The sequence below is a fragment of the Blautia massiliensis (ex Durand et al. 2017) genome (genome assembly GCF_001487165.1).
GTDB lineage: Bacteria > Bacillota > Clostridia > Lachnospirales > Lachnospiraceae > Blautia_A > Blautia_A fusiformis.
In genome coordinates this window covers 3,271,716-3,387,058 of sequence record NZ_LN913006.1, presented here as the reverse complement: position 1 = coordinate 3,387,058, position 115,343 = coordinate 3,271,716, and the positions used below count along the sequence as shown (strand labels likewise).

93 protein-coding genes, 8 pseudogenes and 1 other annotated feature (2 of these 102 cut by a window edge) are annotated in these 115,343 nt (G+C 43.9%); of the genes and pseudogenes, 18 read left to right on the top strand and 83 right to left on the bottom strand.

Annotated features, from left to right (window positions below; translation table 11 throughout):
* A protein-coding gene (locus tag BN3261_RS16410; protein ID WP_059086989.1) for a PRD domain-containing protein crosses the window boundary here: on the bottom strand, positions 1-372 show its start. The gene continues 456 nt to the left of window position 1, outside the view; the window shows 372 of its 828 coding nt (coding positions 1-372); the start codon lies at positions 370-372; its stop codon lies off the left edge, out of view.
* Between the two features lie 239 nt (positions 373-611).
* Positions 612-2,864, bottom strand: a complete 2,253-nt coding sequence (locus BN3261_RS16405) for a PTS sugar transporter subunit IIABC (protein ID WP_110925844.1) — start codon at positions 2,862-2,864, stop codon at positions 612-614.
* 438 nt (positions 2,865-3,302) lie between these two features.
* On the opposite strand from BN3261_RS16405, the gene BN3261_RS16400 reads away from it, so the two are divergent.
* Positions 3,303-5,024, top strand: coding sequence for an ABC transporter ATP-binding protein (locus tag BN3261_RS16400; protein ID WP_059086779.1), 1,722 nt, complete (start codon positions 3,303-3,305; stop codon positions 5,022-5,024).
* A gap of 148 nt (positions 5,025-5,172) precedes the next feature.
* On the opposite strand, the gene BN3261_RS17845 is transcribed toward BN3261_RS16400, so the two are convergent.
* The 6 genes and pseudogenes from BN3261_RS17845 to nhaC all read right to left on the bottom strand — a co-directional run bounded on the left by BN3261_RS17845 (position 5,173) and on the right by nhaC (position 9,988).
* Positions 5,173-5,616 carry a hypothetical protein gene (locus BN3261_RS17845; protein ID WP_021650455.1) on the bottom strand — a complete coding sequence of 148 codons (444 nt, stop codon included), beginning with the start codon at positions 5,614-5,616 and terminating at the stop codon, positions 5,173-5,175.
* Positions 5,603-6,394, bottom strand: coding sequence for a ParA family protein (locus tag BN3261_RS16390; protein WP_015526030.1), 792 nt, complete (start codon positions 6,392-6,394; stop codon positions 5,603-5,605). Before BN3261_RS16390 ends, BN3261_RS17845 begins: the two co-directional genes overlap by 14 nt.
* Before the next feature lie 201 nt (positions 6,395-6,595).
* Positions 6,596-6,796 (bottom strand): annotated as a pseudogene (locus BN3261_RS17555) (sugar ABC transporter permease); the annotation flags it as partial.
* A 35-nt stretch (positions 6,797-6,831) separates the two neighbouring features.
* Positions 6,832-7,992: a beta-aspartyl-peptidase gene (gene iadA / locus BN3261_RS16385; protein WP_015526031.1), complete on the bottom strand. Its 1,161-nt coding sequence runs from the start codon at positions 7,990-7,992 to the stop codon at positions 6,832-6,834.
* Positions 7,993-8,045: 53 nt separating this feature from the next.
* Positions 8,046-8,537, bottom strand: a complete 492-nt coding sequence (locus tag BN3261_RS16380; protein ID WP_015526032.1) for an amidohydrolase family protein — start codon at positions 8,535-8,537, stop codon at positions 8,046-8,048.
* A gap of 5 nt (positions 8,538-8,542) precedes the next feature.
* Complete coding sequence (gene nhaC, locus BN3261_RS16375) at positions 8,543-9,988, bottom strand: Na+/H+ antiporter NhaC (RefSeq protein ID WP_015526033.1); 1,446 nt, start codon at positions 9,986-9,988, stop codon at positions 8,543-8,545.
* A 336-nt stretch (positions 9,989-10,324) separates the two neighbouring features.
* On the opposite strand from nhaC, the pseudogene BN3261_RS18430 reads away from it, so the two are divergent.
* Positions 10,325-10,552 (top strand): annotated as a pseudogene (locus BN3261_RS18430) (IS1634 family transposase); the annotation flags it as partial.
* Positions 10,553-10,701: 149 nt separating this feature from the next.
* Here the strand turns inward: BN3261_RS18430 and BN3261_RS16365 are convergent.
* From BN3261_RS16365 to BN3261_RS16330, 8 genes and pseudogenes are all read right to left on the bottom strand, one after another.
* Positions 10,702-12,030 (bottom strand): annotated as a pseudogene (locus BN3261_RS16365) (IS1182 family transposase); the annotation flags it as partial.
* A 389-nt stretch (positions 12,031-12,419) separates the two neighbouring features.
* On the bottom strand, positions 12,420-13,595 hold the full coding sequence (gene mmsB, locus BN3261_RS16360; RefSeq protein ID WP_059086778.1) for a multiple monosaccharide ABC transporter permease: 1,176 nt from the start codon (positions 13,593-13,595) through the stop codon (positions 12,420-12,422).
* 4 nt (positions 13,596-13,599) lie between these two features.
* The gene (mmsA, locus tag BN3261_RS16355) at positions 13,600-15,138 is read right to left on the bottom strand and encodes a multiple monosaccharide ABC transporter ATP-binding protein (RefSeq protein WP_022426669.1); all 1,539 of its coding nucleotides are present in this window, start codon (positions 15,136-15,138) and stop codon (positions 13,600-13,602) included.
* A gap of 85 nt (positions 15,139-15,223) precedes the next feature.
* Complete coding sequence (chvE, locus tag BN3261_RS16350) at positions 15,224-16,252, bottom strand: multiple monosaccharide ABC transporter substrate-binding protein (RefSeq protein ID WP_227574350.1); 1,029 nt, start codon at positions 16,250-16,252, stop codon at positions 15,224-15,226.
* A gap of 308 nt (positions 16,253-16,560) precedes the next feature.
* Positions 16,561-17,640 carry a sugar ABC transporter substrate-binding protein gene (locus BN3261_RS16345; protein ID WP_022426667.1) on the bottom strand — a complete coding sequence of 360 codons (1,080 nt, stop codon included), beginning with the start codon at positions 17,638-17,640 and terminating at the stop codon, positions 16,561-16,563.
* 5 nt (positions 17,641-17,645) lie between these two features.
* A complete protein-coding gene (locus BN3261_RS16340) occupies positions 17,646-19,244 on the bottom strand; it encodes a response regulator transcription factor (RefSeq protein ID WP_022426666.1) in 1,599 nt (532 codons plus the stop codon).
* Complete coding sequence (locus tag BN3261_RS16335; protein ID WP_022426665.1) at positions 19,222-20,730, bottom strand: sensor histidine kinase; 1,509 nt, start codon at positions 20,728-20,730, stop codon at positions 19,222-19,224. Before BN3261_RS16335 ends, BN3261_RS16340 begins: the two co-directional genes overlap by 23 nt.
* Positions 20,708-21,736 carry a sugar ABC transporter substrate-binding protein gene (locus tag BN3261_RS16330; RefSeq protein WP_015526039.1) on the bottom strand — a complete coding sequence of 343 codons (1,029 nt, stop codon included), beginning with the start codon at positions 21,734-21,736 and terminating at the stop codon, positions 20,708-20,710. The genes BN3261_RS16335 and BN3261_RS16330 overlap by 23 nt, the downstream gene beginning before the upstream one ends.
* Before the next feature lie 141 nt (positions 21,737-21,877).
* On the opposite strand from BN3261_RS16330, the gene BN3261_RS16325 reads away from it, so the two are divergent.
* Both BN3261_RS16325 and BN3261_RS16320 read left to right on the top strand, forming a co-directional pair.
* Positions 21,878-22,462: a TetR/AcrR family transcriptional regulator gene (locus BN3261_RS16325; RefSeq protein WP_015526040.1), complete on the top strand. Its 585-nt coding sequence runs from the start codon at positions 21,878-21,880 to the stop codon at positions 22,460-22,462.
* Between the two features lie 157 nt (positions 22,463-22,619).
* Entirely contained in the window at positions 22,620-24,584 is a 1,965-nt protein-coding gene (locus tag BN3261_RS16320) for an oleate hydratase (protein ID WP_059086777.1), read from the top strand.
* 145 nt (positions 24,585-24,729) lie between these two features.
* Here the strand turns inward: BN3261_RS16320 and larE are convergent, their stop codons facing one another.
* From larE to BN3261_RS16265, 12 genes and pseudogenes are all read right to left on the bottom strand, one after another.
* Positions 24,730-25,557, bottom strand: coding sequence for an ATP-dependent sacrificial sulfur transferase LarE (larE, locus tag BN3261_RS16315; protein ID WP_059086776.1), 828 nt, complete (start codon positions 25,555-25,557; stop codon positions 24,730-24,732).
* A 257-nt stretch (positions 25,558-25,814) separates the two neighbouring features.
* Positions 25,815-26,615, bottom strand: coding sequence for an MBL fold metallo-hydrolase (locus tag BN3261_RS16310; RefSeq protein ID WP_059086775.1), 801 nt, complete (start codon positions 26,613-26,615; stop codon positions 25,815-25,817).
* A 394-nt stretch (positions 26,616-27,009) separates the two neighbouring features.
* A complete protein-coding gene (locus BN3261_RS16305; protein WP_235812406.1) occupies positions 27,010-27,369 on the bottom strand; it encodes an inorganic diphosphatase in 360 nt (119 codons plus the stop codon).
* Between the two features lie 100 nt (positions 27,370-27,469).
* On the bottom strand, positions 27,470-29,074 hold the full coding sequence (locus tag BN3261_RS16300; protein ID WP_059086774.1) for a xylulokinase: 1,605 nt from the start codon (positions 29,072-29,074) through the stop codon (positions 27,470-27,472).
* Positions 29,075-29,182: 108 nt separating this feature from the next.
* A pseudogene (locus BN3261_RS17840) lies at positions 29,183-29,515 on the bottom strand (L-arabinose isomerase family protein); the annotation flags it as partial.
* 15 nt (positions 29,516-29,530) lie between these two features.
* A pseudogene (locus BN3261_RS18340) lies at positions 29,531-29,653 on the bottom strand (substrate-binding domain-containing protein); the annotation flags it as partial.
* 137 nt (positions 29,654-29,790) lie between these two features.
* The gene (locus tag BN3261_RS16290) at positions 29,791-31,116 is read right to left on the bottom strand and encodes an alpha-glucosidase/alpha-galactosidase (RefSeq protein ID WP_021650439.1); all 1,326 of its coding nucleotides are present in this window, start codon (positions 31,114-31,116) and stop codon (positions 29,791-29,793) included.
* Positions 31,117-31,428: 312 nt separating this feature from the next.
* Positions 31,429-32,349 carry an AraC family transcriptional regulator gene (locus BN3261_RS16285; RefSeq protein WP_110925843.1) on the bottom strand — a complete coding sequence of 307 codons (921 nt, stop codon included), beginning with the start codon at positions 32,347-32,349 and terminating at the stop codon, positions 31,429-31,431.
* Between the two features lie 149 nt (positions 32,350-32,498).
* Positions 32,499-34,718 (bottom strand): alpha-galactosidase, encoded by a 2,220-nt coding sequence (locus BN3261_RS16280; protein WP_059086772.1) that lies wholly within the window; start codon positions 34,716-34,718, stop codon positions 32,499-32,501.
* 180 nt (positions 34,719-34,898) lie between these two features.
* A complete protein-coding gene (locus tag BN3261_RS16275; protein WP_015526052.1) occupies positions 34,899-35,738 on the bottom strand; it encodes a carbohydrate ABC transporter permease in 840 nt (279 codons plus the stop codon).
* Positions 35,739-35,753: 15 nt separating this feature from the next.
* Positions 35,754-36,656: a carbohydrate ABC transporter permease gene (locus BN3261_RS16270; protein WP_015526053.1), complete on the bottom strand. Its 903-nt coding sequence runs from the start codon at positions 36,654-36,656 to the stop codon at positions 35,754-35,756.
* A 99-nt stretch (positions 36,657-36,755) separates the two neighbouring features.
* Positions 36,756-38,009 carry an ABC transporter substrate-binding protein gene (locus tag BN3261_RS16265; RefSeq protein WP_059086771.1) on the bottom strand — a complete coding sequence of 418 codons (1,254 nt, stop codon included), beginning with the start codon at positions 38,007-38,009 and terminating at the stop codon, positions 36,756-36,758.
* 593 nt (positions 38,010-38,602) lie between these two features.
* On the opposite strand from BN3261_RS16265, the gene BN3261_RS16260 reads away from it, so the two are divergent.
* Both BN3261_RS16260 and BN3261_RS17530 read left to right on the top strand, forming a co-directional pair.
* Complete coding sequence (locus BN3261_RS16260; RefSeq protein ID WP_059086770.1) at positions 38,603-39,247, top strand: YesL family protein; 645 nt, start codon at positions 38,603-38,605, stop codon at positions 39,245-39,247.
* A 1,028-nt stretch (positions 39,248-40,275) separates the two neighbouring features.
* Complete coding sequence (locus tag BN3261_RS17530) at positions 40,276-41,094, top strand: AraC family transcriptional regulator (protein ID WP_110925841.1); 819 nt, start codon at positions 40,276-40,278, stop codon at positions 41,092-41,094.
* Between the two features lie 143 nt (positions 41,095-41,237).
* Here the strand turns inward: BN3261_RS17530 and BN3261_RS16245 are convergent, their stop codons facing one another.
* The 5 genes from BN3261_RS16245 to BN3261_RS16225 form a co-directional block, all read right to left on the bottom strand.
* Positions 41,238-42,839 (bottom strand): ABC1 kinase family protein, encoded by a 1,602-nt coding sequence (locus tag BN3261_RS16245; protein ID WP_059086767.1) that lies wholly within the window; start codon positions 42,837-42,839, stop codon positions 41,238-41,240.
* Between the two features lie 69 nt (positions 42,840-42,908).
* The gene (locus BN3261_RS16240; RefSeq protein WP_180211336.1) at positions 42,909-43,334 is read right to left on the bottom strand and encodes a hypothetical protein; all 426 of its coding nucleotides are present in this window, start codon (positions 43,332-43,334) and stop codon (positions 42,909-42,911) included.
* A gap of 95 nt (positions 43,335-43,429) precedes the next feature.
* A complete protein-coding gene (locus tag BN3261_RS16235) occupies positions 43,430-43,807 on the bottom strand; it encodes a diacylglycerol kinase family protein (protein ID WP_059086765.1) in 378 nt (125 codons plus the stop codon).
* 265 nt (positions 43,808-44,072) lie between these two features.
* Positions 44,073-46,388 carry an ABC transporter permease gene (locus tag BN3261_RS16230; RefSeq protein ID WP_059086764.1) on the bottom strand — a complete coding sequence of 772 codons (2,316 nt, stop codon included), beginning with the start codon at positions 46,386-46,388 and terminating at the stop codon, positions 44,073-44,075.
* 9 nt (positions 46,389-46,397) lie between these two features.
* Positions 46,398-47,096: an ABC transporter ATP-binding protein gene (locus tag BN3261_RS16225; RefSeq protein WP_015526062.1), complete on the bottom strand. Its 699-nt coding sequence runs from the start codon at positions 47,094-47,096 to the stop codon at positions 46,398-46,400.
* A gap of 232 nt (positions 47,097-47,328) precedes the next feature.
* On the opposite strand from BN3261_RS16225, the gene BN3261_RS16220 reads away from it, so the two are divergent.
* From BN3261_RS16220 to ilvN, 3 genes are all read left to right on the top strand, one after another.
* Positions 47,329-48,615 carry an HlyC/CorC family transporter gene (locus BN3261_RS16220; RefSeq protein ID WP_021652503.1) on the top strand — a complete coding sequence of 429 codons (1,287 nt, stop codon included), beginning with the start codon at positions 47,329-47,331 and terminating at the stop codon, positions 48,613-48,615.
* Positions 48,616-48,798: 183 nt separating this feature from the next.
* Positions 48,799-49,040, top strand: a binding site (T-box leader).
* Between the two features lie 100 nt (positions 49,041-49,140).
* Entirely contained in the window at positions 49,141-50,859 is a 1,719-nt protein-coding gene (gene ilvB, locus BN3261_RS16215; protein ID WP_015526064.1) for a biosynthetic-type acetolactate synthase large subunit, read from the top strand.
* Between the two features lie 12 nt (positions 50,860-50,871).
* Positions 50,872-51,381 carry an acetolactate synthase small subunit gene (gene ilvN, locus BN3261_RS16210; RefSeq protein WP_015526065.1) on the top strand — a complete coding sequence of 170 codons (510 nt, stop codon included), beginning with the start codon at positions 50,872-50,874 and terminating at the stop codon, positions 51,379-51,381.
* Between the two features lie 97 nt (positions 51,382-51,478).
* Here the strand turns inward: ilvN and BN3261_RS16205 are convergent, their stop codons facing one another.
* The 10 genes and pseudogenes from BN3261_RS16205 to BN3261_RS16160 all read right to left on the bottom strand — a co-directional run bounded on the left by BN3261_RS16205 (position 51,479) and on the right by BN3261_RS16160 (position 63,459).
* The gene (locus BN3261_RS16205) at positions 51,479-51,895 is read right to left on the bottom strand and encodes a carbohydrate kinase family protein (protein WP_235812424.1); all 417 of its coding nucleotides are present in this window, start codon (positions 51,893-51,895) and stop codon (positions 51,479-51,481) included.
* A gap of 84 nt (positions 51,896-51,979) precedes the next feature.
* Complete coding sequence (locus BN3261_RS16200) at positions 51,980-53,344, bottom strand: MFS transporter (RefSeq protein WP_059086762.1); 1,365 nt, start codon at positions 53,342-53,344, stop codon at positions 51,980-51,982.
* Positions 53,345-53,362: 18 nt separating this feature from the next.
* Positions 53,363-53,755 (bottom strand): VOC family protein, encoded by a 393-nt coding sequence (locus BN3261_RS16195; RefSeq protein WP_021652508.1) that lies wholly within the window; start codon positions 53,753-53,755, stop codon positions 53,363-53,365.
* A gap of 9 nt (positions 53,756-53,764) precedes the next feature.
* Positions 53,765-54,793 carry a zinc-dependent alcohol dehydrogenase gene (locus BN3261_RS16190; RefSeq protein ID WP_059086986.1) on the bottom strand — a complete coding sequence of 343 codons (1,029 nt, stop codon included), beginning with the start codon at positions 54,791-54,793 and terminating at the stop codon, positions 53,765-53,767.
* Positions 54,794-55,219: 426 nt separating this feature from the next.
* Positions 55,220-56,215, bottom strand: coding sequence for an ROK family protein (locus BN3261_RS16185; RefSeq protein WP_173734689.1), 996 nt, complete (start codon positions 56,213-56,215; stop codon positions 55,220-55,222).
* A 330-nt stretch (positions 56,216-56,545) separates the two neighbouring features.
* On the bottom strand, positions 56,546-57,643 hold the full coding sequence (gene tnpB, locus BN3261_RS16180) for an IS200/IS605 family element RNA-guided endonuclease TnpB (protein ID WP_059086285.1): 1,098 nt from the start codon (positions 57,641-57,643) through the stop codon (positions 56,546-56,548).
* A complete protein-coding gene (gene tnpA, locus BN3261_RS16175; RefSeq protein WP_059086761.1) occupies positions 57,643-58,065 on the bottom strand; it encodes an IS200/IS605 family transposase in 423 nt (140 codons plus the stop codon). The genes tnpB and tnpA overlap by 1 nt, the downstream gene beginning before the upstream one ends.
* Before the next feature lie 128 nt (positions 58,066-58,193).
* Positions 58,194-58,655, bottom strand: a pseudogene (locus BN3261_RS16170) (virulence RhuM family protein); the annotation flags it as partial.
* 87 nt (positions 58,656-58,742) lie between these two features.
* On the bottom strand, positions 58,743-60,494 hold the full coding sequence (locus BN3261_RS16165; protein ID WP_268872679.1) for a recombinase family protein: 1,752 nt from the start codon (positions 60,492-60,494) through the stop codon (positions 58,743-58,745).
* Positions 60,487-63,459: a TOTE conflict system archaeo-eukaryotic primase domain-containing protein gene (locus tag BN3261_RS16160; protein WP_110925840.1), complete on the bottom strand. Its 2,973-nt coding sequence runs from the start codon at positions 63,457-63,459 to the stop codon at positions 60,487-60,489. Before BN3261_RS16160 ends, BN3261_RS16165 begins: the two co-directional genes overlap by 8 nt.
* A 355-nt stretch (positions 63,460-63,814) precedes the next feature.
* On the opposite strand from BN3261_RS16160, the gene BN3261_RS18055 reads away from it, so the two are divergent.
* Positions 63,815-64,000, top strand: a complete 186-nt coding sequence (locus tag BN3261_RS18055) for a hypothetical protein (protein ID WP_009245306.1) — start codon at positions 63,815-63,817, stop codon at positions 63,998-64,000.
* Complete coding sequence (locus tag BN3261_RS16150; protein ID WP_055157105.1) at positions 63,993-64,601, top strand: hypothetical protein; 609 nt, start codon at positions 63,993-63,995, stop codon at positions 64,599-64,601. The genes BN3261_RS18055 and BN3261_RS16150 overlap by 8 nt, the downstream gene beginning before the upstream one ends.
* A 47-nt stretch (positions 64,602-64,648) precedes the next feature.
* Here the strand turns inward: BN3261_RS16150 and BN3261_RS18105 are convergent, their stop codons facing one another.
* Positions 64,649-64,783, bottom strand: coding sequence for a hypothetical protein (locus BN3261_RS18105; protein ID WP_005348500.1), 135 nt, complete (start codon positions 64,781-64,783; stop codon positions 64,649-64,651).
* A gap of 250 nt (positions 64,784-65,033) precedes the next feature.
* Between BN3261_RS18105 and BN3261_RS16145 the strand changes: the two genes are divergently transcribed.
* The gene (locus BN3261_RS16145) at positions 65,034-67,280 is read left to right on the top strand and encodes a tetratricopeptide repeat protein (RefSeq protein WP_059086760.1); all 2,247 of its coding nucleotides are present in this window, start codon (positions 65,034-65,036) and stop codon (positions 67,278-67,280) included.
* A 37-nt stretch (positions 67,281-67,317) separates the two neighbouring features.
* Here BN3261_RS16145 and BN3261_RS16140 read toward each other — a convergent pair whose 3' ends face one another.
* The 10 genes from BN3261_RS16140 to BN3261_RS16095 form a co-directional block, all read right to left on the bottom strand.
* A complete protein-coding gene (locus BN3261_RS16140; protein WP_005348496.1) occupies positions 67,318-68,190 on the bottom strand; it encodes an ATP-binding cassette domain-containing protein in 873 nt (290 codons plus the stop codon).
* A gap of 3 nt (positions 68,191-68,193) precedes the next feature.
* On the bottom strand, positions 68,194-68,850 hold the full coding sequence (locus BN3261_RS16135; protein ID WP_008705633.1) for a hypothetical protein: 657 nt from the start codon (positions 68,848-68,850) through the stop codon (positions 68,194-68,196).
* Positions 68,847-69,917, bottom strand: coding sequence for an ABC transporter permease subunit (locus BN3261_RS16130; protein ID WP_006857839.1), 1,071 nt, complete (start codon positions 69,915-69,917; stop codon positions 68,847-68,849). The genes BN3261_RS16135 and BN3261_RS16130 overlap by 4 nt, the downstream gene beginning before the upstream one ends.
* Before the next feature lie 116 nt (positions 69,918-70,033).
* Positions 70,034-71,212 carry a HAMP domain-containing sensor histidine kinase gene (locus tag BN3261_RS16125; RefSeq protein ID WP_005348491.1) on the bottom strand — a complete coding sequence of 393 codons (1,179 nt, stop codon included), beginning with the start codon at positions 71,210-71,212 and terminating at the stop codon, positions 70,034-70,036.
* Positions 71,200-71,874 (bottom strand): response regulator transcription factor, encoded by a 675-nt coding sequence (locus tag BN3261_RS18335; protein WP_059086984.1) that lies wholly within the window; start codon positions 71,872-71,874, stop codon positions 71,200-71,202. The genes BN3261_RS16125 and BN3261_RS18335 overlap by 13 nt, the downstream gene beginning before the upstream one ends.
* Positions 71,875-72,765: 891 nt before the next feature.
* Positions 72,766-74,475: an ABC transporter ATP-binding protein gene (locus BN3261_RS16115; protein WP_059086759.1), complete on the bottom strand. Its 1,710-nt coding sequence runs from the start codon at positions 74,473-74,475 to the stop codon at positions 72,766-72,768.
* Complete coding sequence (locus BN3261_RS16110) at positions 74,462-76,231, bottom strand: ABC transporter ATP-binding protein (RefSeq protein WP_059086758.1); 1,770 nt, start codon at positions 76,229-76,231, stop codon at positions 74,462-74,464. Before BN3261_RS16110 ends, BN3261_RS16115 begins: the two co-directional genes overlap by 14 nt.
* A gap of 18 nt (positions 76,232-76,249) precedes the next feature.
* Positions 76,250-77,710, bottom strand: coding sequence for an ABC transporter ATP-binding protein (locus BN3261_RS16105; protein ID WP_059086757.1), 1,461 nt, complete (start codon positions 77,708-77,710; stop codon positions 76,250-76,252).
* Between the two features lie 12 nt (positions 77,711-77,722).
* Positions 77,723-78,436 (bottom strand): energy-coupling factor transporter transmembrane component T, encoded by a 714-nt coding sequence (locus tag BN3261_RS16100; RefSeq protein WP_059086756.1) that lies wholly within the window; start codon positions 78,434-78,436, stop codon positions 77,723-77,725.
* Positions 78,433-79,041, bottom strand: a complete 609-nt coding sequence (locus BN3261_RS16095) for an MptD family putative ECF transporter S component (RefSeq protein ID WP_059086755.1) — start codon at positions 79,039-79,041, stop codon at positions 78,433-78,435. Before BN3261_RS16095 ends, BN3261_RS16100 begins: the two co-directional genes overlap by 4 nt.
* Before the next feature lie 189 nt (positions 79,042-79,230).
* Here BN3261_RS16095 and BN3261_RS16090 point away from each other — a divergent pair, with 189 nt between their 5' ends.
* Positions 79,231-80,196 carry a helix-turn-helix domain-containing protein gene (locus BN3261_RS16090; protein ID WP_059086754.1) on the top strand — a complete coding sequence of 322 codons (966 nt, stop codon included), beginning with the start codon at positions 79,231-79,233 and terminating at the stop codon, positions 80,194-80,196.
* 192 nt (positions 80,197-80,388) lie between these two features.
* Here the strand turns inward: BN3261_RS16090 and BN3261_RS16085 are convergent, their stop codons facing one another.
* The 8 genes and pseudogenes from BN3261_RS16085 to pcrA form a co-directional block, all read right to left on the bottom strand.
* Positions 80,389-80,661, bottom strand: coding sequence for a hypothetical protein (locus BN3261_RS16085; protein ID WP_059086753.1), 273 nt, complete (start codon positions 80,659-80,661; stop codon positions 80,389-80,391).
* Between the two features lie 9 nt (positions 80,662-80,670).
* Complete coding sequence (locus tag BN3261_RS16080) at positions 80,671-80,973, bottom strand: hypothetical protein (RefSeq protein ID WP_059086752.1); 303 nt, start codon at positions 80,971-80,973, stop codon at positions 80,671-80,673.
* Positions 80,974-81,096: 123 nt separating this feature from the next.
* Positions 81,097-84,228 (bottom strand): annotated as a pseudogene (locus tag BN3261_RS16075) (SpaA isopeptide-forming pilin-related protein); the annotation flags it as partial.
* 187 nt (positions 84,229-84,415) lie between these two features.
* Positions 84,416-84,958, bottom strand: a pseudogene (locus BN3261_RS16070) (chromosome partitioning protein ParB); the annotation flags it as partial.
* The gene (locus tag BN3261_RS16065) at positions 84,939-85,136 is read right to left on the bottom strand and encodes a hypothetical protein (protein WP_059086983.1); all 198 of its coding nucleotides are present in this window, start codon (positions 85,134-85,136) and stop codon (positions 84,939-84,941) included. The gene BN3261_RS16065 and the pseudogene BN3261_RS16070, both read right to left, overlap by 20 nt.
* Before the next feature lie 115 nt (positions 85,137-85,251).
* Positions 85,252-86,985, bottom strand: a complete 1,734-nt coding sequence (rlmD, locus tag BN3261_RS16060) for a 23S rRNA (uracil(1939)-C(5))-methyltransferase RlmD (protein WP_059086982.1) — start codon at positions 86,983-86,985, stop codon at positions 85,252-85,254.
* 210 nt (positions 86,986-87,195) lie between these two features.
* Positions 87,196-87,426, bottom strand: a complete 231-nt coding sequence (locus tag BN3261_RS16055) for a hypothetical protein (protein WP_015526073.1) — start codon at positions 87,424-87,426, stop codon at positions 87,196-87,198.
* Positions 87,427-87,659: 233 nt separating this feature from the next.
* Positions 87,660-89,903 (bottom strand): DNA helicase PcrA, encoded by a 2,244-nt coding sequence (gene pcrA / locus BN3261_RS16050; protein WP_059086981.1) that lies wholly within the window; start codon positions 89,901-89,903, stop codon positions 87,660-87,662.
* A 145-nt stretch (positions 89,904-90,048) separates the two neighbouring features.
* Here pcrA and BN3261_RS16045 point away from each other — a divergent pair, with 145 nt between their 5' ends.
* Positions 90,049-90,669, top strand: a complete 621-nt coding sequence (locus tag BN3261_RS16045; protein WP_021651658.1) for a DUF1836 domain-containing protein — start codon at positions 90,049-90,051, stop codon at positions 90,667-90,669.
* Between the two features lie 130 nt (positions 90,670-90,799).
* On the opposite strand, the gene BN3261_RS16040 is transcribed toward BN3261_RS16045, so the two are convergent.
* Positions 90,800-91,117 (bottom strand): YerC/YecD family TrpR-related protein, encoded by a 318-nt coding sequence (locus BN3261_RS16040; RefSeq protein WP_015526079.1) that lies wholly within the window; start codon positions 91,115-91,117, stop codon positions 90,800-90,802.
* Between the two features lie 239 nt (positions 91,118-91,356).
* Between BN3261_RS16040 and BN3261_RS16035 the strand changes: the two genes are divergently transcribed.
* From BN3261_RS16035 to BN3261_RS16025, 3 genes are read left to right on the top strand one after another with little or no spacing between them, the layout of a single operon-like run.
* On the top strand, positions 91,357-92,046 hold the full coding sequence (locus BN3261_RS16035; protein WP_021651657.1) for a YesL family protein: 690 nt from the start codon (positions 91,357-91,359) through the stop codon (positions 92,044-92,046).
* Positions 92,046-92,987 carry a tRNA modification radical SAM protein MnmL/YtqA gene (locus BN3261_RS16030; RefSeq protein ID WP_059086751.1) on the top strand — a complete coding sequence of 314 codons (942 nt, stop codon included), beginning with the start codon at positions 92,046-92,048 and terminating at the stop codon, positions 92,985-92,987. Before BN3261_RS16035 ends, BN3261_RS16030 begins: the two co-directional genes overlap by 1 nt.
* A 14-nt stretch (positions 92,988-93,001) precedes the next feature.
* Entirely contained in the window at positions 93,002-93,514 is a 513-nt protein-coding gene (locus BN3261_RS16025; RefSeq protein ID WP_059086750.1) for a DUF4364 family protein, read from the top strand.
* A gap of 28 nt (positions 93,515-93,542) precedes the next feature.
* Here the strand turns inward: BN3261_RS16025 and BN3261_RS16020 are convergent, their stop codons facing one another.
* From BN3261_RS16020 to infC, 11 genes are all read right to left on the bottom strand, one after another.
* On the bottom strand, positions 93,543-94,865 hold the full coding sequence (locus tag BN3261_RS16020; RefSeq protein WP_059086749.1) for a replication-associated recombination protein A: 1,323 nt from the start codon (positions 94,863-94,865) through the stop codon (positions 93,543-93,545).
* Positions 94,866-95,047: 182 nt separating this feature from the next.
* A complete protein-coding gene (locus BN3261_RS16015; RefSeq protein ID WP_059086980.1) occupies positions 95,048-95,812 on the bottom strand; it encodes a polysaccharide deacetylase family protein in 765 nt (254 codons plus the stop codon).
* 102 nt (positions 95,813-95,914) lie between these two features.
* Complete coding sequence (locus BN3261_RS16010) at positions 95,915-96,535, bottom strand: cytidylate kinase-like family protein (RefSeq protein ID WP_059086748.1); 621 nt, start codon at positions 96,533-96,535, stop codon at positions 95,915-95,917.
* Positions 96,536-96,545: 10 nt separating this feature from the next.
* Positions 96,546-97,256, bottom strand: coding sequence for an ABC transporter ATP-binding protein (locus BN3261_RS16005; protein ID WP_015526086.1), 711 nt, complete (start codon positions 97,254-97,256; stop codon positions 96,546-96,548).
* A gap of 14 nt (positions 97,257-97,270) precedes the next feature.
* The gene (locus tag BN3261_RS16000) at positions 97,271-98,029 is read right to left on the bottom strand and encodes an ABC transporter ATP-binding protein (protein WP_021651650.1); all 759 of its coding nucleotides are present in this window, start codon (positions 98,027-98,029) and stop codon (positions 97,271-97,273) included.
* Between the two features lie 2 nt (positions 98,030-98,031).
* Complete coding sequence (locus tag BN3261_RS15995) at positions 98,032-99,105, bottom strand: branched-chain amino acid ABC transporter permease (protein WP_021651649.1); 1,074 nt, start codon at positions 99,103-99,105, stop codon at positions 98,032-98,034.
* 10 nt (positions 99,106-99,115) lie between these two features.
* The gene (locus tag BN3261_RS15990) at positions 99,116-100,000 is read right to left on the bottom strand and encodes a branched-chain amino acid ABC transporter permease (RefSeq protein WP_015526088.1); all 885 of its coding nucleotides are present in this window, start codon (positions 99,998-100,000) and stop codon (positions 99,116-99,118) included.
* Between the two features lie 96 nt (positions 100,001-100,096).
* A complete protein-coding gene (locus tag BN3261_RS15985) occupies positions 100,097-101,254 on the bottom strand; it encodes an ABC transporter substrate-binding protein (protein ID WP_059086747.1) in 1,158 nt (385 codons plus the stop codon).
* Between the two features lie 238 nt (positions 101,255-101,492).
* Positions 101,493-101,849, bottom strand: a complete 357-nt coding sequence (gene rplT, locus BN3261_RS15980; RefSeq protein WP_015526090.1) for a 50S ribosomal protein L20 — start codon at positions 101,847-101,849, stop codon at positions 101,493-101,495.
* A 33-nt stretch (positions 101,850-101,882) separates the two neighbouring features.
* Positions 101,883-102,080, bottom strand: coding sequence for a 50S ribosomal protein L35 (gene rpmI / locus BN3261_RS15975; protein WP_021651646.1), 198 nt, complete (start codon positions 102,078-102,080; stop codon positions 101,883-101,885).
* An 83-nt stretch (positions 102,081-102,163) separates the two neighbouring features.
* Positions 102,164-102,658 carry a translation initiation factor IF-3 gene (gene infC / locus BN3261_RS15970; RefSeq protein ID WP_015526092.1) on the bottom strand — a complete coding sequence of 165 codons (495 nt, stop codon included), beginning with the start codon at positions 102,656-102,658 and terminating at the stop codon, positions 102,164-102,166.
* A 440-nt stretch (positions 102,659-103,098) separates the two neighbouring features.
* Between infC and BN3261_RS15965 the strand changes: the two genes are divergently transcribed.
* Positions 103,099-103,422, top strand: coding sequence for a DUF1540 domain-containing protein (locus BN3261_RS15965; RefSeq protein WP_015526093.1), 324 nt, complete (start codon positions 103,099-103,101; stop codon positions 103,420-103,422).
* 123 nt (positions 103,423-103,545) lie between these two features.
* Here BN3261_RS15965 and ftsZ read toward each other — a convergent pair whose 3' ends face one another.
* The 9 genes from ftsZ to BN3261_RS15920 form a co-directional block, all read right to left on the bottom strand.
* Positions 103,546-104,697 (bottom strand): cell division protein FtsZ, encoded by a 1,152-nt coding sequence (gene ftsZ / locus BN3261_RS15960; RefSeq protein ID WP_015526094.1) that lies wholly within the window; start codon positions 104,695-104,697, stop codon positions 103,546-103,548.
* A gap of 251 nt (positions 104,698-104,948) precedes the next feature.
* Positions 104,949-106,232 carry a cell division protein FtsQ/DivIB gene (locus BN3261_RS15955; protein WP_059086746.1) on the bottom strand — a complete coding sequence of 428 codons (1,284 nt, stop codon included), beginning with the start codon at positions 106,230-106,232 and terminating at the stop codon, positions 104,949-104,951.
* A complete protein-coding gene (gene murA, locus BN3261_RS15950) occupies positions 106,229-107,509 on the bottom strand; it encodes a UDP-N-acetylglucosamine 1-carboxyvinyltransferase (RefSeq protein WP_235812404.1) in 1,281 nt (426 codons plus the stop codon). The genes BN3261_RS15955 and murA overlap by 4 nt, the downstream gene beginning before the upstream one ends.
* 27 nt (positions 107,510-107,536) lie before the next feature.
* The gene (locus BN3261_RS15945; protein ID WP_015526098.1) at positions 107,537-108,637 is read right to left on the bottom strand and encodes an FtsW/RodA/SpoVE family cell cycle protein; all 1,101 of its coding nucleotides are present in this window, start codon (positions 108,635-108,637) and stop codon (positions 107,537-107,539) included.
* A 54-nt stretch (positions 108,638-108,691) separates the two neighbouring features.
* A complete protein-coding gene (murD, locus tag BN3261_RS15940) occupies positions 108,692-110,047 on the bottom strand; it encodes a UDP-N-acetylmuramoyl-L-alanine--D-glutamate ligase (protein ID WP_059086745.1) in 1,356 nt (451 codons plus the stop codon).
* Between the two features lie 14 nt (positions 110,048-110,061).
* Positions 110,062-111,018, bottom strand: a complete 957-nt coding sequence (mraY, locus tag BN3261_RS15935; RefSeq protein ID WP_059086744.1) for a phospho-N-acetylmuramoyl-pentapeptide-transferase — start codon at positions 111,016-111,018, stop codon at positions 110,062-110,064.
* Positions 111,019-111,081: 63 nt separating this feature from the next.
* Positions 111,082-112,848, bottom strand: a complete 1,767-nt coding sequence (locus BN3261_RS15930; protein WP_059086743.1) for a peptidoglycan D,D-transpeptidase FtsI family protein — start codon at positions 112,846-112,848, stop codon at positions 111,082-111,084.
* A gap of 67 nt (positions 112,849-112,915) precedes the next feature.
* Positions 112,916-114,985 carry a peptidoglycan D,D-transpeptidase FtsI family protein gene (locus BN3261_RS15925; RefSeq protein ID WP_227588587.1) on the bottom strand — a complete coding sequence of 690 codons (2,070 nt, stop codon included), beginning with the start codon at positions 114,983-114,985 and terminating at the stop codon, positions 112,916-112,918.
* Positions 114,986-115,015: 30 nt separating this feature from the next.
* A protein-coding gene (locus BN3261_RS15920) for a hypothetical protein (RefSeq protein WP_015526105.1) crosses the window boundary here: on the bottom strand, positions 115,016-115,343 show its 3' portion. Its footprint extends 242 nt past the window's final position; the window shows 328 of its 570 coding nt (coding positions 243-570); the start codon falls outside the window, past its right edge; its stop codon occupies positions 115,016-115,018.

Below are 115,343 nucleotides of genomic sequence, written 5' to 3'. Positions count from 1 at the left end.
GATATCATCAGTCAGAGGATTGCTGATCTGCTCATGATTCCGGATACGTCCCACTGCAAAGGAAATATGATCAGCAAGGGGAAACAGGATCCTTCTGTCTATGGTATCCCCAAAGGTCTTCTCAGCTTCTCTCAATATCTCATCTGCGATCTCCAGAAATTCCGGTGCTACGCTCTTTGCCAGTTCTTTTGCTGAGCCACGTTCTGTCTCCTGAGCCAGCCTGTAAATGGTACAGTCTGCCGGAGCCTCAAAACGCTGGCTGACCTTATTTCCAAATCCCACACCTTTTCCCAGAAGTACATATTCCTGGTTTTCTTCCATATTTATGGCAATGATGCCGTTATTGTTTAATACCTTGCTCACTCTGTACATCTTTTTCCCCACCATTTTTATATATCCTGCTGCTTTTCCACATTCCACCACTGTCTACCCCGGATTTTCAGTCGACATTTTTGTCTGCAGCTGTTGATTTTCTTTATCGTAACAGAATCTTTCTTTTGTGTAAAGCCCTTCTGACAGACAGTTATTTTCTTTGCCACAGGAAAAGCGCGCCCGGGCATTAGGCGCGCTTTTCACAAAACCAATCTTCTATATTATTGCTGAAAAATTTCCTATTCTTCCACAGTCTCTACTGCGAACAGCGGCTCTCCTGCCTTGATCTCTCCATTGGCAAGAAGGCGTACTCTCTGATTATCCTCGATCTCTGTGCAAAGGATCGGAGAACATAAGGACGGAGCGTTTTCTGTAAGATACGGGATGTCAATCTTCATCAACGGCTCGCCTTTTTTTACATGCTGTCCCTGCTCTACCAGGATCTCGAAGCCTTTTCCTTCCAGCTTTACAGTGTCAATGCCGATATGGAGGAGCATAGGAAGATCTGTATCTGTCTGGAATCCGATGGCATGCTTTGTGTCAAAAATAAACTCTACCTCGCCATCTTCCGGAGCACAGATCACCGGGTCCTTCGGTGTGACTACAGCACCCTCTCCCATCATTCCTTCCGCAAAGCCTTCATCCGGCGCTGTGGAAAGATCTGCGGCGATACCGGTTACCGGGCTGTAGACAATCGCTGTTCTGAGAATCTTTTTCTCCGGCTGCGTGTTGGCTTCGGATGTCGGAGCTGTGTTCTGAGCAGCCTCACCTGTACTTTCTGCTGTATGCTCTGTATCAGACTGAGCCTGATTTTCTGCATTGTCTGTTACTGCCTCATTTACGCCTTCAAAATATTCATTCGGCGCTGTCTCCAGATAATCCTCCAGTTTGGACTTAATCACAGTTACCTGCGGGCCATAGATGATCTGGATGCCCTGGCCCTTTTTCACGATTCCTCTGGAGCCTGTTGTTTTCAGAATGTCGTCGTTAACTCTTGCTGCATCATGGACGGTGATACGGAGTCTTGTTGCACAGCAGTCCACATCACTGATGTTTTTCTTTCCGCCAAGACCGGCTGTGATGGCTTCACTTACCGGATCTGCGGATGTGCTTCCTGCTGCTTCACCGGCTTTTCCGGCTTCTTTTCTCGCGTTTACATCTGCTTTTGTATAAAGCTTTGTTTCTGTGTCGTCATCCTCACGTCCCGGAGTCTTGAAGTTGAACTTTTTGATCAGGAAGGTGAAAATCACATAATAGAGAATAAAGTAAATGATACCTACCGGGATAATCCTGAGCCAGCTTGTCTTTGCATTTCCCTGAAGGATTCCGAACAGGAACAGATCCAGGAAACCGCCGGAAAAGGTAAGTCCTACTGCAATGTTCAGCATATGTGCGATCATATAAGCCGCGCCTGCAAGAACAACCTGTACCGCAAACAATGCAGGAGCTACAAACAGGAAAGAGAACTCCAGTGGCTCTGTGATTCCTGTAAGCATACATGCAAGGGCTGCGGAAAGAAGAAGTCCGCCTGCTGCTTTTTTCTTCTCAGGCTTTGCACAGCGGTACATGGCAAGAGCTGCTCCCGGAAGACCGAAGATCATGAAAATGAACTCTCCGGAAAAATATCTTGTTGCATCTGCGCTGAAATGCGCTACATTTGCGGAATCTGCAAGCTGGGCGAAAAAGATGTTCTGTCCGCCCTGTACCATCTGGCCTGCAACCTCCATAGTCCCGCCAACGGCTGTCTGCCAGAATGGCATATAAAATACGTGATGAAGTCCGAAGGGGATCAGCGCACGTTTGATAATACCGAAGATCAGAGTTCCGATATAGCCGCTGCCTGTTACAAGACCGCCCAGAGCATAAATACCGTTCTGGACTGCCGGCCATACGAAATACATCAGGATTCCCACAAACATATATACAATGGTGGAAATGATGGGCACAAATCTGGAACCACCGAAGAAGGAAAGTGCGTTTGGAAGCACGATCTTATGAAAACGGTTGTGCAGTGCCGCAACACCAAGGCCGACGATGATACCGCCAAACACACCCATCTGTAAGGACTGGATGCCGCAGACAGAGGTTACAGTACCTTCCAGAACGCTTTTTGCGATCTGTCCGTCTGCTGTGATCTTACCATTTACTACCAGCATACCATTGATGGCTACATTCATAACAAAGTAAGCGATCAGTGCAGAAAGAGCTGCTACCTCTTTCTCTTTTTTTGCCATACCGATGGCCACACCTACTGCAAAGATCAGCGGCAGGTTATCAAATACCGCGCTTCCGACTTTGTTCATAATGATCAGGAGTGCATGTAAAATCGTTCCGTCTCCCAGAATCTTCTGAAGTCCGTAGGTTGCAATGGTTGTTTCATTTGTGAAGGAACTGCCGAATCCAAGAAGCAGGCCTGCCACAGGAAGGATTGCTATGGGAAGCATAAAGGAACGTCCCACTCGCTGCAAAACTCCGAAAATCTTGTCTTTCATGTTTTCTCTCCTTTTCTTTCGACGTTTTGGAGCGGGAGTCTTTTAAGTGGGCAACAAAAAAAGACACCAACCCCCATAAACGTCAAATAATAACATTTATGACTGGTTAATGCCTGCTTATCAGTTACACACCAAATCTGAAATACACTATACGGGTTTTGTTCTTCTGTGTCAAGGAGTAATTTGATTTTTTCCCAAAAATATATCTCCTCATATCACTATCCGCTCCGTTGCCAGCAATCCCTCGCGGAATATTCCCTGTGAACAGCAGCCATATAGCTTCTATTCTCAGAAAGTATGCAGAAACGAAACAGACCTGAAATTCACTTATCTTGACTTTATTCTTACTTATGATAAGATGAACATAGAATGTCCGGCAGCAATGTTTTTTTGCCCAGACAACACTATACATTTCATAAAAACGGAGGTACTTTTCCGATGAATACCATCAAGAAATTCATCCACTACTACGGCCCGTACAAAGCGGTCTTTTTTATTGACCTGATCTGTGCAGCCGTTATCAGTCTGGTAGATCTTGCTTATCCCCAGATTCTTCGTACTATGACAAAAACTCTCTTTACACAGGATAAGGATATGATTCTTCATGCCCTCCCTGTGATTGCAGCTTCTCTTTTTGTTATGTACATTGTGCAAAGTCTCTGCAAATATTATGTCACCTATCAGGGACATATGATGGGCGCAAAGATGGAGCGTGATATGCGCCGGGAGCTTTTTGACCACTATCAGGAGCTGTCTTTTTCCTATTACAGCAGGAATAATTCCGGTCAGATGATGAGTAAGCTGGTCAGTGACCTTTTTGACATTTCCGAGTTTGCACATCATGGACCTGAGAATCTTTTTATCTCTCTGGTAAAAATTGTCGGTGCTTTTATCTTCCTGTTCTTTATCAACAAAAAACTTGCACTGCCGCTGATCCTCCTGGTGATCGTGATGTTTGTGTTTTCCTTCCGCCAGAATGCAAAAATGCAGGAGACTTTTATGGAAAACAGGCGCAAGATCGGTGATGTGAACGCAAGTCTTCAGGATACCCTTTCCGGAATCCGTGTTGTGCAGTCCTTCGCAAATGAGGACATTGAGCGTGAGAAATTTAAGAAAAGCAACGAGGCGTTCCTTGTTTCCAAAAGGGATAACTACCACTGCATGGGAAGTTTCATGAGCTCCAATCTTTTCTTCCAGGGAATGATGTATCTGGTAACTCTGGTTTATGGCGGATATCTGATCGCCCAGGGTGAAATGCAAACTGCAGATCTTGCCATGTATGCCCTGTATATCGGAATCTTTATCAGCCCCATCCAGATCCTGGTGGAACTTGTGGAAATGATGCAGAAGGGACTTTCCGGTTTCCGAAGATTCCTGGATGTGATGGAAACAGAATCCGAGATCAGGGATGCAGACAACGCTGCGGAGCTTACGGACGTGAAAGGACATGTGCGTTACGACCATGTTTCTTTTCATTACAACGATGATGAAACTCCTGTGCTTTCCGATATCTCTATTGATATCCCGGCAGGAAAATCCATTGCCCTGGTGGGACCTTCCGGAAGCGGAAAAACCACGATCTGCTCTCTCCTGCCCAGATTTTATGATGTGACCGGCGGTTCCATTACTGTAGACGGAAAGGATATCCGCGGGCTGACTCTTAAGAGCCTTCGAAGCCAGATCGGTATGGTACAGCAGGATGTCTATCTTTTTGATGGAACCATCAAGGATAATATTGCCTACGGAAAGCCCGGAGCTTCCGATGAAGAGATCATCAAAGCCGCCAAATGTGCGAGTATCCATGACTTTATCATGGAGCTTCCGGATAAATACGACACTTATGTCGGAGAACGTGGCACACGCCTTTCCGGCGGACAGAAGCAGCGGATTTCCATTGCACGTGTATTCCTTAAGAATCCTCCGATCCTGATCCTGGATGAGGCCACCAGCGCTCTGGATAACGAAAGCGAACGTTGGATTCAGAAGAGTCTGGAGGAACTTTCAAAAAATCGTACTACCATTACGATCGCGCACCGGCTTTCTACGATCCGTGATGCGGATGAGATCATTGTGATCACGGAGGAGGGTATCGCCGAAAGAGGCACTCATGCTGAACTGCTTGAGAAGAATGGATTGTATGCTGCATATTACAATATGTAGAAAGATACGAGGGAGGCGCTTCGCTGTCCCACTGAGATTTTTATAGGGCAAAATAAAAGGCTGCTGTATACCTTATCAATAGTGATATAGATATATAGCAGTCTTTTTATTTGTCAATTACTATCTTTTCAAAAAATTCAATCAAAGATTACAGCAGATAAACCGGAAGCTCGTCTTTAATTCCTACTGGCTGGTTGTTGTCCGGCTCATCTTTCTTTGGGGTGAGGAATTTGGCCTGGAGTTCGTCGGCGTTTCCTCCGCTGATCACGTTCTGGGCTACAGTTCCTGTTGTTTCTGCTGCAGCTGTTTTCTTTGCTGCGGTTTTACGTGCTGTTGTTTTTCTGGTAGTGGTTTTCTTTGCTGTTGTTTTTGTTGCGGCTGCTTTCTTTGCTGTGGTCTTCTTTGCAGGAGCTTTCGCTGCTGTTTTCTTTGCTGTAGTTTTTTCTGCCGCTTTTTCAGCTGTTTCAGCTTTTACCTCTGACGGCTTCTCTGCTGCTTTAACCTCAGCCTCTTTTACCTCTGTTTTTGTTTCTGTTTTGGATGCTTTTTCTGCATTTACTGCTCTTGCGATGCTTGCTTTACCTACTGACACGATTCATTACCTCCTCTGCCAATGCTATGTACTCTTTTGCGCTGCGGCTGCTTTTTTTGAACTCCACAACTGGTTCACTGCTGTCCTGGGACCATTCGATGGAGCTGTCTACACGGATAAAAGATTCGAAAAGATAGATTCCTTCCATTTCTTTCAGTGTTTCCATAGTCTGTTTGAAATAATTCTTTCTGGCATCTGCCTTGGTTACTACGATTCCCAAAACCTTTAAATCCGGAGCGATCTCCCTGACTTCATTGAGGAAATCAAACATATTTGCAAGACCAAACATACCCCACGGACTTGCCTCTACCGGAACAAGAACATAATCGGATGCACATAAAATATTCATCACCCAGCCGCCAAGAGTAGGCGGTGCATCAATGAGAATGTAATCGTACACTCCGGAATCTTTAACCTTCTGCAGACATTTCCGCAGGATAAACTCTCTCTGCCATTTTGTAAAAAGCTCATATTCCACGGAGCTCATCAGCGTAGACGACGGAACCAGATCCAGATTCTCATACTTCGTATGCACGATAAAATCGCTGAGATCCGACTGATGACCGATAGCATAGTAGAGATTCTTTTCCCCTGCTGCCATCTCAAGCACTTCTTCCTCCGAAAAAAAAGAAAGGGAAAGATTCAGCTGCATATCACCGTCTACCATCAGTACCTTCTTACCCATGCCGGCCAGTGCCGCTCCCACATTGGAACAGCTGGTGGACTTTCCGCTGCCGCCCTTATTATTTGCAAAACAGATCGTTACTGTATTTCCCATTACAGCCTCCCGACAACATAATTTCGTATTTTCTGTCACTTGCCCTTATTATAATATAACGTTCTCCTAAAAACAAGCACATCCCCCATAAAACCACGAAAACCGACAAAATAACCTCACATAAAACAACAGTATATACACCCAAAAACAGCAGGTTCCGGATCACTCCGAAAACCTGCTGTCCTGATTCGCTGACTATTATTATTTTACGATAAAAGATTTTCTCTTGCTGACAACATCGAAGATAACCGCTGCCAGAAGAACCATACCTTTAACAACCTTCTGGATATTCTGGTCAATACCCATGATACTCATGCCAAGATTCAGAACACCCATCAGAAGTGCACCAATGATAACACCAGGAACTGTACCGGTACCACCATAAGCAGAAGCACCACCAATAAGTCAATCACAGTCCTTCTCCTGTATGTTTTTCCTTACTGCTCGAATCTGCCCTTCATCTTCACTTCCTGCTCCCACACAGCGACCTTGCCGCGGGCAAACAGGCTGTTGATGTTGAGATTCTCATCCAGTACCAGAAGGTCTGCGTCTGCGCCTTCCGCTACACAGCCCTTGATTCCTTCTTTGCCAAGGAGTACGGCCGGAGTGCTGGTCAGAAGCTGTAAGGCATCCTCCAGCGGCATGCCCTCTCTTACCAGGATCTGGATGGTACGGTGCAGATACTTCGGGGACGCGTAGGTCAGGCCAATGCACTCGCCCTCTTCGTTGAAGCGCGGCTGGCTTCCGAACGCGTCACTGGACATGGTTACATGATCCAGGCTCACATCTTCGCGGTGCAACAGCTCATAGAGCTTCAGAGCATCGGATTCGACCTCCACATCATCGGCGCCGGCGGTGCAGTCAATGTAGCCGCCACGGCGCACCAGATCCGCGCCGGCATCAATCAGTCCAGGATTGCGTAAGATGTGGGTCGGCAGCAGGTTCTTGGCTGGAACGTCGGAATGATCCAGCACATAGAAAATCGGATCCAGTCTTCCCTCTCCGTCACCCATGTGCATGGTTACCAGGCCAGGGGTATTGCTGAGTAAGCCGGCTCTGCGCGCTGCAGTAGCCAGCGCGATCAGCTCTTCTCCGCCTGGGTTGGAGCTTCTGTGGTCCGATACCGCTACCTTCACACCGATCATCGGTGGAACCAGGATGATATCGCGCTCTACACTTCCGGTCAGGGTGGTCGGCGGGTAACCATAGGAACTGGTCAGAGTGTACACGGTCATGCCCTCTTCGGTCAGGGCGCGAGCTTTTGCGACCAGATTTTCCACACTGCGGGTTACGCCATCGGTTCCCAGAAGTCCGACTACCGTGGTAATACCATTTTTGAAGAATTCACTGAGCTGGGATTCCGGTACACGGGATGCCGGCCCCTGCTCTCCGCCGCCGCCTGTGATATGCACGTGCATGTCAATGTAAGCCGGAACAACGGTCTTTCCCTCCAGATCATAGGTTTCCACTCCCGGAAGTCCCTCATATCCCTCAATAGTATCCTGCATCAGAAGGATTTTTTCCCCCTCAATAAGGATATCTTTCTTTCCCAGTTTCTCCGGTGCGTACACATTCGCGTTTTTCAGTAACTTGATCATAATGTCAATTCTCCTGTCTCTTTCTTTTCCGCTTTTCTATTTCAAAGCTTCTGTCAGTCTGTCTCAAAGGTGCCTTTTACCAGTGCTTTTCCATACTCCACCATTTTCTGTCCACGGACAAATACCGTATCTACCAGAAATTCCTCATCCAGGATCACAAGATCCGCGTCGCTGCCCGGACGGATGCAGCCCTTTTTCGGGAATAATCCGTTGGCTCTGGCCGGGTTCTCCCCGCAGATGCGGATGGCTTTTTCCACCGGAACCCCTGCCTTTACAGCATCACGCACTTCCTCATGCAGGGAAGAAAGCCGTGTAACCAGAAGCTTTGCGCCGCCCCCGCCAATCACATGAACATGCTGGTCCACATAACCAGGAATTACCATTTTTCCATCTGCAGAAACAACTTCCACCGGAGCAGAAAGTTCCGGTGGATCGATGTGTTCTGCCACAGAAAATACTTTTTCATCTACGATCAGGATATCACGGATTCCTTTTGGATCCGGATCATACAGATTCGCGTTTTTAATCAAAAGCACTCTGGACATCGTATTTAGTTCTCCTTTTTCTTCTCATCATCGAGCTTGGCAATACCAAATCCGGTAAAGCCCCAGATGATTGCAAAAATCCAGCCGGTGTAGCACAGGATTGCCCATGGAAGGTAATCCAAAGTCTCTACGCCAAGGGTGGAAGCCATGTAAGCACCTGCTGCGGACCACGGGATCAGCGGTACAACTACGGTACCGGCATCCTCAAGGGTTCTGGACAGGTTCTTTGCCGCAAGCCCGCGCTCTTTGTAAGCGTCACGGAACATCTCGCCCGGAATCAGAATGGCAAGGTAAGAGTTACCGGTGGTCAGTGCCATGGTAATGCAGGCTGCAACGGTTGCGGTGATCAGCGCACCGGTACTCTTTGCCACGCTTAAGATCTTCTGGAGTACCACATCCAGACAGCCAGCCCGGCTCATGATACCTGCGAAGCAGAATGCGCAGAATACCAGAAGTGTGGTGCTCATAATGCCGTTCATACCGCCGCGGTTTAACAGCTTGGTTACGGCCTCGGAACAGGTCTCGGTGTCAAATCCTGCACGGTGGATCATGGATACATCAAAACCGTTTACGGTTGCCTTTAACACATCTCCTAACGCTACGTGCTGAATGAAGACACTCTCCAAGCCTGCTACAAAAGTAGAAAGAAGCATAACCGGAATGGTTGGCTTCTGAAGCAGGGAGCCGCCCAGCACGATCACTACCGGAATGATGATCAGCAGGTTCCAGCTGTACATGGAAGAAAGCTGGCTTAATAAAGTAGTAACGGTGTCAGAAGTAATATCTGCGCTTACATCTGCGTTCATACCAACAATGGCATATACCACCAGGGAAACGATGGTTGCTGGGACAGTGGTGTAGAACATATGTCCGATATGCTCATACAGTGTGCTGCCTGCCGCGATCGGAGCCAGGTTTGTGGTATCGGACAGCGGAGACATCTTGTCACCAAAGTAGGAACCTGCGATGCAGGCGCCTGCAGTAGCCGGAAGGGATACGCCAAGGGCGCTTGCGATTCCCATCAGGGCAACACCCATGGTTGCAACGGAACCCCAGGAGGTACCGGTAACAACCGAAACCACTGCCTCGATCAGGAACGCGGTAACCAGCATGAATTTCGGGTTTACGATCTGGACGCCGTAATAAATCATCATCGGAATGGTACCGGATGCCATCCAGGTACCAACCATAGCGCCAACACATACAAGAATCAGGATGGCAGGCATGCCCTTTGCGATCTTGGTGCAGATCTCATCCATCATCTCATCCCAGGTAATGCCTACACGGAACGCGATAAATGCTGCGATTGCAGCTACCATGATCAGAAGCGGCTCTGTGCTGTAGCCGAATACGCCTTTTCCGATGGTAAGGATCAGGAGCATTGCGACGATCGGTGTGATCGATTCCGCAAAAGTGGGCAGACGTTTGGCCCGTTCTTTCTTTTCTTTCATTTGTAGTTTCTCCTTTTAGCCTCCTTCGTGACAGTTTCACATTTTATCACGGCAGAGTATTAAGATTTGGACTTATTATATCAGAAAAGATAACGGGCAACAACTAAAACTTTATATTTTTTTATTTTCTTGTTACACGGGAGTTTGACACATTGAAATTCAAAAAAGTACCGCAAAGCCTTGAAACAGGCTTATTTTTTTGTCAAATTTTTATTTTTATTATATAGTAATATTTAGTGATATGTACTATAACAGTGGAAGCGGTAATTATTGTGCGTATAACAACATCAAAATCAAAAAATTCCGAGTCCTTTTATATCACTCAGTCCTATACAAATCCGGTTATTAAACCGCGCTTTGAAAGGAACTTATACTACAGAACAATTGCTCCATATTTTAAAAGACATAAAATTTGCAGATGTAGAAGAACAGGGTTTCATGCCGGTATATGAACGTCAGAAAATCACTGACGATCTCCACGAAACCTGTGGATTCAGAACAGACTATCAATTCATAACAAAACGGAAAATGAAAGGAATTCAGAAAAAAAGTAAGCGGAGATAAAACATTACTATGTTTCGTGTATGCAGATAAAAGTGCCACACCCCTTGTATTTGAAGGGCACTGAAAAACTTCCATTTCTTCTTAAGTGGAAGTTTTTCTTTTATATTATTTTCAAATCTTTACTTAGGAAAATCATAAAAAGCTATGGTTTACTCCATAGCCAGCTCATCTAATCTTACTATTCGTTTTACATTTGCTGTAAATGCCGTAAAATACATTTGCAGATGCATAGCAAATAAACCTCTCGAATCTGCTTTACGCAAACCGTGAGCTTCCTTTAGTTCTCCATTCTTTTCTTCTATCCTGTGCCGAATCTTCATTCGCTCCTGAAAATATTCGCTTTCTTCAAATTTAAGCCTTTCAAGATTTTTCTCGCTTGCTTGCGTGATACTGTAGCTTCTTGTTTTAGCGTTTGATCTTCCTACACGGCATTTTTCTCTTTGGGGACATTTCCGACACGTTACTTTGCTAAATATATATCTTAAATAAGTATTCCCATTTTTTGCCGTTCTTTTTTCTACACGCGTGGAAAGCTCTCCGGCAGGACACTGCAGCATCCCAGCATCTTTATTAAAGCAGAAACCTTCCTCAAGGTTCCCGTTTGCTGCAGCAGCTACTGCTGTATTGGTTCTGGCAATCAATGTAATCTCTTTTCCGCAGACTTCCAGATTGTCATCACTGACATATGCCATATCGCCTATAACTTCTGTAACTTTTATTCCATTTTCCTTCGCGTTTTCTATCAGTTTTGGTAATTCCTGCCCATCTGGTGCTCCTCCATCTGTTACAGTGATCCCCGCAATGAGACGTTCTTCAGTCATCGCAAGATGATTCTTATATCCATAGAACGTACTGGTTGCCGTTTTATGTCCAAACCGTGCATCTTTATCATCTTTGGATCGGATCTCTTTGAGCCGCTCATCTTCTAGTAGTTCTTTCATTTCATGAGAAAGTTTCTGTATCTTTTTATTTCCACAGGATTTTATTCCTTCCTCCAGAACCTGGAGTAGTTCCCTAGTATAGGCAATTTCTTCATCCAGTCCTGCTTCCAAAGAGGGTTTCTCAGGAAATCGCTCTGATAATTCAAAAGCTGTTTTATAAACCTCTTTCCGAAGTTGTTTGCTCATATCCCGCAGAATCTGCGTTGGAGATTTTGCCCAGACAGAAGCAATTGTATGGGTGGAATCAACGATAATGGTTCCCGATTTGATCAGATTTTTATCCAAAGCCTGTTGAATGGTTTCTTTTAACATTTCTTCCAGAATATCTTCTGTAATACGAGTTTTTCTGAATTTTGTGAGAAGACTGGGATCTATCATTTTTGCTTCTGGTTCCAGGTCAAGGAAAAATTTATATGCCATGTCCGTCTGGGCGCTGCTAATCAGGGCTTCGTCAGAAAGATCGTACAGTTTTTTCAGGAAAAGCAGTTTAAACATCATTTCTGGTTCCTTTGCCGGGCGACCGAAATTTTCACAAAAAAGCCCAATTCTTTTTTAGAATCAGACTTTTTCAGTGCCCTTTTAAATATGGTTTTGATTTGGTTTTGTAGCATAAAAAAATCTCCTTGTAGTTGTATTTGCATCGTGCAGATGCTTCTTTAACTACAAGGGCCGCTCTCACTACTTCTAAAAACCAATCAGTAGTGAGAGCGGCCGCACATTTGAGTTGAAGTGTCAACCCCTATTTAGGGAAAAACTAAAAAAGAGGTTAGACCTCATGTATAAGATCTAACCTTGAAAATTAACTAAATGACATTGACCAGTGAACAGTAACAAAATAACCTTACATAAAACAACAGTATATACACCCAAAAACAGCAGGTTCCGGATCACTCCGAAAACCTGCTGTCCTGATTCGCTGACTATTATTATTTTACGATAAAAGATTTTCTCTTGCTGACAACATCGAAGATAACCGCTGCCAGAAGAACCATACCTTTAACAACCTTCTGGATATTCTGGTCAATACCCATGATACTCATACCAAGATTCAGAACACCCATCAGAAGTGCACCAATGATAACACCAGGAACTGTACCGGTACCACCATAAGCAGAAGCACCACCAATAAAACAAGCACCGATCGCATCCATCTCAAAGTTTGTACCAGCCTGCGGGTTGGAAGAATTCAATCTGGCCATTGTCACCATACCTGCGATAGCAGCCAGAAGACCCATGTTCAAGTAAGCAAGGAAATAAACTTTGTTCGTATCAATACCGGAAAGCTTTGTTGCCTTCTCATTACCGCCAACTGCATAAAAATAACGACCTGTTGTAGTCTTGGAAGCAATGTATGTATAGATTGCGATGATCACTACAACCCAGAGAAGGGAATTCGGGATACCTTTGTACTGAGCAAGTCTGAACATGAATGCAAGAACAACTGCACAGATCAGAACCATCTTCACTGCAACACCACCGAAAGACTCAACACTGTAGCCTTTTTTTGCACGGTCTGCACGGTTTTTCATAACAAGTGCAACATAGACGATGCAGACAATAATGCCAACTACAAAACATGTTCTGTTAAATCCTTCACCTCCACCAAGGAAGTCCGGAATATAGTTATTGAACAGAGCCAGATAAGCATCCGGCATCGGGGCCAGGGTCTGTCCTTCCAGAACTACGTTGGAAAGGCCACGAAAAGCAAGCATACCTGCCAGAGTAACAATAAATGGAGGAATTCGTACATAAGCGATCCAGAATCCCTGCCATGCACCAATGGCAATACCCACAAGAAGCATCACGATCATAGTGAGATACGGGTTCATACTGTTGAGAACCATCATCTTACCACCGACAGCAGCAACAAAGCATACAACAGAACCAACTGACAGATCAATGTTACCACCTGTTAAAATACAGAACAGCATACCGGTTGCAAGAATAAATACATATGCATTCTGGGCTACCAGGTTATTTACATTCTGCGGAAGAAGCATAACGCCCTTTGTGTTCACAGAAAACATGATCACAACAAATACCAGAACAATGACCATGGTATATTTTTTTAATATTTCTGAAAAACTAATCTTTTTCTCCATCTTCTTACTCTCCTTTACCTGACTTCACGATCCTGGACATGATCAGCTCAGATGTAGCTTCCTCACCACTTACCTCACCTACGAATCTGCCCTCGTTCATGATATAGATTCTGTCTGACATTCCAAGCACTTCCGGAAGCTCAGAAGAGATCATGATCACAGATTTTCCTGCTGCGACCAGGTCATTGATGATACAGTAGATTTCATATTTGGCACCTACGTCAATACCTCTTGTAGGTTCATCCAAAATCAGAATATCCGGCTCTGCAAACATCCATTTTGCAAGAAGGACCTTCTGCTGATTACCACCGCTCAGGTTTCCGACATTCTGCTCAACTGTCGGACACTTGGTTTTCAGTTTCTTCCTGTATTCCTCAGCAACTGCGTATTCTTTATCCGTATCGATCACTTTTCCATTACTGATACCGGACATGTTTGCAAGCGTAGTGTTCATCTTTATGGACTTGGAAAGGATCAATCCGTTTCCTTTTCGATCCTCTGTAACATAGGCGAGCTTGTTGTCAATAGCCTCCTGAACTGTATTCAGCTTCACTTCTTTTCCATTCATGAACACCTGGCCGGAAATCTTAGTTCCATAGCTCTTGCCAAAAATACTCATGGCCAATTCTGTACGTCCTGCTCCCATCAGTCCTGAAATACCGACAACCTCTCCTTTATGTACTTTAAAGGATACGTTATTTACCACCTTACGTTCTGTATACAGAGGATGGTAAACATTCCAGTTCTTAACTTCCATGGAAACATCGCCGATCTTTACATTTGGACGTTTCGGGAACCGGTCTGTCATCTCACGTCCAACCATTCCCTGAATGATCCTCTGCTCAGAAAAATCGTCTTTCTTTTTATCCAGTGTTTCAATGGTAGATCCATCTCGGATAACTGTGATCTTATCTGCCACATAGGAAATCTCATTTAATTTATGGGAAATGATGATAGAGGTCATTCCCTGCTTCTTGAATTTCAGAAGAAGATCCAGAAGAGCTTTGGAGTCATCTTCGTTCAGTGATGCGGTAGGCTCATCCAGAATGAGCAGCTTTGCATTCTTTGCAAGTGCCTTTGCGATCTCAACCAGCTGCTGTTTACCTACACCGATATCCTTGATCAAAGTTCTGGAGGATTCCTCCAGTCCCACTATTTTCAAATATTTATCTGCTTCCCCATAAGTTTCATTCCAGTTAATGGAAAAGCTCCTGCCTCTTTCATTGCCCAGGTACATGTTTTCACCGATAGTCATATACGGGATCAGTGCCAGTTCCTGGTGAATGATCACAATTCCTTTATGTTCACTGTCTTTGATGGTGTTAAATTTACAGATCTCACCATCGTAAATAATATTTCCTTCATACGAGCCGTACGGATATATACCACTTAATACATTCATCAATGTAGATTTACCGGCACCGTTCTCACCTACCAGTGCGTGGATCTCGCCTTCCTCGACCTGGAGATTAACATTATCCAGTGCCTTTACACCTGGGAAAGTTTTGGTGATATTTTTCATTTCCAGAAGTATCTTAGCCAACTCAATTTCCCTCCCTTTCCACTGTTCATGCAGGCGGTTATATTCCCCGCCTGCATGTGATAAATTTCTTTCTTAAAAATTATGATTATTTGATCTGATCCTCTGTGTAGTATCCGGAATCGATCAGGATTTCTTTGTAGTTATCTGTTGTAACAACAACCGGATCGCAAAGGTATGTCGGGATGACACCTGTTCCGTTATCATAGGATTTTGTATCGTTCACTTCCGGCTCCTCACCTTTCATGATGGAGTCAACCATTTTTACTACTGCAGATGCAAGAGCTCTTGTATCTTTAAATACGGACATTGCCTGTTTTCCTGCTACAAGGTTCTTAACGTTCGGTGTATCACAGTCCTGACCGGTGATGATCGGATATTCTCCTGTGTAGGAAGCTGCCAGTGCATTCTCAACACCAAGGGCTGTGGAATCGTTGGAGCAGAGAACTGCGTCAAGGTTTGTTCCGTCAGAGTAGTTACCTGCGATGATGGTATCCATTCTGTCCTGTGCTTTTGCACTATCCCAGTTTGCGGTAGCAACCTGCTCGAACTCTGTCTGTCCGGATTTTACTACCAGCTTACCGTCATCGATGTATTTCTGGAGAACATCCATTGCACCACCGAAGAAGAAGTTACAGTTGTTATCACCAGGATCTCCTGTGAACAGCTCGATGTTAAACGGTCCATCCTGATTATCAAGATCCAGTGCGTCTACCAGGTACTCGCCCTGTTTCTGTCCTACTTTGTAGTTATCAAATGTTGCATAATAGGAAACTGCATCAGAATTCATAAGAAGACGGTCATAGGAGATAACCGGAATTCCTTTTTCTTTGGCCTGTTTCAGAGGCTCGCCAAGGCTGCTTCCGTCGATGGATGCCACAACCAGAAGGTCGCATCCGTTTGCTACCTGGTTCTCAAGCTGGGAAACCTGTGTGCTTACGTCGTTGGATGCATACTGAAGGTCTACTTCATATCCTGCTGCCTCCAGCTCTTTCTTCATGTTCTCGCCATCCTGGTTCCATCTCTGGAGATCCTTGGTCGGCATGGTAACACCGATCAGTTTCTTGTCTGCTGCCTGTGCTGTTGCTGCCGGAACTACCACCATACCAGCTACCATTGTTGCGCAAAGAAGTGCAGATACCATTTTTCTTTTCATTGTAAAATCCTCCGTTTCATTATTTGTTTTTTGAATCACGTTTCCTTCGATGATGTTACTATAGCACAGGACTGTCTGGACATAGTTGGCAATGACAGAGACATTTTTTTGCAAAAGAAAAATGCCCTGCATCAGGCAAGACATTTTTGCACCAAAAATCTGCTATTGATTTTTGTCATAATTGTGTATTATTGCACATATGGCTACACTGCCACATTACTTGCAGAATTTCACCACCACATATATGCCGGTATGCAATCTGTTCTGCATTACTCTGTATCATAATCTGTATTGAGATATACTTCATCCCTTCTGTGGAAACCGCCGTCAATGATCACCTCATCAATATTATCCCTTGTAACGGCAACCGGTTCCAGCACCTTCGCCGGGATATCGTAGCTTCCATCGTTCATGGTATCTGTCACATCTGACGGAAGCTTTCCCTCTTCTGCCATCTTCACCGCATATTCAGCTGCCTGGCATGCCAGATCTTCGATAGATTTAAATGCTGTCATGTACTGGGTTCCTTCTACAATACGCTGACATGCAGCCAGATCACCATCCTGGCCTACCACGATCACCTGTCCGGCAAGCTGGTTTTCCGCAAGAACCTGTATCACCTGGCTGGCAATATCATCATTTCCACACATGATTCCCTTTACATCGGGGTACTCTTCCAGTGCCTCCTCCACATAATCTGCTGCCAGCTCCGCGACCCAGCCCTCACAGTTGGCTTCGTAAACCACCTTCAGATCACTGTTTTTCAGAGTGTCTTCAAATCCCTCTTTTACCATGTCCACATTGTTATCTGAAGCAGATCCCTGGACCATAAAAATCTTTCCGCCATCAGGGATCGCTTCCATCATGGACTGTGCCATGACCTCTCCGACTTTCCGGTTATCAAAGGAAATATACATGTCTGTATCCGCATCATTTACCATACGGTCATAGGAGATCACCCTGATCCCTACATTGTGGGCACGCTCCACAGCCTCAGATAATGCCTTGCAGTCTCTGGCAATGATCACGATCACATCCATATGCTTCCTGATAAAATAGTCGATCTGGCTGATCTGCTCTTTTGTATCTGCTCCCGCATCCTGAACATTCACTTCCGCTCCCAATTCCCTTGCGGTTGCCACGAATGCATCCCTGTCACGAATCCACCTCTCAATAACAAAGGAATCCACTGTAAGACCGATCTGAATTTTCTTTTCACCACTGTCTTCCTCTGTATCGTTTTCCTGTGCAGCTGTCTGCTTTATTTTTTCGGAAGCACAGCCATTCAGCATCAATGTCAACAGACACAGCAAGATCAACAGCTTCCTGATCATTTTCCCCCCGCTCATATTGTCTACCTCAACCTCTCTCTGAATTCACTTGGTGTCACGCCTTCGTATTTTTTGAATATCCTGCTGAAATAATTGGGGTCGCTGTATCCGGATTCCGCACAGATCTCCTTGATGGAAAGCCCTGAATCTTTGAGAAGTTCTCTTGCATTCCGAAGCCGCACTTCTGTAAGATACTCGATAAAATTTCCTCCGGTCTCCTGCTTAAAAAGCTTGCTGAAATAATAAGGGCTGATATCCACCTCCCGTGACACCTCATCCAGTGAAATATCTTTTTTATAATTGTCCCGAATATAGGACTTTGCTTTTTCGATAATAGAAACCGCTTCTTTTTCCCTTGCACTTTCCATGTTACTGCAGATTTCTGATGTTTTGCCCAGGAACCATTTTTTCATTCCTTCTATATCTGTATATTCCTGGATCTCATGAATATAATTTCTGCGGCAGCTGATCGCATATTTCACGGTACCTGCAAAAAAGGCCTTTTTTTCCACTCCCATCACAAGCTCCAGGATCTTGATGCGCATGTCCTCCAGATCTACTCCCGGCTGCTTCTCCATCCACCTGATAAATTCCTCGGCACAGCTTAAAGCTCCTGCCACATCCTTATCCATCACCCGCTTTTCATAGCGACGTTCCAGATCTCTTGGATATTCGCCGTCATATTTCTGTGCAGCCGGAACATCCTCAATATGTATAACATGGCTGGTGCTTTCCCGAAGTGCGATCATGGCCTCCTTGAAGGATTCTTTCATGGTGCTTCCCATCTCCTTCACCCGGCCGATACCACAGCGAAATTTACTGTCGATCCTGCTTTCCAGCTTATGTACCATGTTTCTGGTTCTTGTTACAACCTCCACACGTTCCTCATAGGACTCCCTGGAATTACGGTATGGAACAAGCAGTACAATACGGTTTCCCATAATGGGTCCTACCAGACATTCAAAAAATCCCTGAGCGATTTCCCGGAATGTGGAATAAAATTTGTTTGCCTTCACACTGGCCCCCACCGCATTGGTAAGAACGCCATTTTCCGTGGAATCCCCGAATTCAGCCACGATCATATATCCATATTCTTCCCGGATATCCAGAAGCTCCCTGTAATTATCCTGATATGTCTGAAAATCATCCTGCAGAAGAATATTATTGATATATCCGCTTTCGATCATGGGCACAACTGTCTCCAGCTTTTCACGGATACGGAGATCATCGCTTCGCTTCTGTCTTGTGTAATCTACCTTTTCCATAGCTTTGGAGCATGTTTCCAAAATCACCTTTTTGTTTACCGGCTTGGTAAGAAATTCCATAACTCCAAGATTTACCGCTTCCTTGGCATAATTAAATTTATCATAGGCTGTAATGATCACAAAGACCACAGATCTGTTAAATTTCTGAATTTCCCGGATTGCCTGGATCCCACTTAAGCCCGGCATCTGAATGTCCATAAAGCAGATATCCGGCGGATATTTCTCCGCCTCCTCCACAACCACACGGCCTGTCTTGGCTGTATGGATCTCACATTCATTTCCATAGTTGGAACTTATAATATTTTTCAGGGATTCCAGCATGATCCCCTCATCATCAGCAATCAGGATTCTGTACATTTTTTTCGCTCCTCTCCAGAGGAATATTGATCACTACCTCTGTTCCCATTCCTTCACCTTCACTGTATATTTCCATTAATCCGTCCCGCTCATAATATAGTTCCAGACGGCTGATCACATTATTCATTCCGATTCCCGTGGAATCACCCTCGCCTGAACTGCTGTGGACTTTTTTTGACAGTACTCTTTGTATCTGTTCTCCGGTCATGCCCAGTCCGTTATCCCGAACACTGATCTCAATATGGTCGTTCCATTTCTCCACACTGAGATCAATATGTCCTTCCCAATCTATATTCCGGATTCCATGATTGACTGCGTTTTCCACAACCGGCTGCAGGATCATACTGGGAACACGTACATTTTCCACATCACATTCCACTTTTTTTGAAAAATGGATGTCCCCGGCAAACCGTACATTCAGAATATAAATGTAATTATCCACAGCCTCCAGTTCTTCCTCCAGTGTGGCATCTTCCTCACCCTTCTTTACATTGTAGCGAAAAAAATCTGCCATCTTTTCCACAAAGATACTGGTTTTTTCTGCATCCTCCATCATTGCAAGCTGTACTCCTGCATTCAGGGAATTAAAAAGGAAATGCGGGTTGATCTGAGACTGGAGATACTTAAGCTGTGCCTCCTTGAGATGTGTTTCCATCAAAAGCTCCCTCTCTATCATCTGCTGTTCTTTTTCCATGCTGGCCTTTGTCCTGGCAATGTAAAGACCAAGATTATCCACCATGGTATTAAAGGCTCTTGTTACCGTTCCAAGCTCATCCCTGGAATCTGCTGGGGGCATCTTTACATTAAAATTCCCCTGACCTACCAGCTGTGCAGTTTCTGCCATATTAGTCAGCGGCAGGAACATCTCCCTTGTTGCCATGATCAGAAGGAACATTCCACAGATCACCACCAGAAGCATGATCATCATATTACTGATCTCCAGATATCTCATAACCGCCCGGAGAGCTGCATAAGTCTGGGAATTTTCTTTAAAAAGCTGCTTGTTCAGCTCATCCATAGAACTCTGGATATAACTGTAAAGCTCCAGACTTTCATCATATTCCTGCTTATATTTCTCCACATTCCTGCCTCTCTTGGCAGCTACAGTTCCTGCGGTACAGGAAAGATATGATTCCGACATCTTACGTATCTTCTTCTCCAGAAGTTTTACGGAATCATCAATATTCCGTTCATTTAACTTCTCCAGCTCCTGCCTGTATTTCGCCTCATTCTGATAATAATCCATCAGTGCCTGAGAGTTTTTTACCTTCAGATACTGGTACATACTGTCCTGCACATCGTCAAAAACCTGCCCAAGCTCTGTGATCTGGGCATTGCTGGCATACACATCATCCATCTCCTGCATGGAGTTGTTGATCCGCGCATAAAACAACATGTTGATGCTGAACAGTAAAACTGCCAGCACGCCAACCTCGATCATGATCTTGCTTACAAGAGAAAAGTCACTCCAACGGATCTTTTTCATCTGTGACTGCCTCCCTCCTCATCTTCTTCACTGCTGTTCTGTCAAGAAAATTAATGTCTACGTTGTAGAAAGAATTGGTTCTTCCATCTTCTATATAGCTGGTAACTGCCTCCACACTGTACTGTCCCAGCTGGGTCGTGTCCACATCACAGGTAACTGAAATAACACCTTTTTCAACTGCCGCCAGAATATCCTCAGATGTATAATAACCAATGATCTTCACTTTTCCTGCAAGGTTGAAATCCAGAATTGCCTGTCTTGCACACTCCGTTGTCTCCTCATCCATACACACAAGGATATCCGGAACATTCCGCTTCTGCTGAAAAATATCAGTAACTGCCTCCTCTGTTTCAAAGGTTCCTGTTGACAGAAGATTCCTTCCCTTGATCTCAATATCCTCAGACCCAGCTGCCATCTTCACCGCATTGCTGATCTGAGTGTATATCTGACTTTCGTTCATATCATCAATGTCCCGTTTCTGCAGGATCAGGATCTTCTTCGTGTTCTCATCCACGTATTTGGCAACAATTTCCCCGTAAGCCATGCCAAGCTGATAATCGCTGACTCCCACAAAGCTCTGGCGGCGGCTGTGCACCGCATCACTCATGACTGTAACCACCGGTATTCCGTTTCTTACTGCAGTATTGATTGCTTCTTCCAGACCGGCTTCTCCATTATACTGCAGGATAATACCATCCGCCTTGGCCGCAATGCTCATATTCATATAATCAAGTTTATCATAGGATGTTCCTCTGTCCGGCCCCATGATCTCAAGCAGTACATTATTCTGAGCTGCTTTTTTCTTCGCACTGTCATATACTGCCTGCCAGAACTGGGAATCGGGGCTGTCCACGATCATGTCGTACTGGTATTTATATATTTTCTCTTCCTGTTTATCCAACCCTGCTTTTTCACTGATTCCTCTGTAATAGGATTCTCCTGTCACATAAGTAAGTACTATCACGGCAGCAAAGATCAGCAGGATACAAACTGATTTTTTCTTCATAGTACACTCCGTTCTGTTCCGCAAAATATTCCAGATCCAGTTTATCATAATTTCACAGAAAAGTCACTGTTTAACATGGATTTTCTGTGCACTTTCATGTTATATTAATAACTATAACCTTGCCAAAGGAGGCCGCAAGACATGACAAACGCAACCAAGCTTGCCCTGGAAGAATCCCTGAAACATCTGCTTCTTAAGAAGCCTTTAGATAAGATCACCATCAACGACCTGACTACGGACTGCGGGATCAGCCGCATGACTTTTTACTATCATTTCAAAGATATCTATGATCTTGTGGAGTGGTGCTGTCTGGAAGATGCCAGAATTGCCCTTCAGGGCAAAAAAACCTCTTCCACATGGCATGAAGGGCTTCTGCAGATCTTTGATGCCGTGATGGAAAACAAGCCGTTTATCTTAAATGTATACCGCTGCGTGGGGCGGGAACAGATCGAAAATTATCTGTTCCAGCTTACCTGCGATCTTCTTATGGGCGTGGTAACAGAAAAATCAAAAGATATCCCCATCACGGATGAACAGAAAATTTTTATCGCAGATCTGTATAAATACAGCTTTGTAGGGATCATGCTGGACTGGATCAAAAACGGCATGCGCGAAGATTATCGCGAAATCGCAGATGATACCGCAACCGCACTGTATGGAAGCATCGACAACGCCATCCGCAATTTTGCCGCCAGAAACAAAACAGCAGAAATGCATACAGAATAAAAACTTATCAAAACAGACATAATGATAAAAAACTGAACACTTTCGGTATTTTGTAAATAGAATCTTTTTTCCGGATGGGCTATCATAGCCTCAACAGCAACAAAGAACAGTTAATCCGATACAAACAGGTATCTCATTTACGAAAGGTGGATGTCATATGTCAGATAAAAAAGGATTCATGGGACTTGCAGCACTTGCGGCAGCCGGAGCCGGCGCAGCCATGCTGATGAAAAAAACAAGAGAGATCAACGAAGAGGAAAACCTCCATGTGAAAGAAACTACTGCAAACTACCGCAACACCGAGCGTGGAAAGCATGACAAAAACAGCAAAGGGATTTATTATTCCAACGGTAACTACGAAGCCTTTGCCCGTCCGGAAAAACCGGAAGGTGTGGACGACAAGCATGCCTACATTGTAGGAAGCGGTCTTGCTTCCCTGGCTGCTGCATGCTTCCTGGTAAGAGACGCACAGATGCCAGGTGATCATATCCACATCCTGGAAGCCATGGATATTGCCGGCGGTGCCTGCGATGGAATCTTTGATCCGTCCAGAGGCTATATCATGCGTGGCGGTCGTGAGATGGAAAACCATTTCGAGTGCCTGTGGGATCTTTTCCGCAGTATTCCTTCTCTTGAAAAACCGGGTGTTTCTGTTCTGGACGAGTTCTACTGGCTGAACAAACACGACCCGAACTATTCTCTCTGCCGTGCAACCGTCAACCGTGGACAGGATGCCCATACCGACGGAAAATTTAACCTGAGCCAGAAGGGCTGCATGGAGATCATGAAGCTGTTTATGACAAAGGATGAGGATCTTTACGATAAAACCATCGAAGATGTATTTGATGATGAAGTGTTTGATTCCACCTTCTGGCTGTACTGGAGGACCATGTTCGCATTTGAAAACTGGCACAGTGCTCTGGAGATGAAGCTTTACTTCCAGCGTTTTATCCACCACATTGCAGGTCTTCCGGATTTCAGCGCCCTGAAATTCACCAAGTACAACCAGTACGAATCCCTGATTCTTCCCATGAAAAAATATCTGGAGGATGCAGGTGTTGACTTCCAGTTTAATACTGAGGTCACAAACGTGATCTTTAATTTTAAAGATGGCAAAAAGATCGCCACTGCTATCGAGTGCAAGGTAAAAGATGTGGAGCAGGGCATCCTTCTTACAGAAAATGATTATGTTTTCGTCACTAACGGAAGCTGTACAGAGGGCACGATCTACGGCGACCAGAACCATGCACCAAACGGTGATGCAGAGGTCCGTACCAGTGGCGTTTGGTCCCTGTGGAAAAATATCGCAGCTCAGGATCCTTCCTTCGGACATCCGGAAAAGTTCTGCTCAGACATTTCCAGAACAAACTGGGAATCCGCTACTGTCACCACTTTAGATGACCGTATTATCCCTTATATCACCAATATCTGCCAGCGTGACCCACGTACCGGCAAGGTTGTTACCGGTGGTATCGTAAGCTGCCAGGATTCCAAATGGCTCTTAAGCTGGACCATCAACCGTCAGGGACAGTTCAGGGAACAGGATCCGAAGAAGGTCTGTGTATGGGTTTACGGATTGTTCACAGATGTTCCCGGTGATTATATCAAGAAGCCGATGAAGGATTGTACCGGTAAGGAAATTACCGCCGAGTGGCTGTACCACCTGGGTGTTCCGGTAGATCAGATCGACGATATGGCAGAAAACAGCGCTGTCTGCGTTCCGACCATGATGCCGTACATCACCGCCTTCTTCATGCCGCGTACCAAAGGTGACCGCCCGGATGTTATCCCGGATGGCTGTGTAAACTTTGCATTCCTGGGACAGTTTGCAGAAACTCCTCGTGATACCGTATTCACAACAGAATATTCCGTACGTACTGCAATGGAGGCTGTATACGGACTTTTCGGTGTAGACCGTGGGGTTCCGGAAGTATGGGGAAGCGTTTACGATATCCGTGAGCTTCTGGACAGCAGTGTGAAGCTGATGGACGGAAAATCCCCGCTGGAGATCCAGCTGCCAGGGCCGCTGAATGCACTGAAGAAACCACTTCTTAATGTTGTGAAGGGTACTGTGGTTGAGAAGGTACTGCGGGATCATGATGTGCTGAAGGATTATATGTAAGATATACAACCTGCCAGACAGATATTCTCAATCCGAAAATTAAGATTTGAACACAGTAACGGAGCCTCCGGTTCTATTCTTGTAGCAATCCCCCGGAAATACTTCTCGCGCGGTATTTCCGGGGGATTATTTTATTTTCTGATACTTATTTTCCCAGTGTTTCATTCATACTTCCGGAACGGAAGCCCTGAAGATCCAGAGTCACGTAAGAAAATCCCAATGTGCGGAATTTCTCTGTGATCTTTGTTCTTGTTTCATTATCTGCAATTTTCAGGATCTCTTCTTCTGGAACCTCGATCCTTGCCATGGTACCGTGGATGCGAACACGGAACTGATGGAATCCCAGATCCATCAGAAACTGCTCGGCCTGATCTACCATGTGAAGCTTCTCCTCGGTAATGGTCTCACCGTATACAAATCTGGAAGCAAGACAGGCGAAGGATGGCTTGTTCCAGGTCGGAAGATTCATGTCTTTTGACAGCTCCCGGATCTCTTCTTTATAGAGGCCTGCTTCCTGGAGCGGACTGCGGACCCCAAGCTCCTGGATAGCCCTTTTTCCCGGACGGTAGTCGCCCAGATCATCCATGTTGGAACCTTCCACGATCATGTTCATATGGCGCGCCTTTGCAACTTCCCAAAGTCTGGTAAAGATGGCTTTTTTGCAGATATAGCAGCGGTCCGGCGGATTCTGACGGAACCCCGGGATGTCAAATTCGTTGATCTTGCATATCTCCTGGCAAATGTGATTTTCCTGGCAGAAATCTTGCGTTTCTTTCAGTTCTCTGTCGGTGAAGGAGCATGGACATGCGGTAATGGCCATAGCTTTGTCACCAAGTGTTTCCTGTGCAGCTTTCAGCAAAAATGTGGAGTCCACTCCACCGGAAAAAGCTACGGCTACACTTCCAAGGGAACGGAGGATTTCCTGGAGTTTTCTGTATTTTTTTTCAAGTGTGATGTTATCTGTTGCTGGCATATGTTCTGTCACCTCGTAATTTGTAAAATCTTATTTTTGCCGGATCCGAATCTGTAATTTTCAGATCTGTTCTTATTGACATGCTCTTGCAATGCTATGTGTGTATTCTTTATTGTAAACGATACCTTTTTGCCATACAAGTATTTTTCTACCTGACAGATGTACTATGAAATTTATTAGTATCCTCTCTGTTTCCAAATATAATAAGACCGGAAATACAGCATATGCCATACTTCCAGTCTTTCTTTTTACAGTTATTACATTTCGATCACATCAAGATCATCCGGAACAAACAACTTTCCGTGATAATACTCTCTGCCTTCTGCTCCGTAAAGCTCTTTACGTTTTTTAATGTTCTTATCCTCTGTGTGATACAGGACAAGATTCTTAACTCCAAGGTTCTCAGCCAGCTCACTGGCATCCTTAACTGTGGAGTGATGCTTCTCATAGGGATTGAAGATATCACGCTGTCCATACAAGCAGAATGCTTCGTGGAACATCCAGTCGCTGCCTTTTGCGTATTTCTCTTCACATTCATTGTATGGCTCGTCTCCGCAGCAGGTAAGTACCTTACCACCGTCATAGATCATCTGGAAACCGAACTGTTTCGCTTTGGTGGAACCGATATCAAAGAAGGTCACTTTCTTATTAAGAATTGTTTTTTCCTCGCCGTCTTTTACCTCGATCAGATGAAGTCTGTCACCGATGTACTGTGTCTCCTTCTTATTCAGAAGCTTAAATGCCATGTCTTTGAGAAGTCCGATCACTTCATCATGAGCATAGATGTTTGCCTCGCCCTGATAAGTGCCTTTTTTCATGTTCTGGCAAATGATGCGGATCACCCACACGATCCCCATGATATGGTCTACGTGCTTATGTGTAACAAAGATCTCATGAACATCCATCAGATCAACGCCAGCCTTCTTCAGCTGGGAAAGCACCGTATTTCCGCCGCCTCCGTCAACCAGAAAATGGCCGTACTCATCGCTGAGCACAAAACATGTATTGTAGCACTCTGTTACCAGTGCGTTACCTGTTCCAAGCATGGTTAATTTCATTCTGTTCTCCTCCTGTATAGCCCTGGTCATCAAACATTCAACCACCCACCATTCTGCTCTCTGACACTCTGACCGGCTGTCTCTGGTCATATTACAGACACATATACAACCGTTTAATTTTTTGTTTTCTTATTTTTTCTGTGTTTTTCGTGTCCAATGATAACATTATGAAGAAATATTTTCAATAAGATCCATTCATTTTCATAGCAGAAAAATCAATCCACAAATCTTCATAGATTCCTGTTTTCACAGAATCCAGTCCGGTGCTCCCTTGCATCCTCTGTCATCCAGTTTATCTGCATCGCAGATAACAGAAATATATAATATATGGATCCTGTACAAAAACAGGAGCAGTCACATGGCGTACCATGTCTGCTCCTGTTTTATATTTTTGTTATTCCAGCATCTCTATCTCTGTCTCAAAATACTGCTCCTGAAACTGAACCTGTTCCATGATCTCCTGTGCTGTCATAGTCATATCTTCCGGCACTGCCACCCATTTGTCTTCCACATCATTGAGACGATGGATGATGGCAATCACTTTTCCTGTAAATTCTTTTACCGGGTGATCGATACACAAAACATAGACGTCCTGTTCCTCTCCGTCCGGAGCGATGATTCCTTCAATATAGCCGTAATTTACCGGGTAAAAAAGATCTTTGTGTTCCGGATGGTAGGTATTCATCGGACGATCGATCACGACATGAACCATCTGGCCGGATGTTGATTTCTTTTCGTGGTTACTCTCGTTCATTCATTTTCCTCTCTGGACTCAGAGCAGAAATCCGACAGATTTCCATCTGTTTTTCCTCGTATCCGAAAACAGGTATTCTCATTTCCGTACATCCTGCATTTTACCAAATTTCGGATTCCACTGCTGCTCTCTCAATGCCAAGACCTTTCATATACCGGTCCATAAATGCGTTGAATCCTTTCACGCCTTCTGCTTCCGGCGCCAGTGTGCTGCCTTCGTTTCCTTTGAAGACATCTTCATCCAGGAAATCTGCAAGGTCTTCGCCTTCTCTCCTGTTAATCAGATAGGAAGCCAGAAGTGCGATTCCCCAGGCTCCGCCTTCTCCTGCTGTGGACATTACAGATACCGGTGCATCTACCGCATCTGCAAGAATCTGCTGGCCGACCCCCTTTGTCTTAAAGAGGCCGCCGTGGCCCAGAAGCTTATCAATTTTTACATGCTCCTGATTCAGAAGGATATCCAGACCTACACGCATGGCGCCGAGGCAGGTGTAAAGATTATTTCGCATAAAGTTTGCCAGTGTAAATTTGCTCTCCGGAGAACGTACAAACAGTGGACGTCCCTCTTCAAAGCCGGTCATATGCTCGCCGGAGAAATAGCAGTAGGAAAGAAGTCCGCCACAGTCCGGGTCGCCTTCCATGGCTTTGTTATAAAGAGTTCCGAACAGTTTGTTCATATCTACTTCCATGCCCATAGCTTCTGCAAATTCCTTAAACACATTTACCCATGCGTTCAGATCCGAAGTACAGTTGTTGGAATGTGCCATGGCAACCGGGTCTCCTGCCGGAGTGGTAACCATGTCGATTTCTTTATACGGTTTGGAAAGTGCCTTCTCCAAGACGATCATGGCAAATACGGAAGTTCCTGCGGAAACATTTCCGGTACGCCGGCGGACACTGTTTGTGGCAACCATACCGGTTCCTGCGTCTCCCTCAGGCGGACACATCGGGATTCCAGCTTTCAGCTTTCCACTTACATCCAGAAGCTTTGCGCCTTCCTCAGTAAGAACTCCTGCATCCTGACCTGCCACCAGAGCTTTCGGCATAATATCGCGAAGCTTCCATGGGAAACCATAAGGTGCAACCAGTTCATCGAACTTCTGAACCATCTCCTCGTTATAGTCCTTCGTTTCACTGTCGATTGGGAACATACCTGCCGCATCACCGATACCAAGAACTCTTTTTCCGGTGAGTTTCCAATGCACATAGGCTTCCAGAGTGGTGATATAATCGATATCTTTTACATGCTCCTCACCGTTAAGGATCGCCTGATACAGGTGTGCGATGCTCCATCTCTGAGGGATATTGTAATGGAAAAGCTCTGCCAGCTTCTCAGAGGCTTCTCCTGTGATGTTGTTTCTCCAGGTACGGAACGGAACCATCAGCTCTCCCTCTTTATTAAACGGCATATAGCCATGCATCATGGCACTGACACCAAACGCACCTACGCTTGTAAGCTCCACTCCATATTTTTTCTGAACATCTTCTGCCATATCCTGGTAACTGCCCTGGAGACCTTTCCAGATCTCCTCCAGGCTGTATGTCCAGATACCATCCACATACTGATTCTCCCATTCATAGGCTCCGGATGCGATGGGCTGGTTCTTATCGTCCACCAGAACTGCCTTGATCCTTGTGGAACCAAACTCAATACCAAGAGCCGTGCGATTCTCAAGAATTGCTGTTTTTGCCTCATTTACTCCCATTGTAAAAAACCTCCCATATTATTTGCTGAAATACATGCTGTTCCATCTCAGCTCATTCTGCAGATTCCGGATCGTTGTATCGCCATCAATATAAACCGCTTCAATACCCATAGCTGCTGTTTTCCAGTCACCCTCGCCACCGAAGCCATAGCCTTTTTCCATCAGTCGCTGGATCGCAAGTCCCGGAAGCTGTTCCAGGGAGCCCAGATCACCAAAGTGTGTTACGATAGCCTGATATTTTTTCTCCTCGAGGAAGCGCTCAAAACCGATCTCGATCCCTGCCTGGACTGCTACATGCTCCTTAAATTCCTCAGGGTCACGTCCATCCAGAATCATATCGTATTTATTATAATATTCTTCTACCAGAACATCAATATCTCCTTGGCTTACATCCTGAACATATTCTGCGATCTCATTAACCGGATAAGCATTGATCTCCCAGTTTTCCTGGGGATAGGTGATAGTGGTAATGCCCTGTCCCTGTCTTGCATATAGTGAATTATCATAGCCGGTTACCGCAACATCTTCCGGGATCTTTTTGCCCTGACGTTCCAGTTCTTCCATGACCTGGACAGCGATCTGTTGTTTTTATTATTTATCAAAAGTTCCATATAAAGAAAGGCCGGAACACCCTCCCCATTCTGGTGTTCCGGCCTTTATATGCCGCCTTGCATATTTATTTCAAAGTTTTTGCTGCCTTCCGATCATTTCCTGCCTTAGCGGTACATCTTCATATAATCCCCATGTGCCTCGATCAGCTCATCACACATTGCCTGGATGTCTTTGATGTTCAGCTCTGCACCTGTGTGCGGGTCCATCATGGCTGCCTGATAGATTTTCTGGCGGTCTTTGGTCACTGCTGCCTCAATAGCAAGGAGCTGCGGGCTGACATTGGATAAATTCATAGCTGCCAGCTGTGTAGGAAGCTTGCCCACTTTTACCGGATGTACACCGGTTCCGTCGATATAGCATGGAACCTCTACGCAGGCATCTGACGGAAGGTTATCGATGTAACCGTTGTTAAGAACATTTCCACCGATCTTGTACGGTGTGTTTGTAACAACAGCCTCCATGATGTAGGAAGCATACTCTTTACTTCTCTCATGACCAATCTTACCATCCTTGAGGATATCCTCGCGCTCTTTTTCCCAGCCCTCGATCTGTTTGATACATCTTCTCGGATATTCGTCAAGCGGAATATTGAACTCCTCGATCATCTCCGGATATTTGGATTTAATGAAGAACGGATTATACTCTGCATTGTGCTCACTGGACTCTGTACAATAGTATCCAAGATGACGGATATACTCATAACGCACCATGTCCTCATGCTTCTCACCGGAGGTATTCTTCTCCTCGGCAATTCTGCGGATCTCCGGATACAGATCATTTCCGTCTTTGTCGTGGATCTCAAGGAGCCATGCCATGTGGTTGATACCTGCGATCAGCTCTGTACGTCCCTCAATCTTGTCTTCCATTCCCATTCCCTCAAGAAGCTTCTGGGAGCAGACCTGAACGCTGTGACAGAGGCCTACGGTACGGATCTTTGTAAAACGCTGCATATAGCCGGTAAGCATTGCCATAGGGTTGGAGTAGTTCAGGAACAGAGTGTTCGGGCAGACTTCTTCCATATCCCGGGCAAACTCTTCCAGGACCGGAATGGTACGAAGTGCACGCATGATTCCGCCGATTCCCAAGGTATCTGCGATAGTCTGTTTAATGCCGTATTTCTTCGGGATCTCAAAGTCTGTAACTGTGCATGGCTCATAGCCGCCTACCTGAATGGCGTTGACTACGAAATCTGCATCTCGAAGTGCATCTTTACGGTTCTCGGCACCGAGATAAGTTTTGATCACTGCGCGGTCCTCGTTTACGTTGTGGTTGATGGCACTTAAGATAATTCTGGAATCCTCCAGTCTCTTCTCGTCAATATCATAAAGTGCGATCTCGCTCTCGCGAAGTGCCGGTGTGCACATACAATCGCCAAGTACATTTCTTGCGAAAACCGTGCTTCCTGCTCCCATGAATGTAATTTTGATCATGTTCGTTTCCTCCTGTTTCCTTTGTTGGGTCTCTTATCCGGAATTCTTGTATTTTTCTTTGAAATTCCTGATTTTCTGCTATTTTTGCGGTGCAGTCCCGCTTCGTTTTCTTTGTGATCTTATCATACTACCGGAAACTTGTTTAAAATATGTACTTTGATGTTAATAATTGTTGTTTTGTTGCATGAGATACCTGGAAGTAATTTTCTATAACATTTCTTATGACATAAAAAACGCTCTGCCCGATACCAGAATTTTATATATTCCGGCCAGACAGAGAGTTCTTTTTTCTTCGTGAAATATATCACAGGATCAGGGCTCAGATTCTGTATAATCCCCTTTCTTCCCTTTCACCACAAGGCTTCTTTTTTCTTCTTTATATTCTCTTGGACTCCTTCCTGTTCTTGCTTTAAAAACTTTAGAAAAAGCTAAAGGGTCTCCATATCCCACTCTTGCAGCCACCTCGTTGACCTGGATATCTCCTTTTTTCAGAAGTGATTTGGCTTTCTCAATGCGGAGATTCATCAGGTATTCCTGCGGGGAACATCCGAGGCTTTTCTTAAAGGTGCTGGTAAGATAGCTGCGGTTGACTCCGATGCGGTCTGCCAGCTCATTGATCTTAAGCCGCTTGTCAAAGTTGGCTGCAATGTAATCTACTGCATGCTCCACATAAACGGAATTGGGATATCTGTGGGACGGAAGAAGCTTGCCTTCTCTCAGACATGCATCCCGGTTATCTACGATCAGATCAGACAAAAGGAGCATCAGAAGTCCATTCCGTTTCAGCTCATTTTCAAAAACAAGCTTGTTGGTCTGGACCATTGCATCAATATACTTCGCGGCATTTTCCATGCAGTGGATCCTTCGGACCGGATTTTCCCGGCTGAAACCACTTACATGGATCACTTCCTCTGCAGTCATTCCCTCAAATCCTACCCAGCGGTACGTCCAGGGATTGTCCATATCTGCCTCATACCAGGCCTCCACACTGGATGGGATCAGAAATGCCTCCCCGCCGGTCAGATGATACTGCTGTCCATCCATCTCAAAAACCCCGGTTCCGGATTCCACGATATGAAGCACATGGGAAATCCTTTTATTTGGTCCAAAGCGATGTCCCGGATCGCAGTTTTCCCACCCACAATAGGTAAGGCAGAGATCCACCGCACCTTTCTTTAAATTCTCCAGACATTTATATCTGTCTGAGTTTGTAAAACCAACTGTATGAAGCAACTTGTCACCTCCCTGATGTCATATATTATGTTTCCGCCTGTGAGCTGCTTCGCTACCCAATAACAGGCCGCCATATCCGGCGGCCTGTTATATTTCTGGTCAGGCGGATGTCTTTCTGCAGACAGTTTTTATTCTATCATTTACAGAAATCAACCCTCTGCTTCAATTGTATACAATACAGAATGGAAATCACCGTTTGTCTTATTGCAGTAGTCACGATCAACCGGGATTCCTGCATACATCAGCTCATTTCCGTAAGCTTTCAGGCACTTATCTTCCCATTTTACTTTGTAAAGCTGGTCCTCGTCAAGACCCTTGAAGCGCAGACGCATCCAGGAAGCATTGACCTTGTTCAGTCTTTCATAGTATCCAGCAACTGCCTGTTTTTTGTCTCTGGAAACAACCATCCATGCAGTATCATTTCCTTCGAACGGGCTTAAGATACGGTAGAAATCACCCTCCACCTGGATCAGGTCACGATGTTCCTTCATGAATTCCACCTGTGCCTTTACCTCTTCGATCTCTTTGGCACTTAAAAGGTTCAGATCCAGCTCATAGCCAAAGGTTCCGAAATATGCCACATTTGCTCTTGTAGAAAGCGGTGTGGTACGGTGCAACTGATGATTCGGTACTGCTGATACATGAGATCCCATGCTGACGATCGGATAAACAAAGGAGGTACCGTACTGAATCTTTTCTCTCTCTGCTGCATCGGTATCATCACTGGTCCATGTCTGCGGTGCAAAATACATCATTCCAGGATCAAATCTTGCTCCGCCGCTTGCGCAGGATTCAAAGAGGATGTCAGGGAATCTCTCTGTCAGTCTTGTATACAGTTCATAAACACCAAGGATATATTTATGCATGGTCTTGCCCTGATCTGCTGCAGATGCGCCGCGGCTGAAAGGCTCGGACATGTAACGGTTCATATCCCATTTAATGTAGGAAATGGAAGATTCCTCGATAACTTTTGAGATGGAATCATAAATGAAATCCACAACCTCAGGTCTGGAAAAATCAAGAACATGCTGATGTCTTGAGTGGGACTCAAAACGCTCCGGTGCTCCGATGAGCCAGTCCGGATGTGCTCTGTAGCAGTCGCTGTTCTTGTTTACCATCTCAAGCTCTACCCAGAGACCGAATTTCAGGCCCATCTCCTCGATCTTACGGGAAAGTCCGGAAATTCCGTTTGGAAGCTTATTCTTATTTACGAACCAGTCGCCAAGGCCCTGGTAATCATCGTTTCTGGTTCCGAACCATCCGTCATCCAGAACGAAAAGCTCTACCCCAACCTCTTTGGCTTTTTTTGCAATATTGAGGATTTTTTCCTCATCAAAATCAAAATAGGTTGCCTCCCAGTTATTAAGAAGGATCGGACGTGCATGATTTCTCCATTTTCCGCGCATCAGGCGGTCACGGTACAGTCTGTGGTAAGCCTGGCTCATTCCGTTTAAGCCCTTATCGCTGTATACCATAACAACCTCCGGAGTCTGGAATTCCTCATCTCTGGAAAGCTCCCAGGAAAAGCCCTGAGGATTGATTCCCATCATAACTCGTGTCATCTCGTAGGTGGAAACCTCGACCTGTGCAAGGAAGTTTCCGCTGTACACAAAGCTGAAGCCGAAAACCTCGCCTGTATCTTCTGTTGTATGAGGACGCTTCAGCGCGATAAACGGATTCTGCTCAGAGCTGGAGCCGGTTCCTGCAAGACTCTGTACAGCCTGTATACCCATCTCAAGTTTACGTGTTTTTACATAGCGCTCACGTGCCCACGCACCGGAAAGATGGATCATCTCATAATCCATATCCGGGAACTCCACTGCTGCACTCATCACGTTCTCAAGACGGATCTTCTGATCCCCTTTCTGAACAAGGCGTGCACTTCTTGTGATCACCGGATAATCTTCATATACAGAATAGGTAAGAACAAGATCTGTGTCCATCACAGGATCATGAAGTGTGATGTCCAGAGATGTTGCTTCCTCATCGCTCTCTGTATAAGTTGCAGGAAGACCTGCAAGTTTCTTTTTGCCGCCATAGATCTCGTGGGAAACATATTTGAAATCTACGATCTCACTTCCGTTCTCCTGACGAACAGTAAGGGCAGGACTTCTGTAATCGCCTGTTCCGTAAACAGGATACTCCTGTTTGGTATACTGCATGGAAAGAAGTCCCGGTTCCGGAACACATACAGCCATCAGGGAACGCATGATCTCCTCGTGAAGATAACTGAAATCCTCTTTATCGCGGATAGCTTTTCCATAGTACAGATTCTCCATCTGGCCATTTTCCATGATACAGGTGATGTAGCTTAAATGTTTGTTATAAATGTGGAATGTCTTTGATCCCTCGTGAAATTTGATCGGCATAATTTTCTCCTTTTTTCGTTTACTGCGGATAAAAATATCCGCCTCTTTCCTTAAGAATCATCAAATAACTGTGCATTTTGGCATTTGCTTCGATAAAAATACCGCTGACAATCTCAATAACCAAATCCTCAGTTATATACATTGTCAGCGGTCTTGTATTACCTTATGTAATATTTCTGATTACAGTTTTCCACCGCTGGTAGCAATACCTTCGATAAACTGTTTCTGGAAGATCATGTAGAGCACGATCATCGGAATGCAGGCGATCAGAGATGCAGCCATCAATTCCGGGAATTTGGATACGTACTGGCCCTGCATCTTTGCAAGTGCGGAAGAAAGTACCAGCATATCCTTATCTGTATTAACGATCATCGGCCACATCAGATCTTTGAATGCGAATACAGCTGTGAAAATTCCAAGTGCAACCATACTGGATCTTGTAAGTGGTGCCATGATGTAAAGGAAGGTCTGACCGATGTTACATCCATCAAGTCTGGCAGCCTCCTCCAGATCCTTCGGCAGTCCCATGTATCCCTGTCTCAGAAGGAAGGTACCGAACGCAGTGACAATACCCGGGAATACAAGGGCAAAGATCGTATTCAGCATACCCATCTTGCTGACCATCAGGTACTGCGGGATGATGAAGATCTGTACCGGAACCATCATCTGGAACAGTACAAGACTGAAGCAGAGATCACGGCCCTTGAAGTTCAGTCGTCCAAATGCATAGCCTGCCATAGTTGCTGTAAGAACCGCACACACTACTCGGAAGAAGATCAGAAGCAGTGTATTCTTGTACAGAAGCAGGAAGTTCATGTTATTGATAACAGAAATAAATGCGTCTTTTCTCCATATTTTCGGGAAAATGGTGAAAGGATCTACAGATGTTGCTTCCGTTACAGTTTTAAAAGCTGTCAGGATCATCCAGATAAATGGCACAAGCATCGTTATGGACACAATGATCAGTATGACATGTATTAAAATAGTGGTTAATTTCTTTTTTGTTTCCATACTATCCATGGTTAATCCCCCTTTTTAGTTGTAGAATACCCATTTCTTCTGACCGATCATCTGGAATACTGTCAGGATCATGGTGATAATAAGAAGTACTACTACGATCGTAGCGCCGTATCCCATGTTCTTATTGATAAATGCATATTTATAGAACAGATAAACCAGTGACTGAGTCTTGGTAAGTGCCGGGTTTGACTTGTCAATAACCATATAGATCAGGTCGAATACCTGCAGGGATCCAATTACACGGGTAACAAGTACAAAGAAAATAGTTGGCGACAGAAGCGGAATCGTAATGCTGAAGAATGCATTCACACCTGTAGCTCCGTCAATCTCTGCCGCTTCATAATAATCTCTCGGAATTTCCTGAAGTCCTGCCAGAAAAAGAACCATATTGTAACCGATGATAGACCATACACCGATGATCGCAACGGAAAATACTGCAATTTTCGGATCAGAAACCCAGTTTACATGAACATGGAAAACGTTATTGATAAGACCATAATCAGAGTTGAACAGCCATCTCCATACCATGGCTACCGCTGCCGGAGCTGCTACCATCGGAAGGAAGATGATGGTTCTGTAAACAGAACGGCCCTTCATCTTTCTGTTAAGAAGTACTGCAAGAACAAGTGCGATGACAATGGAAAAAGGAACCTCCACGATCGCATATTTGAATGTGTTGATCAGTGCCTGCCAGATCTCTTTATCTGCAAAAACCTTCTGATAGTTCTGTAAACCGATAAAGATATTTCCTTTACCAAAATCTCCTGTTTTGAAAAAGCTCTGGTAAATAGTCTGGAAGATCGGAATGATGTTCAATACGATCAGTCCGATGGTTGTTGGGAGAATAAACAGCCAGCCCCAGAGGAACTCACTGCGCTCTCTCTTTGTCCGTGCCTGTGACTTGGTAGTTTTAGCCATAAGAATCACTCCTTCTATTCCTTCTATGTATGAGGCCGCTGCACCTGAGTGCGGCGGCCCCTCTCATTACTGCACTTAATTATCGGTGTTTCTTAATGCTTACTCCTCAGCCAGCTTCTCGTTCATCTGATCAGCCATCTGCTTGCAAGCCTCTTCCATTGTGATGTCGCCTGTGTAAACACCTTTAAGAATCTCGTTATCCTCGTTCTCCCATGTTACAGTAGATTTGGAGTATGGACGGATCTCCATGTCATCCATCATGTTCAGATAAGCCTGAAGGTTAAAGTCTGCGGATTTAGCCCATGCATCAGATGTATCTTTGTATGCACTCATTGTAACACCAAGCTCAGCCTGTTTCTCCTGAGCCTCTTTGGATCCGAGGTACTCGATCAGCTGCCAAGCTTCGTCTGTGTGCTCACCGGAAGCAGATGCTGCCCATCCAAGTCCGTTATATAAGGAAGCTCTTCTGCCTGTCTCAGCGTTTTTAGGAAGCTCTACACAATCACAGTTCGCTGCTGTGTACTCGTTCTCTTTAAATGCTGCAAGCATCCAGGAGCCCTGGCATGTCATAGCGATCTTGCCAGCCTCGAAAAGTACGTCCTCGTTGTTCTCGGACATTGTCTCAAGAGACGGGATCACGCCATCCTTGATCCATCCTTCCAGTGTCTGCATAGCTGCGATCGTCTTCTCATCATCCCAGCCGGATTTTGTCTTGTCATCGCTGATGATGTATCCGCCGTTATCATAGATCAGGTTGTAGTATCCGGCCTGGTTGTTATCATTTCTCATTCCGAGACCGTACTGGGAACCATCATCCTTAGTAAGCTTCTTAGCTGCCTCTGTAACATCATCCCATGTCCAGTCAGCTGTCGGATAATCAAGTCCTGCCTCGTCAAATAATGTCTTGTTGTACCAGAGAGCGATTGTATCTATATCCTTCGGTACTGCATAATATTTATCATCGTATGTATACAGTCCCCAGATATCCTCCGGATAGTTCTCCGGATCGATCAGATCGCTGTCTTTGATCTTATCGGTCAGATCAAGAAGCATATCGTTGGACATGTATCTCTGACTCTCGTTGGAGTGCATCCAGAATACGTCCGGAAGGGAACCACCCTGTGCACCGGCCTCGAGCATTGTCCAGTACTCATCCCATTTAACAACGGAGATCTCTGTCTTGATTCCTGTCTTCTCTGTGAAGTCTGCGAGAATTTCTTTGATTCCCGGCTCCTGGTTGGTGTCCCAGATGGATACGGAAAGTGTAACATCGTCACCTTTTGCATATACCGGAACTGCTGTCATTACCATGGCACCTGCTAACAATAATGCTGCTACTCTTTTGAAATTCATAACTTCTTCCTCCTTTTAAATCTTTCTTATTTTCCCTCTTTCTTTTGGTCAGTTTTTATATTTTTTCACGTCCCTGACCGTTGATATTATTATAATTGCACATGGAAAAATGATAAATGGATTATTGTCATTTCAATATGGAAAAATGTTACTTTTTATTCATTTTATCCATTTTTTATTCATGCTTTGTTAATTATTCGTCATTTTTACATGTTTTCTTTCATTTCTTACATATATTTTCATATTTTTCACTATTTATGAGCATATTTTGGCACCCATTTATTTCCTTGTAGCAAAACCAACATTTTTACATGTCTGTTTTTGTATGTTTTTACTAACTCAGCACATGTATAAATGTCATTTTCCAAAAAACACAATTTTCCTTTCCTAACATAATTCCATGCGTGCCATCATTTTCACATGTGCACGCAAAATTCCATGTTTTTTTATATAGTCCCATAAACCGTGCTGATACTTATCTGCGTCCCCTCTCTTTACACACAATCAAAAACTATGCTAAGATTAGCTGTATCGGACTTTTCCCATATGGTCTGTTTTCATTTCTACATTTCTATATAAGGAGGTATTTCGTTATGAATCTTTTAAATGAAGATAATGTCGTCCATGTATTTCTCAACAAGCTGGGTGACATCGTGATCGCCAATCTTCTTTTTATTCTCTGCTGCATCCCCGTGATCACCATTGGGCCGTCACTAACTGCCCTTTATCACTGCATGATGCGTACAGTAAAAGGGAATAACAACGGCACAACGAAAACATTTTTCAGAGCTTTTAAGGAAAACTTCAAACAGTCACTGATCATATGGCTGCTGATCCTTGCTGCCGGAACCATGATCATCCTGAATATCCGCTTTCTGCTCCATGCAGAAGGAAGCGCTGCACATATGCTGTTTTATCTTTCTGTGGGGGTTCTGACTTTGCTGATAATTTTTACTTTATACATATTCCCGGTAATCGCAACCTTTGCCAATACACTGGGGGCACTTTGCAGAAATGCATTTCTGCTGGCATTTATGCATTTCCCCACAACGATCGCCATTGCGGTGATCACGATCTTTCCATTGTATATGACATATCTCGATGCAAAGCTACAGCCACTTTACGCATGCTGCTGGTTTTTCTTTGGATTTGGACTTGTAGCTTTTATAAATTCGATGCTGTTGTATCGATTTTTTAAGAAGCTGCTTCCTCCGGAGGAGGATATTTCGCTTTTGTGATGAAAAGCTTGGGAAAATTGTTATTTATTTAGATATAGTATTTTTAGATATAGTATTTTCGCTTTTCAAAGCGGAGGAAATCTGCGAGGGGGAAAGCACTCAGAGTTGCGAAGCCCGTTTTTCCCCCTCGCGCTCCCCCTTTCCGGGCACGCTATATTGTCGTACACTGTGGGAATGTGTTAGTGTATTGGCACGGCGATGTATTCTACGGTATTGATGATGCTGCGCTATGCCGATGTATTGTCAATGTATTGATATCTCAACCCTGCACCGATACATTCCTCTGTATCTATATCTCAACCTTGCACCAATACATTTCACTGTATCAATATCTCAACCTTGCACCAATACATTTCACTGTATCAATACATTTCACTGTATCTATATCTCAACCCTGCTCTGATGCATTCCTCTGTATCTATATCTCGCCACAACAACTCACCTCCAAGTCGACAGCGAAGCGCCTCGACCCATTCTTCCCCGGCAGGCCACAGGGAAACTCAGACTTTCGTCCCAGTCATCCAGCGCAGCGCTGATGACCCATCCAACTCCCGGGAAACCACCTCACTTCCCACTCTGAACCAAATCCCCACTCCGTCTACTCATTTTCCTATCTGCTCCCTCCTTACCTGTAATCCCTCCCACCATCGCCACTCTATCCCTTCCGCCCTGAAAAGCCAGCCCGTGAGGCGTGTGCTGTCTGTCACCGGACTCTGCAGGAGGGGAGCTGCTTCTTAGGCGGCGGAAATCTGCGTTGCTTCAAAAATTCTCGCTGTCTGAGCGACTTCAGACGCGAGTTCGAGAATTTTTGAAGCGGTTTTAGCAGAATTCCGGCGCCTTAGAAGCCAGCCCCCGACGAAGCCCCGGTGACAGACAGCACACGCCTCACGGGCGTCCCCTTTCCCCCTTTTCCATTGCCCTCCCCACCCCAATATTGTATAATCATCTCATACAACATCCACCCCATTTTGTAACCCAAAATTACATTTAGTTTTTGCTGCATAACAAAAAACAGGAGGCCCAACCAAATGAAAAAAGAACCCAACCCACAGCACACCCTCTCCGTCTACTTCTGCGGCCAGGAAGACTGCGGCCCGAACCACTCCTTCGGCCCGGCCATGCGCCCACACTACCTTCTCCACGTGATCTTCCACGGCAAAGGCATCTACCAGTGCAGCGGCCACACCTACCATCTGAAAGCAGGTGATGCTTTTCTCATCCGCCCCATGGACTCCATCTACTACCGCGCCGACACCTCCGACCCCTGGAGCTATGCCTGGGCAGGCTTTGACGGCTCCGCCTGCAAAGAAATCCTGAAACAAACCGTATTTTCCGACACCCCAATCTTCACCCCGGAAACACCCTCCCGGCAAAACAGCCTCCTCACCCACATGCAAAGCCTCCTTGACACCTTTTCCGAAAACAACGGAAACGACCTTGCCTCCACAGGAAACCTCCTCCTGATACTATCCGACATGCAAAAAAAGCCCTCCGAAAGCAGGACCGACATCTCAAACCTGTACTTTCAGAAAGCCTCCGAATACATCAGAAACAACTATGCCTACCCCATCCAGATCTCAGACGTGGCACACTACGTAGGAATCGACCGTTCCTATCTTTACCGAATCTTCATGGAACATGAAAACACCTCCCCAAAACAATATCTCCTGAAACACCGCCTCCAGATGGCAGCCCAGCTTCTCTGCTCCTCCTCCTGCACCATCACAGAAGCAGCTCTCTCCTGCGGCTTCCGGGACGCTCCCTCCTTCTGCAACTACTTCCGCCAGGGAACCGGCTACACCCCAAAGGAATTCCGCAAAGCCTACAGCGGAACCATCTACACCTGACCAGACACCCGCACTCCGTCCTTTACCAGCCGGTCGGAAGATGATGGCTCCTAATCGCAGTTATAACAGCAGACCGAAACAATTCCATAACAGCAAAAAAAGACGGAAACCATCCCGCAGACTCTGCAAATGATCTCCGTCTTTTATTTTTTTCCTGAAAAGAAATGCTTGATAAACACATACAAAACAATAATAAAAGCAAACACATAACCAAAGGCGCCCAACGCCGGAATCCCCCACAGCTTTGGTTTCATATCCGTAGTACAGATAATACTGGAACTGATCAGAAGTGCCATCACCCACAGCCCCATCACAATATTCCGCACCAGCCGCCGCAAAAGCCACGCCAGATCATCCGAGGCATGAAGATCCAGATTGATCTTCGTCTGCCCTTTCATACAGCCCTGAAGGAAATCCGCCGCCAGAGAAGGAATATCCACTGCACGTTTCAGCGACCAGGCAAGATTTTTTCCTTCTTTTTTGATCTCACGCTTCCAGTTCCCATTGCTGAACAGCTGCTCCTTGAGCCTTGCCGCAGCAATCTGTGTCATATTGATGTCCGGACATATCTCAGCCAGAACCCCCTCCACATGAGTCAGCCCCCTTGCAAGCATAGTCAGTCCGTGAGGCATCATGATCTTATTTTCTTTCATGACCTCCATCAGGTCCACCATCACTTCAGCCACATCAATGTTCCCCATATCCGCAGTACCGTATTTCTCCATAAGTCCGCGGATATCCTCATAAAGCTTGCTGGAATCCGGTTTGCCTTTAAACTCCCCAAGAGCCAGGACCGCATCCTGGATCTTGCCGATGTTGTTCATGGCAACCCCCTCAATAGCTTCTGCGATCAGCTGACGATCGTGCTCTGTAAGCCGTCCCATCATTCCCATATCGATCCAGACAATCTTTCCATCCTGGATCCGCACGTTTCCCGGATGTGGATCCGCATGGAAAAAGCCATCCTCCATCACCTGTTTGATGAAATTATCCACATATTTCGTTCCGACCTCATTAAGATCATAACCATTGGCCAGAAGCGCAGCCTTGTCATTGACGGCAAAACCGTCAATATATTCCATCACAAGAATATGCGGCGAAATATACTCACGGTAGAGGATCGGTACTTTCACAAAAGCCACATCTTTGTTCTTTTTTGCAAATTCTGCCATGTTTGCAGCTTCCGTCAGGAAATTCATCTCCTCCTGGGTCACAGTCCACAGTTCACTTAAAACCATGTTCAGATCCACCATGCCCTTAATACTCACCGGCGGCATCAGGCGCACTGCTTTATGCATCAGGCCGATATCCCTGGCCATGGTCTCATAGATTCCTTTTCGCTGAACCTTGATCACAACCTCTTCACCTGTTTTCAGCGTGGCCCGATGCACCTGGGCAATCGATGCTGCTCCCAGAGGTTTCTGCTCAATATGCTGAAATTCTGCCTGCCACGGACAGCCCATGGACTCTTCCAGTACCTCGATCACCTGGGAAAAAGGCATCGGCGGTACCTCTGAGCAGAGCTTCATCAGCTCGTCACAGTAGCGTTTCGGCAGAATATCGGAACGAAGAGACATGATCTGACCCAACTTAATATAAGTTGGGCCCAGATCTTCCAGTATGAGCCGGAGCTTCTCAGGAGAAACACCACGGGTAATGGCATGCTTTTTCAAAACGGCTGTGATCTCTCTCAGCCGTTCTCCATATCCGCCTTTCTCTTTTTTCTCCTTTTCTTCTCTGCCCATAAACTTCTCCATTTACTGCTTCGTCTGCGTTGTCGTTTAGTCAAGCGGATATTTGCGATCCGCAGTCGGTTACTCTGCTGCCTGTTCTTCGCTCCCGGTATCTTCTGCATTTTCTGTTTCCGCAGAAGCTTCCTGTACAGCTTCCTCTGCCGGTTCTTCTGCTGTCTCGGCTTTCTCCTCAGCAGCCTCGGCCTGCATGCGCTCGATCTGCGCCTTCACAGCAGCCAGCTGCTCCGGTGTCAGCCTGGAAATCGTTGCCTTCAGTTCTTCCTGATCATTCTTTCTGGCTGCAGATTCCTTTACAGAATCAGCAGCTGTCTTAACCGTTGATTTGATGTTATGCTTCAGCTCCTGATTAAGAACCTTACCCTGTTCAACCGTAAGCTCACCCTTTTTTACCAGTTCATCCAGGATTTCTTTGGATTTCTCTGCTGTCACTGCTGCTGTACCAATACCCACCAGTAAAATTTTCTTCAGTCCTTCACCTAATTCCATAATATTTTCTCCTTTCCTAAAACCGGCAGCTGCCGGACCATCACATCACAGTCCGACACCAGACCCTATCCTGAAACAAAAGTTTTCTGTTCCTGTCATATTCCCAGAAAAACAAGTCCCTTGGGAACAAAAATGATCAGTCCGACGATCGCTGCCATGATCGCTGCGATCAGTACTGCTCCGGCCGCTGTGTCCTTGGCGATCTTTGCCAGTGGGTGACGTTCCTCTGTGACCAGATCCACAACAGCTTCCACTGCCGTATTCACCAGCTCCAGCGCCATCACCATTCCGAACAGCCCCAGGCAGATGCACCACTCTGTCACGGAAATCCCAAGGATCAGTCCTACGATCACCACAAGCGCTGCCACCATACAGTGGATCTTCATATTTCTTTCCTTGCGGATGCAGGTAAAAATCCCCTGAAACGCATATCCGAAGCTTTTATACAGCGGATCCTTCTTTCTGCCTGCCATGTTCCTCACCTGATTTCCTGTTTGAATTATTCCCTCCAACGGGAAGTATGGGATTATTATAACAAGTTTGTAGTAATATTTCCAGTATTCCGGAAAATTTATGAATATTTAAGGAGTATATGTGGTTATTCACAGATAACTGTTCAAGCGGATAAAAACATCCGCATTCAGTTAAACCACACATACTCCTGATCCTGTTGCATATTCTGTAAAATTTCCGGATATCCTGAATTATTTTTCCAGATATATATACAGATGTCACATATTATTCCACATTTTTCAGCGCTTCATCCATGGGCACATGACGGATCCTCCGGAATTCCAGCACTGCTACCACTGCATAGGCTGTGATTCCGATCGCTGTCATTTTCACATAGATCATGGGATCCACCCACATGGTGATCCATCCCGAAATACTGGAAAGCATCATCTCGCGGAACAGCACTTCCATGATCTGCCGTTCAACCGGAAGGCTTAACAGCAGGCAGAACACCACCACAAATGATGTGGAAAGTATATACAAACGGCTGATCTCACCATTTGTATAACCCAGGATCTTGGTCATGGAAATCGACTGGGCATTTTTTTCGATGATGACCTTGGAAAGCAGATAGATCACCACCAGGAAAATGATCACGGAAAATCCATACATCATTCCCATCATATCTCCCATGGAGACATCCAGCTGCCTGGATATTTTTGTAAGAGCTTCCAGATCAATGACAGAGCCGATATATTTTGAAGGGATGTCCCGGATCTCTGTATCAGAGAAATATCCTCCAAAATAATCATCTCCAAGATCAAACGCCTCATTCAGTTTATCTCTTTCCATAAATACACAGAGGCTTGCCGCATAATCATAGATTCCATCTACTTTAAAGGAATACTCATCCTTCTCGTATTTTTCCTTCAGAGTTATGGTGTCGCCCTCCTTGATCCGGAATTTGTCCGCATAGGCACTGGAAATATAAACACCGTCTCCCGAAAGATCCGCCTGGATATACCGGCTGTCAGGCTCCACACCGTAAAAAGCGATCTCCTCACTTTTATATTTACCAGGCATGGTATTCAAAGAATACGCAGAAAATTTTTCCGCATCTTTATTGTCCGTTCTGATATCCGTATAATATTCCAGAAGAGAATTCATGGCATCCTCTTTATTCCCAGAATAGGCACTTGCCGGAACCGAAAGTATGTACTGGTATTTCGCCAGCATATTCTCCTGGATCTCCATCTGATAATGATCCAACGTAGACGGCAGGAGCATGCCGAAAAACAGCAGCAGATTTGCAAAAATGACTCCCACAAACAGCACCAGATAACTGCTGACATTCTGAAAGATCACCCGGAGGCGAAACCTGGAAAAAATTCCTATCTTCGGGCTTAAATACACTGCACGTTTCTGTTTTTTACCAGAAAAATCCCTTCGCAGGAGCTTCAGAGGCGAAAGCTGCAGGCGGTACCTGAGCACCGCATGATCGATCAGTATCATAATGATGACCGGAACTACGGTTGTAAGAAGAAAGGCATCTGCATTCCATACGGTCACATAAGTCGGCAGACTATAGCTCCCGTAATACATGTCTGCACATACACCCTTAAATACGGTATATCCAAGAATATTTCCGATCAGGGCACCAGCCAGCGTGACCAGAACCGGAAGCGTCATATAATGAAGGACCAGCTCCCGTCTGGTATAACCGGATGCACGTAACGTACCGATAACACCGGCTTCCTTTCGGATCGTATTGCTGATGGTAATTCCAAACACAAAAGCCATGATCACGATCACAATATAAAGAAGCGTGATGACCATTGCCCTGTCTCCGCCCATATCATCGCCGGTGAAAATGATCGCCTGGTTAAGATAACGTGGGACAAAGGTTTCCAGAGCTACCACTTTGCCAATGTCTTCCATGAGATTTTCGGAAACTTTCTTCTCCTCTTTTTCGTTCTTTGGCTGATGATCATATATCCATGCATAATTGTACCGGAGCTTTTCCTGATCCAGGTTTTCAAATTCCTCCGGAGCTACGATCGCCACACCAAACTTTACAGAATCAAACATGGAATCATTATTATTCTGAAACAGGGCACTGTAATCCGAAAGTGCCACCAGACCTGTGATCTTCCAGGATTTTTCACCTCTGATCAGGGTATCTCCTACCTTAAGACTGTTGTTATCCGCATACATACGGTCAATGGCGATCTCGCCCTGCCCTGACGGCATTTCTCCCTTCATCAGGCAGACCTTATTCACCTTCTCACGGTTTTTAAAAAAACGCATGGTGCTTCCGTTATCCAGATCTTCTTCTATATAGTAGTTCTCATAAAGCTTAACACCGGCAGCTTCAATACCCTTCCACTGAGAACTGTAAATCTTTTCCGCAGTACGAAAATTTCCGTTTTCGATGTTATATTTATCAAAGCTCTCATTATAAGCCTTCAGCATGCTTCCATCGGCTACCAGAAAGCCGGACACAAACCCGATGGTCAATACCATCAGCAGGAAAACCACCAGATATTTTCCAAATTCCCCCTTCAGTTCCCTGGGGATACGTTTACGTAAAGGATTCTTCATAATGCCCCCTTACCATTCCAGGTCAGCAGCCGGAATCTTCTGCTCATTCTGATAGTTTCTGCGGATCATCCCGTCACGAAGCTTTACCACACGGTCTGCCATATCCTTGATGGCATCGTTATGAGTAACCATGACTATAGTATTTCCGTATTTGTGATTGACTGTTTCGATCAGCTTCAGGATTTCCTTGGAGGTGTTGTAGTCCAGAGCGCCGGTAGGCTCATCACAAAGCAGGATATCCGGATTTTTTACAATGGCACGTCCAATAGCAGTTCTCTGCTGCTGACCTCCCGAAAGCTGGTTCGGAAGCTTCCGCTGATGTTCATAAAGTCCCAGTGTCTCCAGCAGTTCATCCACATCCAGCGGTCTGTCACTTAAATAAGCACCAACTTCAATATTCTCCCTCACAGTCAGATTGGGAATCAGATTATACATCTGAAAAATATATCCCAGATGTTTTCTGCGGTAGAGGGAAAGCTTCTTTTCATTCATATCCTCCAGCTGTTCTCCCTGAATGGTAATGCTTCCTGCATCTGCTCCGTCAATGCCGCCAATAATGTTTAGCAGCGTGGATTTCCCGGAACCGGACGGCCCCAGAAGCACACAAAATTCTCCCTTTTCAATCTCAAGATCGATTCCCTTCAGAACATCTACATGGCTCTCTCCTGCCCCGAAGGATTTTTTGATTCCTTTTATCTCCAGAAACATAAACCTCTCCTTCCATTCCTATACCGTTCTTCTTTATATATGAATATACATATATGTTAGTCTGAACTTACTCTTTTGTCAAGAAGCAGACTTATTTTCGTATTTTTTCCATATATCTATATGCGCTGTACCGGTCCGGCTCTTGCCAAAATCCAGTAAAACGTATATAATGTGGGAGTATCTGTATATTTTTAACCAAATAATCTTATTTTTAAAGGAGTGAATATTGAAAGTGGACCCTAGCGACACTTACCAGATAATCATATTACTTATTCTGCTGGCATTGTCAGCCTTTTTCTCATCTAACGAAACCGCGCTGATGTCGGTAAACAAGATCCGTCTCCGCTCTCTTGCAGACGAGGGAAACAAGCGTGCAGCCATGGCTCTCGATATCCTGGAGAACCAGACGCCCAAGCTTCTCAGTGCGATTCTCATCGGAAACAACATTGTGAACATTTCGGCTTCTTCCCTTGCAACCACACTTGCATACAGCTTTGGCGGCTATATGGTCAGCATCGTGACGGTGATCCTGACGGTTCTGATCCTGATCTTCGGTGAGATCACCCCCAAGAACTACGCAACCATTAACTCTGAAAAGATCACCCTCCGCTATATACCGGTCTTTAAATTTCTTATGACTATCATGACACCGGTGATCTTTATCATCAATCTCTTTTCAAGAGGTGTGATGCGCCTGATGCGTGTGGATCCGGATGCAGCCAGCAAGGCCATGACCGAGGAGGAGCTTCGTACTATCGTGGACGTCAGCCATGAGGACGGTGTCATTGAATCCGACGAAAAAGAAATGATCTACAATGTGTTTGATCTTGGAGATGCCACAGCCAAGGATATCATGGTTCCAAGAGTACATGTTACCTTTGCGGATGTGGAATCCACCTATGATGAGCTGATCGATATTTTCCGCGAGGATAAGTTCACACGTCTGCCGGTTTATAAGGACAGCCAGAACAACATTGTAGGAATCATCAACATGAAGGATCTTCTTCTTTACGACAAAAATGAGGAATTTGTTATCGATCATTTCCTCCGAAAGCCGCATTTCACTTACGAAACAAAAAGCATTTCCGATCTTCTTGTGGAAATGAAGGACTCCACCTTCAACATTGCCATTGTACTGGATGAATACGGTGATATGGCCGGACTGATTACACTGGAGGATATCCTGGAGGAGATCGTGGGTGAGATTCATGACGAATACGATGAGAAGGAGGACGAGCTTGTCCAGAAGATTTCCGACCGGGAATATATCATCGAAGGTTCCATGCATCTGGATGACGTAAATGATCATCTGGATACGGAACTGGATTCCGAGGATTATGATTCCCTGGGTGGATTTATCATCGAACATCTGGATCGTCTGCCTGTTGCCGGTGACGAAGTGATCACAGAGGACGGAATCCGTCTGATCGTAGAAAAGCTGGATAAAAACCGTATCGAGAAAGTGCATGTCTACCTTCCGGAAAAAGATCCTGAAACACTGGATAATACCGAATCCTGAGTAAGCATACTCCAGCTCCGTAACAAGAAACAGCTGATGTACCGAAAAAATATTTAATACGTAATATCATCCATATCGGAACTGTTATCGTAATCCCCGGCTCACCCGTTGAGCTATCAGGATTTTTGATTGACAGTTCCGATATTTTATATTATAATGATAGAAAATTTTTATCCATATTTACTAAATGCAATGACAGGGAGTAGTACACAGTCTCCGGATGCACAGAGAGAAGATGGCCGGTGAGAATCTTCGTGACTGAACTGTGGAAGTAGCCCTCGAGCAGTGGACTGAACCATGGATCTTCATGCAGTAGGCTTCATCGTCATTCCCACGTTACAGGGAGGCAGTATAATTTTGTACTGGCAGAGAGCAGAGTTTTACCTCTGAAAACAGGTGGTACCGCGGAATCATCCGTCCTGAGCATATTTTATCCGATATGCCGGGACTTTTTTATTGGAAAAATTTCTCGCGGCAGCCCTTATCTGCTTAACTTTTCACATCATCAAAGGAGGGAACCAATTCATGAAACAGATTTCCGGAAACAAATTGCTTGTAAAAGCCTTAAAAGAAGAAGGCGTTGATGTTCTGTTCGGCTATCCTGGTGCCTGCACCATCGATATCAGCGATGAATTATATAAACAGAGCGGCATTGACATCATCCTGCCACGTCACGAGCAGGCCCTTGTACACGAAGCAGATGCCTATGCCAGAACTACCGGAAAGGTTGGCGTATGTCTCGTTACCAGCGGTCCCGGAGCTACCAACCTTGTTACAGGTCTTGCAACTGCCAACTATGACAGCGTTCCGCTTGTATGCTTTACCGGACAGGTTGCCCGTCACCTCATCGGAAACGATGCGTTCCAGGAGGTTGATATTGTCGGGATCACCAGAAGCATCACAAAATACGGTGTTACCGTCCGCAACCGTGAGGATCTTGGACGTATCATCAAGGAAGCCTTCTATATCGCACGCACCGGACGCCCAGGCCCGGTTCTCATCGACCTTCCAAAGGATGTAATGGCCGAGCTGGGAAGTGCTGAGTATCCGAAGACCGTCAATATCCGTGGCTACAAGCCTAACACCAGCGTGCATATCGGACAGCTAAAGCGTGCCCTCAAAATGCTGCAGAAGGCCAAAAAACCTCTGTTTCTTGCTGGCGGCGGTGTGATCATTTCCCGCGCGCAGGAGATTTTTACCCAGGTTGTTGAGAAAACTCAGATCCCGGTTGTCACAACCGTCATGGGACGTGGCGCCATTTCCACAAAGAACCCTCTGTTTATCGGAAATCTCGGTATGCACGGCGCTTATGCCGCAAATATGGCAGTGAATGAATGCGATCTTCTGTTTTCCATTGGAACCCGTTTTAACGACCGTATCACAGGCAAGCTCCATGAATTTGCCCCACATGCACAGATCGTCCACATCGATATTGACACCGCTTCCATTTCCAGAAATATCCATGTAGACATCCCCATCGTTGCCGATGCAAAAGAGGCAATAACAAAAATGAATGAATATGTACAGGACTGTAATACCGGCAAATGGCTGAAGCAGATCCAGGAATGGAAGGAAGAGCATCCTCTTACCATGAAAGACCGTGGTATTATGGGACCGCTGGATATCATCGGCGAGATCAACCGCCAGTTTGACAAGGCCATTCTTGTTACCGATGTAGGTCAGCATCAGATGCTGGTGAGCCAGTATGCAGACATCACCGAGAACCGTCAGCTGATCATGTCCGGCGGACTTGGAACCATGGGTTACGGCCTTCCAGGTGCTATCGGTGCCAAGATCGGTAATCCAGACACACCGGTCATCTCCGTTTCCGGTGACGGCGGCATGCAGATGAACATTCAGGAGCTGGCTACCGCAGTTCTGGAGGAGCTTCCGATCATCTGCTGTATCTTTAATAATGAATATCTCGGAATGGTCCGCCAGTGGCAGAAGCTTTTCTACGGAAAACGTTACGCCATGACAAATCTGAAGGCCGGTGCACTCTCCCGCCGCACAGACGGTCAGGAATATCCGGAATACACACCGGATTTCATCCGTCTCGCAGAGAGCTATGGGGCAAAGGGTATCCGCGTAACTGAGAAGGATCAGATTGCGGCTGCTTTCGAAGAGGCTAAAAAGAATACAAAAACTCCTACGATCATCGAATTTATCATTGATCCGGAGGAAATGGTTTACCCGATGGTCAAGCCGGGCGGCACCCTGGCTGATCTGATCATGGATTGTTAGGAGGAATGAATGATGGATAAAGGAATGAAAAAAAGATGGATCTCTCTCTACGTTGAAAACCAGGTCGGTGTTCTTTCCAAGATTTCCGGTCTTTTCTCCGGAAAGTCCTATAACCTGGACAGTCTTACAGTTGGAACCACGGAAGACCCAACAGTTTCCAGAATGACCATCGCCACAGTCAGCGATGATGAAACCTTTGAGCAGATCAAAAAACAGCTGAACCGTATGATCGAGGTGATCAAGGTTATTGATTTTACAGACGTGTTCGTTCGAATGAAGGAGATCCTTTACATCAAGGTAAAGGGCTGCTCCCCGGAAGATAAAGTAGAACTTTTCCAGATTGCTGAGACTTTCAAGGCACGTGTCATCGACTATGGAAAAGACAGCCTCCTTCTGGAATTCGTCCAGACCGCAACCAAAAATGACGCGGTCATCAAGCTTATCAAAGAAGAGTTCAAACATATCGAAGTTGTCCGCGGCGGAAGTGTCGGAATTGAGTCTATCAGCATGATGGAGAGATAAAAGCGGAATAATACTCCGACAGAAAAACACGGGGCTGATGCTTTAACGATTAATAAATCGTGATTTTTACAGCCCCGAGTTTGTTCATATACATTCATTATTTCTGCATAAATTCAATCACTGCCTCTTTCGTCGGAATCGCAGGGATTCCGCCTCTCTTTTGCACACACAATCCAGCAACTGCATTTCCCAAAACAGCACACTTTTTGATTTCTTCCCATTCCATTTTTTCAACATTCTTATTCATAGAAAGGATACTGCATAATACGCCTCCCCAGAATGAATCACCTGCCCCAGTCGTGTCGACCGCATGTGTCTGAAATGCTTTGATGATTTCTTTTCTGCTTTTTGTTGCCATAAGAACGCTCTGTTCTCCCAATGTAATAGCAACCAGCTTTGGTCCCATGGCAAGGAGTTGATCTGCAGCCTGCTCATAACTTTTCGCCTCTGTCAACAGAGTACTCTCTTCATCTGATACCTTTATGACATCTACCAATTCTATGACAGATCTCATTTTTTTCACTGCATACTCTTTGCTCTTCCAAAGAGATGAGCGATAATTTGGATCATAGGAAGCAACTCTCCCAATGCCACGATATCAACTTTTTCTTCCATTTTTTAGTTCCTCTACAATCTCGTTATAACGTTTTTTATTTAACCGGTAGAAAAATAATACAACCGCAGTCACAATCCACAGTACACCCGGAATCGTCGTAAATGCATGTTTCATAATTGAAAGTACAATTGCATTTTGTGTCTGATTTGCAATATAACCATATTTTCCAAGTAATCCTGCTAAAAGTGCTGTTCCAACTGCCATTCCGATTTTATTTCCAAGTGAAATAAATGCATACTGAAAACCGTCATTTCTAAGTCCGGTTTTCCACTCCCCATATTCCACACAGTCTGGAATAATTGCATAGATTGCGGTATTAAATCCAGAGAAGAAAAACTGTGTGAGACCAGATAATGCATAAAAAATAGCTGGTGATTCTTTGGCATTGAAGAAAAACATAGACAACATGGAAATTCCTGTAAATAAAGCAAAGAGAGATGCTGTTCTTCCTTTGTTATTCAACTTGCGGAATAATGGTTGAAAACAGGCTGCCCCGATGATAGAAGGAATAATAATGCACATCGAATAAGTTGTGTAGTAGGAGGCATTCCCTTCCACATATGTAAAATAATACAGAATATCTGCGTTTCTACCATACAATGTAAATCCAAATAATATCTGTCCTGCCAATGCAAGAAGATATGGTCTGTTCTGCATAACTGCTTTCAACTGTATCTTTACAGAAATTTTTTCTTTTTCCGGAGTAATCACTGCCTCTTTCGTCTTCGCAAAGCAGAAGAAATGACAGGCTGTAAAAATACATCCATATATGACCGCCACCGTCAGATATCCTGTCTTTGCACTGTGACTGCCGAATTTGCTGAGCAGTGGAACTGTGATAATATTTAACACACCAATTGCAATCATCGCTGCAACCGAACGGGATGTATTTATTTTTGCACGTTCATCAATATCCTGTGTCATAGCACCACACAAGGTTCCATATGGAATATTCACACAGGTATACCCCAAAACCAGCAGACAATATGTAATTACCATATAAATGATCTTTCCATTCTGCGGCCAGTCGGGTCTTGCCCAGAATGTCATAACAAGAAGAATCGCTGTAATTGGTGCCGCTACTAACAGCCATGGACGGTACCGTCCCCATCTCGATTTTGTTTTATCCGTAAGTCCCCCGACGATTGGATCATTGATCGCATCCCAAAATCTTGAAAAAAGCATAAGTGCTGACACAGCCGCCATACTGATTCCGAACACGTCTGTATAAAATATCATCAGAAAATTACTGACGAACATCCAGCTAAAATTACATCCGACATCACCAAACCCATATGCAATCTTACTGATCAGCGGTACTTTTCCATTTTTGTTTTCGCTTCCCATATGTCCCTCCTATTTTTATCAGAGTTTCTGACAGAACTCTATTCTTTCCTCATTTGGTCCCTTGATCATAAAAAACTTCACACCATTTTCCCAAAATGGCAGTTCTTCGATTCCGTCTGTAATAATTGTGTATTTTTCATTGCAGATTTTCTGATACATACTTTCAATGTCTTCCACATCAAGTGCAACATGTTGGTATGCACCGTCTGACATTGCCGCCTGCCCATTTTCAAAAGTCTCTATACAGTAATTTTTTATCTGTAAAAATGCCACTTTTTCCCCTGCTTTTTCATTATAAGACTGCATAATTACTTCAAATCCAAGACTCTTATAAAACTCAACTGTTTTCTGCAAATCGTTTGTCGGAAGCCCGATATGAGCAACTCCGACAATTCCATATTTATTTTCCATACGAACTCCTTACTTTTCACTGACGTTGATAATTACTTTCATCGTTGTCTCGCGGTTATCATCAATATACTGGTACGCCTTCAGATAATCTTTAAAAGCAAATGTCTTTGAGATGAGCGGTTTCAAATGAACTTTGCCCTCATTTACCAGTCTGATTCCATCTATGTAATCATCATGGCGGTACATCATCGTGCTCTTAATGTCAAGTTCGTGGTCATTTGCCACTGCAAGATCTACTTCTGCCATTCCTGCAAAAACAGCCACCAGTACGATCGTGCTTCCTTTTCTTGCATATTTAATTGCCTGTCCCATTGTAATATTGTTTCCGGCACAGTCGTAGATCACATCCGCCTTATCCGGTCCAAATGCTTCGATCATTGCCTCACCGAAGTCTTTATTTTTGGTATTCACACACACATCAATTCCACATTCTTTTGCCTTTGCCAGTCTAAGATCACTGATATCTGTGATCATCACTTTCGCTGCCCCCATTCCTTTTGCTGCCTGTGCCACGAGATTTCCGATCGGTCCTGCGCCAAGGACTACAATATTCATGCCAGCCACATCGCCCATCTGTTTTACACCATGAACTGCCACCGCAAGAGGTTCGATCATAGCTCCTTCTTCATAGGACATATCTTCTGGAATAGGTGTTACTTTAGATGCATCCACTGCAAAATACTCAGATGCTGTTCCTGTCGTCTGAAATCCCATTACTTTTAATTCCTCACAGAGATTATACTTTCCATGACGACATGGATAGCAATGTCCACAATATACCTGAGGCTCTATCGTCACCTTCTGTCCCACATGAAACTCTGTGACATTTTTTCCAAGTTCTGTAATCTCACCAGAAACCTCATGTCCCTGTGTTACCGGATATTTTGTAAACGGATGTTTTCCATGATAAACATGAATATCTGATCCACAAACACCAATATTCATAATCTTTACCAACACCTGATTTTCCTTTACCTCCGGAACCGGAACCTCTCTGAAAATAATTTCTCCTGGATTTGTCATTACCTGCTGTAACATAACTGTTTTCTCCTTTTTTATCATAATTGTTTCTTCCTTATTTATATTGTTTTATTTTATCTTTTATAAATTATTTTATTAAAGTAATTACATTATTGCCCTGTAAACACAATTTGTCAATATGTTTTTTCATATTTTTATATATTTCATAATTTCAAAATACATTTTTTGTATATTTTTTACAATTAACACGCAAAAAAACGGAAAGAAAACCATAGTTACTGTTTTCTTTCCGTTTTTTACTATAATATCTTTTTCTAATTTTACACAACTTCTCGTTTTTCACACATATAAAGCGGACATCTGCATTCACTTTGCAACCTGTCAGTGGGAGCTTTTAACTCCAACAGAGTGAACATCCCCTTACCCAACGCTTGATGCCCTGCGCACCAGATGCGGTGGACTGCTTATCTGCGTTCAAAAAATTTACAATTCTGCCATATGTTTTGTAAAAAAGTATTTCGCGGCTCCAACAGCCGACGCTTCTTTCTTATACGAACAATTTTTTAAGTATGAAACATCATGCTCAAAGCCATTATATGCCATCACTTTTTCTCCCAGTGGTATCATATAATCTGACAATACACCTCCCACATCACCTCCTAGTATGATATCCATATCATATGCCATCCGCAGATTTGATATCAAAACAGCAAGATGATCCAGATACTCATTCCATGTCTGCAAAATTTTTTCATCACCACTTTCAATTTTTTCCATAAATGCATCCAGTGACTGCCTGTTATCTTGTGTCAGTACACTTGCAGCACAATATGCATCTGCACATCCTGCTTTACCACAATAACACTTTCTTCCACCGGGAACGAGTATCATGTGACCAAACTCACCTGCTTTCTGGTTCTGCCCTCGAAACAGCTTTCCATCTATGCAGAATGCGCCTCCTAAGGTGTGGTTCAAAGACAGATATATCGCATTTGGATACTTTTGCTTTTTTTCTGCAAGCATTGCAGCATTAGCATCGTTTTCAAAATATACTGGAATTTCCAAAGCCTGCTCTAAAAAGCGCAGACTATAATTCTCTATACCTAAAGCATGGGATTTTAAAACGATCCGTTCTTTCTGATCAATAATTCCCGGAATCGCCACTCCAATCCCAAGTAGCGTATCCTTCGCTAATTCGCCTTCAAGAAAAGTTTTGACCTTTTGTGCCACTTCTGTACAATAGGATAATTCTGCCGTAAATTTTAAACGGATGCGATCTTTTTTTATAATCTCATCTCCAAGATTTACTAATACCATTTCTATATGATTCGCTGTAATCAAAATTCCCATTGCATGACAGTATGACTTATTAATCCCTATACTTTTTGCCTTTCTTCCACCGGTCGAAGCATATTCCCCAGTTTCTTCCAACACCATTTTTTCTAACAAGTCATTCACATTTGCTAACACAGTCGGCATACTCAAATTTAAATCTTTTGCGATTCCCGCCTTGGATGTAACATGATTGTTCAGCACATAATTAATTATTCTTTTTCTTGTTATATTTTTTTTATCTTTATTTTCCGTTTTCTTACCCTCTTTTATTAAATATATTATAAAAGAATTATATGCTTTTTTATTCTTCTTGTAAAGCAATGTTTTTTGACACTCCCCACAGCTAAAGCAGGGGGATTCTTGCTTCTCCCACTACTGCATTGGCAAACACCTTACGGTACTGCAATGTCTTACACAGTGTCCACAAGCTATATTTATACTGTTCCCGTATGCCCTACGGTACAGTTTTTATCTTTATGCAGACTGCATCTGCAGTCCTTTTTTCAGAATATTGATACTTGCATTCGTATCCCGGTCATGAACCGCATGGCATTTGGGACACTCCCAGATACGAATGCCCAGATTTTTTATCCGTGGATTTCTGTAGCCACAACAGCTGCAGGTCTGACTGCTCGGATACATCGTTGGTACTCTGTGAATTTCATTTCCATACCAGCCAGCTTTATATTCCAGCATTTCAAAAAATTTTGCCCAGGAAACACTCGCTATCGATTTTGACAGTTTATGATTCCGGATCATCCCCTTAACATTCAGATCTTCAATACAGATGGTTTGGTTTTCACGCACCAGCATCGTTGACTGTTTCTGCAGGAAATCATTCCGCTGATTGGTTACTTTCTCATACACTCTTGCCACCCTGATCCGCTGCTTCTCGCGGTTATGGGAATCTTTTTGTTTTCGGGAAAGCCTGCGCTGTTCTCTTATGAGTTTTCGCATTGAGCGTTCCAGATATCTGGGATTTGATACCGTATTTCCATTACTGTCGGAGTAGAACGCTTTGATCCCGACATCAATCCCTATCGTTCCCCCAGCATTTGAGCGTGGTTCCGGTTCAAAATCAACATTTAAAACCGCAAAATATTTTCCAGCCGGTGTGTGCTCAATTATCACGTGATTAATCTTTTCCACTTCCATCGACTGCCGTATTTTAACAAATCCAAGTTTCGGAAGTTTGATATATCTTCCCACAATACGAATATTATCTTTTTGATTTACCGTTCTGTATGACTGGAACCGGTTATGTTTACTTTTGAAGGTTGGATAGGAAGCCCGTTTCTGAAAGAAATTCACAAATCCCCGGTCGAGATCCCGCAAAGACTGCTGTAATGCAATGGAATCTGCTGCTTTCAGAAAGGCAAACTCCTCTTGCTTTTTCAGTTCAGTCAGCATGGCGGAAGTCTGGGAATAGCCGATCTTTTCCCCATTTTCATAGCCTTCCTTACGCATGGCAAGTCCCCGGTTGTAGATGAACCGGCAACATCCCAGGGTCTGATGGATGAAGTTTTTCTGTTCTCTGTTCGGGTAGATCCTAAATTTAATTCCTTTTTGCATTATCCCATCTTATCCTTTTGTCTCTGCGATGTTTTCTGGTTTTCAATATACTGTTTTACTGTTTCCAGCGGAGCACCGCCCACCGTCGATACAAAATAGCTGTTTGTCCAGAGAGTCGGCATTTTCGTTTTAAGATAGGGAAATTCCTGTCTTAAAATTCTGGACGTATAGCCTTTAAATGACTTTACAGCTTTGTGGATGCCAAACTGAGGATCTACTTCCAAAAGCATATGAACATGATCTGGCATGATCTCCATTTCCAGAATGTCTACAGAAAGATTTGTAGCATACTCTGTGAGCAGCTCCTTCAGCCGGACGTCCACACCGTTAATTAATACTTTTCGTCTATACTTTAGACACCATACTACATGGTATTTACAGGAATAGACGACATTGTTGTTTGATTTATATGTTGTGTTCATATTTGTATTATACTATGGTTTATTAGTTAATACAATTACTATTTTGTCCATCTTCAATTACTTGCATAAATTCGATGGACGCGTCTTATATCCCCATAGCGGAAGCAAGGAGTTTTACGACGCATTGGATAAAACACTTTCTCGGATGCACGAATATCACGGATTCTCTCCAACAATTCCTTGAAATATCCACCGCCACCTAGATTTTTCAAACGATCATCATCTAAAGCAAAACCTTTTCTCATGTATTCTTTTAAAATCCCAGTTGCCCAAATTCTGAACTGTGTTCCCTGTTTTGATTTTACACGATAGCCAACAGAAATAATAACATCAAGATTGTAATAGTCTACATTGTAAACTTTTCCATCAGAAGCAGTTGTTGCAAATTTTGCAACAACTGAATCCCGCTGTAATTCACCTTCTATAAATATATTTTTAATATGTCTGGAAATGGTTGATTTATCTCTCTGAAACAATTCTGCCATCTGATCAATGGACAACCAGACGGTATCACCATCAAAAGTAGTTTCAACTTTCGTCAGACCATCCTCTGTCGTATAAATAATCATATCTGCTTTTTCTTTGTCCATAAATTAATTTTCCTCCAAAATCAGATACATTATCAATGTGAACAATTTAAAAAATAGAAATTCAACACAGCCACTATGACAAAATCATTATTCTGCATCTTTACCATTTATAATACGGTAGTAATCATCCATATCCACGCTGAGTTTTACCGTAGTATCTGGTTTTCGGTTGCTCAAGAGGCACACGGTCTCAACGGTACTTTCGTTGTCCCAACAAAGTTCCTGTATTTCCCTGTCTCCAAAATACACCGGAAAACGGAACTTTATGTGCTTCAGGAATCTGCCATCTGGCTGCTCCTGCTCGTAAATGTCCACCTGTTCTACAAAGCTATTAAGAAATTCTTTTTTCTCCAGGTCGGTGAACTTATCATATAGTTTATCAAAATATAAAAGAAATTGATAGACGTTTTCTTCTGATATTTTCTGTTGCCGGATATTCAGCAGGCGATTCTTAACTTCTTCTATACTATTCTCCACGCCTTCAATTTCATCATATAGACGATATAAGCGTGTCTCCATATCCTGATATTTCTTTTCATAAAATTTATCCATGATATCCAGACTATCCATCTGCTGTCCAAGTCTTGCTTTTGCTCCGGTCAGTTGCCTGTGCTGTTTTTCCAGTCTTTCAATCTCTTTTTCTATTTCTTCTGTATCTATTCTTGAACCGATTTTATTCAGAATTGCTTCTTCAAATTTCGGATTCTTCACCAGCTTCCGAATAACTTCTTCCACTGCATTGTTAATCTTCTCCTCGCTCCATTGTTTACGATATCCACATTTATGACCATCTACCAGGCGACGATGTTTGCAGGCATAATAGAAATAATCCTTATATAAGGTTCCGTCTTTCTTTTTCTTTCGGTTCACGTTTCCATACATACCACTTCCACATAATGGGCATCTCAATATTCCGGATAAAATATGCTCATGATCGAAACTATGTGTCTTTTCATATTTCACACCTGTTTTTTCCCGTTTTTGATGTGCCAGCTCCCAGTCTGTTTCTGAAACAATCCCTTCATGGATACCATCGTGCAGCATATAATTTTCCTGCTTTACAATGCGGTATTCATTTCTTGTACCAGAAACTTTCTCGTTTTTCCTTCGTCCATAAGCCAGCTTTCCACAGTATACCGGATTATCCAGAACGCCCTTTATAAATGAAGCGGCAAATGCGTCCAGTGTATTATTCTGTCGTTTTTTCTTTTTGTATCCATGCTGGTTCAGCCATGCAGCAATCGCAGAGATTCCCATATTGGTATGAATAAATTTGTCATAGATCAGACGAATAATCTCTGCTTCGTCCTCTGCAATCTGCAATTCTCCATTTACTAATTCATAACCATACGGAGCAAATCCACCATTCCATTTTCCTTCCCTGGCTTTCTGCTTACGTCCTTCCATTGTCTGAACAAGGATATTCTCTCGTTCGATCTCTGCCACCGCAGACAGAACAGAAATCATCAGCTTTCCACTATCTTTTGAGCTGTCAATTCCATCTTCTACACAGATCAGATTCACTCCAAAATCCTGCATCCTCTGCAAAGAATTTAAAACATCTGCCGCATTACGACCAAATCTGGAAAGCTTGAACACCAGTACAAACTGCACCTCATCTGTTCCATTCTCAATATTATCCAACATTCTCTGAAATTCCGGTCTGCCCTCTACGCTTTTTCCAGACTTACCTTCATCGGAATACTCATTTACGATTTCCATGTTCTGAAATTCCGCATATCTCTCGAGTTTTTCTTTCTGAGCATCCAGACTGTAGCCATCTACCTGCATGGTTGTGGATACTCTGGTATAGATATCACATTTTATCTTTTTATTCACTTTTCCTCCTCTCCTCAGAACATCCCAAAGCAATTTCCAACAATTCCGTTGCAACTTGTGAATTTCTGATACGCATTAAGTTATCCCAGACATCAGCTTTTCCAAGTAGATTCATCCCACCATGCCATACTATTTCATCATCAATAACGGCAAAATATTCTTCTACTTCTGTTCTTGTTATCACATTTATTCCTACCAATTGCATTGCTCTGATTAATTCATAACATACATCTGACTTTCCGTAAGTAATATCTTCCGGATCTGTTGTAATAACTGTGACCTTTACCCCTACTTCCTGTCTCTTCTTGACTAGTAATAAAAATCTGTCAATTTTATCCTGTCTGATATCCGGACTGGAAATTACCACCATTTTTTCTGACTCTACAATATCTTGCTCGAATTTTTCGGTATAATTTACAGAATCAAATATTGCATTTATTATTTGTTTAGGTTGCAACTCTTGCGTCCAGATTGAAAATCCCATTTTCCTATATGTTCTCAATCTTTTTGCATACATTTTATCAAAATAACGCACATGCGAATCGATATAATCATACACATAAACGGCTTCTTTTCCGACATAATCTCTGTTTAATCTACCTACATACTGTTCCAGGCGTCCTTCAAAAGATACAGGTGCTGCAAGCATTAATACATCCAGTCTTGGGAAATCAAACCCTTCTCCTATTTTCTGACCAGTTGCCACCAAAATAAGCGATTCATTTTCAGGTATCTGCTTTAATTTTACTCTTATTTCAGCATTTTCCTTATCCGAATTATCCCCATACAGAAGGAATACATGATCTGCTTTTTTCTTTAAGGCATCATGTAAAAATTTTGCATGTTCCTTAAATCTTGTCAAAATTACAGGAGTTTGTTTTCTTGCAACACAAGTTATAACATCATCTATGATCATTTCATTGCGCACCTTACTGGTACTAATCAAATTATATGCTTTATTAATATTATCCTTGCTTTCTGCAGTATCAACTACTCTTGTGTATCTTGGGACAAAATAATGTCCAATCCCCTGTTCCTTAGCCCTCTCCAATGCAGTAAATCTATGTCTCAAAGGTCCTAACAGCATATAGATGATCCGATCAAGACTGTCACCACGTTTAGGTGTAGCAGAAACACCATATACGTATTTTGCATTTATTTTCTGCAATAATTCCATAGATGTGTTAGAAGCTGCGTGATGACATTCATCCATAATTACCATTCCGTAAGAATTAATCCGTTCATTAAATTTTCCTCTGCTGTACATTGAACCAACCATTGCAACATCTATAATCCCTGTCAATGTATTTTTATTTCCGTGCAAAACGCCTATCACACTATTTCTTTTTTTCTTTCTTCCTGTTTTTGTTTCATATTCCGGTGGTTCTTCTCTTATCTCTAAGAAATGATTCAATTCATCAACCCACTGATTAAGCAAATCTTTATTTTGCAGCAAAATGAGCGTATTTACTTTTCGCTCTGCAATAAGGTAACTACATACTACAGTCTTTCCAAATGCAGTTGCCGCACTCAAAACCCCATCTGAATGTGATAATAATTTTTCTGCTGCTAATTCCTGTTGCATTCGCAAATCACCTTTAAAAGATACTCTGATAGGTTGTCCTGTTTCTCTTTGATCTGAAACATCAACTGAAATGCCTGCTTTTTCACATTCCTGTATAATATTTTCCCGCAGTCCTCTCGGAATCTGTATATATCCATCTATATCCTTACCTAAATATACAGTACTGAAATTATAATAATTAGAATATCCCAGCCTTTTATTTTTGTAAAATTCCGGATTATCAAATGCCGCCAAACTACGGACCTGATTTTGTATTCTTGGCATAAGATTCAGAGTATCAATATAAACTCCATTGCCCAATACCATATGAAGCTTGCCCACAACATCTGACTTACAAAACTCACATTTCTTCTTCCATGGTTTCGGTCTGACATTCTTCTCAATATTAGTAAGCGTTCCTCTGACTTCTGCTAATTCTCCCTGCCATTTTGCCATGCATTGTTCAACATCTTCTATTCCCAGCTTTTTTGTTTTATTGAAAAGAGCATCCCATTGATCAGGATATGCATTCCAATTTTCATCTACAAAAGCACTATTTCCATTTTTAAGTGCCTGCCCCTGTAATGGCAATGCAATCAAATTACCTATGCTGCTTGCCACATCCTGCGAAGGATACATTCTATCATAATAATGAAAAGATTTCAGATTGATGGAAGTTGAACCCTTGTCTAACAGGAGAAATCCAAAATTCCTTGCTGTTGCCGCAGATATTGCCTTTTTAAAGAAAATCCATACATGGGCACCTTTTCCAGATCGAGATCTCTCAACTAAAGGTCTGATACCATTAAGCTCACACATTTTTCTAAGCGCATCCACTTCTTTATGCCACTCATTATCCGTATTTGCAAAGTCCGTAACCTCTGCTCCTTTTTCATGATTATCAAAATCAAATACAATAAATCTGCATGTTCCATTTGGCAGTAAAGGATATACACCTATTACATCTGATCCATCTTCTTTTGTGCCTAACAAATGAGCAATTATTTTTTTTACATCCAGACTTATCCATTTGGTATTTTCACATTCATCACAAAATACCTTCTCTTTACGTTGTTTAGGACAAAGCCGGTCATTCCAACGATTTGCACATTGTGGAAAATAACCCCCGTTCTTTCCCCGTCTGGCATATACATCTTCTCTTCCCCAAAACATCGAAAAGAAACGTATTGCCATTTTCTCTGTAATATATGGCGGATTTACAATACGACTCCCTTGATCCAGGTCATATTCTTCTGCACTTTCTATTTTTTCTTCAAAAGGATTCACCTCTTCATATGAAATGCCTGCTTTCTTCAATTTATCTTTTAATATCTTGTTCTCATATTCAAGCAACCTAACCATTTTTCTCAATGAATCAGCATCATATGCTTCTATGTTCAAACCTTCCACCTACAATTCTTATTATCTCGTAACATAACTTCCATTCAATGTCCCAACTTAATTTTAGTACTTGTTCCAACTATTTTCAATACTTATTTTCCGTATTGACGCATTTCTTCGCCAATCGTATAATTAAGTTAGATACAGAGCATTTCTGTTATCAAAATATTGCCCGCCCACCATTGGCGACTTATAAATGATTGGCTCGAAAATATTGTTCGCTTACCGGAAGCGTCTAATAAATGTCCGGCTTGAAAATTATTTAGAAATTATTTTTGTTTTCGATATTGTGTTTTTATCACACATTGCATATACTATAAATACACAAAAAAGCCAAAAAAGAGGAGGTGTTAGTATGGCTACTTCAAGTATTACTCATAATTTTGTCGTATCCAATCCAAATAGCATAAAGCGTTTTGTCGCAGCAATTGACGAAGCCGACCGTGACCGCACACCAAAGCAGACACTTCCCGGACGTCAGTTAACGAACCCACAGGAAATCTTAGCTTTAATGTCAAAAAGGAAGAAAAAACATGTCTGATAAATATTTTACCGTTAATATTCGGGCATATTTGGATAAAGACGAACCGACATATATCGGAGAGGAAAGTCTTTACGACTTACTCTCCGATTTTTCTTGTCCCAAAAATCTCGATGTGGAATACTTTTTATTACATAATGCGATTGAGTTTACCAAAAAAGATCAATCTATCACTTATCTGGTATTTGATGCTGAAGATGCTTCATTGGTTGGTTATTTTTCACTTACAGTAAAACCCATCTCTGTCCGTGCTTCAAATATCAGCAAGACAATGGCAAAAAAGCTGTCCCGTGTCAGTATTTTGGATGAAGAAACACAATCCTATACTACCGCAGCTTACCTGATCGCCCAGTTGGGAAAGAACTATTCTCTTCCAAAGGAAAAACGAATTCCTGGAAATATTCTACTGGGATTTGCACTGGAAACCATATCCAGTCTCAAATATTCCGTAGGTGGCGTTATGGAGTTTCTTGAATGCGAAGATAATGAATTTCTTCTGAGCTTTTATACGCAGAATCATTTCAAGCCATTTGATACTCGTATTACCGCTTCTCAGAATAATGAGCCACACACTCTGCATCAGCTTTTAAAATTTATTTGATTTAAAAATGCATGAAAAAAGCGACAGTCTGATTTACATTTTGTATTTCAGGAAACTGCCGCTTCTTTTTCTTCCTTATTCTGTTTTTCTTCCTCCAACTCCCGGAGGACTTCAGCGCCGTACTTATCAATCATCCGTACCAGAAAATCAATGCACCGCTCAAATTCAATATTCTGTTGCATAAGCTCCTCCCGTTATTGTTTTGATCTGAGCTTATTTTACAGAACCTGCCGGAAAACCACATTGAATAGAAATTGATTGTAAATTGACACAATCACTTTAAAAATATCCGTATTTTCTTGAATCGAATGTATGTTCGTGTTATGATAGATATACTTAATCTTAACTACGAAAGGGGAATTTCTATTGAATCGATGCGATTTTTCTTCTATTAGCACTTGCTTAAAAAATCATATCAGCGAAAGTAATCAAATGAGTCAGCCTGATTTTTTATACGAATTATTTGAAGATTTTATGGATGATCCGACAAATCAGGATTTTTCAATGGACAACGGTCTGGTTTGCCGCTGGATGACTGGTCAGGCTAAAATCAGTCCTAAAATATCCGCTTACTATTCCAAGTCATCCAATCAGGAAAAATTAGCCCATACCATCCACCAGAATCTTCTTCCACTGATGTCTGACTGTAATATGGTTATACAAGATATTTACACTTTATTCATTCAGGATGACAGCATCTCAGATGCGAAAAAGAAAAATCTGACTCCCTTATATAAACCAGCCAGTTCAAGACTGCTGTTTCTTGCAAAACTGATTTCTTTTGGCATGGAACGCCAATTCATCAAACGTAATACCAAAAATCAGAAGCTGCTCGCCGGAGGCGCTTTATCCCCCATTGTGCTGGATTATATTATGGACAGTGAGGTTCCGAAACCATGCCGTCATTTTATCGGAAGAGATAAAGAACTGGAAGAATTATATACCATGCTTGAGGAAAACCGTCATGTTTTTCTTTGCGGAATCGCCGGAATTGGAAAAAGTGAACTTGCCAAAGCCTACGCAAAGCGGTACATAAAGCAATACACCAATATCCTTTATGTAGAATATACCGGCAATCTTCATCAGGATATTACTGACATGGATTTTATTGACGATCTTCCGGAAAGCACTGAACAGGAACGGTTTCAAAGACATAACCGTTTCCTGCGTTCCCTGAAATCTGATACTCTGCTTATCATAGATAATTTTAATGTCACTGCCACACAGGACAGCTTTCTGTCAGTAGTATTAAAATATCGCTGCCAGATTTTGTTTACAACCAGAAGCAAACTGGATGAATACTGTACTCTGCCATTAAAAGAAATAGAGGATATGAACGCTCTCTTACAGCTGGCATCAGCATTTTATTCAGAGGCAGACGCATACCGTGCAACAGTTGAAAAGATCATCGAAACTGTTCACTCTCATACTTTTGCCGTGGAACTGGCAGCAAAACTTCTGGAAAATGGAATCTCGACTCCAGACCAGTTATTAACAAGACTTCAGGTGGAAAAAGCATCTTTCCATAACGAAGATAAAATTAAAATAATCAAAGATGGACAAAGCAGCAAAGCCACCTATTATAGTCATATCCATACGCTGTTTTCTTTATACACTTTATCTCTTAAACAGCAGGATATCATGTGTAATATGTGCTTTCTTCCTTCCACCGGTATTTCTGCCCGTATATTTGCCAAATGGCTGGAACTGTCCACACTAAATGAAATCAACGATTTAATTGAGACTGGTTTCGTTCAGACAACAACACGTCGCACTATCTCTCTGCATCCGATGATTCAGGAAATCACCCTTTCAGAGACAAAACCATCTGTAAGTAGTTGTCACACGTTTCTGGATTCTTTACAGCACATATGTTTAATGCATGGAATGGAAGTAGATTATTATAAAAAGCTATTTCAAACAATCGGAAATATCATAGAATTAATTGAAAAAGATGATATGCCAAAGTATCTGCTTTTTCTGGAAAATGCATTTCCATACATGGATAACTATAACTATCACAAAGGTATGAAGGGAATCATTCAGGAACTGAAGGTGCTGTTAAAGACAAAAAGCATTGGCACCAACTCTGACCGGGCGTTATTACTGGATTTTCAGGCAACCCTTGAAACCAAACCTGAAAAAGCAATAAAACTGGAAAAAGATGCACTTGCCCAGATAGAAAATATCACTGCTGACAATGCTCGCCTCGTTTCTAACCTTCATGCCAATCTTGGAGGACTTTACCGCATGAACGGTTATCCCGATCTTGCAAGAGAACACATGGAAAAAAGCATCTCACTGCTTGACCAATTTAACCTGCTTCATATAAATGACAGCATACCTCAGATTGCCAATTATGCAATGTTCCTGACAGAACAGCAGGAACCCGAAAGAGGCATCTCTGAATTGCAAAAATTATCCGGCATCATCAAGGAATACCATTCCGATGACTGTCTGGATTATGCCAAAGTACAGGAAACCCTTGGAACCATTTATCTGATGACTGCCAATCTTCCGCAAGCCAAAACACATTTTAAAAGAGCTTTCAAAATATATGAAAAGATCTGGGCTGATGAACCAGAAATGATTGAAGCAAAATATCAGGAAATTCAGGAGTTATATCCACAGATTGGATTTTGCATTGGAAAAAAACTATCCGGTCTTTTAACAAAATAAGCATAATTTACGGCGGGCAACTTGCCCGCCGTTATATTCAACTATTCGTCAAATAAATATATGCATCTTCCAAAGTGATATCATTATCCAGGACACAATTCTCATTTGGCTTTCCTTTGCTTAATACTTTCATATGAATTCCATTTTCTACATACTGCTTAGATGATATAGAATAATTGGCTTCTAACAAACGGGCTTCTTCTGCATTTTGTACCGTACAATTCCAAACACAGCCCTTTGCATTTTCCAGCAACCCACTCACGCTTCCAGAATATAAAAAACTTCCCTTTTTCATAATGGCAAGCTGTGTACAGGTTGCTGCTAAATCTTCTACTACATGAGTGGAAAACAGCACAGTTCTATCCTTTGAAAAATCAACCAAAAGATTGCGGATCCTGATTCTTTCTTCCGGATCTAACCCGGTGGTAGGTTCATCAATAATCAAAAAATCCGGATTATTAAGAAGTGCCTGTATGAGTCCGACACGTCTCTTCATACCACCAGATAATTGCCGCATTTTTTTATTCTGATGCTCTGTAAGAGAAGTCTTTTCCAGATAATAGGTAATTCTTTGTTCGAGGTCATTTCTGGCTACTCCTGACAGTCCCCCCATATATACAAGACATTCTTTCACCGTAAGATTCGGATATAAGTCGATTTCCTGTGGAAGATAACCAATCTTTTTCTGTATTTTCTCATAATTTCCCTCGTTATACAGAATTCCATCAAGGGAAACCATTCCTTCCGTTTGTTTTAAAACAGTTGTAAGAACCCTCATCAAAGTGGTTTTTCCGGCACCATTCTCACCCAAAAGTCCGTAAATTCCCTTAGGTATTTCAAGAGATGCCTTATTTACTGCAACTACACCATTTTTAAATCTAACTGTTAAATCATTTATTCTAATACTCATAATCTATCCTCTTTTCTTTAAAGTCATTGGTAATACTGCAAATAAAAACAGCCCCGCTATAAAAGACACAAGCGTTCCATAAATCCAACTCTCGGACATTAATTGAGTAGGTTCACAAAAGCTGAAAGAAAACAATCCCAGATTTCCGAAAAATGAACTTCCCGCTTTTGATATAAGTCCAATGACAATTCCAAATAAACATCCAATACCTGCCCACATATTTCGAAGCAATGTACACAAAATCACAGAGCATATACTCCAAAGCCAGATAGTTCCAAACATTGCAATGAAATATAAAAGAAATATCTGAATACCCGAAATGCCTTCGTTTACACTGCCCGGTTTTTGCCAGAAAAACAAAACATATCCAACACAGGAAAGTATTAATAAATATAATATTTGAACGCCCACTCTCTGCGATATTACTTTTAACTGCTTTTTTTGATCATACAAATGAAATACATCGGCACGCTTACTTTTTACTTCCATCAAATATGTGTCACTACAAAAAATAATTGTTAAAAATGCTATTGGCGACTGAATCGCTGAACCGATTTCTTCATAGTATATAATCGGATGAATAGCACACAATATCAGTATAAATGCACATGAATAAAAAATCTTATATAACGACAGGCAGTTTTTTAGTTCCGTTTTCAATGAACCCTCCTCCTTTTCCAGATTGTAACAGAAATACATACTAATATAACTGATGAAATTACAAGAATAATCTGATTTATGTTTGACATTTTGGCTACATGTGTTTCAAAAAATCTGCCAGGGAATCGCACCATAATAGAGAACGGTCTCATATAATAAATATCATTCTTCATGGTCAGCATATTTGAATATATAATGTGTAAAAACAAGATTGGTGCTGCCGGAAGCGGATTTTTAAATATTACTGCTGTAATTGTATAGACACAACATATCATCAAAAGATTCGGAATAATATAGATCAGAGAATTCACGCAAAAATCAATTGGTGTTACTGGAAAGCCCGATTCTAAAGACGTTTTCAAACACAGCATAAAGAATATAACATTCAAAATCACTAATACTCCCAGCATACTAATGAATCCGCTTATTACTTTCCCACATATATATTGGACTGCCGTAACAGGCTTTGTATGTAACAATTCATAGGTACTTTTTCGTGTATCCTGAATAAATAAAAATGATAGCAAGACTGTTGCAAAAAAGGCCATATGCAATCCTGCAAAATCCGTAAATTTTTTGGCAAAGTACCAGGAAAAAGAATGTTCGGATAATTTCCGCTCGATATAATGATTGATTTCTTCTGCTGTCCCCTTATGAATTTCAAGGTCCTCATAAGCATATATTGCATTATAATAGCCATATTGGGATTCCAAAAACTCAGAAGCAGTCTTTACATCCATATTCTGAATTTCTTTCATTACATGATCTGCTTCCTGCCTGCTAAATCCAAAACCATTTTTGGAGGTGTCCATTAACGTCTCTTTGATCGTATCTTCCCACTCCCTTCTTCTTTCTTTATCATCAGATGTGGGAATGTACCCATCCATGACATCAGCATCTTCCAATGCTACGTCATTTTGTGTGATCTGTTCATTCTGTTTGATATAATGAATTTGCAAATACGATGACAGACATTGATACATACTGGCAACTATAATAATCAAGCCAATCCACAAAACAGGGTTCTTTAAATAATCAAGTATACTTCTTTTTATGATTGTTTTCATTGTATCTCTTCCTTTCTTTATTTCTTTAACAACATCATACAAATCAATTCTCAATAAATTCACAACAAAAAAGACTAAAACCACTTTATTTGCGATTTCAGCCTTATAAAGTATTTTTATTCAGCTTTGAAAAGAGCTTCTACATGAGCACCGCCTTGTCTGGCATTATATATTTTCAAATTTCCTCCATGCTTTTCACAGAAAATACGAGAAATATACATACCAAGGCCAAAATGCTTTAAATCATCTTGTGGATTCTTATGATAAAATGGCTCTGTTACTTTTTCCTCAGTATCCACAAATCCTATTCCATCATCTTCAACAGAAATTATAAGAAAACCATCCTTTTTCTTTATCTGCAAAGCAATACTTTTTTGTGCATATCGAACCGCATTTTCCAGTAAGTTGTCTGTCACTTCCATGACAAGTTCCTCATCCACTTTCACAATGTTTTGTTCCTGCACTCTTTCTACCTTACATAATTTACTTTCCTTCTTGGACAGCATGGCAGCTTCTGCCTCAATCTTTTTTGCCAGTTCCGATAACTCTATCTCTGAGCATTGCAGTTCCCTCTGTTCTAAATGGGACATTTTTCTCATGTTTTCCGTGAAATGCTCTATACGGTCAATCTGATACATGCCTGTTTGTAAGATATCAATAACATCCTCTGTTTTTATACTCTCGGCAGAAACAAACTCTAAGAGCATTTCCTGATACCCACGCAATATGGAAAGTGGAGAACGTATATCATGTGCAATTGCATTCCGCAAAGCCTTCTCGTCATCAATCATTCGCCACATCTTTCTGTTGTTATCTGCTAAATCACTTCGCATCATTTCAAATTCTTTACACAAAGTTCCCATCTCATCTTTATTTTCATAGGACACATGAAAATCCAGTTCATTATCTGCAATCATTTGTGAGGCATCTTTTAGTTCCTGTAGAGGTGTCTTTAACTTATTTTTATAAAAAAAGAATACCGCAACAACACTCCCAACAATCGAAAAAATCAGTACCGAATATGTTTCCATAAAGTCACACATTTCCGAAAGATGATAGTCCAAACGATTCATCTGCGATTGATTAGGTCTTGATATCTCAATCTCGTATTTCTTTCCATATTGCTGAAACACGTCCGTATAATCTGCATAATCAATATATTTTTCCCATATTTTATTCTGCATATTTCCTGCAAAATGAACTGTAAATCCAGATAACAGAAATGCTGCCGTTAAGCTGATCACAAAATAAAGCAGAATTGTTTTTTTCAGTGACAAGTTTCTTATTTTTTCCATCGGTATCCAATCCCCCATACAGTTTCTATGTATTCTTTTTCTGAATAATCCGCTATTTTTTTCCTTATACGCCGTACTAATTCCGTTATCGTTCTACTGTCCCCTTCCGCATCATATCCACAGACTTGTGCATATATACGTTCTTTATCAAACACCTGCCCTGGATGCATGGATAAGAATTCAATAATCTGATATTCAATTTTTGTGAACTCCATCCTGTGTCCAGCTATAGCTACTATTTTTTCAGAATAATCAATCAGCATTTCATCCATGAAACGGTATTCCGTTTTTTGTTGATGCCTTTCTTCTCTCTTTATGTTTGTGACAATCCTTGCTTCCAACTCCCGAAGACTAAATGGTTTCGTAATATAATCATCCCCACCTGAAAGCAACCCATTAATTTTATCATCTTCGTCAACTCTTGCTGTCAGAAATAAAATTGGACATAACACTTTACTGCGTATCAGACGACATACTTCAATCCCATCCATGCGTGGCATATTGATATCCAACAAAATAATATCCGGTTTCATTTTCATTTTATTTAATGCTTCCATTCCATCTGTAGCCGTAATGGTTTCATATTGTTTCATATTAAAATAACTACAAAGCATTTTCACCAATTCTTTATCATCATCGACAACTAAAATCTTGTATTTCATCCAAACCACCTCCAGCATCCATATTATACGATAAAAAACAATGAAATCACAACAAGAGTACATGAAGAACGTAAGCATTTTTGCTATCTCTGGCACGGAAAAGCCTTGAAGCTGTAATAAAACAGTTTGCAGAGTAAGCCTGTCCACCTTAATCAAGAACTGATAAAGCTCTTGATTTTCAATGCTGTCCAAGAAGTCATCCACCGTCTTTGTTTCGGGCTGTGTTGTATCCTCTGCAACTTCCTCAAGGTATGTACCTACATCCTGCAATTTTTCGTAGTACCGCCTGTCGGAATTGAAGATAGCCCAATCGTGGGTATGGAGCTGTTCGATGGCATCCTCACTGACACCCAAGCTCCGCAGTTTCTTTTCTTCAGCTTCTTTCCAGAGCCGCCATTTCCGTTCTTCTTTGGCTTTGTTGTAAGCCATAATCCGTTACCTCCAATCTGAATTTTTTGAAAAAATCCAGATCGAGAGGTGGAGATCGACAACGGGCATCAGAAACAGCCCTGCGGCGTATTCCTGCAAAAAACGACAAAAGAAAAACCGCAAAGGCTGTCATACCCTTGCGGCTCATAGTTGTTATAGTTCTTTTATGTAGAGATTTGACTTCTATATTTGGAGTGGAAAGCCCCCTCGCAGAAGCCAGAATTTTTTTAACAGGTTATTCATGAGGCTATGTAAAAAACTACCGTTTCGTATAAGTAACGATGCGGTAATTCCAGACCAACACATAAAAAATCCCTCCAAACTCTAAAAACGGGTCTGGGGGAGTAGCTTGTTCATTTGGGCATAGCAAAACCGCCCACCGAAAGCGCCGTTTTTTTTATTCGGTGAGCTTGTCCTGCCTATTCATGCTTCAATTAAATCGTTGTATTTTTTGTAAGACCTCTACGCAGACAACTTCTGTTCTGCATTCCACATAGCGGTGTATTTATTATCTTTTTTCAAAAGCTCCTCATGTGTTCCATGCTCAATAATCCGCCCACCTGATACCACTAATATTTGGTCGGCATTTTTTACAATGGACAGAGTATGAGCAATCATTACAACAGTTTTTTTCTTTTTCAGGAGATTACTAATCGCTTGCTTTACAGCCAGTTCATTTTCAATATCCAGTGATGCCGTCGCTTCATCAAGAAGTAATATAGGGCTATTCTTCAATATTGCACGGGCAATGGAAAGCCGTTGCCGTTCTCCGCCTGATAAAAGATTGCCGTTTTCGCCAATCGGCGTATCATATCCCATTTCCATTTTGCGGATAAATTCATCGCAATTTGCTTCTTTGCAGGCAGCTTCAATTTCTTCATCCGTTGCATCTGGGCGGGCGTGCCGTATATTCTCACGAACAGTATCATCGAACAAAAATACATCTTGGTCTACCGTTGAAATTTCTTCTAATACTCGCTCCGCTGCGGTATCATTTATAGCATATCCTCCGATAGAAATTTCTCCCGCATCTGCGTTATAATATTTTGAAATCAGATTTAGGATAGTAGATTTTCCAGAGCCAGAGTCCCCGACAATCGCAGTAAGTTTCTGATTTTCAGCACAAAAGTTTATTCCTTTCAAAACAGGCTCTCCCTGAACATAGGAAAATTGCACATCCCTAAAGCAAATTTCATGGGTTGTCGGATTGAATTTTTCCATAGTTCCATGTTCTTCTGGCTCATCTACGACTTTCTGAATATTTCGCTTTGAAATCATCATATTTTTATAGCCGAACAAGTCTATTGAAATTGTCATATACATTTTCGCAAGCAGCATAGGCATCATACAAACCATTAGATAATCAACTCCTGCCAATGTTCCTGCAAGCCACGGTTTCGATGCCACTAACATTACCACGGGAAGGGAAAGCCAATTAAGAATACTGAAACTAAATGCAACGGGAATACCCATAGCTTCATATTTATAACTTATATAACTGTAATTTTTCAGAACACTCGTTGTCGTTTCATTCTTAACTCCACTCATATTGTAAACTCGCAGAGTTTGTATTCCCGTTATGTATTCCACGATACTGCTGACGGCTTCTGCACATATTTTATTTCTTGCTGTTCCATATTTTTTTACAATCCGAAAAGATAGCCACAAATTAGGTATGAACAGCAAACTTACCGCAATCAAAATCAACCCTGCGGGGAGATATAAATAGCATAAAAACACAATCAACATTACCGAAAGAGAGATATTCTTTACAAGATTTCCGATTTTATGCGTTAATATCTGCTCATACCCTTTTACATCACTTGTCATCGTATTTACATAAGCACCTACCTGTCCCTCTGTAAACCTTGCAAGCGGAATTTTCTTAAACTTATCTCCAAGATAAAGCCGTATTTGTTTTGATATCGCACCACCGCCGATTTGCCCCTGCGTATATCCAAAACCATACATAACAAGTCGTACCAAAAAAATTCCAATAATCAATAACGTAAGATTAAGTAAGTTTTGACTGGTAACATCATTATGAATAAGCATATCAATCAACATATAGAGGGTCATATAAACACAAGCAGACAGTATGCCCTCAATTACAGTAAAAACAATTCCCAAACCAAAACGCAAATTTTTTTTGAACGGATTATTTGCCCGCATTATCTTCAGCTCCTTTCACCGAATACGTTACCTCTCTGGCGGCATTGTAATTTCCCCATGCCTCTTTATAATAAGCGTTATTTTTTAAGACTTCCGCATGTGTTCCAAATGCAGTAATTGTATGGTTTTCCACTACAGCGACTTTATCACACATTTTGATTGCTCCCAGACGGTGAGCAACAATAATAACGGTTTTTCCTTTACAAAGATTTGCGATAGCTTTGTCAATTTCTACTTGATTTTCTGGGTCTGCCGCACTTGTCGCTTCATCCAAAATTAAAATTGGAGCATTTTTCAAAATTGCCCTTGCGATTGCAATACGCTGACGCTCTCCGCCAGAGAAACGAGTTCCGAAGCTGCCAACTTTTGTATCATATCCATCTGGCAGCGACATAATAAAATCGTCAATCTGTGCTTCTTTAGCTGCCTGCCGTACCTGTTCTAAAGTAGCGTTTCCTCCCATGCGGATATTTGCTAACACGCTGTCACGGGTAAGAAAAGTTTTCTGAAAGACAATAGAAACATTTTGCAGCAACTGTTCATAACTAATATCCTTCACATTTATTCCGCCTATCAGCACCTCTCCATTTTGCACATCATAAAATCTGGAAACCAATTCAATAATCGTACTTTTGCCTGCACCAGACGCACCAACGATAGCTATCTTTTCTCCCTCTGCCACATGCAAATTGCAGTTTGATAGTATAGTGGTTTTTCCGTCATAAGAAAACTGAACATTTTTCATTGATATATCACAATGGCTTGGGAAATCTCCTTTACTTTCATAAATGGGCAAGTCAAGAATTTGCTTTGCTTTCGTAACACCATTCAATGACTGAGCCAATTCCATACTAAACTGCTGCAATGGTAATAACTCTGACAAATATAATGAGCCTATGTATGCAAACAATAGAAAAACGCTTGCGGTAATAGAGCCGCTTAGGAAAAATCTCCCTCCGATTGGAACGATCAGAGCCATGCCACATTCAAGCACAATAATAAATGCTGCATATAAAGCCCCTGTCCTTCTGGAAACTTTATTCCAGATATTGTTTTCTTCCTCTATTGCATCTGAAAATTTCTGAAATGAGCGACTTCCCATATTGTAGGCTTTTATCAGTTTCATTCCGCTTATATACTCAATAATAACAGAATTGAAATTTGCCATTGATGTAGTAACTCGCTGCATCATTCCAGACATAAATGCAAAAACAAATCCCATAATAATTACAGTAAGGACAAGCGGAATAAGAGAAATAAGGGCTAACGGAATATTAACTGTCATCAAATAAACAAAGATGACAACAGGAGCCGTTGCAAATCCGACAAGCTCTGGAATATTATGAGCCAGACAAAGCTCTAATTTTTCAATATCCTCGTTTAATACTGTTTTAATATCCCCCGTTCTGCGTTCATCAAGAGAGCCAAGAGGCACTTTAGCCAGATGCTCTGTAATCATACATCTGACACGGAATAAAGCCCCGTATGCCCCCTTGTGAGAAAACACACCAGAAACAGCTTGAAACACTTGCCGTATAATGACCGTTGCCGTGATTAAAACTGCACTTTCTATAACAACTTGTTTCGTACAAATACCCGATAAAATGGCATCCATCAGTCTATAGATGCCTATGTAAGATCCGATTGCAAACAATCCTCCTAAAAAAGCGCAAATAACAGATGCCACTAAATAAATCCTGTCTTTATTTGCCCACTTTAATAAAAGCAATATTGGATTTTCCTTTTTAACTTTCATTTTCCAACTCCTTTCTGGTCATTCTTCATTTATTCCAAACATCGTGCCAATTTCACTTTCATAATCAGTAGATACTTCTAAATCTGCCGTTACCGTTCCATTGTCGAAACGGATAATCCTCGAACACACCCGACTGATAAACTCGTAATCATGCGATACCACAAAGACAATTTTTCCCTCGGCTACCTTTTGGATAAGTTTTGCCACCTGTTCCATGCTGTCGAAGTCAAGCCCGCTTGTCGGCTCATCAAAAACAAGAAGCTCTTTTCCGCAAATCATACTTACCGCAACAGCTAAACGCTGTTTCTGACCACCAGACAGCGTATTTGGATGTCTTTCTCGAAATGCCGCTATATCAAGGTCTGCAAGTGTTCGGTTTATCAATTCATAATCTGGATTTCGTATCCCAAGCGTACATTCCGTTTCAACTGTTTCTGCAAAAAGCTCATAATTAACATCCTGCATAACCATATAAGAACGCTTCATGCGGTCTTTTGTATTTTGGGGTTTGCTTTCCCAAAGAAAATCTCCTGAATACTCTTTGTGCAGACCGCAAAGTGTTCTTAGGAAAGTGGTTTTTCCTGCTCCATTGTGACCGACAATCCCTATGATTTCTCCTTTTGCAGCTTTAAAATTGATATGTTCCATAACTGGCTGCTTGTTATAATACAAGGATACATTTTTTATTTCCAAGACCATAGGTAAATTCATTTTCTTCTGTGAACGCAAATGAATACTGCTTAGATTTGCAGCCCTAAGTCCCATTTTTTCTCTCGCATCATCGGAAAGTTCCATAAAGGATTTTGGTGTGTAAATTTCTTCTATTTTTCCGTCTGATAAATACACAATTTTATCTGCCAAATCCATCAAATAATATAACCGATGTTCTGCAATTAAAACAGTTTTACCTTGTTCTTTGATGAGCCGCAGGTTTTCTTTTAAGCCGTTGATAGCGTCCATATCCAAATTGGAAGATGGCTCATCCAAGAGGTACACTTCTGGGTTCATAGCATAAACGCTGGCAAAGGCAATTTTTTGTTTTTCTCCGCCAGACAATCCAAAGATGTTTCTTCCTCTCAAATACTGAATATTCAATTCCTTAGCTGCCGTATCTAACCTTTTATGTAATTCTTCTGGCGGTAGGGCTTCATTCTCAATGCCAAAGGCAATTTCACTATCTGTATCCACATTAAAAAACTGGGTTCTGGGATTTTGAAAAACACTTCCGACACATGATGAAATTTCATACATTGGCATTTCTGATATTTTCTTTTTTTCTATTGTTGCTGTTCCTTTCAATTCTCCCGTAAAGAAATTTGGAATAAGACCATTTATCAGCCTTGTAATTGTCGTTTTTCCACATCCCGAACGCCCGCAAAGCAAAATAAATTCGCCCTTTTTTACGGATAACTCTATGTTCTCAAGACTTCCGTTCATTTCGTCTGGATAGGAAAAACTGATTTGTTTCAATTCAATCATTCACATATCCTCCTATATAAACAAGCCCACAACAAATAATGCAAGAAAACAGCCTATTATCAACACATCTCTTATCCTAAAGCGTATCTGAACGATACAAGTGCGTGGCAAAGGATTTTCAATTCCCCTTGTTACTGCTGCAATCGAAAGCTCGTCTGCTGCTTTAGAAGCTGCCATAAGGAGAGGAACATATACACACTCTATTGTCATATTCGGATTTTTTATAAAGCTCTTAAATGATGGCGATACATCTCTTAGCCGCATTGCATCCTTTATGTAGTGCCAATCTTCCCGAACAGTCGGAAAATAACGAAGCATAACCGCAAAGGGAATAACTACCTTTTTAGGAATATGTGCTTTGTTCATGGCGGATAAAAATTCATTTACTCTTGTTGTCGAAAGCACGATCCCTGAAAGCAAGCCGCATGGATATACCTTGAAAAACAGGCTAAGCCACGCAATAAACATTGTATGTGCCATACCCGCCCCGTCTTGTAAAAACAGCATCGTAAGTCCATATAAAATAAAATAGAATGCTGTTCCGATTATGGTATATCTAATTTTCCCAGATAAAGTGCCATACACGGAAATAAGCGCAATCAGAATACACTCATACTGCAATGTGGGTGTTGTAGTTGCTGTTAAAGCACAAAAACCTATCAAAATAATTTTTGTCCGAGGGTCAAAATTAAGAAATCTGGTTTTGTGTTCTAACTGAGGGGTCATGCTGTAATACCTGCTTTCTCGAATTGCTTTTTCAACATTTTGCTTCCAACATACCCGCTAATGCCTGCTACTAAAATCGTTCCAACATACATAACAACAAGCACCCACCAATCTGCGGCAGATTGCATAGCATCAATGTAATCCTGCGTAGTGCCGTTTTTCAGCATTGTACCCGCCCATGCTTCTGGATTGATAAAATAAGCAAGGTATGTTCCTGTTGAGCCTAATGAATATACAATGTATGACAAAATATTCATTTTTTTGCTGTGATAACCTTTTAGACCCGCAAGAACATCTGCAAGAACAGCTCCTATCAAACCGCCGAGGCACATTGCCCAGTGCATCCCCAGTACAAAACCAATAGTTGCTAATAATACGCCAATAATTGTAAGCGTTCCTCTTTTGGGTACTTTAGCCATTAAAAGCAAAAAGACGGGGCCCGGTAGCAAAGCAGCTCCGATTGGGTAATAAAAAGTAAGTGTTGGTGTAACCGAAAAGATTGTTCCTCCTATCATGGAGCATACAGACAGAATAGCCGTAAATACTCCAATAACAATCAAATCCTTAACCGTCAGTCCTTTTTTTGCCTGTGCTTGAATAGACATATTAAATTCCTCCATTTTCCGATTTTTTCACGAGTTGACTTATATTTTCAGCCGTGATAAAATTGTGTTAGTTGTTGCTAACCGCAATATTCATTATACTCCTGACGGTGCCTTTCTCCAATACCATTGCACAAGGAAAGCCCAAAGCGTATGATAAAACGACCAAAATGTATGAAAGAACGGTGAGATATGTTGGAAATTGGAAATTACTATCACGAAGAACTTATCAAACATGGATTTCGTGAAAAAACAATAAACAGCGAATTTAATTCTGTTGGCAAACTATATTCCATTCCATCAGAAATGGGAAATGGTGTTTTTTGGATTTATGGTCAAAAGGACTTATACGACATAAAAATCCACGATTTCTATTTTTTCGAAGATTCCTTTTTTGACTTGGAACAAAGGGAATGCTTAGACATTTGTCTGTATGAGTCAATATCGGGCGAAGAAATTTCTCCTTATCGCCGCCTGACAGCGGGATGTGTGAAATGCTTTATAGGCGGCAATAAACCGTGCATGACCCTCGTACATAAAAATATACCTATCCGCACGATTGAAATTGAGATTATGCCTGCTTATTATGAAAAGTATTTGCAAGAGAGTTTCCCGAATGAATATGTTGACCCGCACGAAGCGTTCCATAATATTTCTTGGACTGATAATTTCCCAGAAATGATTAGTCTGTTGCATCAGATATGGAATTATCGTGGCGAAAGTATAGCGGCAAAACTTTTTTATGAGGGAAAGGTTGCAGAAGCAATTTCACTTGTTATTGACTACAATCAAAGGCAAAAACAGGTACAGGAAGTGCATATTTCAAAACAAGATATGAAATCTCTTGAAAATGTTACCGCTTATATCAACGATCACTTTAATTGTGATATTTCAGTTGACAATCTTTGCCGTATTGCATGTATGGGCAGAACAAAATTTAAAACATTATTCAAACAGATTTATGGCTGTACCATTACAGATTACATTAGCCAAAGACGGTTAAGCCATGCCGAAAATTTACTCACAACTACTGATTTTACGGTAGAGCAGATTGCCGTTGCTGTTGGATACAGTAATGCAGGGCGTTTTGCTAATATATTCAAAACAAGCACGGGATTGTTCCCAAATGAATATAGAAAAATGGCTCAACGCAGGTAGCTTATGGTAGATTAAGGGGCAGAGAAAATTCTCCAATGTCATTTAGTTAAGATGTTGGAAAATTCTCTGCCCCGTTTTACATTTACATTTCTCATGGCAGGAAATTAAATCTCTTATAGCAAGAAATTACAACTCGTTTAATAAGAACTCTCATTTCCTTAAAATATATGAGTACAGTCATACATCTTTTTCTTATCGCTCACGGTCATCACGCTGCCTTTGCTTTTTCTGGGGCTGATTGTACGGCATATCGCACTCTCTTTGATACCGTTCATTCAGCTTTTCTCTTGCTTCAGATAACTGATTGCAGTAATAGCCCCAGAAATAATCCGTGCCATTTTTGCAATACCAACAGACATACGGATTGGGGGCTTTGGGGTTATGACCGATCACAAGCTCGTTACTCCCGATCGTACAGCTTTCGATAATTTCATAACCGCCGTTGATGCGTTTTTCTTCGTTCATAAGCACCTCTCATTCTTTGGCATACTTACGGTATGCCTTTTCGCCAGTCGCCCGTAACTTCTGTGTGGGGCGGCTTCCCGCCAGTTCTGGGTACTTCGCCTGCAACTTCCGCCTTGTCCTGCTGACGCTCTCAAAGCTCGGCAAGCCGAGATATTTGTGCTGCGTCATAATCTCTGCAAGGGGTATCGCCCCTGCATCCTTTAGGCACACATTACAGAGGGCAAGGTACAGCACCATATCGTCGTTTCGGGCGTCTGTATTCTTTTCAAGAACGGCTTTTACTTTCTTTTCGATGGTTTTCAGATTCCTCATAGTTTCCTCCAGAAACAGAAAGAGGGCGGCATCTTTCAGCCGCCCTTCTCCTGCAAAATCGGGTCATTTATTCTTTCGGTTACGGAGATTGAGCCAGACTGCCGCACCTACGATAAACACCACAATGGTTTCGCCGTCATTTGCTGTGATATGAACGGTTGCGGTTTCCTGTCCTGCGTACTCAAAGACAACAGGGTATTTGGTATCGTCTTTCAGATAAGCGGAGTTTGTGCTGATTTCCTGCACATAGTAGCTGCCCATCGGCAGGTCGCTGATTGCTTTCCCGTGACCGTTCCCGTCAAGGGTAATGACCTCGATCAGACCGTCCGCAGGAATGACTGTACCGTCTGCGGCTGTCAAATCTTTTTCCGAATACAGTCCAAAGGTTACATCAAGGATTTCTCCATTGTTCCCAACGCCGTAATCCTTATCCACTTCAAGACTCTTTACAAGGTCGATTTCCACACGCTGCCTTTCGTTATAGAAGCTCGTGGCGGTTTCGGTAACAGCTACATTCTGACCTGCATACACAAGCTCGACAGTATGGGTTTCCCCATTCAGCACCATTCCGTAAGGGGCTTCAATTTCCCTAACCTCATATTTGCCCAGATACAGCTCTTTGGATTTTGCCGCACCGTCCGTGCCTGTGGTAAGGGTGTCAACAACCTCGCCTTTTTCGACTCTCAATGTTCCGTCCAGAGTGTAAATATCCTCAGCGGCGGTAATCTCATATACCGCACCCTCCAGACCGCTGACAGAGAAAATCGGCTGATACAAGCCCTTGTCGCCTGCCACGGTGGAGAACACCTCGCCAGATTTGGAAACGGTAATCGTGCCTTTCTGCGCCAGATTGGAGCGTACCACCTCAATGACGGTAATGCCGCTTTCCTCGGCAGAGTTATCCTGCACCACATCAAAGTAAACAGGCTCGGAGTTCAGCACATAGCCATAGGGAGCTTGTACCTCCACGATAGAGTAGCCCGTACCGTATTCCAACGTCTGCGGCGTAATAAGGTCGCCGTCCGCTGTGGTATAAAAGGTGTCAATGGTCGTTACTTCGGGATAAGTGAACGTCATTGTCACAAGTTCGCCATTCGGGTCGTAAATCTGGAAGCCTGCGCCCGCATACGGGATGGTCTTGCCTGTTTCCGCATCTTTCTTGACAATCTTGATATAGCTTTCAAAGTTGGCGTTGTTGATGAGATAGCGGTAGGTCTGACCGTCTGCGCTGATAAACACATCAAAAGGCTTCATCAGCTCCCGACCATCCCAACCAGAGGTCTGCTTCACGGTATAAATGCCGTAAGGCATATCCTTTGTCTGGGCAAAGCCGTTTTCATCGCAGGTGAGGACATCACGCTCGGTTTCCTTTGCGTCCTCATAGCTGCCTGCGGATTTCAGATAGACCTCAAAGGTCGCCCCTGTTTCGGGTGTTTCAATCTGGGTTTCTCCGTCATCGGTGTGCTTGATAATAGCGATATTGCCCTTGATGACCTGCTCGTTTACATCGTTGGCGGCAGAGTTATATTCCACGGTGTAAAGCTCTGGCTCTGCGCCTACCTTGTGAATGGTCGTATCGAGCAGATAGCCCTCGGACGGTGTAATCTCTCTGACCGTCCAATCATTGCCGCAGACATAATACTTGGTCGTAAACTGTCCGTTTTCATCTGTGGTGTAGGTGTCAATGAGTTCCTCGCCCTTGTAAATGCCGTAAACCGCACCCGCAAGGGAAGCGTCGCCCTGTGCCGTTCCTGTTTCCGCATCGGATTTCGTCACGGTTACATTGAATTTTTTCAGAATGTTCGTAAAACTGCGGCTTGTGACCTTTTCCCATTCAATCGGGGCTGTCTGGCTTTCGGGAACGACGTAGCGGATTGCCGTATCCACTTCCTCAACCACATACGGGGTATCGCCGCTGATAAGGACATTCTCAAATTTTGCCACGCCGTTTTTATCGGTCACGGCATATTCATCAACGGGCAAGCCGCTAAGGGAAGTGCCGTAAAGGTGGAATTTCACGCCCTCCACAAGATTATCCTCAGAATTTTTGATAACCTCCAGAGAGCCACGCTTCAAGGTGTTGTTGAAGTTTACGGTAGTGGTCTTTCCACCGATAAGGGTCACGGTCTGGCTCTGCTGCGGCTCATAGCGGTCAATGGACTGTTCCGTGATGGTATAGGTGGCAGGGAATAAGCCCTCCACGGTAATGTTTCCGTCTTTGTCTGTCGTTACGGTCTTGTTGAAGTTATCGCCCTTGATATGAAACTGAATACCGCCGACAACGCCGTCCTCAGAAGTTTTCTTCAGCGCAATCGTGCCTGTGGGTGTTTCAATGTTGATATAGGCGGCAACCGTATCGGCGTTCTCAACACCAGTGACGACATCCTGCAAGTTCGGGTCGCCATAAGCAATCATCTTTGCGCTTTCGCTGACCGTTGGCACATCGTTTCTCTTTGCCGTGATACGGACAGAGCCAGAAATAGCAACGGCAGAGCTGATCGTCAGTTTATCTCCAGACTTTGACACCTTTACATTTCCGTCAGAGCTTGAAAAGCTGTAATCGGAAAGGACGCCGTTTTTATCGGTCAGCGTAATGCTGTACTTTCCGTCCTTGTAGGCAAGCTCTTTGGTAATATCATTTTTACCGCCCGACATAAAGCTCGGAATGGTGTTATGCTTCGCCATCAGAGAAACAATCTGGTCATATACCGCCCTTGCCCCGCTGTTCGCATAATTTGAGCCAAAGTGCAGGCTGTAAACCGTCTTGCTTGTCTGGCGGTATGAGCCTGTGGCTTCACGGCAGCCCGTCACAAACTCCCATACAAGGGTCTGTGTCGCAAGCCATTTTTCATCATCACTTCCAGACAGATTGCCTCTGTTGCCTTGATACCCATAGAGCAGGGCAAGCCCTACCGCCTTTTTCTGGCTTGCGGAAAGGGCGTTCCACATTTCCGAGGAATTCTTTTTCAAGGTGTTTCCTGTTTTCAGCGGTACACCCGGCTGAATACAAAACGCCACATCGCCGTCCACATACATACGGTACTTGTAATTTCCCGTACCGCCTGCGGTATATCCGTTAATGACAGCACTGGAATTGTATCTCATCGCATTTCCATTGCTGTCATAGGTGTGGGTAAAGGAAATCGTGCCTATATCGCCCGCAGCAAACGCCGTCGTCGCAGGCAGGACGGACAATGCCGTGACCGCAGCCATTAAAGCAGCCGCAGCCTTTTTAAATAATCTACGAAATTTCATCGTTTACCTCCTGTTATTGTTGAGTTGAATTTTCCTTACTAACCGAAGAAAAAAGCCGCCAGTTGGCAGCTTAAATACTTTCTTTTTTCGGATAGTTCTGGCAGTAATTTAGGGGGAGAGGTGCGGAGAGGGGGAAACCGACAAAGCGGTTAGCCACGAACAGACAGACCTCGCCCTCGGTGTGTGGCTACCGTTCACGGTCTTTGCTCCGCTGCAAATGGCGGTTGTAGAACTCCAACGCTTTCACCACAAAGTCCGATTCCTGCCCTCTGGGTACGGATTTGGGAATGAGCTTTGTTATCCTTTCATCACGGAAAGCGGGCTTTTCCCTCTGGTTTGGCTTTTCTTCCTCCATAATGGACTGGATAACCTCGTCCGTCAGCCTATTCTCCTGCATAAACTTCTTCATTTTGATAGCCTGTGCAAGCGACGGGGTAGCGTCGCTGTACTCCATAGCTTCAAGCAGGGTGTATTGCTGTTCTTCGGGCAGATAAGAGATTTCCACCGCAGGACGGAACGCAATCCGCCTTTCATCTACCATTTGCAGGATTTCGGGAACAAGCTCGGTCAAGCGGATATATCTGCGTATCTGGTCTTTGCTTTCTCCTACAAGTTCTCCTAATTCAGTATCAGAACGCCCCTTTGATAAATTAGTCGCCAATGGCGACGCATTTTCTTTCGGGGGTCTGCCTGCTTGTCGCTTCATCGCTTCAAGCCGCATTTTGTAGGCAAGCGTACTGTACTTTGAGCTTTTTTAATGGTGCGCTTGTCACCTTAAAAATCAGTTCATCAACACAATCGGTATATCTGCCTTGCTGTATAAGCTGATTTTTTAATTCCATGAGGCTATGTAACAGCAGGCGTCTTTCTTGGCTATCCAGATATAAATGGGTTTTCTTTTCTCTCATATTCAGCACCGTCCTTTCTGTTATCTTCATTATATGAAAATCTCTAAAACAGCTCAAAGGTATAAATCTGGCAAAAAAATAAGCGTACCACTATCTCTAATGATACGCTTATTTTTTAGATTACCTCAAAGTGTTTCAAGGCATCTTTTATCGCTTCTACTTTTTCTGCCGTCGGATGTTTCCTCGGCTGTTTCAATTCTTCCACCGCATTGGGAGCGTCGTACATCGGCAAGCCTAAATCTCTCTTTACCTCTGCAATATATGCGGTATGTACTTTGAAGCCGTATTTCGCTTCTATGTACTCCTTTATCATCTTATAGGTCACTCGCTCTTTCGGCTTGTAGGCTTCTGCCCTTTCAGAAATAGCCTTTAGCGGCACTTTGCCCTCTCCCTCGCCAAACTCGACTTTTACGTTAATTACACTGTCAGGCTTTTTGTGGGAAAGCAGTACTACCGTCTCAACATGAACGCCCTGGCAGAACTGATCCACTGCACAGGCGTGGGTCATCTCATATCCTGCCTCATAAAATGCCGGGAGGTCTCTCACAAGACTTGTAACCTTGCAGGAAATGTATACGATCTGGTCTACGCCGTAAGCCAGGATCTTTGGAAGGGCTTTGGGGTGAACGCCATCTCTGGGCGGATCAAGGATGATCATATCCGGTTTCTCCGGCACCTCGTCCAGAACCTTCAGCACGTCTCCGGCAATGAAACGACAGTTATTGATGCCGTTAAGTGCAGCGTTTTCTCTGGCGGCTTTTACCGCGTCTTCCACGATCTCCACACCGATCACCTCGCTGGCAACGGACGCCGCAAGCTGGGCAATGGTGCCAGTTCCGCTGTAAAGATCAAACACTACCTTATCCCTGGTATCTCCTACATATTCCCGCACCTTGGAATACAGGATCTCTGCAGCCAGGGAATTTGGCTGGAAAAAGGAAAAGGTGCTGATCTTAAATTTCAGTCCAAGAAGTTCTTCATAGAAATAATCCTTTCCATAAAGGATCTTCGTCTCGTCGCTCTGTACCACGTCGGATAAAGAATCATTTAAAATGTGCATGATCCCCACGATCTTCCCTTCCAGCGGAAGTGCAAGAAGCTGATCTTTCAGAGGCTCCAGATCATATTCTTCCTGGGTGGTGGTTACCACATGGACCAGGATCTCACCACTTGTGACGCCTCTTCGAAGAAGAAGATGTCGAAGATACCCCACATGCTGCAGCTTTTTATAGAAGCTGGCATTACGCTCCAGGAAAAACTCCCGCACACAGACCAGGATCTTCGTCATATCCGGATGGACCAGTTTACAATCATCCGTATTCAGGATATCGTAAGTGCTTCCCTTCTTGTGAAGTCCAAGGGACAGCGGCCCATCCTTATACTCATCCCCAAAGGAAAACTCCATCTTATTGCGGTACCCGAACTCAATAGGACTGCCGTAGATCCCATCCCAGTGATATAAACGATCTGCAGCCTCAGCTTCTTCTGTCCCATCACCGTTCTTCCCGATCTTAGCCAGGCTCTCTCTTACTGCCCCATCCAGAAGTTCTCTCACCTGGCGCTCCTTCATCTCCTTCTGCGCCTCATAGCTCATGGTCTGGTACATGCAGCCGCCGCATGCCGGAAACTCCTGACAGGCAGGTTCTCTTGTTTCCAGGGGAGATTTCTCCAGGACCTCCAGAAGACGTCCTTCCGCCCGGCCGGAACGTTTCTTATTGATCATAAACCGGACTTTCTGTCCCGGGATTCCGTTTTTTACAATTACTTTCTGGTCATCAACCCAAACAAAACCTTTGTTTGGAAATTCCACTTTTTCTATAATACCTTCGTAAATTTCACCTTTTTTCATAAATCCTCTTTCTGTTTTATAACCAGCAGACAATAGTTCGAACATTCAGGATCCTCTTTACTGTCTGCTCATGAACGCCAACGTTTCACGGTCCGTCTTCAAAAATCAAGCCCCGGTATCGCGCCGGGGCTTCAATTATCCGCATCTCATATTCATACATAACAGACAGCCATTCTGATCTGTTCAAAACAGCCTCTGCAGTGAAAGTTCTTACTCTTCCTCATCCTCGAAATAATCATCGAAGTCATCATCAAAATCTTCTTCAAAATCTTCCAGGTAATCCGGAGCGAAGAAACGATATACTGCAAATGCGATTCCTGCAACAGCTGCAACTGCGCCGATGATCGCCAGTACCCAAAGGACTGTGTTCTTATCTTTCTCTTCTTCTTTTTTCTTCAGTGTTGCAAGCAGTTCTTCAAGCTTTGTTGTATTTAAATTCATAACACTGCACCATCCTTTCTTTCTGTTCGGCTGTACTGTCTGACAGTAAACCGGCAGCACAGCAAAAATATTCTATCACTGTACCGACCTTTCCTAAGTGTTCTTATTATACCACCATATGTCTGATTTTACCATAACTTACGCAAATTTTAACAGGAACATTCCGGAATAATGTTATTTGCAGCTGCTTCGAAATATTTTCACAAAATATATGCAAAACGGCCATTTCATTTTCAGATCTTCTTCAGTTTGGCAAAACCTGCGAACATTTTTTTCACACCGACTTTGTCAAAATCTACCGTTACCTCGTAATCCCGGCCGCCTTCTACAATATTCTTCACGATACCAACTCCGAATTTCACATGGCGCACGGTATCACCGACTCCGTAATCCAGCTTCGCTGCCTTGGTAACGGTGAAATCCTTCTTCTGAAGGCTTGTTTTTGCCTGGAAATTCATTTTCATCTGGGCATAGACGCTTTTCGGAGATACGATATCATCTACCCTGGGCTTTTTCTCCTGAATGGTATGTCCAAGATCTACCAGCTCCCGTGGAACCTCCCTTACAAAACGTGACACACGGTTATACTGAGTCTCCCCACGGATCATCCGCTGTTTTGCACAGGTTAAAGTCAGTTCCTTCATGGCACGGGTGATCCCCACATAACAGAGCCTTCGCTCCTCCTCGATATCCGACGGATCACCGGACCAGATGGAAGCATATCCCGGAAAAACACCGTCCTCCATTCCCACGATAAATACATTTGGGAACTCCAGTCCCTTGGCACTGTGAAGGGTCATCAGCAGCACATAATCCTGATCCGGATCAACAGAATCGATATCTGCCACCAGTGCGATCTCCTCCAGAAATGCAGAAAGTGTTGCCGGCTGTCCGGCCTCCTCCATGGCTTCCTGGAAGGATTCTGTCTTGGAGATCAGCTCATCGATATTTTCAATCCTCGCCTGGGCCTCCTCCGTTTTCTCTGCCTCCAGTTCCTTCACATAACCGGTAAGCTCAATGACCTCTTCCAGGGTTTCACGGACTGTATAGGCCTCTGCCTTACTTTTCAGTCCCTGGATAAAGGATACAAAATCATTGATCTTTCCTGCTGCCCTGCCAATGGACGGTACTTCCTCCACCACGCGGAGCGCATCATAAAAGCTCAGGTTCATCATATCCGCATAGTCCTGGACACGGCCGATGCTGGTGAGTCCGATCCCTCTTTTTGGCACATTTAAGATCCTGCGCACAGCCAGATCATCACTGGCATTGTCAATGGTCTTCAGATAGCTTAACAGATCCTTGATCTCTTTGCGGGCATAAAAATTCACGCCGCCGACAATCTTATAAGGAACATTTGCCAGGAGAAATTTCTCCTCAAAGAGACGGGACTGGGCATTGGTCCGATAAAGTACTGCACAGTCCTTGTACTGGAATTTCCCGTTGCGGCGCCCCTGGATGATCTCTCCTGCAACATACTCCGCTTCCTCAAATCCGTTGTTGAACTGACGGAAATGTACTTTATCGCCCTCTTCGTTCTCTGTCCAGAGGCGTTTTTCCTTACGCTCTGTGTTGTTGACGATCACCTCATTGGCTGCATTGAGGATGTTCTGGGTAGAACGGTAATTCTGTTCCAGGCGCACCACCTTAGCCTCTGGAAAAACCTTCTCAAAGCCTAAGATGTTCCCGATATTTGCTCCACGAAAACGATAGATGGACTGATCATCATCACCAACCACACAGAGATTCTTGTATTTTTCAGCAAGAAGACTTACGAATTTAAACTGGGCAGTATTGGTATCCTGATACTCATCCACCATAATATATTTGAAACGTTCCTGATAATAGTCCAGGATATCCGGATTATGCTGAAAAAGCTCCACAGTCTTCACGATCAGGTCATCAAAATCCAGCGCATTGTTTCCCCGGAGGATAGACTGATATTCCTTATACATACCGGCAATCTTCCGTGCATCCGGATCGCCGCCCGCATTCAGCTCCATCTCTTCCGGTGTGATCAGTTCATCCTTGGCATGGGAAATCTCAGCAAGAACGCCTCGTTCCTTGTAAATCTTGGTATTGATATCAAACTTCCGGAAGATTTCCTTCATGACTGTTTTTTGGTCGTCGGCATCATAAATGGTAAAATTACTGCCAAAGCCCAGCACCTCAATATGTCTGCGCAGGATCCTCACGCAGGCGGAATGGAAGGTGGAGACCCATACGCTCTCCGCACCCATTCCCGCAATTTTATTCACACGTTCCCGCATCTCACTGGCAGCCTTGTTGGTAAAGGTGATCGCCAGGATATTCCATGGGTTTACACCCTTTTCTTCCATTAAATAGGCAATCCTGTGGGTCAGCACTCTTGTTTTTCCGGAACCGGCTCCTGCGAGGATCAGAAGTGGTCCCTCTGTATGTACGGCAGCTTCCCGCTGCATAGGATTCAATGTGTCCAAAGCATCATGTATACTCATTTTGATCTCCATTTCTTTTTCCATATGAACAGTATCTTTATATACTATCATGACTTTACTTTCCGGTAAACCCACCTCTCTGAAAAAAAGTTTCTTTACAAGTAGTATTTAAAACTATATAATAAGGAGCAGAGGTGATAATGCGATGACAGAAAACGAAAAAGAAATGATGAACAGCATTTTTGCAAAAATTGCTGAGCTTGATTATATAAAACCCGATGAAATTCCCAATATTGCTCTTTACATGGATCAGGTCACAACCTTTATGGAAGATAATCTCGCTTCCACCAAGCGTCATGATGATGACAAAATCCTGACCAAGACCATGATCAACAATTACGCAAAGAACAAGCTCCTTCCCCCGCCGGAAAAGAAGCGCTATTCCCGGGAGCATCTGCTGATGCTGATCTTTATCTACTATTTTAAGAATATCCTCTCCATCAGTGATATCCAGACCCTTCTGGGACCGATCACCGAGAAATACTTCAAGTCCGTTACAGAAAAGGACATGACTTACATCTACCAGGAGGTTTTCAGTATGGAGCAGTCACAGATCCGTTACCTGGAAAAGGATCTTATGCGCCGTTTCAAAAGTGCCGGAGAAATTTTTGAGGACGCCGACCCGGAGGATAAGGAATTCCTTCACCAGTTTTCCTTTATCTGTCTTCTTAGCTTCGACGTATACATGAAAAAAATGATCATCGAAAACATGATCGACCACATGAATTCCTCAAAAGATACGGATTCCTCAAAAAAAGACAAATAATATCCGGATCTCACATCCGGTCATAAACGTGCGTCGCCGGGCGCACCGAAAAAAAAGAGACAGACGCACGATCGCCTGTCTCTTTTTCGTTACAGCATTATCCGTTATCATCACGGTATGGACGTAAGCCTTATTCTGCTTCGCCGCCCTGCTCCCCGTTATCCTTCTTCATACGTGCAAATACCATCTCATAACCATCATTTCCATAGTTCAGGGAACGGTTCACACGGCTGATCGTAGCTGTGGAAGCTCCTGTTTTCTCGGAAATATCAAGGTATGTACGCTTATCAGTAAGCATCTTGGCTACCTCGAAGCGCTGAGATAAAGAAAGCAGCTCATTGATGGTGCACACATCCTCAAAAAATGTATAACACTCTTCCTTGTCCTTCAGGCACAGGATCGCTTCAAAAAGATGATCCACAGCCTCCGTCCTGATTTTTTTGCTCATTGTTACGCTCCTTTAAAATACATAATTTTCGTCTAATACAATACTGATATTTTAACACTCTAAATCGTGATAAGCAAGCCTTTTAGGGAAATTTAATAAACTATTTCGCTATTTTGTCTTTCTATGGCGGACACATGATTTTCCCATTTCCACTGCCCCGGAAAACATTTGGGATTTGCTTTTTCTGCTGTGATTGGGTATACTTAAAATAATATCCAAAAGAAAAGGAGACTTATCAAATGAATCGTTTTTTCAACATGGACAACAAATTCTTCGTGTTCATGGGACGCGTAGCAGACCTGCTTCTTCTGAATTTTCTGTGCATCCTCTGCTGTATTCCGGTTGTCACCGCAGGCGCCTCCATAACAGCTCTCTACTATGTCACACTGAAGATGGCAAGAGACGAAGAATCTTATATTGCCCGCAGCTTTTTCCGCTCATTCAAACAGAACTTCAAACAGGCGACCATCATCAATATCATCATGCTCCTCACCGCTGCTGTTCTGTTTATCGATCTTCGGATCGCCAGAGCCGGAAGCGGAGCTATGTACAAAGGACTTTTCAGTCTGTTCATTGCATTTGCACTGATCTATGCGATGATCCTTCTGTACATTTATCCGATCCTTTCCAAATTTTTTAATTCCGTCAAGAATACCTTTGTAAATGCATTCCTGATGTCCGTCCGCCATCTTCCGCTGACACTTTTGATGCTTGTGATCTCTGCGTCTCCACTCCTACTGATGTGGCTTTTTGCTTATGTGAGCTACGCACAATTTACATCCATCCTGATCATGCTTTTTATTCTGATGGGATTTTCCACGCTGGCCTACTGGAAATCAAAGATCTTTGTAAAGATCTTCGATAACTATATACCGAAAGATGAAAACGAAGAAAACGGCGAAGAGAAAAACGAACCGAAAGAGGCATAATGAAGCGCTGGAACGACAAGCCTTATCATTCTCTGGACTATATGCTCCGGGAGCGATACGGCGAAAAGGTCTACCGGGTTGCATTAAACGGCGGCATGTCCTGTCCCAACCGTGACGGCACCCTGGGCAAAAAAGGCTGCATTTTCTGCAGCCAGGGCGGAAGCGGAGATTTTGCAGCAAACGCCGCTCTTTCCATTACAGAGCAGATCAACACACAGATCAAAAGTCTCTCTTCCAAACGCCCGATTCATAAATATATCGCCTATTTTCAGGCATATACAAACACATACGCTCCTGTGGAACACCTGCGTAAGATCTTCACAGAAGCCATCTCCCATCCGGATATCGTGGCACTGTCCATTGGTACCAGACCGGACTGTCTGGGAGATGATGTACTGGAGCTTCTTTATTCCCTGAACCAGATCAAACCGGTGTGGGTGGAGCTGGGACTCCAGACTATCCATGAAGATACCGCCAGATATATACGGCGCGGCTATCCACTGTCCTGTTTTGATACCGCAGTAAAAAATCTCCGCGCAGGCGGCATCGAAGTGATCGTCCACACCATCCTGGGGCTTCCCGGCGAAAGCCGGAAGGATATCCTGGAAACAATGGCTTATCTGAACGCCATGGATATCCAGGGGATCAAGCTGCAGCTTCTTCATGTACTGCGTGGTACAGATCTTGCCGCTGATCATGAAGCCGGTCTTTTCCGCACTTATGAACGGGACGAGTATCTGAACCTTGTCATTGACTGTCTGGAACATCTCAGACCGGATATCGTGATCCACCGGGTCACCGGCGACGGACCGAAGGATCTGCTGATCGCACCTTTATGGGCCAGCCGCAAACGAGAAGTTTTAAACCTTCTTCATCACCGGATGAAAGAAAGAGCAAGTTTTCAGGGAAAAGCTCTCGAAGCCCTTTCCCGCAGCCAGTAAAAAGGAGGATTCTTATGGCATCACCTTTTACAACCTATAAGCTTATTATTTTATATATGCTGCAGAATTCCGATGGGGATCTCACAAATTCCCAGATCACCGATTTTATCCTGGACCGGAAATACACCAATTATTTTCAGCTCCAGCAGGCAGTTTCCGAACTTGTGGAGGCAGATCTGGTGGAAATGTCTTCACAGTCCAACCGCAGTTACTATCGACTGACCTCCGAGGGAAAAAACACTCTGAAATATTTTTCCAAAGAACTTTCCTCTGACATCAAGAAAGAAGTGGAAGAATATCTCAATTCCCTCCACTGCAAGATCGAAGAACATCTCCTGACTCCTGCAGATTACTATCCCACCAAAGAGGGCAGCTACTCGGTACGTCTGCGGATCATCGAAAGCGGCGTCAGCATCGTCGATCTCAGCATCAATGTGCCAAATCTTGCTGCTGCACAGTCTGTATGTGAAAGCTGGCCTTATAAATACCAGAATGTTTATGACAAAATAATGGAGGAGCTTCTCTGAGAGGCTCCTCCGTTTTACTTATATTCATTTATTTCGCTTCTTCGTGGATCTTCTTCATATGCTCTTTCAGTTTCTTTTCATATCCCATATCACTGAGCTCGTAAAAATGTTCTCCTTCGATTTCTGATGGCAGATACTGCTGTTTTACATAGTGATTCGGATAATCATGGGCATATTTATATCCGATACCATGACCCAGACTTTCGTGGCCACCATAATGGGCATCCTGCAGATGCACCGGAACGGTTGTCTTCTTCGCCTTCACGCAGCGCATGGCTTCCTGTATGGCATTTACTGCAGAATTGCTCTTGGGTGCACAGGCCATGTATGTAACTGCCTGGGAAAGAATGATCTGGGACTCCGGCATTCCCACACGTTCCACTGCCTGTGCTGCTGCCGTTGCCACGCAGAGGGCCTGGGGATCTGCGTTTCCGATATCTTCGGAAGCAAGGATCATGATCCTTCTTGCGATAAATTTCACATCTTCTCCTGCATAGAGCATTTTTGCCAGATAATAGACTGCCGCATCCGGGTCGGAGCCACGCATACTTTTGATAAATGCGGAAATAATGTCGTAATGATTGTCTCCGTTCTTATCGTAGCGCACCACACGCTTCTGGATACACTCAGAAGCCACCTCAAGAGTCAGATGGATCTTACCGTCTGTATCACGGGGTGTGGTGAGGATTCCCAGTTCTATGGCGTTTAAGGCGCTTCTGGCATCTCCTCCTGCCATATCTGCCAGAAATTCCAGAGCATCCTCCTCGATCACCGCCCCATAGCTTCCCATTCCACGTTCCGGATCGTTAACCGCACGCAGGATCAGTTCCTTTATCTCCGGTATCTCCAGGGACTTCAATTCAAAGATGATCGATCTTGAAAGAAGCGCTCCGTTTACCTCAAAATATGGATTCTCTGTTGTGGCCCCGATAAGAATGATGGTTCCGTCCTCCACAAAGGGAAGAAGATAATCCTGCTGTCCCTTGTTGAAACGGTGGATCTCATCAATGAACAGAATGGTCTTTTTTCCATACATGCCGAGATCGTCCTGTGCCTGCTTTACAACTGCTTCCATATCTTTCTTCCCTGCTACGGTTGCATTGATCTGGGTAAAGCTGGCGCTTGTGGTATTGGCGATGACTTTTGCCAGGGTGGTCTTTCCGGTTCCCGGAGGGCCGTAAAAAATAACAGATGTCAGCTTATCCGCCTTTATGGCACGATACAGCAATTTATCTTTTCCTACGATGTGCTGCTGTCCCACCACCTCATCCAGCGTTCGCGGACGCAGCCTGGATGCAAGAGGTGACTCCTGATCCAGCGTTTTTGACTTTGCGTATTCAAATAAATCCATGGCTTTCACTCCTGTATTTTCTGTAAAAAGCGGATATTCACGATCCGTATTCTTTTCATAGATCTGTATCCGGCAACGATCGTTTCATTTGTTTCCGGCATACGGACAGATTCCTTATTTTTATAATTTTACCTGTTTGCACATAAAAAAGCAATCGTTTCTGCCTTTTCGGCAAATCACAGTTACATCACCAGCAGCTGATCTGCAGTTACCAGGTCATATCCTTCTTCCGTAAGCATATCCGCGATCTCCAGGGCCGCTTCCACGGAGGTAGAAAAGCTGTCATGCATCAGGATAATGGAGCCATCCTTCACTTGTCTTTTTACGATATTTTCCACAGAACGGACATTTTTTGATTTCCAGTCCAGGGTATCCACATCCCAAAATACCGGCAGCATGGTCACACAGAGCTCCAGATCCTTCGGCCAGGCACCGTAGGGCGGGCGAAGATACATGGGATATTCTCCGGTGATCTCGTAGATCTCATTATTCGTCTTTATGATCTGCTGACAGGCCTGATCACCGGGAAGCTTATCAAGCTGCACGTGATCATACGTGTGATTACCGATGAGATGACCGTCTCTCTGCATCTGCGTTACGATCTCCTCATTTCCCCGGATATTTTTTCCCATAAGAAAAAATGTGGCATGGATTCCACGCTTCCGCAGGCCATCCAGAAGCAGAGGTGTATATGTTGCATGCGGTCCATCATCAAAGGTAAGAGCCACACGTGGACGATCCTCTTTTTCGCTTCTGTCAGAGGCTGTCTCAGCCACCGGTTCTGCTGCTTTTTGTCTGTACTGCGCCGCCACCAGCCGGAACATCCCCTCACCGGCGATCATTCTGGTCACCCGCATCCGAAATGCACTGTCTGAGATTTTTCCATATCCGCTGAGCAGGATCAATACCATTGCCACTACACAGAAATATTTTTTTCGCTTATCCATATTTCCCGCCGGATCAAATATACTTTTCCACAATATATGAAAAAATCCCCGGGAAAAGACTTTTGGCTTTTCTTTCCCGGGGAATATTCTCTGATATATGTCTTATTTTTTCAGGATCTCAAGTGCACTCTCGATCTCCTCCACGCATTTCTCATAACCAAGGGTACCGTTATCCAGGCACAGATTGTATTTCGTCATGTCTGCCCAGTCAACACCCATGAAACGTTTGCAGAAATCTTCTTTGCGTTTGTCATCCTTCTGCATAAATTTCTCAATATCCTTTGTAGTTCCGCTGAGTTTCTTACTTGCCTCACGGATACGGAAATCCCAGTCTCCGTAAACAAACACACGAAGAACATTGGAATAATCCTTCAGGATCATATTTGCACAACGTCCGATGATCACACAGGACTCTGTTTCTGCCAGCTGCCGGATCACCTTTGCCTGATAATTAAACAGGTTCTCATCGGATGTAAAATCCTTACTCTGAGGCGGGATCAGCTCACCCTTGTAGATTCCGGACTTTGCAAAAAATCTCTGCTTTGTGCTGACATTTTCATCTGCCCTTCCAAAAAGCTGCTCATGAATGCCGCTCTCCTCAGATGCCATGCGGATGATATCCTTGTCATAGTAAGAAATCCCTAATTTCTTTGCAAGCTCCTCTCCGATGGTACGTCCACCGCTTCCATACTGTCTTGCAATGGTAATTACGAAATTATCCATGTCTTTCCCCCTACTCTCCAAGATATGCCTTCTGAACGGCCTCGTCATTCAGAAGATCCTCTGCCTTTCCATCCATAGTAATGCTTCCTGTTTCCAGAACGTACGCTCTGTCCGCAATGGAAAGAGCCTTCTTCGCATTCTGCTCAACCAGAAGCACTGTAGTTCCGCTCTCACTTACCTCGCGGATAATGTCAAAAATCTCATTTACAAAAATCGGCGACAGACCCATGGACGGCTCATCCATCAAAATGATCCTTGGTCTGCTCATCAGTGCACGTCCCATGGCAAGCATCTGCTGCTCACCACCGGAAAGTGTTCCGGCACGCTGTCCTTTACGTTCTTCCAGACGCGGAAATCTCTTGTATACACCAGCAAGGCTCTCTGCGATCTCTGCCTTGTCTTTTCTTGTGTAAGCTCCAAGGAGCAGATTCTCATAAACGGACATATCCGCAAATACACGTCTTCCCTCCGGAACATGCGCCATACCCATCTCTACGATCTTATGCGCCGGTGTTCTTGTGAGGTCTTTTCCCTCAAACACAATGCTTCCGGACTTCGGAGAAAGAATTCCGGTAAGTGTCTGAAGTGTGGTTGTCTTTCCGGCGCCATTGGCACCGATCAGCGCAATAACCTCTCCCTGATTTACATGAAAAGAAATTCCCTTCAGAGCCTGGATCACACCATAATAGACCTGGAGGTCCTTTACTTCCAACATTGCCATTGTCTCGTTCCTCCTTATTCTCCCAGATATGCAGTGATAACCGTCGGGTCTTTCAGCACTGCAGATGTCTCACCCTGGATCAGTACCTGACCGAAGTTCAGAACAGTCAGTTCCTCACAGATACCGCCCACCAGTTTCATGTCGTGCTCGATCAGAAGAACAGTCATATCAAAATGCTCCCGCACAAAACGGATAGTATCCATCAGCTCCTGTGTCTCATTCGGGTTCATACCAGCCGCCGGCTCATCCAGGAGAAGAAGCTTCGGCTCTGTGGCAAGAGCTCTGGCGATCTCCAGCTTACGCTGTTTACCATAAGGCAGATTTCCTGCCAGAGTGTCTGCTTCCTTATCCAGATCAAACACCCTCAGTATCTCCATGGCACGTTCATTCATCTCTTTTTCTACCTTGTAATATTTCGGCAGCCTTAAGATCCCGGTCAGTGTGGAATATGGATGATGATTGTGAAGTCCTACTTTTACATTGTCAAGAACCGGCATATCCTTGAAAAGACGGATATTCTGGAAGGTTCTTGCGATTCCGGCCTTGTTGATCTCAATGGTGCTTTTTCCTGTGATATCCTGGCCGTCCAGTTTAATGATTCCCTCTGTAGGCTTGTACACGCCTGTGAGAAGATTGAATACTGTTGTCTTACCGGCACCGTTAGGTCCGATCAGTCCATAGAGCTGTCCCTTCTCAATGGTCATATTAAAGCCGTCAACAGCACGAAGACCGCCGAACTGGATAGACAGATTATTTACTTCCAGCATTGCCATGATCAGGCCACCTCCTTTTTCTCTTTTTTGCCTTTAAATTTCTCTACCATGCGTGCTCTCCAGTCTCTTGCTGCCGGTGCCCAGTTAAAGAGCATCATGATGATCAGTACGATGGCATAGATCAGCATACGGTAGTTTGCGAATCCACGGAGAAGCTCAGGCAGTGCATAAAGGATAATGGTTGCAATGATAGATCCTCTGATATTTCCGATTCCTCCAAGTACTACATACACAAGTACCAGAATGGACATATTGTAATCGAATACAGAAACCTTAAGAAGAGAAAGGTTATGTGCATACAGCACACCTGCAACTCCTGCAAGGGCTGCGGAAATTGTAAATGCAAGCAGTTTGTATCTGGTGATATTGATTCCTACAGACTCCGCTGCAATACGGTTGTCCCTGGTTGACATAATAGCACGTCCGCTTCTGGAGTTTACAAGGTTCTGTACAATAAACAATGTGAGAAGAAGCAGGATCACGCCGATCAGGAAAAAGTAATTCTTGATATCTTTATAAAGAGTTGCTGTTCCCGAAATACCAAGGGCACCTTTGAGAATCTGCTTTCCGCCGGCTTCCAGATGAAGACCGGCTGCACTTGTTGCAACGTGAAGTCCTTTGTCATCCACGCCAATGTAAAGTACATTGATCAGGTTCTTGATGATCTCACCAAAAGCCAGTGTAACAATAGCCAGGTAGTCACCGCGGAGACGAAGTACCGGGATACCGATGATCACACCGAACAGTGCTGCAACTGCCGCACCTACAAGGATTGCAAGGATAAAGCGAGGAACCTGCGGAATGGAGTCTGCAACAACCTGTGAAAACAGGGCACTGGAAAAAGCTCCCACGCACATGAAGCCCGCATGTCCAAGGCTCAGCTCACCGGAAAAACCGACTACCAGGTTCAGGGAAACTGATGCAATGGTATAAACACAAAGGGGAACAAGAAGTCCCATAAGAAGTCTGGAAAGATTTCCAGTTGAGGAAAGTGCCTGTACGATCACAAAAAGCACAATGACAATTCCATAGTTGATCATGTTATTTTTTGTTGTTTTGTTTTTCATATTCTTCATATCGGCCACCTTACACTTTCTCCTGGATGTTCTTGCCGAACAGTCCGGTAGGTTTTACAAGAAGCACGACGATCAGGACTGCAAATACGATTGCATCTGCAACCTGGGAAGAAATATAAGCTTTTCCGAAGATCTCGATGATTCCCAGAAGGATGCCGCCGACCATAGCTCCCGGAATCGAACCGATTCCACCGAATACAGCAGCTACGAAAGCTTTGATACCAGGCATGGCTCCTGTGTACGGAGTCAGTGTCGGATAAGTCTGACAGAGCAGAAGGCCTGCGATCGCTGCAAGTCCGGAACCGATGGCAAATGTGAGGGAAATTGTCGCATTGACGTTAACTCCCATCAGCTGTGCCGCATCTCTGTCCTCGGAAACCGCCTGCATGGCACGGCCAGGTTTTGTCTTTTTTACAAAGAGGGAAAGTCCCACCATGATGATGATACATGCAAGGATGGTTACGATGGTGATTCCCTTGATGGTAAGCTCACCGTCAAACAGTGTGATGGACGGAACTTTGATAACAGCTACGAAACTCTTGGCATCTGCGCCGAAGATCAGAAGTGCCAGGTTCTGAAGCAGATAACTGACACCGATAGCCGTGATAAGAACGGCCAGGTTTGAGGAAGCTTTTCTAAGTGGACTGTAAGCTACCTTCTCAATGACAACACCAAGCAGTGTACAGATCACAACGGAAAGGATCACAGCAAGGATCGGTGACATGCCGCCTCTTGTGATACAGGTAAGGATGATATAAGCTCCCACCATGATAACATCTCCGTGTGCGAAGTTCAGCATCTTGGCAATACCATAAACCATGGTATATCCAAGTGCGATGATCGCATAGATACTGCCAAGACTGATGCCGTCTTTTAAATAAGATATAAAACTCATAACGCACCTCTTTTAATTGTTTATTGATAAGGGAAAAAGGGGACGGTTCCCACTAAAGGTGACCGTCCCCTGACCCCTAACGTTAACAGAAATTACTTATTTCATCTCTACATAAGCACCGTCTTTGATCTCGAATGCTTTCGGCTCTTTATCACACTCGCCATCCTCGGTCCATTTTGCTTTTCCGGTAAGTCCGTCAAGCTCGATGTTTGCCATGGATGCGCTCATTGCTGCACTGATGTCTGCATTTTCCATATCTGGTGTGATCTTTGCATCGTCAGCTGCAAGCTGCATTGCGTAAAGTACATCATATGTATCTGCCGCAAACTGGTTCGGGATCTCACCGTTGTGAGCATCGCCGTATGCTTTTACGAAGTTCTGGCTCTTCTCATCTGTAGCTGTTGCGGAGAATGGTGTCAGAAGCATAACACCCTCTGCAAGGGATTTATCGAAGTTCTCTACATTGAGGATACCATCCATGCCATCTACACCAAAGAATTTAATGTCAAGTCCTGCCTCAGATGCCTGCTGAAGGATCAGCGCATTGTCGGAATAGTAGTTCGGAAGGAAAAGAAGCTCAGCGCCGCTCTTCTTGATCTTTGCAAGCTGTACAGAATAGTCTGTGTTGCTGTCTGTTGTGTAAGCCTCATCTGCAACTACTTCAAGTCCGTCATCAGCAGCTGCTGCAACGAATGCGTCATGTACACCGGAGTTGTAGTCAGCAGCGGAATCATAAAGTACTGCTACTTTCGTTGCAAGTTTGTGCTCGGAAATGTACTGAGCAGATTTGGTTCCCTGTGCCGGGTCTGTGAAGCACATACGGAACTCGTTTGTTCCTGCTGTGATACAGTCAAGTGCTGTTGCGGATGGTGTGAAGAGGAATGTATCCTCAGCTGCCTCAGCTCCTACTGCGATACAGGAACCGGATGTTACAGTTCCACAGAGCATCTGCATTCCTTTATCGATCAGGTCATTGTATGCGTTAACAGCCTTCTCTGGATCTCCCTGGTCATCACCTGCGTCAAGAATCTCTACTTTATATCCGTTGAATCCACCGTTCTCGTTGATCTCATCAGCTGCGATCTTGGCTGCGTTGTATACGTTGGTACCGTACTGTGCGTAATCACCTGTCATCGGTCCGATCACACCGATCTTAAATGTCTCATCTGCTGCAAAAACTGATGTAGGCATCATCATAGCTGCTGTCATCGCTGCTGCTGATGCAACGCCGATTACTTTCTTCCAATTTCTCATAATAATCTCTCCTCCTGCGCTTTACCGCGTTACTAATTAATCAATGGTAAAATTATAGCATCACACTTTTTTTATTGCAAGGTTGAATTTATCTATTCGCATTTTTTCGTCTGATTGCACAAGGCGGACACTTGTCCGCGGTACAGCCTGCGCATTTTTTCAGCAAAACGCCGGACTTTCCACAAACAGAAAAAGCCAGGGATAACTCCCTGGACTTCTTCGTCACATCCTTATTCGATTATGCGATTGCTTTCTTAGCGATCTCAGCAAGAGCTGTGAAGCCTGCTGCATCGTTAACAGCCATCTCTGCAAGCATCTTTCTGTTGATGTCGATGTTTGCAACCTTAAGGCCGTGCATCATTTTGCTGTAGGAAAGTCCGTTCATTCTTGCTGCTGCGTTGATACGAGCAATCCAGAGCTGTCTGAACTGACGTTTCTTCTGTTTTCTTCCTGCATAGGAGCTTGTAAGAGCTCTCATTACAGACTGTTTTGCTACTCTATACTGTTTGGAACGGGCTCCTCTGTAGCCTTTTGCCAGTTTTAATGTACGGTTATGTCTTTTCTTTGCGTTTAATCCGCCTTTAATTCTTGCCATTTCTTAATTCTCCTCCTGTTCGTCTTCTCTATCTTATAAATATGGTAATACTTTCTTCATGCTCTTTACATTAGTAGAATCAACAACAGTAGATTTTCTCAGATTTCTCTTTCTCTTCTGAGATTTCTTTGTAAGGATATGGCTCTTGTAGGCTTTATTTCTTACTAATTTTCCTGTACCTGTTTTTTTAAAGCGCTTTGCTGCTGCTCTGCAAGTTTTAATTTTTGGCATTATGAATTCCTCCTTGATTTGGTACTTCTAAATTTTATATAGCATCCCGTTCTGCCCGGCTGTTGCCGTGAAGACTGAGATATCTACCGTTTCTCAGTCAGAAACATAGTCATGCTTCTGCCTTCTACCTTCGGAGCCTTCTCTACAGTCGCTATATCGGACAGAAGATCTGCGAAGTCATCAAGCACATGCCTACTGCTGGACATATGTGCCATCTCTCTTCCGCGGAAACGAAGTGTAACCTTAACTCTGTCGCCCTTGCTAAGGAACTTTCTTGCTGCATTTACCTTCGTCTTCAAATCATTCGTATCAATGTTCGGGGAAAGACGCACTTCTTTGACATCGATGGTTTTCTGCTTTTTTCTGGCCTCTTTTTCTTTTCTTGCAAGCTCGTAACGGTATTTACCGTAATCGATGATCTTGCATACCGGCGGTTTCGCCTGTGGGGCAATCTTTACAAGGTCAAGTCCTGCCTCCTGCGCTTTCGCCATCGCTTCTCTGGCGGACACGATTCCAAGCTGAGCTCCGTCCGGACCAATCAAGCGTACCTCTCTGTCTCTGATCTGTTCGTTAATCATTAAACCGCTAATTGTTGTACACCTCCATGAACATGATAGAATTATTTTTTTCTTTCTCATTAATGTAGCTTAAGCCGCACAAAAAAAGCGCAGACAGATGTCCACACTTCAAATAATTACACCTGCGCACTGATGGTTGGTCCGTTCGCAGTACTGTGCAATATTGACCTGAGTCGCTTATCTTCAGCGCTGAGGTGAGAGTGAACTCTGCTTTCTTTTCGCTACGTACTTTAAGAGGATACCATGGTGTCTGCTATTTGTCAACTGTTTTTTATATTATTATGTATTTATTTTTTGAGTATAAATTTTTCTTCTTCCGGACATACTATGCAACATCGGAATCTGTCAAGCCTTACCGCAGTGCTGACGATCAGACAGGATGCGCATTCCGGCAGGCTGACGGTTTCCGGTAAAATCATAATTATCAGGAGGACACTTTTATGACAAGTCTTAAATGCTCCGCACACAACTGCTGCTATAACAAAAATTCTCTCTGCTCCAGGGGATCCATCAGTGTCGAAGGTGCAGATGCTCGTTATGCGGACGACACCGCCTGTGAAAGCTTCCGTGACCAGGAAGAGTGCGCTGTAAAAAATTCCGCAGATCCCTGCTGTGGGTGCGAGACCATTAACATCGACTGCAAAGCACACAACTGCACCTACAATGAGCACTGCAAATGCACCGCAGCTTCCATCAATGTATCCGGTGACAATGCACATCGCTGCTGTGATACAAAATGTGATACTTTCAGCTGCGAATGCTGATATCCTGAACAGAAATCCTGTTTCCATACAGAGCAGACATTCCTGTTTCTTTTGATCAGAAAGTCAAAAAGATCCGGCAACGTTCCAGATGGAGTCTCTGCCGGATCTTATCCTGTTCATTTATTATCTGTTCTTAAGAAAATCCGGGATCTGGATGTCCTTTTTCTGAACAGTGCTTGTAGGAGCCTTTGTTCCAAACTGTGTGGAATTCATAGTCGGCAGGCTGAAGCTTGGCATGTTAAGGTTCATACCGCCTGGCTGTGACTGGCTTGTTTTTTTGGTGTTTCCGAATACAGAATTGGAAGCTCTGTTTCCAAATGGTGTGTTCTGAAGGTTATTGTCTGTAAGACCTGTAGCAATAACTGTAATTCTCGCATAATCTGCAACAGAATCATCATACATAGCACCAAAGATGATGTTTGCATCCTCACCTGTAAGCTCCTGTACATAGCTTGCAGCATCGTTGGCATCCATAAGAGAAATATCTCCGGAAATGTTGATGATCACATGAGTAGCGCCCTTGATGGTTGTCTCAAGAAGCGGAGAAGATACCGCCTGCTGTACAGCCTCCATAGCCTTGTCATCACCTCTTGCCTCACCGATACCGATATGAGCGATTCCCTTGTCTGTCATGACTGTCTGCACATCTGCAAAGTCAAGGTTGATCAGAGCCGGCAGATTGATCAGGTCTGTAATACCCTGTACTGCCTGCTGAAGAACCTCATCAGCCTTACGCAGTGCTTCCGGCATGGTTGTTCTTCTGTCAACGATCTCAAGTAATTTGTCATTGGGGATGACAATCAAAGTGTCAACTGCTTTCTTCAGATTTTCGATTCCCGCAAGTGCATTGTTCATACGGGTCTTTGCTTCAAAACGGAAAGGCTTGGTAACAACACCGACAGTCAGGATACCCATCTCTTTTGCCGCACCGGCGATCACAGGAGCAGCTCCGGTTCCGGTTCCGCCTCCCATACCACAGGTAACGAAAACCATGTCCGCTCCCTCGATGATCTTCTTAACTTCCTCAATGCTCTCCTCAGCTGCCTTCTGTCCAACCTCCGGCTGTGCACCGGCGCCGAGACCTTTCGTAATTTTCTCACCAATCTGAAGTACAGTCGGAGCTTTACACAGTGTCAGAGCCTGTTTATCGGTATTAACACCTACAAACTCAACTCCGCCAATGGCCTCTTCCACCATTCTGTTTACCGCATTATTACCTGCGCCGCCTACTCCAATTACAATAATTTTCGCAGAAGACTCAGCCTCATTCGTCATTATCTCTAACAATGTACTTCCTCCTTTATTTCTACCTGATATCCGATTCAGTGTAATAATCTATTCCAAGCTACATATACACATAGTTATATCATATATTTTTTTCGGTAATTAATCAACCATTAATTTTGTTTTTTTATACTTTTTTCACTAAATTTCGGCACTGTTTCTATTAACCGAAACATTTACAAAACAATCTCTGGCAAAATGTCCAAATACTGGCACTATATATTAAGAAAGCTTTTTTATCTTTACTCATAATCGGACTCATCACTGTAATCGCTGTACGAATTTTCATCATAATCCTCAGCTCCTTCTTCCTGATCACTGCTGTAATCAGCCTCTTCCTCGGTGCTGTCCGTACTGCTGTCTGAAGAGTCTTCTTCATTTTCTGTATCTTCGGTATCCGTACTCTGAGCATCTGGATCTTCGGAGTCTGTTCCGTCTCCGGAGCTTTCTGCCGAAGCCTGATAATCCTCCAGAGCGCCTACGTAATTGCCATCACGGTCATATTCACTGACTCCGTCATAGCCTCCGTCTTCCCGGTAACCGCCCTTCCAGTTTCCTTTTTCTGCCATGGTTTCTTCTGTGGGGGCTTCGCCTACATAGGTCATGTTGGCATCGTACTCACCACTGCCTGTGTAATCTCCCTCTTCATCATAGCCACCTACCCAGTTTTCCTGCGCATACTCCAGATCCGTCTGCGGTTTCGGTCCTACATAGTTGCCATTTTCGTCGTATTCGCCTTCTCCGGTGTAATTTCCTTCCTCATCATAGCCTCCGGTCCAGTTTTCTGCGGAAGTCTGGCTCTCATCCTGTTCCTGCTCCAGGGTAATGTTCTTGGAATTATCATTTACATTTTCTGCATGGAGAATTCCTTTTTTTTCGGAAATCATCGGAAGGATAGCCAGAACTCTGGTCATTTTGTCTTCCAGATATTCATCCTTTCCAAGTTTAACTGTGATATCCCCGTAAACAAGACTGATCTGTCCGTCGTCTTCAAATTCAATGTGATCCGGAACCTTATCATTTTTTGCAAAAATAGTAGAAAGAGCAACTGCCGTGTTCATCACCGTTTCATCCTTGATGGGGAGTTTCTCGTTCTGGATCACTTTTTTGACTTTGATCCCGTCAAAAAACGGAATTTTTTCGTTACGTTCCGTGGATCCTTCCACAAAAATACCGTTTCTGTCAAAATAAATATAACTGTCCAGATAAGGGATACAGCCAACGATATCCTTCTCCTTCACACTGACACAGATGGTGTGCCGGTTCAGCCTTGTTACGGTATAGCCTTCTATAAAGGGAACATCCTTTGTGTTCTGCTTAGTATAAAGAAGCGGTGCAAGAACAGAATTGGATGCCAGCGGCCCCCTAAGCACCATCTTCCTGATCTGTTTTTCAGAATAATGGTTGCTGCCCATCACCTGCACTTCATCTACCTGATAATACGTAAAAAAGAAAATAATTCCTGCCAGCAGCAGGACAAGAAGTCCGCCAACTGCTTTCAGTGGCTTTTTTTTTGATGTTTTCATAAAGTTCCTCTGTCCTTTATCAGCAGACCGCCCAGTGCGGTCAGATCCTCACAGATATGTTCATAGCCTCTTTCTATGAAACAACAGCCCCGGATCCTGGTAATCCCCTGCGCGGCAAGTGCTGCGATCACAAGTGCCGCACCTCCGCGAAGTTCCTCTGCTTCCACAGTACAACCGTTCAGGGGCTGCCCTCCGTATATCACGGCAACTCCATCCCGGATCTGGATCTGTGCTCCCATTTTACAGAGCCATGAAGCTGTTTTATATCTGTCTTCAAAAATCTTCTCGCGGATCCTGCTCACTCCCGGGATCGTGGCCAGTACCGCCATCGCAGGAGACTGCAGGTCTGTAGGAAATCCCGGATAAACTTCTGTTTCCAGAAGCTCCAGGGGAAAACCTGTATTTTTTCCGTTGACTATTAGTTTACCACCTACCCTGCGGCATTGTCCACCCATTTTCCGATATACATCCAGGATTCCATCCATTTCCTCCAGAGGCGGATTTTCCAGGATGATCTCTCCTCTGGTTGCCGCCGCCGCCATGAGATAGGTTCCGGCGACAATACGGTCTGGTGGAATGCAGCTATCGCCAGCTTCAAGCTTCTCCACCCCTTCAATACAGATACAGCCATTTTCACGAATCCGGATCTTTGCACCCATTCCGGTAAGATAATGGCAAAGCCAATAAATTTCCGGTTCACAGGCGCAGCCGTTAAGGACTGTTTTCCCCTCTGCAAGGACCGCTGCCAGAATGCCCTGTTCTGTAGCGCCTACACTTCTTTTTTGAAAAAACATCTCTGCACCTCGGAGTTTTCCACAGGATGCCCGGATCATCCCGCCGTTTTCCACCACAGCTGCCCCAAGGCGGCGCAAAACCTGGATATGAAGATCCACCGGCCGCTTCCCGATCACACAGCCGCCGGGATATCCTGTCTGTGCCTTTTTGCTCCGCCCCAGCATTGCTCCCATTAAGATCACGGAAGAACGCATTTTTCCGGAATAACACTCCGGTATCATGGTGCCGTCCGCATGGCTGCAGTCCAGATAAAGATCTTGACCTTCCCACCAGGTTTCTGCCCCCAGATATTTCAGGATCTTTTCCATCAAATACACATCACTGATTCTCGGGCATCCCCGCAGTACACTGGTCCCGGTGCTTAAGAGTGCTGCTGCCATAACCGGAAGTGCCGCATTTTTTGACCCCTGGATCCGGACGCTACCATGCAGCGGTCTGCCTCCGGTCACGATGATCTCATCGATCTCATTCAAGTATTCCACTCCTAAAAGGGCCTCTTACTTGTTATTCTATGTGATTCTTCCATGTCTGTGACTGCTGACACTTAAGGCCAGCCCCATTTCCCCCAGAAGAAAAACAACAGAAGTTCCGCCATAGCTTACAAAGGGCAGAGTGATCCCAGTGTTGGGAATCGTATTCGTTACTACTGCAACATTCAGGACTACCTGGATCGCCATATGTGCCATGATCCCGGCGCACAGCAGCGTTCCCTGCAGATCCCGGCAGTTTAATGCCAGAATACAAAGCCTCCAGATCAGAATACCAAACAGAAAAAGTGTCAGAAAGGCTCCCAGTATCCCCGTTTCCTCACACACAATAGAAAATATCATATCATTCTGGGCTTCCGGGACAAATCCCAGCTTCTGCAGACTGTTCCCGAACCCCTTGCCGAAGATCCCTCCGCTTCCGATTGCATACAGGCCCTGTATGGTCTGAAATCCTTTTTCATATTTTTCCGGATCCCGCCAGATTGCCAGGCGTTCCAGACGATAACTCTCCGCGGCAAGAAAAACCGCAATAAATCCTATCCCCGCACCTCCAAGCGCGAGAAACTGTAGATACCTGGGATTGGCCACAAAGATCAGCAGCACACCGATCCCCAGAATGATCACCGCTGTGCTTAAGTTATTGGAGCCCACCAGACCTGCTACCGGAAGCAAAGTCATCATAGTCCTGCAGATAAACCAGAATCCGGTTGTTTTGCTTTTTGTATTGCTGATCTGCCACACCAGAAACAATATCACTGCCACCTTGGAAAACTCCGACGGCTGAAAGGAAAGCGGCCCCAGGTTCAGCCACCTCTTCGATCCATTGATCTCCTGTCCGAAAAGCAGGACTGCAGCAGACAGAAAAAGCGAAAAAATATAGGCAGCCGGCGCCAGCTTTACAGACAGCCGGTAATCTACCCGTGATGCCAGATACATAACAAGCAGCCCCAGTGCCGTGGCAAAGAGCTGCTTCTTAAAATAATAGGCAGAGTCGTGGAAACGTACTCTGCCATTATATTCACTTGCCGAAAAAAGCGCCCCGAGTCCCAATACCACCAGAATCAGAACCAGTACCCAGAGAACGGTATCTGTCTTTCCGGTCTGTTTCTGTCCTGCCTTCATGCATGGCCTCCACAGTGGTCTTTATTTCAGCTTATGTATGTATTTTTCAGATTATTACAGTGCTCTCACGTATTCCTTGAACATGTCACCGCGCTGCTCATAATTATCAAACTGTCCCCAGCTCGCACATGCCGGTGAAAGCAGAACTGCATCTCCGGGATTGGCTTTTTCCGCACAGACCCGGACAGCTTCCTTCAGATCCTCGCAGAGGATGATATCTGTAAATCCAAGACGTTCTGCTGCCGCTTTGATCTTCTCTTTCGTCTGACCGATGAGAACAAGATAACGGACTTTTCCGTCGAAGGATTCTATCCACTCATCATAGCTGGATTCCTTGTCATAGCCACCGCCGATCAGAAGAGTCGGACGGTTCATTGCCTGAATCCCCTTGATGGCCGCATCCGGATTGGTTCCCTTGGAATCGTTGTAATATGCAACACCGTTTTTCTCTGTCACATACTCGATCCTGTGTGGAACTGCCACAAACTCACAGACACTCTTGCGGATACTCTCCACAGAAACACCCGCATAATATGCCATGGCTGCTGCTGCCATTACATTCTCGTGATTATGACGTCCCAGGATCTTAAGCTCTCCGGTTTTTACGATCGGGATCTCTTCTTTTTCTGTTTTCAGAATGATCTGGTCTCCGTCCAGATAAATTCCCTGATCCAGTTTGCGAAGACTTGAGAAATATACCACCTTCGGAACGATATTTTCACCGAATTTACGAAGGACTTCATCCTCGTAATTCAGAACACATACATCTTCCGGTCCCTGATTTTTGGTGATCAGCTCTTTTACACGGATGTATTCCTCCATGGTATGATGACGGTTCAGATGGTCCTCTGTGATGTTGAGGATCGCACTTACCTTCGGGCGGAACTGGTCAATAGTCTCCAGCTGAAAGCTGCTGATCTCCGCAACAGTTACGGAATCCTCCCTCATCTCCAATGATTTGGATGTATATGCAGTTCCGATATTTCCTACAACAAATACAGATTCGCGGGCATCTCCCATGATCTTTCCGAGAAGTGCTGTTGTTGTTGTCTTACCGTTGGTTCCTGTGATCGCAAGAACCTCTCCCTTGCCTGTACGATAGGCAAGCTCCACCTCGCTCCATACCGGAAGGCCCTTTTCATAAAAGCTCTTTACCAGCGGCAGGTCTGTGGGAACTCCCGGACTTAGTACTACAAGATCAAGACTGTCCAGCGCTCTCTCCGGAAAATCTCCGGCCCAGATCTCCGGGGTGTATTTTCCGTTTGTTTTATGTAAAACTGCTTCTTTGTCAAGATCTGCGTTTCCGTCATAGATCACCGGCTGTGCTCCTGCACTTCCAAGCAGATCAGCTGCTCCGATGCCGCTTTTTCCGGCTCCGAAAACGAGAACTTTTTTTCCTTTTAAATCCATTTTTCTGTTCCTCCTTATAATGCCAGGAGAGCGATCAGGCACATAATAGCAGTTACAACAGAGAACACTGCAACAACTCGTGTCTCGGACCACCCACAAAGCTCAAAATGATGGTGGATAGGCGCCATCTTGAAGATTCTTTTTCCGTGTGTTGCCTTGAAATAGGATACCTGGAGCATAACAGACACTACCTCCACAAGGTAGATCAGTCCGACCAGGATGATAAACAGCGGCATCTGCATGGCATAAGCCACACCAGCCACAAAGCCACCCAATGCCAGAGAACCGGTGTCTCCCATAAATACCTTGGCAGGATATACATTAAACAGAAGGAATCCCATCAGACTGCCCACAACTGCACAGGTGATCGGTTCCACACCACTGTTCATTCCAAGGGAAACCACCGTAAAGAATACTGCCACGATCAGGGTAACACTGGAAGCCAGTCCGTCAAGTCCATCCGTAAAATTGACTCCGTTTACTGTACCGATCACCGCAAAGAACAGTACCGGAACCGCAAACCATCCCAGGTTCAGATAATGTCCGCTCCAGAACGGGATCTTCATAGTCAGGGATACGTTGGAATAATTTACAAGATAAAAAGCAAATACAGCTGTCACAACGATCTGCAGTGCCATTTTCTGCCATGGCAGAAGTCCGTCAGAACGCTTCAGAACTACCTTCAGATAATCATCCAGAAATCCGATCAGTCCAAATCCCAGTGTCAGGAAAAGTACCGGGATGATCATCGGATAATCTCTGATATAAAACAGTGATGTTACAGTTGTTGCAATGAGAAAGATCACCCCACCCATAGTAGGGGTACCGTTCTTTTTCAGGTGGGACTGCACACCCAGTTCTCTCTCTGTCTGTCCCATTTTAAGTCTTCTTAAAAAAGGGATAACAATCGGTCCTAATACAAGGCTGATCGCAAATGAGATCAGCACAGGGATCACAACATGAAACTCCATCCTCACACCTCTAATTCTTTCGTTTTTTTATACTTCTTCAACAGTATAAGGCTTTTATCCTCATTAATCAACCCCATCTGCCCGGTTTTCCCCGGATGGAGTTTCCGTAACTGTCCTCTTGATCCCAAGATAGGGAAGTACATTTTCAAAAATACTGCGTACCACCGGTGCGGCAATGATCCCACCATAATACATACCCTGGGGTGCATAGATGATACAAAGAGCCAGGACCTTCGGATCCTCTGCCGGGGCAAACCCCAGGAATGAAGAAATATATCTGCCGGAGCCTCTGGGCAGTGTCTGAGAGGTAGCTGTTTTTCCCCCAATGGAAAACCCCTGGATCCCGGCATTTTTTCCGGAGCCTTCTGAAACTACAGTTTCCAGGATCCTACGTACTGTCCGGGAAGTCTCACCGGACACAATCCCGCTTTCCACCGGATATTCCAGTGTCCGCACCTTTGTTCCGTCCGCACTTTCCACGCTGATCCCAAAATGAGGTGTGATCCGGTTTCCGCCATTGATGATCCCACTGACGGTTGTTGCAAGCTGGATCGGTGTGATCTGAAACGACTGGCCAAAGGATACCGTGGCAAGCTCCACCTCTCCCATATTTTTGGGGTTATGCATGATCGTTCCGGCCTCTCCCGGAAGATCTATTCCTGTTTTTTTCAAAAGTCCGAACTGTTTAAAATATTTGTAATAACGGTCTGCTCCAAGCCGCAGGCCCACCTCAATAAATACCGGGTTACAGGAGTTCTGGGCACCTTCTACAAAACTCTGCGCACCATGTCCTGTTCTCTTTGCACAGTGGATCCGCCGGTCCTCCACCACCTTATAGCCCGGACAGAAAAAGCGATCCTCTGTTGACACCACTCCTTCCTCCAGCCCTGCTGCCATAGTGATGATCTTAAAAGTCGAGCCAGGTTCATAGGTATCATTCAGGCAGGGGTTTCTCCACATCCGGTTCAGAAGATCCTGCTTCTTTTCTCCCTCTGCTGCTGTTTCTTCTGTATTCAGAGTAAACGGATCGTTCAGATCAAATTCAGGCACATTGACACAGGCATAGATTTCTCCGTTCTGAGGGTTCATAAGCAGTATGGAAACTCTCTCCGCCTGTTTTTCTTCCATGACTTTACCGGCTGCCTGCTGCACATATTCCTGGATATTAACATCCAGACTGGTACGCAGAGTATTTCCTGACACCGGTTCCTTCCTCCGTTCTCCGGTTCCGTCGATCTCCACACCACGTGCATCCGTAACTGTGAGGATCTTTCCGGGCTCTCCTTTCAGGATCTCATCGTATTTCACTTCAAGACCAATGATCCCCTGATTATCACCTCCGGTAAATCCCAGTACTTTTGAAGCGAGAGATCCATAAGGATAATATCTCCGATAATCCTCATCTACCTTCACTCCCTCAAGGTCATATTCCCGGATCCTGTCTCCAATGCTTTTTTCCACGTTTGTCTGTATTCTTTCAATAGAAGAAACTTTTTCAACTTTTTTCCGGATTTCCTCTTCTTTCACAGACAATGCTCCGGACAGTACACGGATCACTTTTTCAGGATCTTTGATCTGGCTGTGTATCACCGATACTGTACAGACTGTCCGGTTATCTGCCAGAATATTTCCCCTGATGTCCAGGATCTTTCCCCTGGCTGCTTTTATGTCACGTTCCCTCTCATGAAGATCCTCCGCCTTTTTTGAATAATATTCTGCCCGGACGTTCATAAGATACCAGAGTCTTCCCACAAGTCCCAGAAGAAGCATTATGCAGATCAGAAAAACCATCCATATTTTTTTCCTGTGATAAACCATGGTCCGGATCATAAAAAAATCCCTCTCAGAGGTCGTCACTGTAATATATGACGTTCCCCTGAGAGGGTATTCTTTTTATCTATTCCAGACCGGCCTCCTCGTTGGTAAGACCTTCGCTCTGCATATCGTTATTATCTTCGGTATCACTGTCCTCCGACTCATCTTCCGGCGGACTTGGTACATTCTCATCGGAAATTGCCTCCTTCTGCCCGTCCGCGCCGGTTCCTGTTGCAGAATCGCTGATTCCCTTAAAAAGTTCCCACAGCTCTGTAGTCGGAACTTCTCCATCCTCTGCCTCATCCGGCTGTACATTCAGATACGGAAGTGCTTCGGAAAGGATTCCCTGTGCAATGTACTGTGCGTACGTACTGCTTGCCTGATCATCTACCTTCGGCTCATCCACAACTACATAGATCACAAGCGCCGGATCATCTACCGGTGCAAATCCGATAAAAGATACCAGATACTTGCCATTGCCTCGCGGAAGCTTCTCGGCAGTACCGGTTTTACCACCGGAGCTGTAGCCTTGCACCTTGGAGGTACGGCTGGTACCATGGTCTACGCTGGCAGCCATGTAGGAGCGGATATCTGCAGATATCTTCTCGGAAATCGTCTGCTTCATCAGTGTCGGAGAGATCGTTTTTACGATTCCGCCGCTGCTGTCCTTGATCTTCGTCACCAGATGAGGCTGATAGTAGTATCCTCCATTGATCACAGAACACATTGCATTGATCTCCTGTATCATGGTCAGTGTATAGCCCTGTCCGAAAGCAGAGCATGCAAGCTCCGTTTCTCCCATGGTATCGCTGGTATGGATCACACCGCTTCCCTCATTGGGAAGATCGATACCGGTTCTTGTTCCGAAATTGAAAACGCTCTGTGTCTTAAGAAAATTATCTTTTCCCATCTTTGCTGCGATCTGCATCATACCATCGTTGCAGGAATTGGCAATGACATCGGAAAGAGCTTCTGTCCCGTGAGCATCCGGCCATACCGCACATTTGATAAAAGTAGTCGCACCTTCCGCTCCAAAAGACTGTCCGCCGTCACAGACAAAATTATCGCTCTCGGAAATCGCTCCCATTTCAAGTGCGGAGCCCATAACGATAGGCTTTACAACCGATCCAGGCTCGTAGGCATCTGTCACACAGAAATTACTCCACATCCCGTTCAGCGCTTCCACGGTTTCCTCATCGTTCATGGCAGCGATCTCACTCTGGGAATACACATTTGAAAGATCTCTCGGGTTATTCAGGTCATAACGGTCACCGCCGTCCATTGCCAGGATCTCTCCTGTTTTCGGATCCTCGATGATCACGCCTACATTTTTGGCTCCCATCTTTTCTTCAAAGGTATTTACGTATTTTTCCACGATCTGCTGAAGTCCCAGATCCAGCGAGGTCTCAATGCTTTTGCCATCCGTCGGTTCAATGATCGTCTGTTCTACGTCGGAATTGTTGTTGATGTATCCGTACTGTCTTCCATCCACGCCGGTAAGTGTCGCATTGTAATATCCTTCCAGTCCGGCATCCGCCACATCTCTGGAAAGTGTAAATCCAACGGTATCACAGGCAGTCTCATTAAACGGATAAGATCTGAGATAATCTTCCTCAAACCATACACCTGTGATCCTGGAACGTTCTTTCAGCTGCGTGGCAGTCAGTTCACTGTCGTCTCCCGGATCTTCGTATTTTTCGAAAGCTTTTTTGTCGTCCATGGAGATCTGTTTCTTTACGATCTGATACTGACTTTTTTTTGTACTGCTGTCGGTGAGAAGCTTCCGCATCTCATCTTCATCCAATCCCAGGACTTCCACAAGAGCCTTTATGGTAGGCTCCACGGAATCCTGATCCTTATTGACCTCCAGACAGTCAAGGACCACATTATAGACCTTGTTGCTGGTTGCCAGGATATTCCCGTTCCGGTCATAGATATCTCCTCGTTTTGCCGGGAGTGTCTGATTTTCATATTTCTGCTGAGCCTGACTCAGCACCTGCTTTCGATATTTGCTTCCGCTGGTGGCATTGATATAGGTAATTCTTGCCACCAAACCGACTAAAGCCAGCAACACTAAGGAAAATAGTACTGCCAGCTTTTTCTTCATACTGTAATTTATTTTTTTTACCGGCCTGCGCCTTCTTGTACTCAATCGATCACCTGCTTAAAAACTGTACTTCTGTTACTTGTGTGTGTCCACATCCTGATACTGTCTCACATAACTGTTTCCTTCCGTGGTATAGGTCTGTATCTGATCCTCCGAAGGATATTTCATTCCAAGCTCGCCGATAGCTTTTTTCTTGATCTCGCTGATATCCACTGCAGAAGTGACCTGACTGTAATATGCATCGTTATCTTCTTTCAGCTGTGCAAGCTCAGATTCCAGATTTGCAACATTTTTCATACTCGCCGTGATTTCGGATTTTACCTGAAGATAATTGATACAGGTAAAAAGTACCGCGATGGAAACTGCCGTAAGAAACAGAACGAACCCCTTGTTCATGGCCATT

Excerpts from the sequence above, each read along its gene's own strand:
- BN3261_RS16270 (WP_015526053.1), bottom strand. The coding sequence starts at position 36,656 with ATGGCTAAAACTACCAAGTCACAGGCACGGACAAAGAGAGAGCGCAGT.
- rplT (WP_015526090.1), bottom strand. The coding sequence starts at position 101,849 with ATGGCAAGAATTAAAGGCGGATTAAACGCAAAGAAAAGACATAACCGT.
- BN3261_RS18055 (WP_009245306.1), top strand. The coding sequence starts at position 63,815 with ATGGCTACTTCAAGTATTACTCATAATTTTGTCGTATCCAATCCAAAT.
- BN3261_RS16390 (WP_015526030.1), bottom strand. The coding sequence starts at position 6,394 with ATGGGAAATACAGTAACGATCTGTTTTGCAAATAATAAGGGCGGCAGC.
- tnpA (WP_059086761.1), bottom strand. The coding sequence starts at position 58,065 with ATGAACACAACATATAAATCAAACAACAATGTCGTCTATTCCTGTAAA.
- chvE (WP_227574350.1), bottom strand. The coding sequence starts at position 16,252 with ATGGTAGCTGGTATGGTGGTAGTTCCGGCAGCAACAGCACAGGCAGCA.
- BN3261_RS15955 (WP_059086746.1), bottom strand. The coding sequence starts at position 106,232 with ATGAAAACATCAAAAAAAAAGCCACTGAAAGCAGTTGGCGGACTTCTT.
- BN3261_RS16305 (WP_235812406.1), bottom strand. The coding sequence starts at position 27,369 with ATGAACGAGAGTAACCACGAAAAGAAATCAACATCCGGCCAGATGGTT.
- mmsB (WP_059086778.1), bottom strand. The coding sequence starts at position 13,595 with ATGGAGAAAAAGATTAGTTTTTCAGAAATATTAAAAAAATATACCATG.
- BN3261_RS16030 (WP_059086751.1), top strand. The coding sequence starts at position 92,046 with ATGAAGCGCTGGAACGACAAGCCTTATCATTCTCTGGACTATATGCTC.
- BN3261_RS15990 (WP_015526088.1), bottom strand. The coding sequence starts at position 100,000 with ATGAGTTTTATATCTTATTTAAAAGACGGCATCAGTCTTGGCAGTATC.
- larE (WP_059086776.1), bottom strand. The coding sequence starts at position 25,557 with ATGCCAGCAACAGATAACATCACACTTGAAAAAAAATACAGAAAACTC.
- BN3261_RS16290 (WP_021650439.1), bottom strand. The coding sequence starts at position 31,116 with ATGATCAAAATTACATTCATGGGAGCAGGAAGCACGGTTTTCGCAAGA.
- BN3261_RS16005 (WP_015526086.1), bottom strand. The coding sequence starts at position 97,256 with ATGGCAATGTTGGAAGTAAAGGACCTCCAGGTCTATTATGGTGTGATC.
- BN3261_RS16105 (WP_059086757.1), bottom strand. The coding sequence starts at position 77,710 with ATGATTGAATTGAAACAAATCAGTTTTTCCTATCCAGACGAAATGAAC.
- ilvN (WP_015526065.1), top strand. The coding sequence starts at position 50,872 with ATGGATAAAGGAATGAAAAAAAGATGGATCTCTCTCTACGTTGAAAAC.
- BN3261_RS16320 (WP_059086777.1), top strand. The coding sequence starts at position 22,620 with ATGTCAGATAAAAAAGGATTCATGGGACTTGCAGCACTTGCGGCAGCC.
- BN3261_RS16345 (WP_022426667.1), bottom strand. The coding sequence starts at position 17,640 with ATGAGCGGGGGGAAAATGATCAGGAAGCTGTTGATCTTGCTGTGTCTG.
- BN3261_RS16055 (WP_015526073.1), bottom strand. The coding sequence starts at position 87,426 with ATGAATTTAAATACAACAAAGCTTGAAGAACTGCTTGCAACACTGAAG.
- mraY (WP_059086744.1), bottom strand. The coding sequence starts at position 111,018 with ATGGAGTTTCATGTTGTGATCCCTGTGCTGATCTCATTTGCGATCAGC.
- BN3261_RS16025 (WP_059086750.1), top strand. The coding sequence starts at position 93,002 with ATGGCATCACCTTTTACAACCTATAAGCTTATTATTTTATATATGCTG.
- BN3261_RS16125 (WP_005348491.1), bottom strand. The coding sequence starts at position 71,212 with ATGGAAAAAATAAGAAACTTGTCACTGAAAAAAACAATTCTGCTTTAT.
- BN3261_RS16145 (WP_059086760.1), top strand. The coding sequence starts at position 65,034 with ATGAGTCAGCCTGATTTTTTATACGAATTATTTGAAGATTTTATGGAT.
- BN3261_RS16235 (WP_059086765.1), bottom strand. The coding sequence starts at position 43,807 with ATGGCAGGCAGAAAGAAGGATCCGCTGTATAAAAGCTTCGGATATGCG.
- BN3261_RS16325 (WP_015526040.1), top strand. The coding sequence starts at position 21,878 with ATGACAAACGCAACCAAGCTTGCCCTGGAAGAATCCCTGAAACATCTG.
- BN3261_RS18335 (WP_059086984.1), bottom strand. The coding sequence starts at position 71,874 with ATGAAATACAAGATTTTAGTTGTCGATGATGATAAAGAATTGGTGAAA.
- BN3261_RS16275 (WP_015526052.1), bottom strand. The coding sequence starts at position 35,738 with ATGGATAGTATGGAAACAAAAAAGAAATTAACCACTATTTTAATACAT.
- BN3261_RS16130 (WP_006857839.1), bottom strand. The coding sequence starts at position 69,917 with ATGAAAACAATCATAAAAAGAAGTATACTTGATTATTTAAAGAACCCT.
- BN3261_RS16205 (WP_235812424.1), bottom strand. The coding sequence starts at position 51,895 with ATGAGATCTGTCATAGAATTGGTAGATGTCATAAAGGTATCAGATGAA.
- infC (WP_015526092.1), bottom strand. The coding sequence starts at position 102,658 with ATGATTAACGAACAGATCAGAGACAGAGAGGTACGCTTGATTGGTCCG.
- BN3261_RS16260 (WP_059086770.1), top strand. The coding sequence starts at position 38,603 with ATGAATCTTTTAAATGAAGATAATGTCGTCCATGTATTTCTCAACAAG.
- BN3261_RS15995 (WP_021651649.1), bottom strand. The coding sequence starts at position 99,105 with ATGAAGAATATGAAAAACAAAACAACAAAAAATAACATGATCAACTAT.
- rlmD (WP_059086982.1), bottom strand. The coding sequence starts at position 86,985 with ATGAAAAAAGGTGAAATTTACGAAGGTATTATAGAAAAAGTGGAATTT.
- BN3261_RS16335 (WP_022426665.1), bottom strand. The coding sequence starts at position 20,730 with ATGAAAAAGATCCGTTGGAGTGACTTTTCTCTTGTAAGCAAGATCATG.
- BN3261_RS16000 (WP_021651650.1), bottom strand. The coding sequence starts at position 98,029 with ATGGCAATGCTGGAAGTAAATAATCTGTCTATCCAGTTCGGCGGTCTT.
- BN3261_RS16065 (WP_059086983.1), bottom strand. The coding sequence starts at position 85,136 with ATGAGAGAAAAGAAAACCCATTTATATCTGGATAGCCAAGAAAGACGC.
- BN3261_RS15930 (WP_059086743.1), bottom strand. The coding sequence starts at position 112,848 with ATGATCCGGACCATGGTTTATCACAGGAAAAAAATATGGATGGTTTTT.
- BN3261_RS16080 (WP_059086752.1), bottom strand. The coding sequence starts at position 80,973 with ATGAGGAATCTGAAAACCATCGAAAAGAAAGTAAAAGCCGTTCTTGAA.
- rpmI (WP_021651646.1), bottom strand. The coding sequence starts at position 102,080 with ATGCCAAAAATTAAAACTTGCAGAGCAGCAGCAAAGCGCTTTAAAAAA.
- pcrA (WP_059086981.1), bottom strand. The coding sequence starts at position 89,903 with ATGAGTATACATGATGCTTTGGACACATTGAATCCTATGCAGCGGGAA.
- BN3261_RS16225 (WP_015526062.1), bottom strand. The coding sequence starts at position 47,096 with ATGTTTCTGGAGATAAAAGGAATCAAAAAATCCTTCGGGGCAGGAGAG.
- BN3261_RS15945 (WP_015526098.1), bottom strand. The coding sequence starts at position 108,637 with ATGAAGGCAGGACAGAAACAGACCGGAAAGACAGATACCGTTCTCTGG.
- BN3261_RS16045 (WP_021651658.1), top strand. The coding sequence starts at position 90,049 with ATGACAGAAAACGAAAAAGAAATGATGAACAGCATTTTTGCAAAAATT.
- iadA (WP_015526031.1), bottom strand. The coding sequence starts at position 7,992 with ATGATCAAGTTACTGAAAAACGCGAATGTGTACGCACCGGAGAAACTG.
- BN3261_RS16100 (WP_059086756.1), bottom strand. The coding sequence starts at position 78,436 with ATGACCCCTCAGTTAGAACACAAAACCAGATTTCTTAATTTTGACCCT.
- BN3261_RS16330 (WP_015526039.1), bottom strand. The coding sequence starts at position 21,736 with ATGAAGAAAAAATCAGTTTGTATCCTGCTGATCTTTGCTGCCGTGATA.
- BN3261_RS16265 (WP_059086771.1), bottom strand. The coding sequence starts at position 38,009 with ATGAATTTCAAAAGAGTAGCAGCATTATTGTTAGCAGGTGCCATGGTA.
- BN3261_RS16240 (WP_180211336.1), bottom strand. The coding sequence starts at position 43,334 with ATGGAATTAGGTGAAGGACTGAAGAAAATTTTACTGGTGGGTATTGGT.
- nhaC (WP_015526033.1), bottom strand. The coding sequence starts at position 9,988 with ATGAAAGAAAAGAAAGAACGGGCCAAACGTCTGCCCACTTTTGCGGAA.
- BN3261_RS16095 (WP_059086755.1), bottom strand. The coding sequence starts at position 79,041 with ATGTCTATTCAAGCACAGGCAAAAAAAGGACTGACGGTTAAGGATTTG.
- BN3261_RS16115 (WP_059086759.1), bottom strand. The coding sequence starts at position 74,475 with ATGCGGGCAAATAATCCGTTCAAAAAAAATTTGCGTTTTGGTTTGGGA.
- BN3261_RS16035 (WP_021651657.1), top strand. The coding sequence starts at position 91,357 with ATGAATCGTTTTTTCAACATGGACAACAAATTCTTCGTGTTCATGGGA.
- BN3261_RS16300 (WP_059086774.1), bottom strand. The coding sequence starts at position 29,074 with ATGGGAGTAAATGAGGCAAAAACAGCAATTCTTGAGAATCGCACGGCT.
- BN3261_RS16040 (WP_015526079.1), bottom strand. The coding sequence starts at position 91,117 with ATGAGCAAAAAAATCAGGACGGAGGCTGTGGATCATCTTTTTGAAGCG.
- BN3261_RS16140 (WP_005348496.1), bottom strand. The coding sequence starts at position 68,190 with ATGAGTATTAGAATAAATGATTTAACAGTTAGATTTAAAAATGGTGTA.
- BN3261_RS16245 (WP_059086767.1), bottom strand. The coding sequence starts at position 42,839 with ATGGGCAGAGAAGAAAAGGAGAAAAAAGAGAAAGGCGGATATGGAGAA.
- BN3261_RS16085 (WP_059086753.1), bottom strand. The coding sequence starts at position 80,661 with ATGAACGAAGAAAAACGCATCAACGGCGGTTATGAAATTATCGAAAGC.
- BN3261_RS16185 (WP_173734689.1), bottom strand. The coding sequence starts at position 56,215 with ATGCCGACTGTGTTAGCAAATGTGAATGACTTGTTAGAAAAAATGGTG.
- BN3261_RS16400 (WP_059086779.1), top strand. The coding sequence starts at position 3,303 with ATGAATACCATCAAGAAATTCATCCACTACTACGGCCCGTACAAAGCG.
- BN3261_RS16340 (WP_022426666.1), bottom strand. The coding sequence starts at position 19,244 with ATGTACAGAATCCTGATTGCTGATGATGAGGGGATCATGCTGGAATCC.
- BN3261_RS16010 (WP_059086748.1), bottom strand. The coding sequence starts at position 96,535 with ATGGATAATTTCGTAATTACCATTGCAAGACAGTATGGAAGCGGTGGA.
- BN3261_RS15965 (WP_015526093.1), top strand. The coding sequence starts at position 103,099 with ATGACAAGTCTTAAATGCTCCGCACACAACTGCTGCTATAACAAAAAT.
- BN3261_RS16405 (WP_110925844.1), bottom strand. The coding sequence starts at position 2,864 with ATGAAAGACAAGATTTTCGGAGTTTTGCAGCGAGTGGGACGTTCCTTT.
- BN3261_RS16190 (WP_059086986.1), bottom strand. The coding sequence starts at position 54,793 with ATGTTACAGCAGGTAATGACAAATCCAGGAGAAATTATTTTCAGAGAG.
- BN3261_RS16200 (WP_059086762.1), bottom strand. The coding sequence starts at position 53,344 with ATGGGAAGCGAAAACAAAAATGGAAAAGTACCGCTGATCAGTAAGATT.
- ilvB (WP_015526064.1), top strand. The coding sequence starts at position 49,141 with ATGAAACAGATTTCCGGAAACAAATTGCTTGTAAAAGCCTTAAAAGAA.
- BN3261_RS16110 (WP_059086758.1), bottom strand. The coding sequence starts at position 76,231 with ATGAAAGTTAAAAAGGAAAATCCAATATTGCTTTTATTAAAGTGGGCA.
- BN3261_RS15985 (WP_059086747.1), bottom strand. The coding sequence starts at position 101,254 with ATGAGAAATTGGAAGAAAGTAATCGGCGTTGCATCAGCAGCAGCGATG.
- BN3261_RS16280 (WP_059086772.1), bottom strand. The coding sequence starts at position 34,718 with ATGCCGATCAAATTTCACGAGGGATCAAAGACATTCCACATTTATAAC.
- BN3261_RS16090 (WP_059086754.1), top strand. The coding sequence starts at position 79,231 with ATGTTGGAAATTGGAAATTACTATCACGAAGAACTTATCAAACATGGA.
- BN3261_RS16195 (WP_021652508.1), bottom strand. The coding sequence starts at position 53,755 with ATGGAAAATAAATATGGAATTGTCGGAGTTGCTCATATCGGGCTTCCG.
- tnpB (WP_059086285.1), bottom strand. The coding sequence starts at position 57,643 with ATGCAAAAAGGAATTAAATTTAGGATCTACCCGAACAGAGAACAGAAA.
- BN3261_RS16020 (WP_059086749.1), bottom strand. The coding sequence starts at position 94,865 with ATGGATTTATTTGAATACGCAAAGTCAAAAACGCTGGATCAGGAGTCA.
- BN3261_RS16230 (WP_059086764.1), bottom strand. The coding sequence starts at position 46,388 with ATGAAGAATCCTTTACGTAAACGTATCCCCAGGGAACTGAAGGGGGAA.
- BN3261_RS18105 (WP_005348500.1), bottom strand. The coding sequence starts at position 64,783 with ATGCAACAGAATATTGAATTTGAGCGGTGCATTGATTTTCTGGTACGG.
- BN3261_RS16015 (WP_059086980.1), bottom strand. The coding sequence starts at position 95,812 with ATGGATAAGCGAAAAAAATATTTCTGTGTAGTGGCAATGGTATTGATC.
- murD (WP_059086745.1), bottom strand. The coding sequence starts at position 110,047 with ATGGATTTAAAAGGAAAAAAAGTTCTCGTTTTCGGAGCCGGAAAAAGC.
- BN3261_RS17530 (WP_110925841.1), top strand. The coding sequence starts at position 40,276 with ATGAAAAAAGAACCCAACCCACAGCACACCCTCTCCGTCTACTTCTGC.
- BN3261_RS16150 (WP_055157105.1), top strand. The coding sequence starts at position 63,993 with ATGTCTGATAAATATTTTACCGTTAATATTCGGGCATATTTGGATAAA.
- BN3261_RS16380 (WP_015526032.1), bottom strand. The coding sequence starts at position 8,537 with ATGTCCAGAGTGCTTTTGATTAAAAACGCGAATCTGTATGATCCGGAT.
- BN3261_RS16310 (WP_059086775.1), bottom strand. The coding sequence starts at position 26,615 with ATGAAATTAACCATGCTTGGAACAGGTAACGCACTGGTAACAGAGTGC.
- ftsZ (WP_015526094.1), bottom strand. The coding sequence starts at position 104,697 with ATGACGAATGAGGCTGAGTCTTCTGCGAAAATTATTGTAATTGGAGTA.